This is a genomic window from Kitasatospora sp. NPDC092039 (assembly GCF_044756065.1).
GTDB lineage: Bacteria > Actinomycetota > Actinomycetes > Streptomycetales > Streptomycetaceae > Kitasatospora.
The window spans coordinates 56,389-171,731 of sequence record NZ_JBIVSD010000013.1; the positions used below are offsets into that span (position 1 = coordinate 56,389).

At 74.4% G+C, this 115,343-nt stretch carries 92 protein-coding genes, 1 tRNA gene and 2 riboswitches (2 of these 95 only partly in view); of the genes, 43 read left to right on the plus strand and 50 right to left on the minus strand.

Translation table 11 applies throughout. The features are described 5' to 3' along the window. Window positions 1-141: the 3' portion of a DUF6343 family protein gene (locus ACIQI7_RS24570; RefSeq protein WP_401113328.1), read on the plus strand. It extends 132 nt beyond the left edge of the window; only the last 141 of its 273 coding nucleotides appear in the window; its start codon lies off the left edge, out of view; it ends in the stop codon at window positions 139-141. A 39-nt stretch (window positions 142-180) separates the two neighbouring features. Here ACIQI7_RS24570 and ACIQI7_RS24575 read toward each other — a convergent pair whose 3' ends face one another. From ACIQI7_RS24575 to ACIQI7_RS24645, 15 genes are all read right to left on the minus strand, one after another. Further along, window positions 181-1,581: an aspartate aminotransferase family protein gene (locus ACIQI7_RS24575; protein WP_401113329.1), complete on the minus strand. Its 1,401-nt coding sequence runs from the start codon at window positions 1,579-1,581 to the stop codon at window positions 181-183. Then, a complete protein-coding gene (gene dxs / locus ACIQI7_RS24580; protein WP_401113330.1) occupies window positions 1,571-3,481 on the minus strand; it encodes a 1-deoxy-D-xylulose-5-phosphate synthase in 1,911 nt (636 codons plus the stop codon). The genes ACIQI7_RS24575 and dxs overlap by 11 nt, the downstream gene beginning before the upstream one ends. Window positions 3,482-3,649: 168 nt before the next feature. After that, complete coding sequence (gene hpnH, locus ACIQI7_RS24585; protein WP_387756659.1) at window positions 3,650-4,678, minus strand: adenosyl-hopene transferase HpnH; 1,029 nt, start codon at window positions 4,676-4,678, stop codon at window positions 3,650-3,652. 2 nt (window positions 4,679-4,680) lie between these two features. After that, window positions 4,681-5,361: a 1-hydroxy-2-methyl-2-butenyl 4-diphosphate reductase gene (locus tag ACIQI7_RS24590; protein ID WP_401113332.1), complete on the minus strand. Its 681-nt coding sequence runs from the start codon at window positions 5,359-5,361 to the stop codon at window positions 4,681-4,683. Further along, a complete protein-coding gene (shc, locus tag ACIQI7_RS24595; protein WP_401113334.1) occupies window positions 5,358-7,439 on the minus strand; it encodes a squalene--hopene cyclase in 2,082 nt (693 codons plus the stop codon). Before shc ends, ACIQI7_RS24590 begins: the two co-directional genes overlap by 4 nt. Window positions 7,440-7,446: 7 nt before the next feature. Then, window positions 7,447-8,535, minus strand: a complete 1,089-nt coding sequence (locus ACIQI7_RS24600; protein ID WP_401113588.1) for a polyprenyl synthetase family protein — start codon at window positions 8,533-8,535, stop codon at window positions 7,447-7,449. A 200-nt stretch (window positions 8,536-8,735) separates the two neighbouring features. Continuing rightward, window positions 8,736-10,169: a hydroxysqualene dehydroxylase HpnE gene (gene hpnE, locus ACIQI7_RS24605; protein ID WP_401113336.1), complete on the minus strand. Its 1,434-nt coding sequence runs from the start codon at window positions 10,167-10,169 to the stop codon at window positions 8,736-8,738. A 127-nt stretch (window positions 10,170-10,296) separates the two neighbouring features. Beyond that, the gene (gene hpnD, locus ACIQI7_RS24610; protein ID WP_401113591.1) at window positions 10,297-11,154 is read right to left on the minus strand and encodes a presqualene diphosphate synthase HpnD; all 858 of its coding nucleotides are present in this window, start codon (window positions 11,152-11,154) and stop codon (window positions 10,297-10,299) included. A gap of 41 nt (window positions 11,155-11,195) precedes the next feature. Beyond that, entirely contained in the window at window positions 11,196-12,158 is a 963-nt protein-coding gene (gene hpnC / locus ACIQI7_RS24615; protein ID WP_401113338.1) for a squalene synthase HpnC, read from the minus strand. A 304-nt stretch (window positions 12,159-12,462) separates the two neighbouring features. Continuing rightward, a complete protein-coding gene (locus ACIQI7_RS24620; RefSeq protein ID WP_387756665.1) occupies window positions 12,463-13,272 on the minus strand; it encodes an ABC transporter ATP-binding protein in 810 nt (269 codons plus the stop codon). After that, a complete protein-coding gene (locus ACIQI7_RS24625; protein ID WP_387756666.1) occupies window positions 13,265-14,206 on the minus strand; it encodes an ABC transporter permease in 942 nt (313 codons plus the stop codon). Before ACIQI7_RS24625 ends, ACIQI7_RS24620 begins: the two co-directional genes overlap by 8 nt. Window positions 14,207-14,360: 154 nt before the next feature. Continuing rightward, window positions 14,361-15,260: a glycosyltransferase family 2 protein gene (locus ACIQI7_RS24630; protein WP_401113340.1), complete on the minus strand. Its 900-nt coding sequence runs from the start codon at window positions 15,258-15,260 to the stop codon at window positions 14,361-14,363. After that, complete coding sequence (locus ACIQI7_RS24635) at window positions 15,257-15,994, minus strand: CDP-alcohol phosphatidyltransferase family protein (RefSeq protein WP_401113593.1); 738 nt, start codon at window positions 15,992-15,994, stop codon at window positions 15,257-15,259. The genes ACIQI7_RS24630 and ACIQI7_RS24635 overlap by 4 nt, the downstream gene beginning before the upstream one ends. Window positions 15,995-16,085: 91 nt before the next feature. Continuing rightward, window positions 16,086-17,147, minus strand: coding sequence for an iron-containing alcohol dehydrogenase family protein (locus ACIQI7_RS24640; RefSeq protein WP_049649808.1), 1,062 nt, complete (start codon window positions 17,145-17,147; stop codon window positions 16,086-16,088). Continuing rightward, the gene (locus ACIQI7_RS24645) at window positions 17,135-17,890 is read right to left on the minus strand and encodes a sugar phosphate nucleotidyltransferase (protein WP_387756668.1); all 756 of its coding nucleotides are present in this window, start codon (window positions 17,888-17,890) and stop codon (window positions 17,135-17,137) included. Before ACIQI7_RS24645 ends, ACIQI7_RS24640 begins: the two co-directional genes overlap by 13 nt. Window positions 17,891-18,497: 607 nt before the next feature. Between ACIQI7_RS24645 and idi the strand changes: the two genes are divergently transcribed. Next, the gene (gene idi, locus ACIQI7_RS24650; RefSeq protein WP_401113342.1) at window positions 18,498-19,151 is read left to right on the plus strand and encodes an isopentenyl-diphosphate Delta-isomerase; all 654 of its coding nucleotides are present in this window, start codon (window positions 18,498-18,500) and stop codon (window positions 19,149-19,151) included. A gap of 114 nt (window positions 19,152-19,265) precedes the next feature. On the opposite strand, the gene ACIQI7_RS24655 is transcribed toward idi, so the two are convergent. Then, a complete protein-coding gene (locus ACIQI7_RS24655; RefSeq protein WP_401113344.1) occupies window positions 19,266-19,832 on the minus strand; it encodes an ATP-binding protein in 567 nt (188 codons plus the stop codon). A 411-nt stretch (window positions 19,833-20,243) separates the two neighbouring features. Here ACIQI7_RS24655 and ACIQI7_RS24660 point away from each other — a divergent pair. The 4 genes from ACIQI7_RS24660 (at window position 20,244) to ACIQI7_RS24675 (ending at window position 24,655) form a co-directional block, all read left to right on the plus strand. Continuing rightward, window positions 20,244-20,328: transfer RNA gene (locus ACIQI7_RS24660), tRNA-Leu, on the plus strand. 311 nt (window positions 20,329-20,639) lie between these two features. Continuing rightward, the gene (locus ACIQI7_RS24665) at window positions 20,640-22,289 is read left to right on the plus strand and encodes an APC family permease (protein WP_401113345.1); all 1,650 of its coding nucleotides are present in this window, start codon (window positions 20,640-20,642) and stop codon (window positions 22,287-22,289) included. 303 nt (window positions 22,290-22,592) lie between these two features. Then, the gene (locus ACIQI7_RS24670) at window positions 22,593-23,114 is read left to right on the plus strand and encodes a DUF6624 domain-containing protein (protein ID WP_401113595.1); all 522 of its coding nucleotides are present in this window, start codon (window positions 22,593-22,595) and stop codon (window positions 23,112-23,114) included. Window positions 23,115-23,227: 113 nt separating this feature from the next. Further along, the gene (locus ACIQI7_RS24675) at window positions 23,228-24,655 is read left to right on the plus strand and encodes an aldehyde dehydrogenase family protein (RefSeq protein WP_401113346.1); all 1,428 of its coding nucleotides are present in this window, start codon (window positions 23,228-23,230) and stop codon (window positions 24,653-24,655) included. Window positions 24,656-24,831: 176 nt separating this feature from the next. On the opposite strand, the gene ACIQI7_RS24680 is transcribed toward ACIQI7_RS24675, so the two are convergent. Beyond that, the gene (locus ACIQI7_RS24680; protein WP_401113348.1) at window positions 24,832-26,289 is read right to left on the minus strand and encodes a glycine hydroxymethyltransferase; all 1,458 of its coding nucleotides are present in this window, start codon (window positions 26,287-26,289) and stop codon (window positions 24,832-24,834) included. Between the two features lie 19 nt (window positions 26,290-26,308). After that, window positions 26,309-26,407, minus strand: a riboswitch (ZMP/ZTP riboswitch). A gap of 303 nt (window positions 26,408-26,710) precedes the next feature. Here ACIQI7_RS24680 and ACIQI7_RS24685 point away from each other — a divergent pair. The 5 genes from ACIQI7_RS24685 to ACIQI7_RS24705 all read left to right on the plus strand — a co-directional run bounded on the left by ACIQI7_RS24685 (window position 26,711) and on the right by ACIQI7_RS24705 (window position 33,301). Then, entirely contained in the window at window positions 26,711-27,691 is a 981-nt protein-coding gene (locus tag ACIQI7_RS24685) for an ABC transporter permease (RefSeq protein ID WP_387756674.1), read from the plus strand. Between the two features lie 74 nt (window positions 27,692-27,765). Next, window positions 27,766-29,526 (plus strand): ABC transporter substrate-binding protein, encoded by a 1,761-nt coding sequence (locus ACIQI7_RS24690; protein ID WP_401113350.1) that lies wholly within the window; start codon window positions 27,766-27,768, stop codon window positions 29,524-29,526. Window positions 29,527-29,621: 95 nt separating this feature from the next. After that, window positions 29,622-30,614 carry an ABC transporter permease gene (locus ACIQI7_RS24695; RefSeq protein ID WP_401113352.1) on the plus strand — a complete coding sequence of 331 codons (993 nt, stop codon included), beginning with the start codon at window positions 29,622-29,624 and terminating at the stop codon, window positions 30,612-30,614. 14 nt (window positions 30,615-30,628) lie between these two features. Continuing rightward, complete coding sequence (locus tag ACIQI7_RS24700) at window positions 30,629-32,359, plus strand: dipeptide ABC transporter ATP-binding protein (RefSeq protein WP_401113354.1); 1,731 nt, start codon at window positions 30,629-30,631, stop codon at window positions 32,357-32,359. 378 nt (window positions 32,360-32,737) lie between these two features. After that, window positions 32,738-33,301 carry an EF-hand domain-containing protein gene (locus tag ACIQI7_RS24705; protein WP_401113356.1) on the plus strand — a complete coding sequence of 188 codons (564 nt, stop codon included), beginning with the start codon at window positions 32,738-32,740 and terminating at the stop codon, window positions 33,299-33,301. Window positions 33,302-33,464: 163 nt separating this feature from the next. Here the strand turns inward: ACIQI7_RS24705 and ACIQI7_RS24710 are convergent, their stop codons facing one another. Then, on the minus strand, window positions 33,465-34,556 hold the full coding sequence (locus tag ACIQI7_RS24710) for an EamA family transporter (protein WP_401113358.1): 1,092 nt from the start codon (window positions 34,554-34,556) through the stop codon (window positions 33,465-33,467). A gap of 132 nt (window positions 34,557-34,688) precedes the next feature. Here ACIQI7_RS24710 and ACIQI7_RS24715 point away from each other — a divergent pair, with 132 nt between their 5' ends. The 5 genes from ACIQI7_RS24715 to ACIQI7_RS24735 all read left to right on the plus strand — a co-directional run bounded on the left by ACIQI7_RS24715 (window position 34,689) and on the right by ACIQI7_RS24735 (window position 38,600). Beyond that, window positions 34,689-35,123: a gamma-glutamylcyclotransferase family protein gene (locus ACIQI7_RS24715; RefSeq protein ID WP_401113360.1), complete on the plus strand. Its 435-nt coding sequence runs from the start codon at window positions 34,689-34,691 to the stop codon at window positions 35,121-35,123. 61 nt (window positions 35,124-35,184) lie between these two features. Beyond that, entirely contained in the window at window positions 35,185-36,495 is a 1,311-nt protein-coding gene (cbiE, locus tag ACIQI7_RS24720) for a precorrin-6y C5,15-methyltransferase (decarboxylating) subunit CbiE (RefSeq protein WP_401113362.1), read from the plus strand. Then, a complete protein-coding gene (gene cobM, locus ACIQI7_RS24725) occupies window positions 36,492-37,253 on the plus strand; it encodes a precorrin-4 C(11)-methyltransferase (protein WP_387756682.1) in 762 nt (253 codons plus the stop codon). Before cbiE ends, cobM begins: the two co-directional genes overlap by 4 nt. After that, entirely contained in the window at window positions 37,253-37,990 is a 738-nt protein-coding gene (locus tag ACIQI7_RS24730) for a cobalt-precorrin-6A reductase (protein ID WP_401113598.1), read from the plus strand. Before cobM ends, ACIQI7_RS24730 begins: the two co-directional genes overlap by 1 nt. A 103-nt stretch (window positions 37,991-38,093) precedes the next feature. Beyond that, window positions 38,094-38,600 (plus strand): DinB family protein, encoded by a 507-nt coding sequence (locus ACIQI7_RS24735; RefSeq protein ID WP_401113364.1) that lies wholly within the window; start codon window positions 38,094-38,096, stop codon window positions 38,598-38,600. Between the two features lie 138 nt (window positions 38,601-38,738). Here ACIQI7_RS24735 and ACIQI7_RS24740 read toward each other — a convergent pair whose 3' ends face one another. Both ACIQI7_RS24740 and ACIQI7_RS24745 read right to left on the minus strand, forming a co-directional pair. Next, window positions 38,739-40,268 (minus strand): UDP-N-acetylglucosamine 1-carboxyvinyltransferase, encoded by a 1,530-nt coding sequence (locus ACIQI7_RS24740; protein ID WP_401113366.1) that lies wholly within the window; start codon window positions 40,266-40,268, stop codon window positions 38,739-38,741. A 146-nt stretch (window positions 40,269-40,414) separates the two neighbouring features. After that, a complete protein-coding gene (locus tag ACIQI7_RS24745) occupies window positions 40,415-41,674 on the minus strand; it encodes a cobalt-precorrin-5B (C(1))-methyltransferase (RefSeq protein ID WP_401113601.1) in 1,260 nt (419 codons plus the stop codon). Window positions 41,675-42,023: 349 nt separating this feature from the next. Between ACIQI7_RS24745 and ACIQI7_RS24750 the strand changes: the two genes are divergently transcribed. Continuing rightward, window positions 42,024-43,763, plus strand: coding sequence for a TIGR03767 family metallophosphoesterase (locus ACIQI7_RS24750; protein WP_401113368.1), 1,740 nt, complete (start codon window positions 42,024-42,026; stop codon window positions 43,761-43,763). 178 nt (window positions 43,764-43,941) lie between these two features. Here the strand turns inward: ACIQI7_RS24750 and ACIQI7_RS24755 are convergent, their stop codons facing one another. From ACIQI7_RS24755 to ACIQI7_RS24765, 3 genes are read right to left on the minus strand one after another with little or no spacing between them, the layout of a single operon-like run. Then, window positions 43,942-45,459 (minus strand): precorrin-2 C(20)-methyltransferase, encoded by a 1,518-nt coding sequence (locus ACIQI7_RS24755; protein WP_401113370.1) that lies wholly within the window; start codon window positions 45,457-45,459, stop codon window positions 43,942-43,944. After that, the gene (locus tag ACIQI7_RS24760) at window positions 45,456-46,082 is read right to left on the minus strand and encodes a precorrin-8X methylmutase (RefSeq protein WP_387756688.1); all 627 of its coding nucleotides are present in this window, start codon (window positions 46,080-46,082) and stop codon (window positions 45,456-45,458) included. Before ACIQI7_RS24760 ends, ACIQI7_RS24755 begins: the two co-directional genes overlap by 4 nt. Beyond that, entirely contained in the window at window positions 46,079-47,497 is a 1,419-nt protein-coding gene (locus tag ACIQI7_RS24765) for a hypothetical protein (RefSeq protein WP_401113372.1), read from the minus strand. The genes ACIQI7_RS24760 and ACIQI7_RS24765 overlap by 4 nt, the downstream gene beginning before the upstream one ends. A 248-nt stretch (window positions 47,498-47,745) precedes the next feature. Further along, window positions 47,746-47,831: riboswitch (cobalamin riboswitch) on the plus strand. A 47-nt stretch (window positions 47,832-47,878) separates the two neighbouring features. Between ACIQI7_RS24765 and ACIQI7_RS24770 the strand changes: the two genes are divergently transcribed. The 3 genes from ACIQI7_RS24770 to lnt all read left to right on the plus strand — a co-directional run bounded on the left by ACIQI7_RS24770 (window position 47,879) and on the right by lnt (window position 53,528). Then, complete coding sequence (locus ACIQI7_RS24770; protein ID WP_401113373.1) at window positions 47,879-48,055, plus strand: hypothetical protein; 177 nt, start codon at window positions 47,879-47,881, stop codon at window positions 48,053-48,055. Further along, a complete protein-coding gene (gene cobN / locus ACIQI7_RS24775) occupies window positions 48,052-51,675 on the plus strand; it encodes a cobaltochelatase subunit CobN (protein ID WP_401113375.1) in 3,624 nt (1,207 codons plus the stop codon). Before ACIQI7_RS24770 ends, cobN begins: the two co-directional genes overlap by 4 nt. Before the next feature lie 254 nt (window positions 51,676-51,929). Further along, complete coding sequence (lnt, locus tag ACIQI7_RS24780) at window positions 51,930-53,528, plus strand: apolipoprotein N-acyltransferase (protein ID WP_401113377.1); 1,599 nt, start codon at window positions 51,930-51,932, stop codon at window positions 53,526-53,528. Here lnt and ACIQI7_RS24785 read toward each other — a convergent pair. From ACIQI7_RS24785 to gdhA, 3 genes are all read right to left on the minus strand, one after another. Beyond that, window positions 53,504-54,268 carry a VOC family protein gene (locus ACIQI7_RS24785; protein WP_401113379.1) on the minus strand — a complete coding sequence of 255 codons (765 nt, stop codon included), beginning with the start codon at window positions 54,266-54,268 and terminating at the stop codon, window positions 53,504-53,506. The two genes, lnt and ACIQI7_RS24785, sit on opposite strands and share 25 nt — an antisense overlap. Window positions 54,269-54,545: 277 nt before the next feature. Beyond that, a complete protein-coding gene (locus ACIQI7_RS24790) occupies window positions 54,546-55,421 on the minus strand; it encodes a GyrI-like domain-containing protein (protein ID WP_401113380.1) in 876 nt (291 codons plus the stop codon). Between the two features lie 177 nt (window positions 55,422-55,598). Continuing rightward, window positions 55,599-57,017: an NADP-specific glutamate dehydrogenase gene (gene gdhA, locus ACIQI7_RS24795; RefSeq protein WP_401113382.1), complete on the minus strand. Its 1,419-nt coding sequence runs from the start codon at window positions 57,015-57,017 to the stop codon at window positions 55,599-55,601. Window positions 57,018-57,310: 293 nt separating this feature from the next. Here gdhA and ribA point away from each other — a divergent pair, with 293 nt between their 5' ends. Further along, entirely contained in the window at window positions 57,311-57,940 is a 630-nt protein-coding gene (gene ribA, locus ACIQI7_RS24800; protein ID WP_401113383.1) for a GTP cyclohydrolase II, read from the plus strand. 28 nt (window positions 57,941-57,968) lie between these two features. Here the strand turns inward: ribA and ACIQI7_RS24805 are convergent, their stop codons facing one another. The 3 genes from ACIQI7_RS24805 to ACIQI7_RS24815 form a co-directional block, all read right to left on the minus strand. Beyond that, window positions 57,969-61,175, minus strand: a complete 3,207-nt coding sequence (locus tag ACIQI7_RS24805) for a hypothetical protein (protein WP_401113385.1) — start codon at window positions 61,173-61,175, stop codon at window positions 57,969-57,971. A gap of 785 nt (window positions 61,176-61,960) precedes the next feature. Next, window positions 61,961-64,078 carry a putative bifunctional diguanylate cyclase/phosphodiesterase gene (locus ACIQI7_RS24810; RefSeq protein WP_401113386.1) on the minus strand — a complete coding sequence of 706 codons (2,118 nt, stop codon included), beginning with the start codon at window positions 64,076-64,078 and terminating at the stop codon, window positions 61,961-61,963. A gap of 178 nt (window positions 64,079-64,256) precedes the next feature. Further along, window positions 64,257-65,063 carry an SAM-dependent methyltransferase gene (locus ACIQI7_RS24815; protein WP_401113388.1) on the minus strand — a complete coding sequence of 269 codons (807 nt, stop codon included), beginning with the start codon at window positions 65,061-65,063 and terminating at the stop codon, window positions 64,257-64,259. Window positions 65,064-65,311: 248 nt separating this feature from the next. Between ACIQI7_RS24815 and ACIQI7_RS24820 the strand changes: the two genes are divergently transcribed. From ACIQI7_RS24820 to ACIQI7_RS24850, 7 genes are all read left to right on the plus strand, one after another. Beyond that, the gene (locus tag ACIQI7_RS24820; protein ID WP_401113390.1) at window positions 65,312-65,821 is read left to right on the plus strand and encodes an SRPBCC family protein; all 510 of its coding nucleotides are present in this window, start codon (window positions 65,312-65,314) and stop codon (window positions 65,819-65,821) included. Continuing rightward, window positions 65,818-67,065, plus strand: coding sequence for a MalY/PatB family protein (locus ACIQI7_RS24825; RefSeq protein ID WP_401113392.1), 1,248 nt, complete (start codon window positions 65,818-65,820; stop codon window positions 67,063-67,065). Before ACIQI7_RS24820 ends, ACIQI7_RS24825 begins: the two co-directional genes overlap by 4 nt. A 264-nt stretch (window positions 67,066-67,329) precedes the next feature. Further along, entirely contained in the window at window positions 67,330-68,637 is a 1,308-nt protein-coding gene (gene egtA, locus ACIQI7_RS24830) for an ergothioneine biosynthesis glutamate--cysteine ligase EgtA (RefSeq protein ID WP_401113604.1), read from the plus strand. After that, window positions 68,634-70,112: an ergothioneine biosynthesis protein EgtB gene (egtB, locus tag ACIQI7_RS24835; protein ID WP_401113394.1), complete on the plus strand. Its 1,479-nt coding sequence runs from the start codon at window positions 68,634-68,636 to the stop codon at window positions 70,110-70,112. Before egtA ends, egtB begins: the two co-directional genes overlap by 4 nt. Continuing rightward, window positions 70,112-70,861, plus strand: coding sequence for an ergothioneine biosynthesis protein EgtC (gene egtC / locus ACIQI7_RS24840; protein WP_401113396.1), 750 nt, complete (start codon window positions 70,112-70,114; stop codon window positions 70,859-70,861). The genes egtB and egtC overlap by 1 nt, the downstream gene beginning before the upstream one ends. A 45-nt stretch (window positions 70,862-70,906) precedes the next feature. After that, window positions 70,907-71,878: an L-histidine N(alpha)-methyltransferase gene (gene egtD / locus ACIQI7_RS24845; protein ID WP_401113398.1), complete on the plus strand. Its 972-nt coding sequence runs from the start codon at window positions 70,907-70,909 to the stop codon at window positions 71,876-71,878. Window positions 71,879-72,132: 254 nt separating this feature from the next. Further along, on the plus strand, window positions 72,133-73,560 hold the full coding sequence (locus tag ACIQI7_RS24850; protein WP_387756824.1) for a sugar porter family MFS transporter: 1,428 nt from the start codon (window positions 72,133-72,135) through the stop codon (window positions 73,558-73,560). A 197-nt stretch (window positions 73,561-73,757) separates the two neighbouring features. Here ACIQI7_RS24850 and ACIQI7_RS24855 read toward each other — a convergent pair whose 3' ends face one another. Further along, complete coding sequence (locus ACIQI7_RS24855) at window positions 73,758-74,402, minus strand: TetR/AcrR family transcriptional regulator C-terminal domain-containing protein (RefSeq protein ID WP_401113400.1); 645 nt, start codon at window positions 74,400-74,402, stop codon at window positions 73,758-73,760. Between the two features lie 171 nt (window positions 74,403-74,573). Here ACIQI7_RS24855 and ACIQI7_RS24860 point away from each other — a divergent pair, with 171 nt between their 5' ends. The 4 genes from ACIQI7_RS24860 to ACIQI7_RS24875 all read left to right on the plus strand — a co-directional run bounded on the left by ACIQI7_RS24860 (window position 74,574) and on the right by ACIQI7_RS24875 (window position 79,527). Then, window positions 74,574-75,737 (plus strand): acyl-CoA dehydrogenase family protein, encoded by a 1,164-nt coding sequence (locus ACIQI7_RS24860; RefSeq protein ID WP_401113402.1) that lies wholly within the window; start codon window positions 74,574-74,576, stop codon window positions 75,735-75,737. A 51-nt stretch (window positions 75,738-75,788) separates the two neighbouring features. Continuing rightward, entirely contained in the window at window positions 75,789-76,988 is a 1,200-nt protein-coding gene (locus ACIQI7_RS24865) for a thiolase family protein (RefSeq protein WP_401113404.1), read from the plus strand. Between the two features lie 200 nt (window positions 76,989-77,188). Beyond that, window positions 77,189-77,947 (plus strand): 3-oxoacyl-ACP reductase FabG, encoded by a 759-nt coding sequence (gene fabG / locus ACIQI7_RS24870; protein ID WP_401113405.1) that lies wholly within the window; start codon window positions 77,189-77,191, stop codon window positions 77,945-77,947. Between the two features lie 209 nt (window positions 77,948-78,156). Continuing rightward, a complete protein-coding gene (locus ACIQI7_RS24875; protein WP_401113407.1) occupies window positions 78,157-79,527 on the plus strand; it encodes a S8 family serine peptidase in 1,371 nt (456 codons plus the stop codon). Between the two features lie 174 nt (window positions 79,528-79,701). Here ACIQI7_RS24875 and ACIQI7_RS24880 read toward each other — a convergent pair whose 3' ends face one another. After that, window positions 79,702-81,906, minus strand: coding sequence for a hypothetical protein (locus ACIQI7_RS24880; RefSeq protein WP_401113409.1), 2,205 nt, complete (start codon window positions 81,904-81,906; stop codon window positions 79,702-79,704). A gap of 463 nt (window positions 81,907-82,369) precedes the next feature. Here ACIQI7_RS24880 and ACIQI7_RS24885 point away from each other — a divergent pair, with 463 nt between their 5' ends. Next, window positions 82,370-82,909 (plus strand): HAD domain-containing protein, encoded by a 540-nt coding sequence (locus tag ACIQI7_RS24885; RefSeq protein ID WP_401113410.1) that lies wholly within the window; start codon window positions 82,370-82,372, stop codon window positions 82,907-82,909. 203 nt (window positions 82,910-83,112) lie between these two features. Here ACIQI7_RS24885 and ACIQI7_RS24890 read toward each other — a convergent pair whose 3' ends face one another. From ACIQI7_RS24890 to ACIQI7_RS24950, 13 genes are all read right to left on the minus strand, one after another. After that, on the minus strand, window positions 83,113-87,048 hold the full coding sequence (locus tag ACIQI7_RS24890; RefSeq protein WP_401113412.1) for a LysM peptidoglycan-binding domain-containing protein: 3,936 nt from the start codon (window positions 87,046-87,048) through the stop codon (window positions 83,113-83,115). Between the two features lie 137 nt (window positions 87,049-87,185). Continuing rightward, complete coding sequence (locus tag ACIQI7_RS24895; protein ID WP_387756714.1) at window positions 87,186-87,635, minus strand: hypothetical protein; 450 nt, start codon at window positions 87,633-87,635, stop codon at window positions 87,186-87,188. Between the two features lie 157 nt (window positions 87,636-87,792). Then, window positions 87,793-88,170: a pilus assembly protein gene (locus ACIQI7_RS24900; protein WP_387756715.1), complete on the minus strand. Its 378-nt coding sequence runs from the start codon at window positions 88,168-88,170 to the stop codon at window positions 87,793-87,795. A 131-nt stretch (window positions 88,171-88,301) separates the two neighbouring features. Next, window positions 88,302-88,676, minus strand: a complete 375-nt coding sequence (locus tag ACIQI7_RS24905) for a TadE/TadG family type IV pilus assembly protein (protein WP_387756716.1) — start codon at window positions 88,674-88,676, stop codon at window positions 88,302-88,304. Window positions 88,677-88,714: 38 nt separating this feature from the next. Then, complete coding sequence (locus ACIQI7_RS24910) at window positions 88,715-89,005, minus strand: hypothetical protein (protein WP_401113413.1); 291 nt, start codon at window positions 89,003-89,005, stop codon at window positions 88,715-88,717. A gap of 145 nt (window positions 89,006-89,150) precedes the next feature. After that, window positions 89,151-90,029 carry a hypothetical protein gene (locus tag ACIQI7_RS24915; RefSeq protein WP_401113415.1) on the minus strand — a complete coding sequence of 293 codons (879 nt, stop codon included), beginning with the start codon at window positions 90,027-90,029 and terminating at the stop codon, window positions 89,151-89,153. After that, window positions 90,026-90,991, minus strand: coding sequence for a type II secretion system F family protein (locus ACIQI7_RS24920; RefSeq protein WP_401113417.1), 966 nt, complete (start codon window positions 90,989-90,991; stop codon window positions 90,026-90,028). The genes ACIQI7_RS24915 and ACIQI7_RS24920 overlap by 4 nt, the downstream gene beginning before the upstream one ends. After that, on the minus strand, window positions 90,991-92,628 hold the full coding sequence (locus ACIQI7_RS24925; protein WP_401113418.1) for an ATPase, T2SS/T4P/T4SS family: 1,638 nt from the start codon (window positions 92,626-92,628) through the stop codon (window positions 90,991-90,993). The genes ACIQI7_RS24920 and ACIQI7_RS24925 overlap by 1 nt, the downstream gene beginning before the upstream one ends. After that, window positions 92,618-94,072, minus strand: coding sequence for a hypothetical protein (locus ACIQI7_RS24930; protein WP_401113420.1), 1,455 nt, complete (start codon window positions 94,070-94,072; stop codon window positions 92,618-92,620). The genes ACIQI7_RS24925 and ACIQI7_RS24930 overlap by 11 nt, the downstream gene beginning before the upstream one ends. Beyond that, window positions 94,072-94,842, minus strand: coding sequence for an SAF domain-containing protein (locus ACIQI7_RS24935; RefSeq protein ID WP_401113422.1), 771 nt, complete (start codon window positions 94,840-94,842; stop codon window positions 94,072-94,074). The genes ACIQI7_RS24930 and ACIQI7_RS24935 overlap by 1 nt, the downstream gene beginning before the upstream one ends. Window positions 94,843-95,101: 259 nt before the next feature. Further along, the gene (locus ACIQI7_RS24940; protein WP_401113423.1) at window positions 95,102-96,049 is read right to left on the minus strand and encodes a hypothetical protein; all 948 of its coding nucleotides are present in this window, start codon (window positions 96,047-96,049) and stop codon (window positions 95,102-95,104) included. Next, a complete protein-coding gene (locus tag ACIQI7_RS24945; RefSeq protein ID WP_401113425.1) occupies window positions 96,043-96,666 on the minus strand; it encodes a hypothetical protein in 624 nt (207 codons plus the stop codon). Before ACIQI7_RS24945 ends, ACIQI7_RS24940 begins: the two co-directional genes overlap by 7 nt. A gap of 137 nt (window positions 96,667-96,803) precedes the next feature. Beyond that, window positions 96,804-97,670 (minus strand): hypothetical protein, encoded by an 867-nt coding sequence (locus tag ACIQI7_RS24950; protein WP_401113427.1) that lies wholly within the window; start codon window positions 97,668-97,670, stop codon window positions 96,804-96,806. A gap of 141 nt (window positions 97,671-97,811) precedes the next feature. Between ACIQI7_RS24950 and ACIQI7_RS24955 the strand changes: the two genes are divergently transcribed. From ACIQI7_RS24955 to ACIQI7_RS24965, 3 genes are all read left to right on the plus strand, one after another. Next, window positions 97,812-98,306, plus strand: coding sequence for a pyridoxamine 5'-phosphate oxidase family protein (locus ACIQI7_RS24955; protein ID WP_401113429.1), 495 nt, complete (start codon window positions 97,812-97,814; stop codon window positions 98,304-98,306). 73 nt (window positions 98,307-98,379) lie between these two features. Then, entirely contained in the window at window positions 98,380-98,832 is a 453-nt protein-coding gene (locus tag ACIQI7_RS24960; RefSeq protein WP_387756727.1) for a MaoC family dehydratase, read from the plus strand. 313 nt (window positions 98,833-99,145) lie between these two features. After that, complete coding sequence (locus ACIQI7_RS24965) at window positions 99,146-100,348, plus strand: MBL fold metallo-hydrolase (RefSeq protein WP_401113608.1); 1,203 nt, start codon at window positions 99,146-99,148, stop codon at window positions 100,346-100,348. A 98-nt stretch (window positions 100,349-100,446) separates the two neighbouring features. Here the strand turns inward: ACIQI7_RS24965 and ACIQI7_RS24970 are convergent, their stop codons facing one another. After that, window positions 100,447-103,155 carry a DUF6493 family protein gene (locus ACIQI7_RS24970; RefSeq protein WP_401113431.1) on the minus strand — a complete coding sequence of 903 codons (2,709 nt, stop codon included), beginning with the start codon at window positions 103,153-103,155 and terminating at the stop codon, window positions 100,447-100,449. Continuing rightward, window positions 103,152-104,570 carry an SWIM zinc finger family protein gene (locus ACIQI7_RS24975; protein WP_401113433.1) on the minus strand — a complete coding sequence of 473 codons (1,419 nt, stop codon included), beginning with the start codon at window positions 104,568-104,570 and terminating at the stop codon, window positions 103,152-103,154. The genes ACIQI7_RS24970 and ACIQI7_RS24975 overlap by 4 nt, the downstream gene beginning before the upstream one ends. A gap of 138 nt (window positions 104,571-104,708) precedes the next feature. On the opposite strand from ACIQI7_RS24975, the gene ACIQI7_RS24980 reads away from it, so the two are divergent. Continuing rightward, a complete protein-coding gene (locus tag ACIQI7_RS24980; RefSeq protein ID WP_401113435.1) occupies window positions 104,709-105,614 on the plus strand; it encodes an acyl-CoA thioesterase in 906 nt (301 codons plus the stop codon). Between the two features lie 92 nt (window positions 105,615-105,706). Next, window positions 105,707-106,357, plus strand: a complete 651-nt coding sequence (locus ACIQI7_RS24985) for a TetR/AcrR family transcriptional regulator (RefSeq protein WP_401113437.1) — start codon at window positions 105,707-105,709, stop codon at window positions 106,355-106,357. 16 nt (window positions 106,358-106,373) lie between these two features. On the opposite strand, the gene ACIQI7_RS24990 is transcribed toward ACIQI7_RS24985, so the two are convergent. Continuing rightward, window positions 106,374-107,738, minus strand: a complete 1,365-nt coding sequence (locus ACIQI7_RS24990; protein WP_401113439.1) for a sulfite oxidase — start codon at window positions 107,736-107,738, stop codon at window positions 106,374-106,376. 172 nt (window positions 107,739-107,910) lie between these two features. Between ACIQI7_RS24990 and ACIQI7_RS24995 the strand changes: the two genes are divergently transcribed. From ACIQI7_RS24995 to ACIQI7_RS25010, 4 genes are all read left to right on the plus strand, one after another. Next, window positions 107,911-108,675, plus strand: coding sequence for an alpha/beta fold hydrolase (locus ACIQI7_RS24995; RefSeq protein ID WP_401113440.1), 765 nt, complete (start codon window positions 107,911-107,913; stop codon window positions 108,673-108,675). A gap of 45 nt (window positions 108,676-108,720) precedes the next feature. Further along, complete coding sequence (locus ACIQI7_RS25000) at window positions 108,721-109,140, plus strand: MerR family transcriptional regulator (protein WP_401113442.1); 420 nt, start codon at window positions 108,721-108,723, stop codon at window positions 109,138-109,140. Window positions 109,141-109,273: 133 nt separating this feature from the next. Further along, entirely contained in the window at window positions 109,274-110,905 is a 1,632-nt protein-coding gene (locus ACIQI7_RS25005; protein WP_401113444.1) for a BCCT family transporter, read from the plus strand. Window positions 110,906-111,026: 121 nt separating this feature from the next. Next, window positions 111,027-111,206 carry a hypothetical protein gene (locus ACIQI7_RS25010; RefSeq protein ID WP_387756736.1) on the plus strand — a complete coding sequence of 60 codons (180 nt, stop codon included), beginning with the start codon at window positions 111,027-111,029 and terminating at the stop codon, window positions 111,204-111,206. Window positions 111,207-111,375: 169 nt separating this feature from the next. On the opposite strand, the gene ACIQI7_RS25015 is transcribed toward ACIQI7_RS25010, so the two are convergent. Beyond that, window positions 111,376-112,911 carry a DUF2398 family protein gene (locus ACIQI7_RS25015; protein WP_401113445.1) on the minus strand — a complete coding sequence of 512 codons (1,536 nt, stop codon included), beginning with the start codon at window positions 112,909-112,911 and terminating at the stop codon, window positions 111,376-111,378. Window positions 112,912-113,435: 524 nt separating this feature from the next. On the opposite strand from ACIQI7_RS25015, the gene ACIQI7_RS25020 reads away from it, so the two are divergent. Then, window positions 113,436-114,155, plus strand: coding sequence for a lysoplasmalogenase (locus ACIQI7_RS25020; protein ID WP_401113446.1), 720 nt, complete (start codon window positions 113,436-113,438; stop codon window positions 114,153-114,155). A gap of 80 nt (window positions 114,156-114,235) precedes the next feature. On the opposite strand, the gene ACIQI7_RS25025 is transcribed toward ACIQI7_RS25020, so the two are convergent. After that, window positions 114,236-114,847, minus strand: a complete 612-nt coding sequence (locus tag ACIQI7_RS25025; RefSeq protein WP_401113448.1) for a hypothetical protein — start codon at window positions 114,845-114,847, stop codon at window positions 114,236-114,238. Between the two features lie 167 nt (window positions 114,848-115,014). Then, on the minus strand, window positions 115,015-115,343 hold the 3' portion of the coding sequence (locus ACIQI7_RS25030) for an exodeoxyribonuclease III (protein WP_401113450.1). The gene runs 475 nt beyond the window's last position; the window shows 329 of its 804 coding nt (coding positions 476-804); its start codon lies beyond the right edge, outside the window; its stop codon occupies window positions 115,015-115,017.

A 115,343-nucleotide genomic window follows, 5' to 3' on the forward strand; every position in this document is an offset into this window, starting at 1 on the left:
GTCTGGGCGGCCGTCTCCCCCGTCCACGGCGCACCCGGCCGGGGCACCCTCACCGGCTTCGCCGTGGCCTGCGGCCTGCTCACCCTGTTCGCCGCCGTCGATCTCGTGGTGGTCGTCCGGCGCCGCCGGACCGAGCTCTGACGCGGTGTCTCCCACTCCGCGCCGCCCCCGGCGCCGGCCTCAGCGGCCGCCGACCGCCTGCTTGACCAGCGTCCGCCCGAAGTCCCACATCAGTCCGCTCCCCCGGTGGGCCTCGTCCATGATGTCGGTGAAGGCGTCCACGAACCGGTCCACATCGCGCTCGGTGATGATCAGCGGCGGGATCAGCTTGATCACTTCCAGGTGGTCCCCGGACACCTGCGTCAGGATGCGGTGCCGCTGCAGCAACGGCACGACCACCATCTGCGCGAACAGCCCCTTGCGCGCCGCCTGGAGCGCGGTCCAGCCCGTACGCAGCTTGAGCGACCTGGGACGGCCGAACTCGATCCCGATCATCAGCCCGCGCCCGCGCACCTCGGCGAGCAGCTCGTAGCGGTCGACCAGGGCGGCCAGCCGTTCGCGGAAGTGGTCGCCGACCTTGCGGGCGTTCTCCACCACCTCCTCGTCGCGCATCACCTCCAGGGTCGCCAGCCCGGCCGCCATGGCCTGGGCGTTGGACCCGAAGCTGGCCGAGTGCACCAGCACCCGGTCCATCGAGGAGTACACCTTCTCGAAGATCCAGCTCTTGCCGAGCGTCGCCCCGACCGGCACGTACCCGCCGGACAGCGCCTTGGCCGCGCAGACCAGGTCGGGCAGCACGCCGTCCTCGTGCTGGTAGGCGAAGAACTCGCCGGTCCGGCCGACGCCGGTCTGCACCTCGTCGCAGATCAGCAGCGCCCGGTGCTCGTGCAGCAGCGCCTGGGCGGCCCGCAGCCAGCCGGGCGGCGGCGCCTGCACGCCCTTGCCCTGGATCGGCTCGACGATCAGCCCCGCGACGTCGCCGCGCTTCAACTCCTTGGCCAGAGCGCCGAGATCGCCGAGCGGGATGGCGGTGTCCGGCAGCAGCGGGTCGAAGCCCTTGCGGAACCCGCTCTCGCCGTTGACCGAGAGCGAGCCGGTGGTCAGCCCGTGGAAGGCGTGGTCGGCGTAGAGGATCCTCCGGCGTCCGGTGGCGTACCGGGCGAACTTCAGCGCGGTCTCCACCGCCTCGGTGCCGCTGTTGCCGAAGAACACCCGGTCCAGTCCCGGCGCGTGGGACAGCAGCCGCTCGGCCAGCAACCCGGGCAGCGGCGAGCAGTCGAAGCGGACCAGGTCCGGCAGGTCGAGGTCCATCACCTGCTGGATCGCCGAGCGCACCACCGGGTGGTGGCGGCCGAGCGCGAAGATGCCGAAGCCGGCCAGCATGTCGAGGTACTCGTTGCCCTCGGCGTCGTAGAAGTACTGGCCCCGGGCTCGCTCGTAGTACTTGTCGAAGCCGATGGTGTGCAGCATCCTCGGCAGCTGCGGGTTGAGGTAGCGGCCGTGCAACTCGTAGCGCTCGCCGCCGCGTTCGGCGATCAGTGCGGCGAGGTCGAAGGCGGGGCGGTCTGGTTCAGCCGGCATGGCGCGGGTTCGCTCCTCGGGTCGGTAGCAGGGTCTTGGCGAAGACGGCGGTCTGGGCGGCCACGCCGGTCCCGGTCAGCCCGGCCTCCTCCAGGATCTCCCCGCGCGAGGCGTGGCCGAGGAACTCCTGGGGCAGGCCGAGCACCCGCACCGGCACCTCCACGTCGGCGTCGCGCAGCGCCTGGGCGACGGCCGAACCGACGCCCCCGGTACGTCCGTTGTCCTCGACGGTGACCACCAGCCGGTGAGCGGCGGCCAGTTCGGGCAGCGCCGGGTCGACCGGCTTGACCCAGCGCGGGTCGACCACGGTCGCGGTGAAGCCCTCGGCGAGCAGCAGCCGGGCCGCGTCCAGGCAGGCGGAGGCGGTGGTGCCGACCGCGACCAGCAGGATCTCCGGCGCCGGCCCGGTGCGCAGCAGCACGTCCACCCCACCGATCCGGTCGACGGCCGGCACCGCGGGCCCGACGTTGCCCTTCGGGAAGCGCACCACGGTCGGGGCGTCCCCGACCTCGACGGCCTCGCGCAGCTGGGCGCGCAGCTGTTCGGCGTCGCGCGGTGCGGCGAGCCGCAGCCCGGGGACGACCTGGAGGATCGACAGGTCCCACATGCCGTTGTGCGAGGCGCCGTCCGGCCCGGTCACCCCCGAGCGGTCGAGCACGAAGGTGACGCCCAGCCGGTGCAGGGCGACGTCCATCAGCACCTGGTCGAAGGCCCGGTTGAGGAAGGTCGCGTACACCGCGACCACCGGGTGCAGCCCGCCGGTGGCCAGTCCCGCGGCGCTGGTGACGGCGTGCTGCTCGGCGATCCCGACATCGAAGGTCCGCTCCGGGTAGGCCTTGGCGAACGGGGCCAGGCCCACCGGTTGGAGCATGGCCGCGGTGATCGCCACCAGGTCCGGCCGTTCGGCCCCGAGGGCGACCAGCTCGTCCCCGAACACCGAGGTCCAGGAGACGCCGCCACTGGGCGAGACCGGCAGGCAGGTGTACGGGTCGATCGGGTTGACCGCGTGGAAGCGGTCGGCCTCGTCCTGCTCGGCCGGCCGGTAGCCGCGCCCCTTGACGGTCAGGCAGTGCACGATGACCGGACCGCCGAAGTTGCGAGCCTGCCGCAGCGCCTGTTCGACCGCGCCCGGATCGTGGCCGTCGATCGGCCCGAGGTACTTGAGGCCGAGGTCCTCGAACATGCCCTGCGGGGCGAAGGCGTCCTTGAACCCCTTCTTGGCGCCGTGCAGCGCGTCGAAGATCGGCTGGCCGACCAGCGGGGTGCGCTGGAGGGCCTCCTTGCCGAGGGCGAGGAAACGCTCGTAGCCCTGGGTGGTGCGCAGGGTGGCCAGGTGGTTGGCGAGGCCGCCGATGGTCCTGGCGTAGGAGCGCTCGTTGTCGTTGACGACGATGACCAGCGGCCGGTCGCGGGCCTCGGCGATGTTGTTGAGCGCCTCCCAGGCGAGCCCCCCGGTGAGCGCGCCGTCGCCGATCACCGCGACGGTGTGCCGGTCGTGCTGGCCGAGCAGTCGGGCCGCCTTGGCCAGGCCGTCGGCGTAGGAGAGCGCGGTGGAGGCGTGCGAGTTCTCGACGAGGTCGTGCTCGGACTCACCCCGCGAGGGGTACCCGGAGAGCCCGCCGCGCATCCGCAGCCGGCTGAAGTCCTGGCGGCCGGTGAGCAGTTTGTGGACGTAGCTCTGGTGGCCGGTGTCGAAGACGATCCGGTCGTACGGCGAGTCGAAGACCCGGTGCAGCGCGATGGTCAGCTCCACCACGCCGAGGTTGGGCCCGAGGTGGCCGCCGGTGCGGGTGACGGCGTCGATCAGGAAGTCGCGGATCTCGTCGGCGAGCAAGGGGAGTTCGGCCGCCGGGAGCTTGCGCAGCTCGGCCGGGGACGTGACGCGGGAGAGCAGTGACATGGGTACACCTCACGACTCGGAGCGGTGCGGTGGTGCCTCCGCCCGGACGGGACAGGGGCCGGCCCGGTTCGGGGAGGGAGCCCGGCCCGGGTTCTGCGGCAGTGCCCGGCCCGGCCCTGGGGCGGAGCCGGCCCGGGCGCGGGGCCCGGGCCGGGGTCAAGTCCCGTTTCAGCGGCCCTTGTTGCCGTTGACGGTCTCGGTGATGGCGCGCAGCGACTGCTGGAGCGAGCCCATCGTCGCGAGGACGGCGGTCGGCTCGTAGCCGCAGTGGGCCATGCAGTTCTCGCAGCGTGGGTCCCGGCCGCGGCCGTACTTGCTCCAGTCGGTCTTCTCGACCAGTTCACGGTAGGTGGGCACGTAGCCGTCGGCCATCAGGTAGCAGGGCCGTTGCCAGCCGAACAGCGAGTAGTTGGGGATGCCCCAGGGGGTGCACTCGAAGTCGGCCTTGCCCTCCAGGAAGTCCAGGAAGAGCGGGCTGTGGTTGAGCCGCCAGCGCCTGCGGTTGCCGCCGGCGAAGGCCTTGCGGAAGAGCTCCCTGGTCTGCTCGACGCCGAGGAAGTGCTCCTGGTCGGGGGCCTTCTCGTAGGCGTACGCGGGCGAGATCATCATCTCGTCCACCTTGAGCTCGTCGTTGAGGTAGTCCAGCACCTCGATGACGGTCTGCGGGGTGTCGGTGTTGAAGAAGGTGCTGTTGGTGGTGACCCGGAAGCCGCGCCGCTTGGCCTCCTTGATCGCGGCCACCGCCTCGTCGAAGGTGCCCTCCTTGGCCACCGACTCGTCGTGCCGCTCCCGCATGCCGTCGATGTGCACGGCGAAGGTGAAGTACGGCGAGGGCCTGAACTTGTCCATCTTCTTGCGCAGCAGCAGCGCGTTGGTGCAGAGGAAGACGTACTTGCGGCGCTCGACCAGCTGCCGGACGATCTCGTCGATCTGCGGGTGCATCAGCGGCTCGCCGCCGGCGATCGAGACCATCGGGGCACCCGACTCCAGGACCGCGCCGACCGCCTGGGCGACGGGCATCCGCTGCTTCAGGACGCCCGCCGGGTGCTGGATCTTGCCGCAGCCCTCGCAGGCGAGGTTGCAGGCGAAGAGCGGTTCCAGCTCCACGATCAGTGGGAACTTGTCCCGGCGCTTGAGCAGCTTCTGCTGCATGAGGTAGGTGCCGACCCGCACGGTCTGGCGCAACGGCATGGCCATGGCTAGCTCGCCTCCTGGGGGAGCGTCGAGGATGTGGGGTGGTTCAGGTCTGCGGAGCGGGGCGCGCGCTCCTGCCGGTACCAGTCGACGAGGGCGGGTACCGTCGCCCGCAGGGTCCGCCAGGCGCGCACCCCGGCCGGGAGGGTGCCGAACCGCAGCAGCTCGTGCTCGGGCGTGTCCACCACCACCCGCAGGACGGCGGCCGGCAGCGCGGGCCGCGTCTCGCGCAGCGCGGCCAGGACGGCGGCGGCCTCCATGTCGACGGCGAGCGCGCCCTGGACGTGCAGCGCCCGCCGTTCGATGCCGCGCACCACGTGGTCGGCGGTGTGGTGCACCCCGGTGTGCACGGTCAGGCCGCGCTCCTTCAGCGCCCGGGTGAGCTCCGCCCCGGAGTCGAGCGGGTACAGGTGGCCCTCGGCGTCGCGCACGCCGTCGGCGGCGACCACGTCGCCGGGCAGGACGCCCGGACCGAGCGCGGCGCCGAAGCCGGCCACCACCACGGCGCCGTACCCGGCGGGGGCGGAGCCGAGCAGCCGCCGGACGGCCAGCCCGGCACGCCGCCGGCCGACCCCGGTGCGCACCAGCACCGGGGGCCCGCCGGCCGCGCCGCGCCAGTCACCGCCGCGCAGGGCCCAGACCTCGGGGCCCAGGGCGCAGAGCACCAGCAGGGGCGCGGTGGTCACCGCGACGCCCCGATCGCCGGGGCGCCGTCGGGCCGGCTCGTGCCCGGGGCGCCGTTGAGGTAGCGGCCCAGCGCGGTGACCGGGAAGACCAGCCGGTAGAGGTGGTAGTTGATCGAGAAGTCCCACGGGAAGCCGGTGCCGGTGAACTGCGGCTCGTCCCAGGTGCCCTCGGGCAGCTGGGTGCGCACCAGCCAGTCCGCGCCGCGCTCGACGGCCGGGTTGGCCCGGCCCTGCGGCCCTTCCCCGGCCGCGAGCAGCGCCATCAGCGCCCACGCGGTCTGCGAGGCGGTGGAGTCGCCGCGCCCGGCCCAGCGCGCCGGGTCGTCGTAGGAGCGCATGTCCTCGCCCCAGCCGCCGTCGGCGTTCTGCCGGTCCTCCAGCCAGCGCACCGCCCGGCGGATCGCCGGGTGCTCGTCCGGGACTCCGGCCGCCACCAGGGCGGGCAGCACCGAGCCGGTGCCGTAGATGTAGTTGGTGCCCCAGCGGCCGAACCAGGAGCCGTCCGCCTCCTGGTTGCGCAGCAGCCACTCGATGCCGCGCCGGGTCCTGGGGTCGCGGGCGCGGCCGGTCTCGGCGAGCATCTCCACCACGTGCGCGGTGACGTCGGCGGACGGCGGGTCGACCACCTCGCCGAAGTCGCAGAACGGCAGCTTGTTGGGCAACGTGCTGGTGTTGTCCACGTCGAAGGCGGCCCAGGCGCCGTTCTTGGACTGCATGCCGAGGTTCCACAGCACGCCCCGCTCCACCGCCGCGTCGACCCTGGCCGGGTCGGGGTGGGCGACCCGGCGCAGCGCGAGCACCACCTCGGCGGTGTCGTCGATGTCCGGGTAGGTGTCGTTCTCGAACTCGAAGGCCCAGCCGCCGGGGGCGAGCCCGGGCCGCTGGACGGCCCAGTCGCCGGGCTTGCGGATCTCCTCGCCGAGCATCCAGTCGACGGCGGAGACCAGCGCCGGGTGGTCGGCCGGGACCCCGGCGTCGACGAGGGCGATGGTGGCCAGGCAGGTGTCCCAGACCGGGGACTGGCAGGCCTCCAGCCAGCGCTTGCCGTCCTCGGTGTGCACGGTGAACCGGTCGAAGGAGGAGAGCCCGGCCTTCATCACCGGGTGCTCCAGCTCGTAGCCCTCCAGGTGCAGGGCGATCAGCGAGTAGACGGCCGGCGGCTGGATGCCGCCCCAGCAGCCGTCGGCCTCCTGCCGTTCGACGATCCAGCGGCAGGCCTGCGAGACGGCCAGCCGGCGCAGCGGGCGGAAGGCCCGGCGGTGGTAGGCGTGCAGCGCCTTGTCCAGGCGTTCGAAGAGGCCGTCCCAGGTGGTGGCGGGGGCCGGCGGGCGCCGGGGGTACGGGTCGTTCGGGTCGGTGTGCAGCTCGGTGAGCGCGAAGGGGGCCGGACGGACCGGGCGGTGCGAGGAGACGACGGTCAGCGGGACGATGGTCTGGCGGGCCCAGCAGCCGAAGGCGTAGATGTTCAGCGGCAGCCACTTGGGCAGGAAGATGATCTCGGGCGGCATCTCGGGCAGCCGCTCCCAGGGCCACCAGCCGAACAGGGCGAGCCAGATCCGGGTGAACACCCGGGCGGCCGCGATGCCCCCGGCGGAGCGGACGTAGCGCGCGGCCGCCAGCATGTGCGGGGCGTCCGGGTCGTCACCGGCCAGCTTGAGCGCGACGTACGCCTCGACGGTGGTGGAGAGTTCGGGCGGCCCGCCGTGGAAGGTCGACCAGGTGCCGTCCTCGCGCTGCTGGGAGCGGATCCACTCGGCGGTGGCGCGGGTCTGCTCCTCGGTGCGGATCCCGAGGAACTGGCGGAGCAGTAGATCCTCGGCGTCCATGGTGACGTTGGTCTCCAGGTCGCCCTTCCACCAGCCCTCGGACGACTGCAGGGAGAGCAGGTGCGTGGTGGCGCGGGCCAGGGCCTCCCGTGCGTCGGCCGGTCGGAGGTCCGTCTCACCGGCCGGCCGGAGCCGGTCGGTGTCCTCGGGCTGCCACCGCCCCGTCCCCAGCAGGGCCGGGGGGCGGTCGCCCACCGCGACCGGCTCGGGATCGTACTCAGGGTCGAGCCGGCCGTCCGCGGTTGCTGTCAACGTAACGTCACCTCTCTCGTACCACCACGAATTCGGCGAGTGCGACGAAGTGCTCGCGCACCTCGTCGGTCATGGGCACCTCGTCCAGGGCGGCGAGGGCAGTCGTGTGCTGGCGGCGGGCCTCCTCCTGGGTCCAGGCGCGGCCGCCGGCCTCCTCGATCAGCGCGGCGCGGGCGGCGAGCTCGGGCTCGCTCTCCTCCCCGCGTCCCTTCGGGTCGGCCAGCTGCCCGGCGAGCCGGCGCGAGGCCGCCCCGCCCTCGGCCAGTGCGGCGGCCACCGGCAGGGACTTCTTGCGCTGGCGCAGGTCACCCCAGTGCGGCTTGCCGGTGACCTCGGTGGCACCCCAGATGCCGAGCAGGTCGTCCACCGCCTGGAAGGCCAGGCCCAGGTGGTAGCCGTAGCGCTCGAGCGCGCCGGCGACCTTGTCGTCGGCGCCGGCCAGGACGGCGCCGATCGCCGAGGCGGCGGCCAGCAGTGCCGCCGTCTTGCCGCCCTCCATCTCCAGGCACTCCGCGACCGTGACGCTGTCGCGCTGTTCGAAGGCGACGTCCATGGCCTGGCCGTCGATCAGCCGGCGGGTCGCCGTGGTGAGCAGCCGGACGGCACGCGCCGCGTCGGTGGCGCTCGCGCCGCCGGTCACCGCGGCGTCGAGCAGTACCTCCGTGCCGAGCGTCGCCAGGGCGTCGCCGACCAGGATCGCCTGGGCCGGCCCGAAGACCGTCCAAGCGGTGGCCCGGTGCCGTCGGGTCTCGTCACCGTCCATCAGATCATCATGGAGGAGGGAGAAGTTGTGCACCAGTTCAACCGCGACCCCGCCGGGCACCCCCGCCTCGGCCGCCGCGCCGGTGGCCCGGGCGGACAGCAGCGCCAGCGCCGGGCGCACGGCCTTGCCGCCGTCCCCCACCACCGGGGTGCCGTCCCGGTCGATCCAGCCGAAGTGGTAGGCGGCGACGGTGTCCATGGGTGCGGCCAAACGGGCGACGGCGGCCCGTAGTGGCGGGGTGCAGAGCGTACGGCTGCGGGCGAGCAGCTCCGGCACCGAGACCGGTTCGGCGTGCGCCGTGCCTCCGACGGCGATGCCGGTGCGTGACTCCACGTGCGTTCCCTCTCCCTCGTGGTGCCGGACCGCACGGGGCGGCCGGGTGCTGTCGGTGCGGCTGGTGTCGAAGCCGGTGCCAGTGGTGCCGGTGCCAGTGGTGCCGGTGCGGCCGACCGGGCCGCTCGTGGTGGTTGCGCCGATGCGCTCGACGGTACGCCCGTCGGCTCTGGCGGGCTCTCCGGCGGCGGGGCCCGCCGTCACCTGGGCCACCTCCCGTCGCCGCGGTCCACCGGCACCCGGGTGCCGGCCGCGGCGAGCGCGGCGTCGGCCGCGGCGTGTCCGCTGCGCACGGCCCCCTCCATGGTCGCGGGCCAGCCGGTGGCCGTCCACGAGCCGGCCAGCAGCAGGCCGGGGACGTCGGTGCGGGCCGACGGGCGCAGCGCCGCGTTGCCCGGGGCCGGGTCGAAGGTCGCGGTGCGCTCCCGGGTGACGAAGAAGTCCAGCACCTCGGCCCGGGCCGCGGCCGGCAGCAGCCGGCCCAGCTCGGGCAGGTAGCGGCCGCGCAGCTCGGCGACCGGCAGGTCGATCTCGTCCTGCGCGGCGGACTGCGACAGCGCCAGGTACTGGGCGCCCGGGTGGGCCCGGCCCAGCGGGGTGGCGGCCAGGCCGGAGTGCGCGGTGCGGTCGAACACCCACTGGACCGGGGAGCCGAGCGCGGCGAAGAACGGCCGGCGCAGCACCTCGCGGTCGTAGACCACGTGGACGTTGAGGATCGGCGCGGTGCCGAAGCCGGCCAGCCGCTCCTGCCCGGGGACGGCGTTCGGCGGCAGCAGCGCGGCCGCGCTGTCCTGGGCGCCGGCCAGCACGACGGTGTCGGCGGTGAGCAGTTCGCCGCTCTCCAGCCGGACGGCGTGCTGCGGCGCGGCGGGCTTCAGCTCGGCCGCCCGGGCCCGCAGCAGCACCCGGACTCCGGCCCGCTCCAGCTCGGCCAGCGCCCGGTCGTGGTGGATCGTGCCGAGCGGGACGGCGGAGATGCCGATGTCCGAGGCGCCCGGTTCGGAGAGCAGGCCGGTCTTGAACACCATCCCGGCCAGCGCCATCGACACCTGGTCGGCCCGGCCGTTCAGGGTGGCGACGCCGACCAGGTCCCACAGGGCGGCCCGGGTGGCGGCGTTCTGCCCGTTGCGGCGCAGCCACTCGCCGAAGGAGATCCGGTCCAGTGCCGGGTCGGCGAGGTCCAGGCTCCGCAGGGCGAGCGCGCCGCGGACCACCCGGGCGCGGTCGGCCGCGGACAGGTGCGGGTAGCGGGCCAGGCTGCCGGCCAGGTGCAGCGGGACGGGCAGACCGGTCCGGCGCAGTCGGCCGAGGGTGCGCACCGGGGCGGTCCCGGGCCCGGTGACGGACAGCACCGGGATGTCGAGGCGGTCCTGGAGGTGGACCAGCCGGGTGGCGCCGAGGCGCTCCAGCAGGCCGCGGTAGGCGGTGCAGCAGCGCAGGTAGACGTGCTGGCCGTTGTCGACGGTCAGCTCGCCGCGCTGGAAGGAGAAGGCCAGACCGCCGAGCCGGGGCCGGCCCTCGGCGAGGGTGACCTTGTGGCCCGCCTCGGCGAGGCGCAGTGCGGCGGTGATCCCGGCCAGGCCGCCGCCGACCACGACGGCGGCCGGGCGCGCGGCATCGGCTCGCCCGGTCATCGGCCCTTCCCCTCGCAGTCGGTGGACCGCCCGCAGGCGGTCACGGAAGCCGGTACTCGTTCGGTGGACACGGAACCACCCGCCCGTGATTCCGCGCTGACACAGCGTGACAGAACTGTCGCGAGAATCAAGAACGCCCCCCGGCGAGCCCGGAAAGCGCCACGTACGCCTTCTCCCAGCCCGGCAGCGAGACCCGGCCGCGCAGCACCGACTCCGGGTCGGCGGCGATCCGGCCGAGCAGCCGGTGGTAGATCCCGGCCATCGCGGCGGTGCAGGCGCGGCTGCGGCGGTCGAGCATCGGCAGCAGCCGCAGGCCCTCCTCGAAGGCGGCCTGGGCGCGGGCGGCCTCGAACGCCACCAGGCCGGTGAAGTCCGCGCCGACCGGCGGCGCGGGAAGGGCGAAGCCCTGCTCGCAGCCGAACCGGACCAGGTCCTCGGCGGGCAGGTAGGTGCGGCCGTTCAGGGCGTCCTCGCGCAGGTCGCGCAGGATGTTGGTGAGCTGCAGCGCCAGGCCCAGGGTGTCCGCGTAGCGTGCCCCGAGCTCCGGGTCGTCGCAGCCGTAGACGCCCAGCGAGAGCCGGCCGATCGCGCCGGCCACGCAGCGGCAGTAGACCTTCAGTTCCTCGTAGGTCTGGTACTCGGCGCCCTTGAGGTCCATCTCGACGCCGTCGATCAGCTCGTCGAAGCCGCCGAGCGGGATCGGGAAGCGGCGGGCCGCGTCGGCCAGGGCGACCTTGATCGGGTCGGTGTCGTCCTCGGCGACCACCCCGGAGCGGACCTCGTCCACCAGTTCCCGGGTGCGCAGCAGCGCCTCGGCCTTGCGGTCGTCCGGGAGGTCGCCGTCGCCGATGTCGTCCACCCGGCGGGCCAGGGCGTACAGGGCCGACATGGCCAGCCGCTTGGGTTCGGGCAGCAGGCGGATGCCGTAGCTGAAGTTGCGCGCCTGCAGTCCGGTGACTGCCTCGCAGTACCGGTACGCCGCCATGACCTGGGCCGACGCCAGTGGTGATGCCGCCACTCGGGCGTTCACCTTCCCTTCGCGAAGATGGCCGCCGCCCTCGCTGCGAGGCGGCGCTTGTCCGGCTTCGCCTGCCGGGCGAGCACGTCGTACCCGGCGTCCTCGACGGCCGCCAGGGCCGCGTAGCCGCCTGCGGTGAATCCCGCCAGGAGCAGTCGAAGCCTCCCCCGAACCGTACCTACCAATGGTGCGCCGCGATCGAGCAGGGTGCGGGCCCGCTCGACCTCGAAGGCGATCAGCTCGCGGACGGCGCCGTTGGCGGAGGGCGCGGCCAGGTCGGCCTCGGTGACGCCGAAGCGGGCCATGTCCTCGGCGGGCAGGTAGATCCGGCCGTGGGTCAGGTCCTCGGCCACGTCCTGGAGGTGTTCGACCACCTGGAGGCCGGTGCAGACGGCGTCCGAGAGCTCGATCCGCTCGGGGGTGGAGACGCCCGCGATGGCTAGCACCAGCCGGCCGACCGGGTCGGCGGAGAGGGTGCAGTAGCCGACCAGGTCGTCGAAGGTGGCGTAGCGGGCGGTGGTCTGGTCCACCCGGTTGGCCTCGATCAGACGGCGGAACGGCTCGGGGGTCAGCCCGCGGCGGTCGACCAGCGGGACGAGCGCGCTCATCAGCGGGTGGCGGGGGCGGTCGGTGTCGGCTCCGGAACCGCCGGGGGCGCGCAGGGCGCTCTCGAAGACCCGGTCGAGGTCCTGCTCCAGGCCGTCGAGCAGGGCGAGCCGGAAGGCGGTCTCCTGCGCGGTCGGCGGGCCGGGCTGGTCCGAAGGGGTGGCGGGGGGCGTCTGCTCGACCCCGAGCAGCCGGCCGGTGGCGGCCGGGTCGGCCAGGTCGCCGTCGCCGGTGTCGTCGACCAGGCGGGCGAAGCCGTACACCGCCATCAGGTCGTCGCGCCAGGCCGCGGGCAGGAAGAACGGGGCGACGGGGAAGTTCTCCGCGCCCGCCTTGTCCAGGGTCTGTCCTGCGGAACCGTTCACCGGCGTATCTCTGGGCTGGGCCGAAGCCGACACTGCTGTCACTCCCCCGTTCTACACCGCTTGGCACGACCGGCCCGACTCGGACACGCGTCCGAGCGCGGGCGTCACGCACGGCACACCGCCCCCGAGACCACCAGGCTGACACGCCCGGGCCCGCCGGAGAAGAGCGCCCCGCCCGGGACACCGGGCGCTCACCCCCGCGGCGGCGGCCGGACGGTGCCCCGGACCGGGATCCCGGGCGGCGCGAAGGACCAGGGGCCGGCCCCGGAAGTCCCGGGACCGGCCCCTGCGGGTGTGACGGGGACTACGGCCGCTCGCCGCGCTCGTAGCGGCTCACGACCTCCTCGGTCGGTCCGTCCATGACCAGCTCGCCGGCCTCGATCCATATGGTCCGCTCGCAGACCTCGCGGATCGAGTTGTTGTCGTGGCTGACCAGGAAGACCGTGCCGGCGGACTTGCGCAGCTCGTCGATCCGGCGCTTGCTGCGCTGCTGGAAGGCCTGGTCGCCGGTGGCGAGGGCCTCGTCGATGAGCAGCACGTCGTGGGTCTTCGCAGCCGCGATCGAGAAGCGCAGCCGGGCGCCCATGCCGGAGGAGTAGGTGCGCATCGGCAGGGAGATGAAGTCGCCCTTGTCGTTGATGCCCGAGAAGTCGACGATGTCCTGGTAGCGCGCCTTCACCTGGGCCGGGGTCATGCCCATCGCCAGGCAGCCGAGGATGACGTTGCGCTCACCGGTGAGCTCGTTCATCAGCGCGGCGTTGACGCCCAGCAGCGAGGGCTGGCCGTTGGTGTAGATGCCGCCCTTCTCGGTCGGCAGCAGGCCGGCGATGGCGGCCAGCATGGTCGACTTGCCGGAGCCGTTGGAGCCGATCAGGCCGATCGCCTCACCCTTGTACGCGGTGAAGCTGACGCCCTTGACCGCGTGCACCTCGCGCACGCCGGCGGCGCGCTTGCGGCTGATGATGCGGCTCAGCGCCGAGGTGGCGCTGCCCTTGCCGGAGCCGGCGCCGTGCACCTTGTAGACGATGTGCACGTCGTCGACGACGACGGTGGGCTCACGGGCCACGTCCGCGTCCTGGACGAGGTCGTTCTTGCTCAGTTCGAGGTCAGCCACGGCCGTACTCCTCCTCGGCCTTCCAGAAGAAGACGTATCCGACGACGAACATGCCCACGCCCCAGGCGATGCCGTACTCCCACAGGTGTGACGGCAGGGTCTGGTGGACCGGCTGGTGCGGGTTGTAGATGACCGGCGCGAAGGCGTGCCGCAGCAGGTCCATGTAGACCGACGCCGGGTTGGCGGCCATCAGGGTCTGGATGAACTGCGGCCAGTGCGAGATCTTGTCCTGGATGCTGAACATCACGCCGGACAGGAACATCCAGGCGCGCATCACGAACGGGATCAGCTGGGAGATGTCGCTGGTCCGGGAACCGATCCGGGCCATCACCAGCGAGATGCCGGTGTTGAAGAGCGTCTGCAGCAGCAGCGCCGGGATGATCAGCAGCCAGGTCCGGCCCGGGGTGATGCCGGCCGCGAGCACGGTGATGACCAGGACCACCATCGAGATCAGCAGCTGCTGGAGCTGGATCACGGTGAAGGCGATCGGGAGGCTGGCCCGGGGGAAGTGCAGCGCCCGGATCAGCCCGAGGTTGTCGGAGATCGCCCGGGTACCGGCCTGCACCGCGTTCTGGGTGAACTGGAAGACGAAGACGCCGATGCACAGCCAGGCGATGTACGTCTGGTCCGGGAAGCCCTGCTTGCTCGCCAGGATCACACCGAAGACCAGGTAGAACACCGCGCAGTTGAGCAGCGGGGTCACCACCTGCCACAGCTGGCCGAGCTTGGCGTTGGTGTACTGGGCCACCAGTCGGGCGGTGGCGAAGGCCCAGATGAAGTGGCGCCGGGCCCAGAGCTGCTTGGAGTAGGCGAACAGGCCGGGACGGGCGCCGCTCACCGCCAGACCGTACTTGTCCGCAAGCTGCTTGGGGGTCAGGCCCGCGTCCGCCCCCCTGGGGGCCGAGAGGCTGACGGGTTCACTCACTGTCGACACATTCGTCCTTCACGCGGGATCGGTCGGGGCGGCCGGTCGGCGGGGTCCGCCGGTCGTGCACCGATGGGGATCCACTGGGATCTCGGGGGAGCCGGCCGGTGTGTGGGCACCGGCCGCAGCGATCGGTCATTCGATGCGATGCCATCGGATGCGATCAGATGATCGGAGGGCGGCCCAGCCTGGTCAGTCGCCAGACGGTACGCCACCGCATGGGCCGCCGCGGACCGCAGGGTTCGCGCCAACCCGCCCGGAATCCGCCCCACCAGGCCTTCAGCGCCTCCGGGGAGGGGCGGCGGGCCAGGGTCAGCAGGAACCAGGTTCCCAGATAGAGAGGCACCAACGGGGCCGGAAGGTTCCGCCTCGCGAGCCAGACCCGGTTGCGGGCCACGTTGTGGAAGTAGCTCGCGTGGCGGGCCGGCGAGGTCGTGGGGTGGTGCAGCACCACGTCCGCCCGGTAGTCGATGGCCCAGCCGGCGTCCAGCGCGCGCCACGCGAGGTCGGTCTCCTCGTGGGCGTAGAAGAACTCGGCGGGCAGCTGCCCGGCCTGCTCGAACACCTTGCAGCGCACCGCGCTCGCGCCGCCCAGGAAGGTGGTCACCCGGGACGAGCGCAGCGGGTCGCTGGCGCGCAGCCGGGGGACGTGCCGGCGCTGGGTGACACCGGTGTCCGGGTCGGCGATCCGGAAGGAGACGATGCCCAGCTCCGGGTCGGCGGTGAAGGCCTCGCGCAGCAGACGGGCCGAGTCGGTCCGCGGCAGGTTGCCGTCGTCGTCCAGGAAGAGGATGGCGTCGACGTCCGCACCGTCCCGGCCGAACAGCTCGATGCCGACGTTGCGGCCGCCCGGGATGCCGAGGTTCTCCGGCAGCTCGATGCTGCGCACGCCCTCCGGCAGCGGGGGCAGCTCCACGCCCTGGCCGACCACGGCCAGCTCGACCGCCCGGCCCTCCTGGGCGCGGACGGCCTCGATCAGCGCGTTGAGCTCGGCGGGCCGGTTGCCCATGGTGATGATCACGGCCCCGAGGCGGAAGTCCTCCGCGTCCGTCGCCGCACTCATCGCAGCCTGCTGGAGAGGACGATGCTCAGCAGGTGGAGCACGGTCTGGAGCATCGCGATCGCCGCCAGGACGACCACCGCGAGCCGGGTGAAGAGCAGTCCGCCGTGCACGGCGTCGGCGACGCCGGCGGCCAGGATGAGCAGCGAGGCCTCGACCGCGCCGACCAGCCGGTGGAACTTCAGGAAGGCGGCCGCCCGGCGGGCCTTGGCCACGGACGCCGAGCGCGGCACCGAGGCGCTGTCCTCGACGGCCGTCAGGCCGCTGCGGGCCCGGGCGACGTCCACCAGGTCGGTCTCGGACTTGATCAGGATCGCGCCGAGCGCGGCCAGGGTGCCGAGGAAGGCCCACTCCCAGTGCGAGCCGGAGCCCTCGCGGTGCAGCAGGTCGGTGGCGCGCAGACCGAGGCCGGTCAGCAGCGCCGCCTCGGACATGTAGTGGCCGACCCGGTCCAGGTAGACGCCGGTGAGCGAGGTCTGTCGGCGCCAGCGGGCCACCTCGCCGTCCACGCAGTCCAGCAGGAGGTAGACCTGGATCAGCAGGGCGCCCAGGACGGCGCCCGCGATGCCCGGCACGACCAGCCCGGCACCGGCCAGGATGCCGGTGAACATCATCAGGTACGTCAGGCCGTTGGGCGTGATCGCCGTCATGGTGGAGAGCACGCGGGTGATCCGCAGCGAGATCTTCCGCATGTACAGGCGTCCGGCCCAGTGCTCGGCGCTGCGGCGCTGGAGCATGCCCTCCGGGTGGATCACCGCGCGCAGTTCCTCGATCGAGGGCCGGCGGGTCAGGTCCACCGGGGGCCGCTGGGTGCCCGCGGTGGAGGGGTCAGCTGTTGACGGCTTGGACATAGTCGGCGTACGCGTCCCTGATTGCGGAAGGGGAGAGGTCGAGGTGTTCGAGGATGGTGAAGCGCCCCGGTCGGGTGTTCGGAGCGTAGTGCACCGCTTCGGTGAACTCCGCCTCGGTGAAGCCGATCTGAGCCGCGGTCACCGGCAGTCCGTGGCTCGCCAGGCGCTCCACGATCAGACCGGTCAGCTCGCGCTCGCCCCGCAGGAAGCTGGCGAAGGCGGCGCCGAGGCCGACCTGCTCGCCGTGCTGGGCGGACCGCTTGGGATACAGCACGTCCAGGGCATGCGAGATCTCGTGGCAGGCGCCCGACGAGGGCCGGGTGCTGCCCGCGATGTTCATCGCGATGCCGGACAGTACCAGGGCCTCGGCCAGCGCCGTCAGGAGGTCCTGGTCCTGGGTGCTTCCCGGGTGCCGCAGCAGGTTCTCGCCCGCCGAGCGGGCCATCGCCACGGCCAGCCCGTCCACCGGCTCGCCGGTCACCGCGTGCGACAGCTCCCAGTCCGCGCACGCGGAGATGTTGGAGACGACGTCGCCAACGCCGGCCGCCACGAAGCGCTGCGGGGCCTGCCGGATCACGTCCAGGTCGACCACGATGCCGATCGGGCTGGGCACCCCGTAGGAGCCGCGGCCGGCGTCGTTGTCCAGGGTGGAGACCGGCGAGCAGATGCCGTCGTGGGCCAGGTTGGTGGCGACCGCGACCAGCGGCAGGCCGACCCGGGCCGCGGCGTACTTGGCGGCGTCGATGATCTTGCCGCCGCCGAGGCCGACCATCGCGTCGTAGTGCCCGCCGCGCATCGCTTCGGCCAGCCGCACGGCGCTGTCCAGGCTGCCGTCGTCCACGTTGTACCAGTCGGCGCCGGGCAGGGCCGGCTCCAGGCGGCGGCGCATGGCCGAGCCGGAGCCGTTGCTGATCGCGACGGCGATCCGGCCCGAGGCCGACAGCCGCTGGTCCGCCAGGATGCCGCCGAGCGCGTCCAGCGCGCCCGGGCGGATCTCGACGAACAGCGGCGACGGGACCAGTCGGGTCAGTACCGGCACGCGATCTCCCGGGCCTTCGCCAGGTCGTCGTGGTTGTCGACCTCGACCCAGGAGACCTCGCCGATCGGCTGCACGTCGATCCGCAGGCCGCGGTTCACCATCTCCTGGTAGCCGTCCTCGTAGTACAGCTGCGGGTCGCGCTCGTAGGTGGCGCGCAGCGCGTCGGTGAGGTCGGCCGCGGCGGACGGGTTGATCACGGTGACGCCGATGTACTCGCCGGTCGCCTCGGCCGGCTCCATCAGCTTGGTGATGCGGCGCATGCCGGTGGCCGGGTCGACGACGACCTTCATCTCCTCGTCGGCGAGCTTCTTCACCGTGTCGAGGGCGAGCAGGATGCCGGGGGCGGTGCCGGCCTCGGTGAGCCGCTGGTTGCCCTCCAGCATGGTGCGCTGGACGGAGGCCGGGTGGACGGTGTCGCCGTTGGCGAGCAGCAGGCCCTCGGCGAACAGGTCGCGGGCGCACCAGAGCGAGTAGGCGTTGTTCCACTCCTCGGCCTTGTCGTTCTCGACCAGGTGGAGCTTGACGCCGTACTTGCTCTCCAGGGCGTCCTTGCGGTCGTACACCGCCTCCTTTCGGTAGCCGACGACTATCGCGGCCTCGCGCAGTCCGACCTCGGCGAAGTTGCCGAGGGTGAGGTCCAGGACGGTCCGTTCCCCGTCGACCGGCACCAGCGCCTTGGGCAGGGTGTCGGTGTACGGGCGCAGCCGGCGGCCGGCGCCGGCTGCCAGAACGAGGCCGATCATGCGGGTCTCCTGATCCGTCGTGCTGTGCGCGGGGCCGCGCCGGGGGTTCGGCGGCGCCACTGGTTCGCCCGGACCGGGGTCCGACCGGGCCGGGCGGCGGCGCGCCGGTGCCGGCACAGATCCGGGCACCGTGTCGTATGTGATGGTAGGCGACCAGGGCGACCGGCCAGAACGCGCCCGCAGGCCCGGGGCGGGAGACGGGGTGGCCGGCGGGGTTCGCGGCCGGGGTGGCGGCGGGCAGTGGCCGGGGGCGCGGTGGAGCCGGTGGGCGGGGTGCCCGGCGGGGCTGACGGTGGGGGGGCAGCACGGCGGCCCGGGGTTCGCCTGGAGGGGTGCGGAACGGGTCGAACGGGCCCCGAACGCGCGCCGAACGGTTCTGCGAATCCCGTGACTCTTTCGAGGGTTTCCCGGACCCTTCTCCCGGCGGTTTCCGACTCCTCCGAGTCATGATCCGCCCGGTTGTGCGTGGGACCCCTGCCGAGTGCCACCCATACGGCAGACTGGAGCCCGACGCCGGTGCCGGTGCCCCCGCTGTGTCCGCCGCACTCCAGCCGGTGCGTCGGAGGCACCCGATGCTCCCGTTGCTCCCGTTCCCGAAAGAGGCCCCATGCCCCAGAGTCTGCCGACCGACCCGACGCACTTCGCCGCCGAGATCGACACCGGTCTCGACGTCGAGACCGATGTGACGGTCGACCCCCGGGCCACCGGGTCCGCCCCCGTCGGAGCCGAGATCCTGCTGGAACTGGTTGACGACGAGGGCGTCACGATCGGCACCGGCGAGAAGCTCTGGGCCCACCAGCAGCCGGGCCGGCTGCACCGGGCCTTCTCGGTCTTCCTGTTCGACCGCCAGGGCCGGCTGCTGCTCCAGCGCCGGGCGCTCGGCAAGTACCACTCCCCCGGCGTCTGGTCGAACACCTGCTGCGGCCACCCGTACCCGGACGAGCCGCCGTTCGTCGCCGCCGCCCGGCGCACCGCCGAGGAGCTGGGCGTCGCACCGGCGCTGCTGTGCGAGGCGGGCACCGTCCGCTACGACCTGCCGGACGAGGCGACCGGGCTGATCGAGCGGGAGTGGAACCACCTGTTCGTGGGACTGGTCACCGCCCCGGTCGAGCCGGACCCGGAGGAGGTGGACGACTTCGCCTTCGTGACCGCGCAGGAGCTGCGGGAGCTGCGGGCGGAGCGGCCGTTCTCGGTCTGGTTCGAGACGGTCTTCGAGGCCGCGCTGCCGGGCATCCGGGAGATCGCCGGGCGGGACTGGTAGTCCGGCGGCGTCGGTTCCCGGCCGGGCCGCTCCGGCGCGTGGCCCTGCGCCGTCGGTTCACCGTCCGGCAGCGTCGGTCCACCGTCCGGCCGCTCCGGGGCCGGGCCCGGCCGGTCAGTGGCCGGGCTCCGGGGGGACGGGCAGCGAGGCCCAGATGACCTTGCCGCCCTCCCCCGTGTGTTCGACGTCGCACACCCCGCCGGCCTGCAGGGTGACGCTCTTCACCAGCAGCAGGCCGCGCCCGCCGGTGCGTCCGGTGTCGTTCTCCAGCGCCTTCGGCCGGTACGGGTCGCCGTCCTCGACCGACACCCGCACCCAGGACCGGCGGACCGACAGCTCGGTGACCACCTCGGGCGACAGCTCGGCGGCGTGCGTCACCGCGTTGCTCACCAGCTCCGAGACGATCAGCAGCAGGTCGTCCACCAGCTCCTGGTAGCGCACCCCGGTCATCCCCTGGGCGAGCAGACGGTCGCGCACCGCGTGCCTGGTGAACGGCACCGAGGCCTCGGTGGCCGGCACCGGGAAGCGCCACACGCCCTCCGCCGGGCCTCCGGAGGCCGGGGCCCCGGCCAGGCCCTCCCGCCCCCCGCCGCGTCTCGGTTCGGCCTTCGCCGCTCCGCTGATCTGCTCCACGTCCAGCCGCCCTTCGTCCGCGACCCGGGAATCAGGCGATCCGCTCATGGCGCCCTCGGTCCACAGAGGCTAGGAGAGCAGTCGTGGCGGCCGTGGCACCGTCGACAAGTTGCCCGTGTCGGACCGGTTCCGCCCGCAACCGACCGCGGGGGGCGCGAAAGTCGACCGGTTCCTTCGCGGACGCCACCGGTTCGGTCCGGATTCGAGCGCGTTCACAGGCCGTACCAACCTGTGGGGAGCGGGTGCGGACGAGGTGCGGGCTCGTCGGGGGCGCGGGCAAGGCGCGGGTGCGGGTGGCGTACGGCCCCGCCGCCACGGCCCACTGGCTCCCCGGACTCCCGACCAGGGTGTCCGGTGCCGCGGCCCCGAGGAAGCGCAGGTGAGAAGCACTCCAGAACCCTGGTAATGTTCTCTCTGTCGCCGAGGGGGCGAGGAAAAAGCCCCCGAAGCACACACCCCGTCCGGGTGGCGGAATGGCAGACGCGCTAGCTTGAGGTGCTAGTGCCCTTTATCGGGCGTGGGGGTTCAAGTCCCCCCTCGGACACAGCCGAATTCCCCGTGGGAGCCGAAAGGCTCCCACGGGGAATTTCGTTTTTCGGGCCGCCCTTTCCCCGGGCCGACCCTGGTCACCATCCCCGGCCACCGTCCGCCCCAGGCCCTGTGGCGCCGGTCTCCCCGCCGGCCGTACCGGCGGAAGCCGGACACGAGATGGCAACAATCGGACGGTTTGAGCTTCCTCTGAGGTATTCGCCCGTTTTCGGAACATAGGCTGCTCTCCGTTTGCCCGAAATACCGGCTCAAAATCGCAAAAACACCGACACCACCCGATGAACCACGAGCGAGAGGACCGATACGTTGAGTGAGCCCGACTCGTCGACGCCATCACACCAGAACTACCGCCGATCGCTCGGCACGATCAGCCTGACCGCCGTCGGGCTGGGATCGATCATCGGCTCCGGGTGGCTGTTCGGTGCCGAGCGCGCGGCCAAGCTCGCCGGCCCCGCCTCGATCCTCGCCTGGGTGATCGGTGCCGCAGTGGCGCTGACCATCGCGCTCACCTACAGCGAGCTGGGCTCGATGTTCCCCAAGGCCGGCGGCATGGTCCGGTACGGCCAGTACTCGCACGGCTCGCTGGCCGGCTACCTGGCCGCCTGGGCGAACTGGATCGCCATCGTCTCGGTCATCCCGGGTGAGGCCACCGCCTCCGTCCAGTACATGAGCTCCTGGCACTTCGGCTGGGCGAAGGGGTTGTACGACGGCCAGGAGCTGACCCTCAGCGGCGTGGCGCTCGCCAGCGTGCTGCTGGTCGTCTACTTCGTCCTCAACTGGTTCGCGATCACGCTGTTCGCCAAGACCAACACCGCGATCACCGTCTTCAAGGTCATCGTCCCGACGGTGACCGCCGGTGCGCTGCTCTTCGCGCACTTCGACTCGGCGCACTTCACCGACCACGGCGGCTTCGCGCCGAACGGCTGGAGCGCGGTGTTCACCGCCGTCGCGGTCTCCGGCATCGTCTGGGCCTTCAACGGCTTCCAGTCCCCGCTCAACCTGGCCGGCGAGGCCCGCAACCCCGGCAAGTCGCTGCCGAAGGCCGTCATCGGCTCGATCCTGATCGCCCTGGTGATCTACGTCGCGCTGCAGATCGCCTTCCTCGGCGCCATCCCGAGCGGCGACCTGGCGAACGGCTGGAGCAACCTCTCCTACACCTCGCCGCTGGCCGACCTGGCCATCGCTTGGGGCCTCAACTGGCTGGCGATCCTGCTCTACGCGGACGCGTTCATCTCGCCGTCCGGCACCGGCATGATCTACGCCGCCACCACCTCGCGCATGATCCACGGCGTGCAGGAGAACGGCCACCTGCCGAAGGTCTTCGGCAAGGTCGACGCCAAGACCGGCATCCCGCGCCCGGCGCTGCTGCTCAACCTGGTGGTCGCCTTCCTGTTCCTCGCGGTCTTCCGCGGCTGGGGCTCGCTGGCCGAGATCGTCTCGGTGGCCACCGTGATCTCGTACATCACCGGCCCGGTCGCCGTGATGGCGCTGCGCCGCCTGGCCCCGGACCTGCCCCGGCCGGTCCGACTGCGCGCCATGCCGGTGATCGCCCCGGTCGCGATGGTCTTCGGCTCGCTGGTGCTCTACTGGGCCCGCTGGCCGCTCACCGGCAAGGTCATCCTGCTGATGGCCGCCGGCCTGCCGATCTGGGCCTGGTACGAGCTGCGCAAGCCGTTCGCCGAGCTGAAGCCGCACCTCAAGGCCGGCGCCTGGATGGTCGCGTACCTGTTCGTGATGGCCGGCGTCTCCTGGGCGGGCAGCGCCGACTTCGGCGGGAACGGCTACCTGCCGGAGGGCTGGGACCTGCTGATCGTCGCGGCGATCGGGCTGGCGTTCTACCGCTGGGGCGTCGCCAGCGCCTGGGCCAACCCCTCGCTGGCCGAGGTCCGCAGGGAGATGGCGGCGGAGGCCGAGAGCGCCGCGCCGCTCGACGCCGCGGAGGCCTCGCGGGTCTGAGGTCCGGGACGTGGACGAGCCGAGCCCCGTGAACCCGTGGGCTCATGAGTCCCTGAGTCCCTGAGTTCGTGAGTTCGTGAGTTCACGCGGCTCACGGTGAAGGCCGGTCGGAGGAATCCGACCGGCCTTCGGCGTCCGCGGGGGCGGGCGCGGCGCGCTCCGTTCCCCGTGTACATCCATTCTGCCGTGGACGGCACCCCCGGGTCACCGTCCCCGGGGATGATCTTCGTCGCGGTTTCCGCTCCTAGCGTGGTGCAGGGCGGTCCTCGGCAGGAGGGCCCGGACGCGGAGGAGCGGATCGGCATGGCGGACGTGCGGGGGCGGGAACAGGCCGAGGAACTGGCCGAGGAACTGGTCGGGATGATGGCCGAGGACGGCGCGGCCACCCGGCTGGCGCACAGCCCCGACCTGGCCGAGCAGGCGGTCTGGCGGCGGCTCACCGCCAGGCACGGGGACCGGCTCGCGGAGATCATGGCGGCGCACGGCTGGCCGACCGGGCGCACCGTCGGCCCCGAGGCGGCCCGGGCGGCATGGCTGGTGGCCCAGCACGCCGATCGGCAGCTCGACGTCCAGCGGCGGGCGGCGGAGCTGATGGGCGAAGCGGTCGCCCGGGGCGAGGCGAGCGCCCGCGACCTGGCCTTCCTCCAGGACCGGCTGGCCGTCAACGAGGGCCGGGAGCAGCGCTACGGGACCCAGATCGGCGCGGTGGCGGACGGCCGACCGGTGCCGTGGCCGTGCGAGGAGCCGGAGCGGCTGGACGAGCGGCGCGCGGCGGTGGGCATCGAGCCGTTCGACGAGTACACCGCGCGGTTCGCTCCGAAGTAACCGTCACGTCCGCCGATCGGGATTGACTCTTGCGCGCGGCCGCCCGTGCCGCGTTGACTGACCCTCGACTAGCGCTGCTAGTTAATCGGTCGAGTGGATGAGGGGACGATCGGGTGCGGCAGTACGCGGAACACAGCGACCAGTACATCGACGGTGAGTGGCGGCCCTCCGGGGACGCCGGGTCGATCACCGTACTGAACCCGGCGACCGAGCAGGTGCTGGCCACCGTACCGGCCGGCGGCGTGACCGACGTCGACGCGGCGGCGACGGCGGCCCGCCGGGCGGCCCGCGGCTGGGGCGCGACCACCCGCGAGGAGCGGCTGGCGCTGCTGACCCGGCTGCGGGACGGGATCGCCGCCGCGCAGAACGAGATCACCGAGACGGTCGTCGCCGAGCTGGGCTCGCCGGTCGGCTTCGCCGGGGCCGTGCACGCCGGGCTGCCGCTCGCCGTGGCGACCTCCTACCTGAGCCTGCTCGCCGAGCACCCCTTCGAGGAGCGGATCGGCAACTCGGTGGTGCACGCCGAGCCGGCCGGGGTGGTCGCGGCGATCACGCCGTGGAACTACCCGCTGCACCAGATCGTGGCCAAGGCCGTCCCGGCGCTGGCGGCCGGCTGCCCGGTGGTCCTCAAGCCGGCCGAGGACACCCCGCTGGTGGCCCGGCTGTTCGCCCGTCTGGTGCACGAGGCCGGGTTCCCGGCGGGCGCCTTCAACCTGGTCACCGGTACCGGCGCGGTGGCGGGCGCGGCGCTCGTCGGGCACCGGGAGGTGGACCTGGTCTCCTTCACCGGCTCCACCGCCGTCGGCCGGCAGGTCGCCGAGACGGCCGGCCGGGGGCTGAAGCGGGTCTCCCTGGAGCTGGGCGGCAAGTCGGCCAACGTGGTGCTGCCGGGCGCCGACCTGGCCCGCGCGGTCAAGGCGAACGTGGCCAACGTGTTCGCCAACTCGGGCCAGACCTGCAGCGCGCTGACCCGGCTTCTGGTGCACGAGGACCAGTACGACGAGGCGGTCGCCCGGGCCGAGGAGGTCGCCGCCCAGTACCGCCCGGGCGACCCGACCGACCCGCAGACCCGGATCGGCCCGGTGGTCAACGCCAGGCAGCTCGACCGGGTGCGCGGCTACATCGACGGCGCGCTGGCCGAGGGCGCCCGGCTGGTGGTCGGCGGCTCGGATCCGATCGCCGAACTGCCCACCGGGTACTACGTCCGGCCGACCGTGCTCGCCGACGTCACCCCGGAGATGACGGTGGCCCAGGAGGAGGTCTTCGGTCCGGTCCTGGCGATCCTCCGTTACCGGGACGAGGACCACGCCGCCGAACTCGCCAACGGCACCCCGTACGGCCTGTCCGGCGGTGTCTGGGCCCGCGACACCGACACCGCCGCCGCCTTCGCCCGCCGCCTCGACACCGGCCAGGTCGACCTCAACGGCGGCCGCTTCAACCCGCTCGCGCCCTTCGGCGGCTACAAGAGCTCGGGCCTCGGCCGGGAGCTGGGCCGCCACGGACTGGAGGAGTTCCTCCAGTACAAGTCCCTGCAGTACTAGCGCGACTGACGGCGGGCGGCTGATGGCTGACAGCTGACAGAGTTCAGCGAACAGATGACAGATTTCATCATCTGTCATCTGTCATCTGTTCGCTGTCGGTTGTTCGCTGTTCGCCGTTTGCTGTTCGCCGCCAGCCGCCCGCGGTGCCACCGCCCCGGCGGGGACCCGGCCGGCCGTCAGGCCAGGTCGACGCCCGGGTAGAGGGGGTACGGGGCGAGCAGGTCGGCGGCGCGCTTGGCGGTGGCGTCGCGGAGGGCGGCGTCCAGGGTGTAGGCGGCCTTGGACGGGGCGCCCTTGGCGGTGGTGGTGGGGTTGGTGGCACCCAGGACGGTGTGGATCAGGTCGGCGATCTCGTCCATCTCGGCGGTGCCCAGGCCGCGGGTGGTGAGGGCCGGGGTGCCGAGGCGGATGCCCGAGGTGTACCAGGCACCGTTCGGGTCCTGCGGGACGGAGTTGCGGTTGGTGACGATGCCCGAGTCGAGCAGGGCCGCCTCCGCCTGGCGGCCGGTCAGGCCGTAGCCGGAGACGTCGGCGAGGACCAGGTGGTTGTCGGTGCCGCCGGTGACCAGCTTGCCGCCGCGGCGCAGCAGGCCCTCGGCGAGCGCCTGGGCGTTGGCGACGACGGCGCGGGCGTAGGCCTGGAACTCGGGGCGGCGGGCCTCCGCGAGGGCGACCGCCTTGGCGGCCATGACGTGCGAGAGCGGACCGCCGAGCACCAGCGGGCAGCCCCGGTCGACGTGCTCGGCCAGTTCGGACTGGCACAGCACCATGCCGCCGCGCGGGCCGCGCAGGGACTTGTGGGTGGTGGTGGTGACGATGTGGGCGTGCGGGACCGGGTCGTGGTCGCCGGTCAGCACCTTGCCCGCGACCAGGCCGGCGAAGTGCGCCATGTCGACCATGAGGGTCGCGCCGACCTCGTCGGCGATCTCGCGCATCCTGCGGAAGTCCACCAGGCGCGGGTAGGCGGAGTAGCCGGCCACGATGATCAGCGGGCGGAACTCGCGGGCGGTCTCGCGCAGCGCGTCGTAGTCGATCAGGCCGGTGGCCGGGTCGGTGCCGTAGCTGCGCTGCTCGAACATCTTGCCCGAGATGTTGGGCCGGAAGCCGTGGGTGAGGTGGCCGCCGGTGTCCAGGGACATGCCGAGCATCCGCTGGTTGCCGAGTTCCTGGCGCAGCCGCGCCCAGTCCTCCTCGGTGAGGTCGTTGACGTTGCGCACCGCGGCGCGCTCCAGTGCCGGGCTCTCGACCCGCTGGGAGAGGACGGCCCAGAAGGCGGTCAGGTTGGCGTCGATGCCGGAGTGCGGCTGGACGTAGGCGTGGTCGGCGCCGAACAGTTCGCGGGCGTGCTCGGCGGCGATGCTCTCGACGGTGTCGACGTTGCGGCAGCCCGCGTAGAAGCGGCGGCCGACGGTGCCCTCGGCGTACTTGTCGCTGAGCCAGTTGCCCATGGTGAGCAGGACGGCCGGGGAGGCGTAGTTCTCGCTGGCGATCAGCTTGAGCGAGGCGCGCTGGTCCGCCAGCTCCCGGCCGACGGCGGCGGCGATCCGCGGTTCGACGCCGGCGACGACGTCGAGGGCGTTGCGGAAGGCGGTGTCGGCCGCGGGGGATGCGGCGGTGTGGGGCTGCTGGGCCATGGCGGTCTCCTGGTGGGGATGCGGGGGCCCAGGCGCTCGGCAGACGTGCACGTGAGGATCCACGGGGCCGCTTCCCGATGGTTGATTCCATCCCTACGCGCCAGTCGCGGCCCACCGGGATCGTACCAACACCGGAGGGACTGTGGCGGAGGTCTCAGAATGCGGGACGGGCCACCCGTTCCGTCCTCTTATGTCCGTTCTTCTGCGACACGGGTGTTTCAGCGAAATGAAGCCGCCACATTTCCCGAAACAGTTCGGCAGGAATTACCCGGACAGCCGCCGGAGGTGATTTGCGGAACCTCGGACGCATCCGATCAAATGACGCTCGAACGGCCGCCGGGAAACCCCCGGAGGCCGCACCGGAAATGCACACCAGCGCACCCTCACCATGGGGCGGCGGAGAATTCGGGGGTTACGCCTCATGGCAGTGGTCGACACCGTCCCGGTCACCGTGGCCGGGCCCGCGCCCGCCGCGAACCCCGGACTGCTGCGCCGGATCCTGCGGGACCGGGTCGGCGCCACCGCCCTGGCGGTGGTGGTGCTGTTCCTGCTGCTCGCACTCGGCGCCCCGCTGATCGCCGCGCTGTACGGGAGGAACCCGGTCGACCACTACGGCCAGAACCTCCCCGGCCTGCTCAGCGACGGCGGGCTGCCGATGCTGCCGAACGGCGGGATCTCCGGGGACTTCTGGTTCGGCCTGGAGCCCGGCCTCGGCCGGGACGTGTTCACCCAGCTGCTGTACGGCATCCGCACCTCGCTGCTGATCGCCTTCGCGGCGGCCGCGGTGACCACCACCCTGGGCGTGCTGGCCGGCGTCGCGGTCGGTTATCTGGGCGGGCTCACGGACCGGTTGTTCGGATTCCTCGCGAACGTGCTGCTGGCCTTTCCCACCCTGCTCCTGCTGCTCGCGCTCAGTCCGGTGATCCAGTCCCGGCTGGTCGACCCGGGCACCGCGGAACCGGAATGGATGCAGTTCCTGGTGCTGATCCTGGTGTTCTCGGCGTTCGGCTGGATTCCGCTCGCGCTTTCCCTGCGGGCCACCGTCCGCTCGCTCCGGGAAAGGGATTTCGTGCAGTCCGCGCGGGCCCAGGGCGCGAGCCGGTTCCATGTCGTCGTCCACGAACTCCTGCCGAACGTGCGCTCGCAGCTGCTGGTGCACGCCACCATGGCGGTGCCGACCTTCGTCGCCTCCGAGGCCGCGCTGTCCTTCCTCGGCGTCGGCGTCACCGAGCCGGTCCCGGACTGGGGGCGGATGATCGCGCGCGGCTCCGAGGTCTTCCAGGCCGACCCGACCTACATGGTGTTCCCCGGCGTGGCGCTGCTGCTGTTCGTCATCGCCTTCAACCTGCTCGGCGACGCCGTCCGGGACGCGCTGGACCCGCGCGCCGGCACGGCCCGCTGAAACCTTTCACCTCCTCCCGTCCACCAACCCGAGCCCGTCCCGGCACGACCCGCCGGGACAAGGAGAGATTCGCCATGCGCTGGACCAGACCGTCCCTCGCCGTCGTCGCCACCGCCCTGCTGGCGACCTCCTGCTCGGCCGGCGCGGGCACCACCACCGGCTCCGGCGGCGCCGCCGGGGCCTCCGCCAAGGAGACCTCCCCGCTGACCGCCGTCCTCGGCAGCGAGCAGGAGAGCGCCGGCCCCGCCCCGGCCGTCCCGGGCGCCCGGGCGGGCGGCACGGTGAACGTGTACAACAGCGTCGAGTTCCGCCACCTCGACCCGCAGAAGGTCTACGCCGGCGCCACCTACAACGCCTCGCTGCTCTGGGGCCGCCAGCTGACCCAGTACCAGGTCGTGGACGGCAAGGCCAAGCTGGTCGGCGACCTGGCCACCGACACCGGCACCCCGGCCGACGGCGGGCGCACCTGGACGTACCGGCTCAAGCAGGGCGTCGCCTGGGAGGACGGCCGGCCGATCACCGCCCAGGACGTCAAGTACGGCATCGAGCGCACCTTCGGCAAGGGCTACGAGGTCGGCCCGCCGTACTGGCCGCAGTGGCTCACCGGCGAGGCCAGCTACGAGGCGGCGCGCGCCAAGTACGCGGGCCCGCAGGCCGGCGACCTGGACGCGATCGAGACGCCGGACGAGCGCACCATCGTCTTCCACTTCCCGCAGCCGCAGGCCGACGTCCCGTACATGGCCGCGCAGTCCTCCTCCTCGCCGGTGCGCCGGGACAAGGACACCGGGACGGAGTACGACCGGCTGCCGTTCGCGACCGGCCCGTACCGGATCGTCGAACACGTCCAGAACACCCGGATGGTGCTGGAGCGCAACCCGGCCTGGAAGCCCGAGACCGACCCGATCCGCAGCCAGTACCCGGAGAAGTTCGTCTTCACGTACGGCAAGGAATCGCTCAACATCAACCAGGAGATCCTCTCCGGCCGGGACGGCGGCGCCAACGCCACCACCGCCGCCGACACCCTCTCCGCCGAGCTGTACCAGACCACCGACACCGACCCGAAGGCCAAGGAGCTGGTCGTCTCCGGCCGGCAGGGCGCCTTCGTCACCCAGCTGGTGATCAACAACGAGCGGGTGCCGGACGTCGAGGTCCGCACGGCGCTGCACCTGGCCTACCCGCGCCAGCAGGCCCGCCAGGTCCAGGGCGGCGCCCGGACCGGCGAGCTGGCCACCACGCTCAGCTCGCCCGCGCTGATCGACTGGCAGAAGTACGACCTCCACCCGGTCCGGCCCGAGGGCGACCCGGAGGCCGCCAAGGCCGCGCTCGCCAAGGCCAAGCAGGCGCCCGGGAGCCTGACCTACGCGTACCGGAACACCCCGACCGGGCAGCGGGTGGCGCAGGTGCTGGTCGAGGGCTTCGGCAAGGCCGGGATCACCGTCGTGCCCAAGCCGGTCGACCCCAAGGCCTTCCTGGACGAGGTGCACCGCGCCGACTCCCCGTACGACCTGTTCGAGGAGACCAGCTCGGTCGACTGGCCGACCCCGTCCACCCTCGTCCCGTTCTCCTTCGACGGCCGGGCCGGCAGCGACCTCAACTCCGCGCGCTACCGCAACCCGGAGGTCGACAAGGAGATCGACCGGATCAACCAGGTCGGCGAGCCGCGCGCCAAGGCCAAGGAGCTGTACGCGCTGGAGCAGACCGTGATGAAGGACGTGCCGGTGCTGCCGTTCGCCTACCCGACGGTCAACCAGCTGCGCGGCGGCAACGTCGGCGGGGCGTTCATCCACCCGATCTACGGGACCGTCTCGCTGGCCTGGCTGTACCTGAAGTCCTGAGGCCGGGGCCGCCCCTCGTCCCCCGTCGGGACGAGGGGCGGCCCCCTCCTGCCGCGCTCCTCCGCCTCCCCCGTCACGTCGACCCCGGATCGGCCATGCTCTCCTTCGTCCTGCGGCGGACCGCCCAGGCCCTCGCGGTCCTGGTCGCGGTATCCGCCGCCGCCTTCGCCCTCTTCTACGCCGCGCCCGCCGACCCGGCCCGCGCCGCCTGCGGCCCGCGCTGCGACAGCGGGCAGGTCGCGGCGGTGCGCCAGAGCATGGGCCTGGACCAGCCGCTGCTCACCCAGTACACCGACTACCTGGCCGGAGTCGTCGCCGGGCGGGACATCGGCGACGTCGACGGCTCGACCATCCACTGCGACGCGCCCTGCCTCGGCTACTCCTACCGGCTGCACCAGCCGGTCAGCGAGGCGCTCGCCGACCACCTGCCCGTCACCCTCTCGCTGACCGCCGGGGCGCTCGCCGTCCTGCTGGTGTTCGGGCTCGGCGCCGGGTTCGTCTCCGCGCTGCGGCACGGCCGGCGGACCGACCGGCTGCTGTCCGGCTTCACCCTGGTCGGCGCCAGCGTGCAGATCTACTTCCTCGGGTACGTCGCGCAGTGGCTGCTGGTGTACTCCACCGGCCTGCTGCCGCTCCCCTCCTACACCTCGCCGGCCGACGACCCGGCCGCCTGGGCGGGCGGCCTGCTGCTCCCCTGGATCGTCCTCGGATTCGTCAACTCGGCGGTCTTCGCCCGGCTTTCACGCTCGCAGCTGCTGGAGACGATGAACGAGGAGTACGTCCGCACCGCCCGTGGCAAGGGCCTGGGACGGCTGCGCGCCCACCTCAAGTACACCTCCCGCGGCGCCGCCGGGCCGCTCGTGCAGCTGATCGGGCTGGAGGCCGGGGTGCTGCTCGGCGGAGCCGTGATCACCGAGACGGTGTTCGGGCTGAACGGGGTCGGCCGGTTCGCCACGGAGGCCGTCGCCGGGCAGGACCTGCCCGCCGTGGTCGGCGCGGTGCTGCTGGCCGCCTGCTTCATGGTGCTGTTCGTCGCGCTGGCCGACCTCGCGGTCGCCTGGCTCGACCCGCGTGTGCGGCTGAGCTGATGGGGAGTCCTTCGATGAAGTCCACTGTGCCGGGAGCGGGCGTGCGGGCCACGGTAGCCGGTACCGCCGGTGCGCGAGGCGTGGCGGCGAAGGCCGCCGAGCCGGTGCTGAGCGTCCGCGACCTGACCGTCACCTTCGCCGACCCGCGCGGCGGCGCGCCGGTGACCGCCGTCCGGGGCCTCTCCTTCGACCTCGCACCGGGTGAAGTCCTGGGCTTGGTCGGCGAGTCGGGCTCCGGCAAGTCGACCGTCGGGCTCGCCGTCCTCGGCCTGCACGACCCGCGCACCACCACCGTCACCGGCTCGATCCGGCTGGACGGGCAGGAGGTGCTCGGCGCCGGGGAGTCCGCGCTGCGCGGGGTGCGCGGCGGACGGGCGGCGCTGGTCTTCCAGGACGCGCTCACCTCGCTCAGCCCCTTCCACGGCGTGGGCGCCCAGCTCGCGGAGATGTACCGGCTGCACCACCCGGGCGCGGGCCGGGCCGAGGCCGGCCGGCGGGCGGCCGAGATGCTCGACCGGGTCGGCATCCCCACGGCCCGGACCCGCGACTACCCGCACCAGTTCTCCGGCGGCATGCGCCAGCGCGTGATGATCGCGATGGCGCTGATGAACGACCCGCGGCTGCTCATCGCGGACGAGCCGACCACCGCCCTGGACGCCCGCGTCCAGCGGCAGGTCCTCGACCTGCTCGGCGAGTTGCAGCGCGAGCACGGGACGGCGGTGCTGCTGGTCAGCCACGACCTGGGCGTGGTCGCCGGGATGACGGACCGCACGCTGGTGCTGCGCGGCGGGGTCGGGATCGAGTCCGCCGCGACCGCCGAGTTGCTGTCCGCGCCGCGCGAGCCGTACACCCGGGCGCTGGTGGGCGCGGCGCTCCGGCTGGACTCGGTACCGGGGGCCGCCCTGCCGACGGTCGACGAGCCGGCGCCGTCGCGGACGTTCCGGCCGCGGACGGTCGAGCGTCCCGAGCGGTGGCTGGTCGAGGTGGACGAGCTGTCCGTGCACTTCCCCGGGCGCCGGCGCTTCCCCGGCCTGCGAGCCGAGCCGGTCCGGTCGGTCGAGGGCCTCGGCCTGCGGATCGCACCCGGCGAGACGCTCGGGCTGGTCGGCGAGTCCGGCTCCGGCAAGTCCACCACCGCACGGGTCCTGGCCGGGCTCCAACGACCCACCGGCGGAACGGTGTTGTACGACGGCCAGGACGTCACCCAGCCGGACCGGGAGCTGCGGAAGCGGCTCAGCCGGGAGATCCAGCTGGTCTTCCAGGACCCGTACGCCTCGCTCAACCCGCGCCGGACCGTCGCCCGCACCCTGGACACCCCCCTGCGCCTGCACACCGCGCTCGGCCCGGCCGAACGGCGGGAGCGCGCCGCCGAACTGCTGGAGCAGGTCGGGCTGGAGGCCGGGCACCTGGACCGCTACCCGCACGAGTTCTCCGGCGGGCAGCGCCAGCGGATCGGCATCGCCCGGGCGCTGGCGCCACAGCCGCGCCTGATCATCGCCGACGAGCCGGTCTCCGCGCTCGACGTGTCGGTGCAGGCCCAGGTGCTCAACCTGCTGATGGAGCTGCGCGAACGGCTCGGCGTCGCCTTCCTGTTCGTCTCCCACGACCTCGCGGTGGTCCGGCACTTCTGCGACCGGGTGGCGGTGATGCACCGGGGCCGGCTGGTCGAGTCCACCGACCGGGACCGGCTGTTCGAGGCGCCGCACACCGAGTACACGAGGGAGCTGCTGGCGGCGGTGCACTGAGGCGACCGGGGCCCGGCGGGCACGATCGCTCCGTCGGACGCGATGGAGAGGTGCGGCGGCGGGGTCCACCGGCAACGACCGCGGCGGACCCCGTAGGAGTGAAGCAGCAGGTCGTTCGCCGTTCGTTCGGCTGCGCCGGTCAGGTTCGAGGCGCTAGCGTGCAGGCGATGTGACCTAGGGCGTGTCTGACAATTCGCGTCGGATCAGGGCGCGGCGTTGGGGTGCGCGCATCGCAAGGCGGAGGAGGGAGCCACTGCGGAGCATTGGCGACTGACGACAACGCGGCGAGGTGCGTGCCCCGGCGTCGCGCACCCGGCGGGAATTGTCAGACACGCCCTAGGAGACCCGGACAAGGAATCACCGACCGAGGGGGAGCATGTGTCGGACGACCTGCTCATCGCAAAGATCAACCACGGTTTCGATCACCTCGACGCCGACGGCGACGGCCTGCTCACCGAGCGGGACCACGTCCTGATGGGCCTCTCGGTGGCCCGATCGCTCGGCCACCAGGAGGGCTCCGACGCGGAGGCCCTGATCGTCCGCGCCTACCTGACGACCTGGCACGACCTGCACCTCGCCCGGCTGCCCGCCGGCACCCAGGAGATCACCCGTGAGCAGTTCGTCGACTCGACCGGTTCGCTCGCGGACGACCCGAAGGCCGCGCACGAGATCCTCGGCGCGCTCGCCGGGGCCTTCCTCGCCGTCGCCGACGCCGACCGCAGCGGGACGGTGGACGCCGGCGAGTTCTTCGTCTTCCAGCGCGGCCACTTCGCCGGCCTCTCCCGCGACGACGCCGACGAGGCCTTCCGCCACCTGGACACCGACGGCGACGGAGTGCTCTCCGCGGCCGAGTTCACCAGCGCCATCATCGAGTTCTGGACCAGCCGCGACCCGGACGCGCCCGGCAACTGGTGGACGGGCAAGCCGCCGCACAGCTTCTGAGCCGTACGTCCGGCGGCCCGCCCCCCCACGCGCCGGAAGCGCGGGGACGGGCCGCTCGGCGACGATCCGGTACGCCGCCGGCGTCGCCTGCTGCCGGGTCGCGGTGCACTGCGGAGCCGGGGTGCACCGCCGGGCCACCGCGTACGGCCGGGCCGCGGCGTGCTCACCTACGGGCGGACGGCCCCTTCGCCGGGCCGGCCGTGCCCCCGGCACGCGACGAGCGGCCCGGCCGTCGGCTGACACTCACCACCAGGCAGACGCCCGCCACCACGATCGCGCCGCCCGCCAGGGTCGGACCGGTCAGCGGCTCGGCCAGGATCAGCCAGCCCAGCAGCACCGCGACCACCGGGTTCACGTACGCGTAGGTGGCCACCAGGGTCAGCGGGGCGGCGCGCAGCAGCCAGGCGTACGCGGTGAAGGCGAGCAGCGAGCCGAACAGCACCAGGTAGGCGAGGGCCAGCCAGGACCGGCCGGAGACCGCCCCGAGGTCCAGGCCGTGCTGCTCGCCGCGGCCCAGCCCGACCAGCAGGTTGCCGAGGCCGCCGGCCAGCATCTGGTAGGCGCTCGCGGCGAGCACGTTGCCGGGCATCGGGATCTTCTTGCTCACGAAGGAGCCGGTCGCCCAGAGCAGGGTGGCGCCGATGATCAGGATCACGCCGCCCGGCTCGATCGACCCGCCGATCGCGGGGGCCGACAGGACACCGAGGCCGACCAGCCCGAGCAGCACCCCGGCCAGTTCGGCCGGCTTCGGGCGGTCGCCGCCGAAGGCCGTCAGCACCACCATCCACAGCGGGACGGCGGCCACCAGCAGGGCGGCCAGGCCGGAGGGGACGGAGGTCTCGCCCAGGACCACCATGCCGTTGCCGCCGGTCAGCAGCAGCAGGCCGACCAGGGCGGAGGAGGCCAGCTGCCGCCGGGTCACCTTCAGGCCGGCCGGGCCCTGGCGCACCAGGAGGAAGCCGGCCAGCAGCAGGCCGGCGGTGATGAAGCGGGCGCTCGCGGAGAGGAACGATGGCATCGTCTCCACGGTGATCCGGATCGCCAGGTAGGTCGAGCCCCAGACGACGTAGACGACGAGGAGGGCCAGCCAGACCGCGCCGCCGAGGCGGGAGGAGGGAAGGGCGTCGGCGAGCGGGAGCGGGGTGGGGGCCGCTTCGGCCCCGCGCTTGCCCGCAGGGGCAGGGGTCGGGGTGGGAGTGTCGGGGGCTGAGCCGGGGATCTCGGCCGGTTGGGAGGGTGAAGCGGGCGATGTCATGTGTGTCCCCCTTGGACGGTGCTGGCCGAACAACCGACATGACAGCGCATGGACGGCCCGGCGCGCCAGTCGGTATCAGGAATCGGACCGCAGGACGTACGGTGGGCGCTCCCCAGCGAGGAGGTCGAACCCTTGTCCACACCCGAGCAGGCCCTGCCGTTCTTCGTGTACGGCACTCTGCGCAGCGGTGGCCGCAACCACGCCGTCCACCTGGCCGGGCGCTGCGCCGACGTCCGGCCCGCGGTGCTGGAGGGTGCGGCGCTGCACGAGGGGCCCGGCTTCCCGTACGCGGTGCCGGACCCGGCGCCAGGGCGCCGGATCCTGGGCGAGCTCGTCACCGTACGCCCGGGCGCGTACGCCGGAGCCCTGGAGGCGCTGGACCGGCTGGAGGACTGCCGAGCGGACGGGACCGGGCTGTACGTGCGGCGGCGGGCGGCGGTGCGAACGGCGGCGGAGGGGCTGCGGGAGGCCTGGGTCTACTTCGCCGGGCCCAGGGCCGAGGCGCGGCTGCGCGAGCGGCCGGCGCTGATCGAGTCAGGGGACTGGGCGGATGAGACCGCCAGGTAGGCTGCCCCGCTAGTTGGATTTTCCTACCCATTGGTCCATTCGAACGACGAGGAGCCACCCGGTGCCCGAGCTGCCACCCCCGATCACCGTCGTCGGGATCGGGGCCGACGGCTGGCCCGGCCTCGCCGCCGGCTCCCGGGCCGCGCTGCGGGAGGCCGAGTTCGTCGTCGGCGGCCCCCGCCAGCTGGACCTGCTCCCCCGCGAGGAGGTCACCGCCGAGCGGGTCCGCTGGCCGTCCCCGCTGCGCCCGGCCGTCCCCGGACTGCTCGCCGCCCACGCCGGCCGCCGCACCGCCGTCCTGGCCAGCGGCGACCCGATGTTCTACGGCATCGGCCGCACCCTCGCCGAGACCGTCGGCGCCGAGCGCCTGCGCGTCCTGCCGCACCCCTCCTCCGTCTCCTACGCCTGCGCCCGGCTCGGCTGGCCGCTGGAGGCCACCGAGGTGGTCAGCCTGGTCGGCCGGCCACTGGACGCCCTCTCCCTCGCCCTCCACCCCGGCCGCCGCCTGCTGGTGCTCAGCGCCGACGCGGCCACCCCGGCCGCCGTCGCCGGGCTGCTCACCGCCCGCGGCTACGGCACCGCCCGCCTACGGGTGCTCGAACAGCTCGGCGCCCCCGCCGAACGCCACCTGGCCGGCCCCGCCGACGGCTGGCCGCACCCCTCCGGCGACCCGCTGAACGTCATCGCCGTCGACCTCGGCGACGGCCCGCGCACCTCCCTCGTCCCCGGCCTGCCCGACACCGCGTACGAGAGCGACGGGCAGCTCACCAAGCGCCACGTCCGCGCCGCGACCCTCGCCACGCTGGCCCCCTCCCCCGGCGAACTGCTCTGGGACGTCGGCGGCGGCTCCGGTTCGATCGCCATCGAGTGGCTGCGCGCCCACCGGGACTGCCGGGCCGTCAGCGTCGAGCGCGACCCGGTGCGGGCCGAGCGGATCGCCCGCAACGCCGCCGCCCTCGGCGTGCCCCGGCTCCGCGTGGTGACCGGCCCCGCCCCCGCCGCGCTCGCGGAACTCCCCGCCCCCGACGCCGTGTTCATCGGCGGCGGCCTCACCGCGCCCGGCCTGCTGGACGGTTGCTGGGCCGCGCTGCGCCCCGGCGGCCGGATCGTCGCCAACACCGTGACGCTGGAGTCCGAGGCGCTGCTCACCGAGTGGTACCGGCGCCACGGCGGGGAACTCGTCAAACTCGCCGTCGCCCACGCCGTCCCGGTGGGCGGCTTCACCGGGTGGCGCCAGGCCATGCCCGTCACCCAGTGGTCCGCCGTGAAACCCGACGGCGTCACGTCCGACAGCAAGCCCGACGGCGTCGCGTCCGACGACAGCAAGCCCGACGCCGTCCCGTCCGAGACCCCCCAGGAGAACGCCTCGTGACCGTCCACTTCATCGGAGCCGGCCCGGGCGCCGCCGACCTGATCACCCTGCGCGGCCAGCGCATCCTGGCCCGCGCCGAGGTCTGCCTGTACGCGGGCAGCCTGGTGCCGCGCGAGCTGCTGGACGAGTGCCCGCCCGGCGCCCGGCTGATCGACACCGCACAGCTCAACCTGGACCAGATCACCGCCGAGCTGGTCGCCGCGCACGAGGCCGGTCAGGACGTGGCGCGGTTGCACTCCGGCGACCCGTCCGTCTTCTCCGCCGTCGCCGAGCAGATGCGCCGCCTGGACGCGGCCGGCGTGCCGTACGAGGTGGTGCCCGGCGTGCCCGCCTTCGCCGCCGCCGCGGCCGCGCTGAAGCGGGAGCTGACCGTCCCGACCGTCGGCCAGACCGTCATCCTCACCCGGATCGCCAAGCGCGCCACCCCGATGCCCGAGGGCGAGGACCTCGCCACCCTCGGCCGCAGCGGCGCCCTGCTGGTGCTGCACCTGGCCGCCGGGTACGTGGACGACGTGGTCGAGCAGCTGCTCCCGCACTACGGCGCCGACTGCCCGGCCGCCGTGGTCGCGATGGCCAGCCGCCCCGACGAACTGGTGCTGCGCGGCACCGTCGGCGACATCGCCGAGCAGGTGAAGGCGGCGGGCGTGGTCCGCACCGCCGTCATCCTCGTCGGCCGGACACTGGCCGCCGAGCAGTTCCGTGACAGCCACCTCTACTCGGCGGACCGCGAGCGCCCGCACGAGCCCTGCGGGGCGTGATGCGGCACGTCCTGGTCCTCGGCGGGACCACCGAGGGGCGGGCGCTGGCCGCCGGACTCGTCCCGGCCGGCCACCGGGTCACCAGCTCGCTGGCAGGCCGGGTCGCCCGACCCGGGCTGCCCGCCGGGGAGGTGCGGATCGGCGGCTTCGGCGGGCCGGCCGGGCTGGCCGACTGGCTGCGCGCGGAGGACGTGGACGCGGTGGTGGACGCCACCCACCCGTTCGCCGCCGGCATTTCGCGGAACGCCGCCCTCGCGGCCGCCGACACCGGCGTCCCCCTGCTGGTGCTGCGCCGCCCCGGCTTCACCCGGGTGGACGGGGACCGCTGGCTCCCCGTCCCCTCGCTCGCCGCGGCGGCCGACCTGCTGCCCCGGCACGGGGAGCGGGTCTTCCTCACCACCGGTCGGCAGAGCGTCGCCGCCTTCGCCCACCTGGACCGGGTCCACTTCGTCGCCCGCTCGGTGGACCCGCCCGAGCCTCCGCTCCCGCCTTCCTTCGAAGTCCTGCTGGACCGCGGCCCCTTCACGGTCGAGGGCGAGGAGGCGCTGCTGCGCAGGCACCGGATCGACGTCGTGGTCACCAAGGACAGCGGCGGCGCCGCGACCGCCGCCAAGCTGACCGCGGCCCGCGAACTCCGCCTGCCCGTCATCATCGTGGAGCGCCCGCCGGTCCCGGAGGGCGTACCGGTCGTACCCGATGTCCCGGGCGCGCTGCGCTGGCTGGAACAACTGCGGTAGGAGGCCCGAACCGGGCGCCGTCCGTCGAGGCCGGGGAGCGGCGAGGCCTCGGGCCCGGGGGAAATAGCAGGCGGAGCTGCCGGCGGGCGGGCAGGATGGCCCGATGACCGATGACCAGCGCACCCAGACCCCCCGTACCGCCGACGAACGCGCCACGCTGGCGGGCTTCCTGGACTACCAGCGCGACACCCTCGCGATGAAGTGCGCGGGCCTCACCACGGAGCAGCTCCGCACCCGGGTGCTGGAACCGTCCGGGCTGTCCCTGCTCGGGCTGGTCCGCCACCTCGCCGAGGTGGAGCGCGGCTGGTTCCGCAACGTCCTCAACGGCGAGGACGTGCGCGGTTTCTGGGGACGCCGCCCGGACGGCTCCTTCGCCGAGTTCGACGTCGAGTCCGCCGACCCGGACGAGGCCTTCGCGATCTGGCGCCGCGAGTGCGACCACGCCAGGGAACTCGTGGCCGCCGCGGAGTCGTTGGACGTCCTGGGCCACCACGGCGAGGAAGTCTTCTCGCTCCGCTGGATCCTCACCCACATGATCGAGGAGTACGCCCGCCACAACGGCCACGCCGACCTGCTCCGCGAGCACCTCGACGGCACCACCGGCGAGTAGCACCGCGCGTCCGGGAGCGGCGTTCGCCCTGGGCGCTGAACAGCCCGGTGTTCGTGGACTACCTGGACACCGGGCTGGAGGTCGCCGTGCTGCTGACCGGCCTCAACGGGTGAGGCCGGTCAGTGGCATGACGGTCCATCAGATGTCGCGGAAGGTCTCGATCCGGGCGCCGATGGAGTTGAGGCGCTCGGCCAGGTCCTCGTAACCGCGGTTGATGACGTAGACGTTGCGCAGGACGGAGGTGCCCTGGGCGGCGAGCATGGCGAGGAGGATGACCACGGCGGGGCGCAGGGCCGGCGGGCACATCATCTCGGCGGCGCGCCAGCGGGTGGGGCCCTGGACCAGCACGCGGTGCGGGTCGAGGAGCTTGACGTCGGCGCCGAGACGGGTCAGCTCGGTCAGGTAGATCGCGCGGTTGTCGTACACCCAGTCGTGGATCATCGTGGTGCCGTGCGCGGCCGCGGCGATGGCGGCGAAGAACGGCACGTTGTCGATGTTGATGCCGGGGAACGGCATCGGGTGGATGGTGTCGATCGGCGCGGTCAGCTTGGAGGGGCGCACGGTGAGGTCGACCAGCCGGGTGTGGCCGTTGTGGGCCGGGTACTCGGGGGTGCGGTCGTAGTCGAGGCCCATTCCCTCCAGCACCGCGAGCTCGATCTCCAGGAACTCGATCGGCACCCGGCGGATGGTCAGCTCGGACGAGGTGACCACGGCGGCGGCCAGCAGGCTCATCGCCTCCACCGGGTCCTCGGCCGGGGTGTAGTCGACGTCGCAGGTGATCTCCGGGACGCCGTGCACGGTGAGGGTGGTGGTGCCGATGCCCTCGATCCTCACACCCAGCTCCTCCAGGAAGAAGCAGAGGTCCTGGACCATGTAGTTGGGCGAGGCGTTGCGGATGACGCTGACGCCGTCGTGCCGGGCGGCGGCCAGGAGGGCGTTCTCGGTGACGGTGTCCCCGCGCTCGGTCAGCACGATCGGCCGGTCCAGCGGGGCGCCCGGCTCGACCGAGGCGTGGTAGGCGCCGCCGGTGGTGGCGACCTCCAGGCCGAAGCGGCGCAGCGCGGTCAGGTGCGGCTGCACGGTGCGGGTGCCGAGGTCGCAGCCGCCCGCGTACGGGATGGCGAAGCGCTGGGCGCGGTGCATCAGCGGGCCGAGGAACATCAGCACGCTGCGGGTGCGGCGGGCCGCATCGACGTCCATCGCCGCGAGGTCCAGTTCGAGCGGCGGGGTGAGTTCGAGGTCGCGGCCCTCGTTGATCCAGCGGCTCTTGACGCCGATGCTGGTGAGCACCTCGAGGATGCGGTAGACCTCCTCGATCCGGGCGACGCTGCGGATCGTGGTGCGGCCCGTGGTCAGCAGCGAGGCGCAGAGGATCGCCACGCAGGCGTTCTTGCTGCTGCGGACGTCGATCGCGCCGGAGAGCCGGGTACCGCCGGCAACGCGCAGGTGCATCGGGCCGGAGTACCCGAGGGAGACGATCTCGCTGTCGAGCGCTTCGCCGATGCGGGCGATCATCTCAAGGCTGACGTTCTGCTTGCCCTGTTCGATGCGGTTGACCGCGCTCTGGCTGGTTCCGAGGGCCTCTCCGAGCTGCGCCTGGGACCAGCCGCGGTGCTGGCGCGCGGTACGGATGAGGGTGCCGATACGGGTGAGGTAGTCGCCTGTCACTCACCAGACGATATCTCATGGTTGAGATGACGACACGACGGGGGCCCGGCGTGGTGCTCTATTTGTCCGTTTCTCACCCCGTATGGACGTCAGTTCTCCACATCACCAGGTGATGTTGTCACGCCGTCGTGACACTCGTGACATTGTCACGGCCCCAACGGCTCCGCCCGGCCGACGACCGTGCCCGCCCGGTCGATGCAGATGACGTCCACCGCGACCGGGGAACCCAGCAGCACGCCGAGCGCCGTCGCCCGGGCCGCCTCGGCGACGAGGTCCCCGAGCGGCACCCCGGCCGCCCGGCACAACTGCACTGCCTCCAGTGCGGTGTTGGCGCCCGCGACCGCGTCGACCAGCGCCTCGTCCGCCCCGCCCTGCCGGGCCAGTCCGGCCAGGTACCCCTTGTCCACCTGGGAGCGCGCCGAGTGGAGGTCGAGGTGGCCGGCCGCGAGCTTGGACAGCTTGGCGAAGCCGCCGGCGATGGTCAGCCGGGGCACCGGATGGCGCTTGAGGTACTTGAGCACGGCGCCGGCGAAGTCGCCCATGTCCAGCAGGGCGTCCTCGGGCAGCCCGTGCTCCGCGACCGCGACCTTCTCCGAGGTCGAGCCGGTGCAACCGGCCACGTGGGTGCGCCCCGCCGCCCGGGCCACGTCCACCCCGCGGCGGATCGAGTCGATCCAGGCCGAGCAGGAGTAGGGGACGACCACCCCGGTCGTACCGAGGACGGACAGACCGCCGAGGATGCCGAGCCGGGGGTTCCAGGTGGAACGGGCGATCTCCTCGCCGTGGTCGATCGAGATCTCGACCACCACGTCCCCGCTGCCGCCGTGCGCGGCGGCCACCTCGGCGACGGCGTCCCGGATCATCTGCCGGGGCACCGGGTTGATCGCGGGCTCGCCGACGGGCAGCGGCAGACCGGCCTTGGTGACCGTCCCCACCCCGGGACCGGCCCGGAACACCACCCCGGTGCCGGGCTCGCCGGACCGCACGGTCGAACGGATCAGCGCGCCGTGGGTGACGTCGGGGTCGTCGCCCGCGTCCTTGACCACCCCGGCCATGGCGGCAGCCGGACGGGCGTCCGTGCCGGTCGGGTCCGTCGCGACGGTCAGGTCCGTCGCGCCGGTCAGGTCCGTCGTACCGGTCAGGTCCGTCGTACCGGTCGGGACCACCGCATGAGCCGGCTCCCCGCCCCCGGTCAGCTCCTCGGCGGCGAGGGCGAAGGCGGGCTGCTGGCCCTTGGGCAGGGTGATGACCACCGGGTCCGGGAACTCCCCGGTGAGCAGCGCGGTGTACGCGGCCTTGGTGGCGGCGGTGGCGCAGGCGCCCGTCGTCCAGCCGGGCCGCAGGCCGCTGCTCTTCAGCTGGCCGGCCCGGCCTCCCGCTCCCGCCTCGGCTCCCGCTGCGGCCACCTGCGCCCCGTTTCCGACGGCGCCCGCGCCGTCCTGCTCCGCTCCGGCGACCGCACCGGCCACCAGTCGCCGATTTTCCCCCACCCGGCCCGGCGGGACCCGACCGGGGTCGCGGGACCCGACCGGGGTGGCGGCGGCGTCGGGCGCGGGTCGGCGAATCCCGTGGCGCGAGGTGTGAAGGCGCGCCGCCCCGCGTTCCCGAAGAGTTCTCCGCACGGGCCTCGCCCACTGTGCCTACCAGTGAGTAATCTGGCGGTCCGCCAGAAAGCGGGTTCATGACACACGTGGGCCCGGCCGGGGACGACCGCCCCGCCGGGCCATCAGTATGTGGGGGTTATTTGTGGCAGGGATGAGTCGGCGTACGTTCCTCACGGGTACGTCGGTGGCCGCGGCCTGGTCGGCCTTGTCGCTGGGCGGCGCGCAGTTCGCCTCGGCCGCGGCGCGCGACCAGGCGCTGGCGACGACGGCCGCGCGGGCGGTCAGGATCACCGGGACCACGCTGGAGCAGGTGGCCACGCCGGTCGGCACCGGCGGCTACAAGAGGCTGACGGCCGGACCGGGCTGGCCGCTGGTGGTGCGCGGCGACCTGGCGTCGGCGACTGCCGGCCGGGACGACCGCCGGACCGGCCTCGCCAGCTTCGTCCAGTTCAGCGACCTGCACCTGGTGGACACCGAGTCCCCGGTGCGCTTCGAGTACCTGGCCAAGCTCAACGGCAGCGCCTACCGGCCGCAGGAGGCCCTGAACGCCCGCGGCGTCTCGGCCCTCGTCGAGCGGGTCAACTCGCTCGCCGGCGGCCCCTACACCGGGATGCCGTTCAGCATGGTGATGGCCACCGGGGACAACACCGACAACCACGAGCTCGCCGAACTCGACTGGTACCTCAAGGTCATGGGCGGCGGCCGGCTGGCCCAGAACACCGGTGACCCCAACCGCTACGAGGGCGTGCAGAACTCCGGCAACGCCGCCTACTGGAACCCCGAACTCGCCTACGGCGACGGCTACAAGGCGAAGGGCTTCCCGCAGATACCCGGCTTCCTGTCCGCCGCCGGACGCCCCTTCGACGCGCCGGGCCTGCGCACGCCCTGGTACACCACGGTCGGCAACCACGACGACAGCATCGAGGGCTCGCTGCCGGACTTCGGACTGCTGAACGACCTGTACACCGGCCAGTACAAGCTGGAGGGCTGCGACGACGCCACGGCCGCCCAGCTGACGGACTCGCTGCGCCGCGACCCGGCGGGCGCCGTGCTGCTGCTGGCGAAGCTGCTCGCCGACGGCGACCTGGTGCGCAAGGTCACCCCGGACGAGCGCCGCCGGCCGTTCACGCTCAAGGAGTTCGCCAAGGCCCACCTGGACCCGGCGGTCACCGGCGCCGGCCCGTACGGGCACGGCTTCACGTCGGACATGGTGAACAGCGGAAAGCTCTACTACACCTTCCGCATCTCGGAGAAGGTGGTCGGCATCAGCCTGGACACCACCAACCAGGCCGGGTTCGCCGACGGTTCGCTGGGCACCGCGCAACTGCGCTGGCTGGAGCAGCAGTTGAAGGCGCACAGCGGGCACTGGTACGACACCGACGGGCGCCGGGTGACGGGCGGGAGCGCGGACGAGCTGATCCTCGTCTTCAGCCACCACACCAGCGGCACGATGGGCAACCTGCTGCCGGACCCGCGCAACGTCTTCGAGGGGCGGCACGACGGCAACGAGCTGGTGGCGCTGCTCCAGCGCTACCCGAACGTCGTCGCGTGGGTGAACGGGCACACCCACATGAACAAGATCACGCCGCACGGGCACACGGTGCCGGAGCGGGCGTTCTGGGAGATCAACACCGCCTCGCACATCGACTACCCGCAGCACGGGCGGATCATCGAGATCGCGGACAACGGGGACGGCACGCTCTCGCTGTTCACCACGCTGATCGAGTCCTCGGCGCCGTACGGGACGGACTTCGGCGGCACCTCGGACGCCAACCTCGCGGCGCTCTACCGCGAGCTGTCGTACAACGACCCGAACGGCCGCCCGACGGCACTGCTGGGCTCGGGCGGGGACCACAACACGGAGCTGCTGATCACCAAGCCGACCCGGTAGCGGGGGTGGCTGGGGCGGGCTGCCGGGCTGCGGGCCGACGACTGACGGCTGACGGCTGACGGCTGACGGCTGACAGCCGACGGCCGGCAGAGAACAGCTGACAGCGGACGGATAACAGATGACAGCGAACAGATGATGAAATCTGTTCGCTGTCAGCTGTTCGCCCGTCAGTCCCCCGTCACTCCTCCGGGTACCGCCGCGGCGTCCAGACGACCTCCACGCCGCCGCCCCGCTCGACCGCCCGGGTCTGCGAGGAGCCGATCAGCAGGATGGTCCGCATGTCGACCAGCGCCGGGTCCAGCTCGCCCAGCCGGACGATCCGCACCCGCTCGGTCGGGCCGCCGACGTCGCGGGCCATCACCACCGGGGTCTCCGGGGCCCGGTACTCCAGCAGCAGGTCCCGGGCGAGCCCGACCTGGGTGGTCCGGGACTTCGAGCCCGGGTTGTACAGCGCGAGCACCAGGTCCGCCTCGGCCGCGGCGCGCAGCCGCTTCGCCACCACGTCCCAGGGCTTGAGCCGGTCCGAGAGCGACACCGTCGCGTAGTCGTGGCCGAGCGGGGCGCCGGCCCGGGAGGCGGCCGCGTGGGCGGCGGTCATCCCCGGGAGCACCCGCACCGGGACGTCCCGGTACGCCTCCTCGCAGGCGACCTCCAGCACCGCGGTGGCCATCGCGAACACCCCCGGGTCACCGGAGGAGACCACCGCGACGCGGTGTCCGCGCCGGGCTAGGTCCAGGGCGAACTCGGCGCGCTCCGACTCCACCTTGTTGTCCGAGCCGTGCCGCTGCTGCCCCGGCCGCTCCGGCACCCGGTCCAGGTAGGTGGTGTAGCCGACCAGGTCGGTGGCCTCGGCCAGCGCACCGCGCGCCTCGGCGGTCAGCCAGAGCGGTCCGGCCGGCCCGGTGCCGACCACGGTCACGCTGCCGACGCCGTCCGACAGCCGGACCTCCGGCTCCAGCGGCGCGACCTTGCTCGGCAACACCGCGACCGAGAAGTACGGCACCGTCTCGCCGTCGACCTCGGCGAGCGGCGCGACCCGCTCGCCCGCCATGAAGGCCCGCTCCACGTACTGCGCGTCCGCCAGCCGCCCCGCCCGCTCCAGGGCCCGGCGGACGGTCGGGAAGGTGCGTCCCAGCTTCATGATCACGGCCGAGTCGGCGGCCGCGATCCGCGCCGTCAGCTCCTCCTCGGGCAGTGTCCCGGGGATGACGGTGAGCGTCTCCTCGGCCTCGGTCAGCGGCTGCCCGAGCCGGGCGGCGGCCGCGCTGAGCGAGGTCACGCCCGGCACCACCTCGGTCGGGTAGCGGTGCGCGAGCCGCTTGTGCATGTGCTGGTAGGAGCCGTAGAAGAGCGGGTCGCCCTCGGCGAGGACCACCACGTCGCGACCGGCGTCCAGGTGGGCGGCCAGCCGGGCGGCGGCCTCCGCGTAGAAGTCGTCCAGCGCGCCCCGGTAGCCGCCGGGGTGGTCGGTGGTCTCGACGGTGAGCGGGTAGACCAGCTTCTCCTCGATCTGACCACCCGTCAGGTACCGTTCGGCGATCGAGCGCGCGATGGACCGGCCGTGCCGGGCGCTGTGGTAGGCCACCACGTCCGCCTTGCCGATGAGTTCGGCGGCGCGGACGGTCACCAGCGACGGATCGCCCGGGCCGAGTCCGACCCCGTACAGCCGACCCGTGGTGTTCTGACGGTCCGTCACTCTTCCTCGCTCGCAATCGCGTTGATGGCGGCGGCGGCGATCGCGCTGCCGCCGCGCCGGCCGCGCACCACCAGGTGCTCCAGGCCGGACGGGTGCTCGGCCAGGGCCTGCTTGGACTCGGCGGCGCCGATGAAGCCGACCGGGACGCCGATCACCGCGGCCGGTCGCGGCGCGCCCGCCTCGATCATCTCCAGCAGCCGGAACAGCGAGGTCGGCGCGTTGCCGACGGCGACCACCGCGCCCTCCAGCCGGGGCAGCCACAGCTCCATGGCCGCGGCGCTGCGGGTGTTGCCCATCGCCCGGGCCAGTTCGGGCACCGACGGGTCGGTGAGGGTGCAGATCACCTCGTTGTCGGCGGGCAGCCGCTTGCGGGTGACACCGCTCGCGACCATGTTGACGTCGCAGAGGATCGGCGCACCGGCGCGCAGCGCGGCGCGCGCGGAGGCGACCACGCCGGGCGAGTACACCAGGTCCTCGACCAGGTCGACCATCCCGCAGGCGTGGATCATCCGCACCGCGACCTGGGAGACGTCCGCCGGGAGGGCGGCCAGATCGGCCTCCGCGCGGATGGTGGCAAAGGACTGGCGGTAGATGGACGCGCCGTCCTTCTCGTACTCGATCACTTCGTGGTCCTCCTGGCCTCGGCGACCGCCTCGGCCATCTCCTCGTTCGTCACGTCGACGCTCGCCGCATTGACGACCGCCGCATCGGCGGCGGTCGCGGTGGCCGTCGTTCCGGCCCCCGCCCCGCCGACCGGCTCGTTCACCGACCCGTTGACCGCCTCGTTCACCGACCCGTTCACCGTCACCCGGTACCCGCGCCCGGTGGCGAGCACGTCCACCCACCGCCCGGCCGGGTGGCCGCAGCGCCGTTCACAGCCCGACCAGTGGACGGGCAGCACACCGGCGGGAGCGGTACCGGCGGGAGCGGCACCGGCACCGGGCGCACCGGCGAGACCGGGCCCCGCGGCGACACCGGCCGCGCCGGCGTCCAGCGCCCTGGCCGCGTCCGCGCGGACGTCGGCCAGCGACTTGGCGCAGCCCGGCAGCCCGGTGCAGGCGGTGGCCCGCTCCCAGGCCGAGCCCGGCTCGGTGCGGAAGCCGGCCGCGGCGAGCGCGGGCAGCCGGTCGGCCGGCGCGCCGGGCAGCACCGCTCCGCGCCAGGGGGTCAGCCGCAGTTCACCGGCCGAGGCGGCGACCAGCGTCCGCCACTGCCCGGCGCCCGCCCGGCCGAAGCGCAGTCCCACCGAGAGCCCGCCGGGCAGCGCGCCGACCGCGGGCGCGGTGCCGGCGAAGGCGGGCAGCGGCACCGAGCCGGCCGGCAGCAGTTCGGGGACCTCGCGCAGGTGCCAGGCCTTGCGCCCGTCCGTCCGCAGCGCCGCCAGGAAGGAGCGGGCCGCGTCCAGTACGGCCGTGACCTCCCGTCCGGTCTCGACCGGGTGCCCGTGGCCGTCCCGTCCGAGGCGCAGCAGCCGGGTGCCGTCCGGGCCTGCGATCAATGTCACATCGGCGTCGAGCGCGGCGACGTCGCCCCGGCCGTCGTCCAGCGCGAACAGGAACTTGCCGGAGAGCCCGGCCGCCCAGTCGCTCGCACAGAGCCGTGCGTCCAACTCCCGTACCCAGGCCTGCACATCGGCGCCGCCGGGAGCGTCGGCCGGGTCCAGTCCGGCGGTCGGCGAGGCGACGATGTTGCGGACCCGCTCGTGGGTGTCCGAGGGCAGCAGCCCGACGGCGCGCAGCCGGTCGGCGAGCTCGGCGGCGCAGTGCGGGGCCAGGCCGCGCAGCTGGACGTTGCCGCGCGAGGTGGTCTCCAGCTCACCGTCGCCGAGGGCCTCGGCCGCCTCGGCCAGCGCGAGCGCCTGACGGGCCGTCAGCAGCCCGCCGGGCAGGCGGATTCGAGCCAGGGCGCCGTCGTCGGCCGTATGCAGACGAAGCGCTCCGGGACAGGCGTCCGCACGCCCCCGGTCGGGCACCTCCCGGTCGGGTCCTGCGGCGCCCGGCGCGGTGGCGTCGGGTGTCGGTGGCATGGCGGCGAGCATACAGATGATCCGATCGCTTGCCTCCGTCCGCTGCATCACACCCCCGGTCCCGCGCCCCGGCCCGCACCCCGGCCCGCACCCCGGCCCGCGCGCCGCCCAGGGACCGCCACGGGTGCCCTCCCGGGTGCCGGACGTCGCCCCGGGTGCCCGGCCGTCCGAAAGCTCACCCTCCCCCAGCTCAGCCGTACCCCGTACGATGCTGGCGGACGGTCCCCGCGGACCGTCCGCACGCCAGCGACGGCGCAGGGGAGGAAACCGGTGCGAACCCGGTGCGGTCCCGCCACTGTGACCGCGGTTCACCGGTAGACCGGTCGGCCGCGGGAGCCAGGAACTCCTGCCGTCCTCCACCGGCCCGGGGCGCGGACCCCGAGGAAGGCAGAAATGTTCCAGCGCTGTCGCATGCCCGCGCCCGCGTCCCCGGCCGCCGCCACGGCCGTCCGGGCCGCCGTCACGACCACCCCGGTCGACGCCACGGCCGCCCCGGCCACCACGGCGGCCGTCCCGGCCCAGATCCCGGCCACCCTGGCCACCGACGAGGCCGGGAGGGCCTTCACATGATCCTGCTGCTGTCGACGTCCGACACCGACCTGCTCAGCGCCCGGGCCTCCGAGGGCCCGGTGCGCTACCGGCTCGGCAACCCGGCCCGGCTCACCCCCGAGGACCTGCCCGCGCTGCTGGAGGGCACCGAACTCGTCGTGGTCCGCCTGCTCGGCGGCCGCCGCGCCTGGCAGGAGGGCCTGGACGCGCTGCTGGCCGGCCCGCGCCCGGTGGTGGTGCTGACGGGTGAGCAGGCTCCCGACGCCCAGCTGATGGAGCTGTCCACCGTCCCGGCCGGCATCGCCGCCGAGGCGCACGCCTACCTGGCCCACGGCGGCGCGGCCAACCTGGCCGAGCTGGGCTCCTTCCTCTCCGACACGGTGCTGCTGACCGGCCACGGCTTCGCCCCGCCCGCCTCCGCCCCGGCCTGGGGCCCGCTGGAGCGCGAAGCCCGTACGAACGAGGGCCCGACCGTCGCGGTGCTCTACTACCGCGCCCACCACATGAGCGGCAACACCGCCTTCGTGGAGACGCTCTGCCGGGCCGTCGAGGACCAGGGCGCCCGGGCCAGGGCCTACTACTGCGCCTCGCTGCGCGGCGCCGAGCCCGAGCTGCTGGCCGCGCTCGGCGAGGCCGACGCGATCGTCACCACCGTGCTCGCCGCCGGCGGCACCCGCCCGGCCGACGCCCAGGCCGGCGGGGACGAGGAGGCCTGGGACGCGGGCGCGCTGGCCGCGCTCGACCGCCCGATCCTCCAGGCGCTCTGCCTCACCTGGTCGCGCGCCCAGTGGGAGTCCAGCGACGACGGCCTGTCCCCGCTGGACACCGCCACCCAGATCGCGGTGCCGGAGTTCGACGGCCGCCTGATCACCGTCCCGTTCTCCTTCAAGGAGCTCGACGAGGACGGCCTCACCGTCTACGCCGCCGACCCGGAGCGCGCCGCCCGCGTCGCCGGCACCGCCGTCAAGCACGCCCGGCTGAGGCACGTCCCGGCCGCCGAGCGCCGCCTCGCCCTGGTGCTGTCCGCCTACCCGACCAAGCACGCCCGGGTCGGCAACGCCGTCGGCCTGGACACCCCGGCCAGCGCGGTGCGCCTGCTGGAGCGGCTGCGCGCGGAGGGCATGGACCTGGGGGAGGACCTCCCCTCCTTCCACGACGAGGACGGCGGCCACGAGGGCGACGCGCTGATCCACGCCCTGATCGCGGCCGGCGGCTACGACCAGGACTGGCTCACCGAGGACCAGTTGGCCCGCAACCCGGTGCGCATCCCCGCCGCCGACTACCGCCGCTGGTACGCCACCCTCCCGCAGGGCCTGCGCGAGCAGGTCGAGGAGCACTGGGGCCCGGCGCCCGGCGAGCTGTACGTCGACCGTTCGCAGAACCCGGACGGCGACATCGTGCTGGCCGCGATCCGCTCCGGGAACCTGCTGGTGCTGATCCAGCCGCCGCGCGGCTTCGGCGAGAACCCGGTCGCCATCTACCACGACCCCGACCTGCCTCCGAGCCACCACTACCTGGCCGCCTACCGCTGGATCGAGGCCGCCCAGGAGGACGGCGGCTTCGGCGCCCACGCGGTGATCCACCTCGGCAAGCACGGCAACCTGGAGTGGCTGCCCGGCAAGACCGCGGCGCTGTCCGCCGAGTGCGGTCCGGACGCCGTCCTCGGCGACCTGCCGCTGGTCTACCCCTTCCTGGTCAACGACCCGGGCGAGGGCACCCAGGCCAAGCGCCGCGCCCACGCCACCCTCGTCGACCACCTCGTCCCGCCGATGGCCCGCGCCGACTCCTACGGCGACATCGCGCGCCTGGAGCAGCTGCTGGACGAGCACTCCAACATCGCCGCGATGGACCCGGCCAAGCTGCCGGCGATCCGCGCCCAGATCTGGACGCTGATCCAGGCCGCCAAGCTCGACCACGACCTCGGCCTGGAGGAGCGCCCCGAGGACGACGGCTTCGACGACTTCCTGCTGCACGTCGACGGCTGGCTCTGCGAGGTCAAGGACGCCCAGATCCGCGACGGCCTGCACGTCCTCGGCCAGGCGCCGGCCGGCACCGACCGGGTCAACATCGTGCTCGCCATCCTGCGCGCCCGGCAGATCTGGGGCGGCGTCAGCGCCCTGCCCGGCCTGCGCGAGGCGCTCGGCCTGGACGAGGCGGCGCTGACCCTCGGCGCCACCGACGCGGCCGAGGCCGAGGCCCGCGCCCTGGTCGAGGCGATGGAGGCGGAGGACTGGGCGCCCGAGGCGGTCGAGAAGGTCACCGCCGGTCTGCCGGAGGCCGTCCAGGAGCCGGTCCGCGAGGTGCTGGCCTTCGCCGCCACCCAGGTGGTGCCGCGACTGGCCGCCACCACCGACGAGCTGGACGCCGTGCTGCACGCGCTCCAGGGCGGCTTCGTCCCGGCCGGCCCGTCCGGCTCGCCGCTGCGCGGCCTGGTCAACGTGCTGCCGACCGGCCGCAACTTCTACTCCGTCGACCCGAAGGCCGTCCCCAGCAAGCTCGCCTGGGAGACCGGCCAGGCGCTCGCCTCCTCGCTGGTCGAGCGCTACCGCGCGGACAACGACGGCGCCTACCCGCCCTCGGTCGGGCTCTCGCTCTGGGGCACCAGCGCGATGCGCACCGCCGGCGACGACATCGCCGAGGCCTTCGCGCTGCTCGGCGTCCGGCCGGTCTGGGACGACGCCTCCCGCCGGGTCACCGGCCTGGAGCCGATCCCGCTGGACGAGCTGGGCCGCCCGCGCATCGACGTCACGCTGCGCATCTCCGGCTTCTTCCGGGACGCCTTCCCGCACGTGGTCGCGCTGCTGGACGACGCGGTGCGCCTGGCCGCCGCCCAGGAGGAGTCCCCCGAGTCGAACTACGTGCGCGCCCACGTCCAGGCCGACCTCGCGGTGCACGGCGACGAGCGCAAGGCCACCGTCCGCGTCTTCGGCTCCCGCCCCGGCACGTACGGCGCGGGCCTGCTCCAGCTGATCGACAGCCGGGACTGGCGCACCGACGCCGACCTGGCCGAGGTGTACACGGTCTGGGGCGGCTACGCGTACGGCCGCGGGCTGGACGGGCGCCCGGCGCGCGAGGAGATGGAGACCGCGTACAAGCGGATCACCGTCGCCGCGAAGAACACCGACACCCGCGAGCACGACATCGCCGACTCGGACGACTACTTCCAGTACCACGGCGGCATGGTGGCCACCGTGCGCGCCCTCACCGGCAAGGCGCCGACCGCCTACATCGGCGACTCCACCCGCCCGGAGACGGTCCGCACCCGCACCCTGACCGAGGAGGCCGCCCGGGTCTTCCGCGCCCGGGTGGTCAACCCGCGCTGGATCGAGGCGATGCGCCGCCACGGCTACAAGGGCGCCTTCGAGATGGCCGCGACGGTGGACTACCTGTTCGGCTACGACGCCACCACGGGCGTGGTCGCGGACTGGATGTACGAGAAGCTGACCCAGGAGTACGTCCTCGACCCGGTCAACCGGGAGTTCCTCGCGGGCGCCAACCCGTGGGCGCTGCACGGCATCAGCGAGCGGCTGCTGGAGGCGGCGAGCCGCGGGCTGTGGGAGCAGCCGGACCCGGAGCTGATCGAGCAGCTGCAGGCCGCGTTCCTGGAGACCGAGGGGGACCTGGAGGGCGACGAGGGCTGAGGTCCCGACCTCGCGCGGGGCGGGCCGGCTTCGCTTCCGGCCTGCCCCGGCTCGGCCTCGGGCCTGCCCCGACTCGGCCTCCGGCCTGCCCCGCCTCGGCTTCCGGCCTGCCCCGGATCACCCGCGGCCTGCCGGGATCGCTGCCGGGTCGCCAGTTCGACCGGGGCCACTGGTTCCGAAGGTGGTGTCCCCGTCACCCGTTCGGCCGAGCAGCGCACTGGTGGTGTACGCCCTTCCAGCGGACAATACGGGTCATGTCGCGTCGCTCCGCTCCCACCAGCCCGGTCCTGAGCACGCCCGTCGGCGAGGAACGGGAGCCGCATCCGCCGCACCGGTACCGCGCGCGGACCGGTGCGCTGGCGGCCGGGGCGGTTCCGGTGCTCGCGTTCCCCGCGCCAGGGCAGGCCTGGCTGGCCTGGATCGCGCTCGTCCCCGGACTGCTGCTGATGCAGCGGGCGCCGTCGGGCCGCGAGGCGGCGGTGCGCGGCTGGTGGTTCGGCGCGGGGTTCATCCTGACCGCGATGTACTGGCTGGTCCCGTCCATCGGGCCGGGGCTGCCGGTGCTCGCGGTGCTGTTCGGGGCGCTCCAGGCCGGTGTCGGGTACACCGTGCACCGGCTGCTGCGCCCCCAGCTGACCGCCCGTCGGGCACTGCTCGCGCTGCTGGTCGTGCCGGCGGTCTGGGTGACCACCGAGTACGCGCGGTCCTGGCCCGCGCTCGGCGGGCCGTGGGCGCTGCTCGGCGCCACCCAGTGGCAGCACCCGGCGATCCTCGGGCTGGCCTCGGCCGGCGGGATCTGGCTGGTCAGCGCGGCGGTGGCGGCGGTGAACACCGGGGTGCTGATCGCGCTGACCGGGGTGCACTGGCGGCCGCGGGCCGTCGCCGCCGGGTCCGTCGTGCTGGTGCTGGCCTGCGGCCCGCTGCTGTTCGCACTGCGCGAGGCGCCCGCCGGGGACGGCGCGGTGACCGTGGCGCTGGTCCAGCCCGGCATCGTGGAGGACCCGCAGGCCCGGTTCGAGGCGAGCGCGCGGATCACCGCCGGACTGGTCGGGCAGCCCGTGGACCTGGTCGTCTGGGGCGAGAGCAGCAGCACCGCCGACCTGGACCGCGACCCGGCCGCCCTGGACACCCTGCGCCGACTCGCCGCGACCACCGGTGCCGAGGTCGTCGCCGGGGAGGACGCGCGCAAGGCGGACGGGCGGATCTCCAAGGACGCGGTGCTCGTCTCCCCCACCGGCGTGGTGGACCGCTACCGCAAGATCCGGCTGGTGCCGTTCGGCGAGTACATCCCGCTGCGGCCGGTGCTCGGCTGGATCGCCGGGGTCAGCCGCGCCGCGGGCGAGAACCGGGCGCCCGGCACGTCCTTCCACGTCCTGCCCGCCACCGACCGGTCGGGCGGGCCGCTGCCCGTCGGGGCACTGATCTGCTTCGAGTCGGCCTTTCCCGACATGGCCCGCACCGCCGCCCGGGACGGCGCCCGGGTGCTGGTCTACCAGTCCTCGACCTCGACCTTCCAGCGCACCTGGGCCCCCGAGCAGCACGCCTCGCTGGCGGCGATCCGGGCCGCCGAGACCGGTCGGCCGGCCGTCCAGGCCTCGCTGACCGGGGTCTCGGCCGCCTTCGACGGCCAGGGCCGGGAACTCGCCCGGCTCGGCACCGACGGCACCGGAGCGGCGACCGTCCGGCTGCCGCTCACCGCGCCCGAAACGCTGACCTGGTACGACCGGATCGGCGACGTGGTGCCGCTGGGGGCGCTGGTGGTCACGGCGGGCGCGGCGGGGACCGCCGCGGCCGGGTGGCGCCGCTCGCGCGTCGTCCGGCGTTCCGGTCAGCCCTCGGTGCCGGCGGTGTAGACACCGAACGCGGCGCCCTGCGGGTCGCGCAGCACGGCGATCCGCCGGCCGCCCGGCAGACCGGTCGCGGGCATCAGCACGTCCCCGCCGAGCGCCGCCGCCCGGCTGACGGTGTTGTCGACGTCGGCGGCCGCGAAGTACGGCAGCCAGTGCGGCGGCACCTGGGGCGGGAAGCGTTCGTCCATCGTCAGCATGCCGCCGAAGTCCCTTCCGTCCAGGCCCCACTGGGGGTAGTGCTCGGACGGGGCGACGGACCAGCCGAAGACCTCCGGGTAGAAGTCGAGCGCGCCGGACGGGTCGCGGGTGAGCAGTTCCACCCAGCCGAGCGCGCCGGGCTCGTTGAACACCCCGGCACCCCGGAAGGCGCGGGCCTGCCAGAGGATGAACACCGCGCCGGAGCGGTCGGCGGCCACCGAGAAGCGGCCGAGGTCGGAGACGTCGGTGGGGTCCTTCAGGATCCGGCCGCCCGCCTCCTTGATCCTCCCGGCGGTGGCGTCGGCGTCGGCGACCGCGATGCAGACCGTCCAGGCGATCGGCTGCTGCGGGGCGTAGCGGGGGGTGATGGCGGAGGCCGGGGCGCCGTGGACCAGCATCTGGGTGTAGTCGCCGTCCCCGGGGCGGGCCGTGTCGTCCACCTGCCAGCCGAGGAGCTCGGTGTAGAACGCCCGGGCCGCGGCCGGATCGGAGGTACCCAGTTCGGTCCAGCAGGGGGCGTTGGTGGTCACGGAGGTCTGCTTCATGACGTCTGTCCTCGCAGCTTGCTCGGGAACTCCCGGTTTTCGGCGCCTCGGCCCCCGCACCTCGAGCCCCAGCATGCGGGGCGGGGCGGAGCTTGGCGGGCGGGGGTGGGCCGAACGGGGTGCGGCCGCAAACAGATGACAGCTGACAGATTTCGAAATCTGTCAGCTGTCATCTGTTATCTGTTCGCCGTCAGCTGTCGGCTGTCATCTGTTACCTGTTCGCCGTGAGCCGCCAGCCGCCAGCTGTCAGCTGACGGCCGTCGGCGACCGCCGCCCGTCAGCCGCGGACCGCCCGTGACACCGGGATCCACAGCTCCGCCTCGGCATCGGCCGTTCCCGGGACGAACCGGGTCTGGAGGATCTCCGGGCCCGGCCGGGCCTCGTACGGGTTGGACGGGAACCACTGGCCGGCCACGTCCGCCCACATCTCCTGCAGGGCCTGCGGGAACGGCCCGGTGTTGGTGAACACCGCCCAGGTGCCGGCCGGGACGTCGAGCGCGTCCAGGTCCGGCGGGACGGCGACGCCCTCGCGCGCCACCACCGCGTGCCAGTAGTCGAGTTCGGACCCCTCCTCGCGGTTCGGCGAGAGGTCGTCGCTCACCGCCACGATCCCGGCCGGGTCGTCCCCGGACAGCGCCGCGATCCGCTCGATCCGCTCCTTGCCGAGCCCCTTGACGAACTCGGCGATCCCCGGGTTGATCCCCTGGTAGACCAGGGTGACCCGGGCCTTCTTGCCGACGATCCGGAAGTCCGGCTTCTCGACGATCCGGTATTCCATACTGCTGCTTCCCTCCACGACGAGTCGGAAGGACATCCGGGGCTGGGAGACGAGCACCGCACCGTCGCGCCGGGCATCCCCCGGCCCGACCCCGTGCATGGCCCGGAACGCCCGGGCGAACGCTTCCCCCGAGGAGTACCCGTACCGGACCGCGATGTCGAGCAACGTCCGCTCGCCGTCCAGGACTTCGGCCCCCGCGACGGTGAGCCGCCGGCGTCGGACGTACTCCGACAGCGGCATCCCGGCGAGCATCGAGAACAACCGCCGGAAGTGGTACTCCGACGTCATCGCGATCCGCGCCAGCTCGGCCACGTCGACCTCGCGGTCCAGCCCGTTCTCGATCCGGTCCATCGCCCGGTTCAGGTGCTCCAGCACGCCAACCCCGTCCTTCCCTTACTGACTTCACCGTAGAAAGGACCCACCCTGCCGCACCCGACAATCGGTGCCCGCTCCGGTCGGGTCCCGATGGCCGGGATGCCGGTGGCGGGCCCCGATGGCCGGGATGCCGGTGACAGCGTCCCGATGACCAGGATCCCGGTGGCCGCCAGCGGCTCAGATCAGGCCCTGGGCGAGCATCGCGTCCGCGACCAGCTCGAAGCCCGCGATGTTCGCGCCGACCACGTAGTTGCCCGGGTGGCCGTAGCGCTCGGCGGTGGTGAAGCAGGACTCGTGGATGTGCTTCATGATCCCGGCCAGCCGCTCCTCGGTGTGCTCGAAGGTCCAGGAGTCGCGCGAGGCGTTCTGCTGCATCTCCAGCGCGCTGGTCGCGACGCCGCCCGCGTTCGCCGCCTTGCCCGGGCCGAAGGCCACCCCGGCCTCCTGGAACACCCGCACCGCCTCCGGGGTGGTGGGCATGTTCGCGCCCTCGGCGACGGCCAGCACCCCGTTGCGCACCAGGGCCAGCGCGTCCGCCTCGGTCAGCTCGTTCTGGGTCGCACAGGGCAGCGCGACGTCACAGGGCACGCTCCACACGCCCGGGCCCTCGACGAACCGGACGTGGCTCCCGCGCAGTCGGGCGTAGTCGGAGACCCGGCCGCGCCGGACTTCCTTGACCTCCTTGAGCAGGTCGAGGTCGATGCCCTTCTCGTCCACCACATACCCGGAGGAGTCGGAGCAGGTGAGCACGGTCGCGCCCAACTGCTGCGCCTTCTCGATCGCGTAGACGGCGACGTTGCCGGACCCGGAGACGACCACCCGGCGCCCGTCCAGGCCCTCGCCGCGGCTCTTCAGCATCTCGGAGGTGAACATCACGCAGCCGTAGCCGGTGGCCTCGGTACGGACCCGCGCGCCGCCCCAGCCGAGGCCCTTTCCGGTGAGCACGCCGCTCTCGTACCGGTTGGTGATCCGCTTGTACTGGCCGAAGAGGTAGCCGATCTCCCGGCCGCCGACGCCGATGTCCCCGGCCGGCACGTCGGTGTACTCGCCGAGGTGGCGGTACAGCTCGGTCATGAAGGACTGGCAGAACCGCATGACCTCGGCGGCCGAACGGCCCTTGGGGTCGAAGTCGGAGCCGCCCTTGCCACCGCCGATGGGCAGACCGGTGAGCGCGTTCTTGAAGATCTGCTCGAAACCGAGGAACTTGACGATCCCGAGGTTCACCGAGGGGTGGAAGCGCAGCCCGCCCTTGTACGGGCCGAGGGCGCTGCTGAACTCCACCCGGAAGCCGCGGTTGACGTGGATGTCGCCGGAGTCGTCCGTCCACGGCACCCGGAACATCAGCTGCCGCTCGGGCTCGCAGATCCGCTCGATGATCCGGGCGTCGAGGAGTTCGGGGCGGTGGGCGAGCACCGGCGACAGGGTCTCCAGCACCTCGTGGACGGCCTGGTGGAACTCGTCCTCGCCCCGGTTGCGGCGGACCACGTCCGCGTAGAGCGCCTCGATCGCGCGCTGTTCGGCTTCGAAGGAGGAGCCGGCGTCGAAGGAGGAGAGGGGGGAGGAGAAGGGGCGGGGGCTGGCGGGGGTCGTCGGCATCTGGTGGGCCCTTCCGTGGTCGTCGATGGGCGTGCGCGGTGTCCCGGCGGGCCTGAGGGACGTGCCCAGGGAAACGGGGCAAGTCTCGCAATGTCCACACCGCGGGTCCCGCACCATCCACATGCTGGAAGAGCCGAGGGGAACAGACGGGGCTGACGGGGTGTTGTGCGCCTCCGTGATCGAGTCCGGTCCCACCCGGCTCCAGTTGTTCAAATTGGAACTACCTAGTACGGTCGACCTCCGATCCACGCCCGATCCGGAACGATCCACCCCCGATCCACGGAGGCCCACCCATGCCGCAGCCCGGCTCCGCCACGGTGCGCTCGCGTGTGCGCATTCCGATGACCTTCCCCGACGGCTACCGGGCCGAGGCGGAGGCCTTCACCTTCCACGGCCTCGCCGACGGCGCCGAGCACCTGGCGCTCGCGTTCGGCACCGTTCCCGAGGGCGGGACACCCCTGGTGCGGCTGCACTCCGAGTGCCTGACCGGCGACGTCTTCGGCTCGGACCGCTGCGACTGCGGTCCGCAGCTGCGCGAGTCGGTGGAGCGGATCAGCGAGGCCGGCGGGTACCTGCTCTACCTGCGGCAGGAGGGCCGCGGCATCGGGCTCTACAACAAGCTGGACGCCTACGCGCTCCAGGACTCCGGCCTGGACACGTACGACGCCAACACCGCGCTCGGACTGCCCGAGGACGGCCGGGACTACACCGCCGCCGCCCAGATGCTCGCCGCGCTCGGCGCGACCGGCATCGACCTGCTGAGCAACAACCCGGACAAGGCGGCGCAGCTGGCCGGACTGGGGATCGTCGTACGGCACCGGGTGCCGACGGGGGTGCACCTGTCGGCGAGCAACGTCCGCTACCTGCGGGCGAAGGTGGAGCGGACGGGGCACTCGATCGAGCTCTCCCGACTGGTCGGCTGACAGGCGGGCCCGCCCGTCAGCCGATCCGTCACCTGCCGCGCCCCGCCCGCCCCCCGACCGTCCGCAGCCCCGCGTACGCCGCCAGCGGCAGCGCCACCAGCAGCGCCGCCCAGAAGGCCCCGTGCCCCCACAGCCCGGCGATCGCCCGGAACGGCCCCTCCAGCACCGGAATCCGCAGCGCTTCGACCGGCCCCAGCGGCCCCGGCCAGGCCCCCAGGAACAGGGTGGCCGGGATCCAGAGCGCGAACAGCCCCCGGGCGGTGGCCGGCGTCCCGAGGGTGCTCACCAACGACACCACCGCCAGCAGCAGGACGAATCCGGCCTGGTAGGCCGCACCGGCCTGCCCCGTCCCCCAGGAGGCGGGCGTCCGGTGCACCCCGGTGGCCGCCAGCCGGACCTCGACCGCCGCCCACAGCAGCAGCACCAGCACCGCCGTCGTCCCGAGTGCGAACCGCAGCCGGTCGCGGGTGCCCGCGCCGCCCGTCCGCCACCGCCCGGACGGCGCGCTCGCCGACCGCCCGGCTGCGGCGGCCGTCCCGGACGACCGTGCCGCACTCCGCGCGTCCAGCCGCCGCCACGCCTCCCGGACCTGCCTGCGCGCCTCCTGGGCCGGCTTCAGCAGCCGGTTCGAGGCCCGCTCGACCAGGACGAGCGAGACCACGATCGCGACCACGGCCGCGATGCCCGCCCAACTCCCCATCCCCCCTTCGAACACGACCACCCGCTCGGCCACCGACGGCGGCGTCTCCAGCGCCGTCATCGGCGGCCCGAGCCGCAGGTAGCCGATGGCGACGGCCCCGGCCCCGGTCAGCAGCGCCGTGCCGACGCCCACCCGGGCGGGGAAGAAGGCGATCACGGCGGCCGCGACGAGCCCCGCACCGAGCTGGCCGACCACCTGCCGGGCCGCGTGGTCGCCCGCCTTCCGCAGCGGGCCGCCGAACACGCCGGTGGGCGAGATGTCGAGCTTCTCCCCCGCCTCGACCGGGTAGCGCAGCACCGCCCCCGCCCACAGCAGCAGCCCGAAGGCGAGGAGCAGCAGCACGACCGCCCCGGCCCGGCGCGGCAGCGCGGTGCGGGCGTGCGGCCACCAGGCCGCCAGCCGCCCCCGCCAGTCCACCGGCGGCCGTCGGCGCCGGTTGCGCCACAGCCGGGCCACCCGCCCGTCCTGTCGCACCCCGCCTCCGGCCCCGGCCTCCGGCTCGGGCCGCTCGGGCCGTCCCCGGCCGCGCCGCCGCAGCGCCTCCGCCGCGACCAGGGCCGCCCGCCCGCCGGGCTGCGCCGGGTCGGCGCCCACCGCCCGGCGCCGCAGCGCGGACCAACGGCGCCGCACCACGTCCCGGGGCGTGGCCGCCGCCGGGTCGGGCGCCGGTCTGCGGGCCACCGCCCGTACGGCGGTGCGGGCGCCCGCGCCCGCCACCAGCGCGCCGTCCACCACCGTGGCGGCCACCACGGCGGCGAGTTCCGAGACCCGCTCGGGCAGCGGCAGCCGGTGCAGTGCGGCGGGCAGCGGCGAGAGCCTGCCGAGCAGCCGCGCGCGCTCCTCCGGCCGGATGCTCAGCCAGACCGCCTGCCGGTGCGCCTCCTCGCGCTCCTCCGGGCTGAGCCCGTCGCCGCCGCGCCGGCCGCCGCCGACGGTGCGGGCCAGCCGGTCCACCTCGGCCAGCACCTCCGGCAGTCCGGCCAGCGCGAGCAGCCGCGAGCAGTGCTCGCCCGCGCACTCGGGGTGGAAGCAGTCGTAGCGGGCGACCACGGCCGGCGCCCCGCCCCGGACCAGTTCGTCGATGAACTCGGCGCCGTCCGGTTCGGTGACGACGCGTTCCAGCCCGGGGGTGTCGATCGGACGGTCGCGGTAGTGCGGGACGGCGCCCGGAACGAAGGCGGCGCCCATCGCCAGCACCGCGACCGCCGCCACGGGCTCGCGCCGGGAGCCGGGCGCCCGGGCCACCTCGGAGAGGTAGTGCAGGTCGAAGACGGTGTCCTCCACCTCGTCCCGCAGCCAGTCCCGCACCCGTTCCGCTCCCCCGGTGGAGAGCCAACGGGCCGCCGCGCCGGAGTTCTTGAGCAGCGCCTCGGTGAGCCGGACCGGGTCGGTGAACGGGTTGCCGAGGAAGGTGACCGGCCGGTGCGCCCGGGTGTGCGCCTGCGGCCGTCGGCGGATCACCTCGGGGGTGCCGCCGGCCAGCCAGCTGCGGACCTGCGGAGCGGTCCAGCGGTCCTCCGGCTTCTTGGTGAACAGGCCCTGGAGCAGCAGCAGTTGGCGCGGGTCACGGACGGCGCTGAGGTCCACCTCCTCGCCCATGACCAGTTCCAGCTCCAGCTCCTGGTCGGCCGGGCGCTCACCGTCCGCGCCGACGAACCGGGGGCGGCCGACGAACAGTTCGTACAGCACGTTGCCGAGCCCCCACCAGGGCCCGGCCTGGTGGTTCTTGCCGGCCAGCTGCTCGGGGGCCATGTAGGCGACGGTGACCATCATCGCGGAGCTGAACCGACGGCTGTCGGTGAGCCGGTCGACGCCGCCGAAGTCGGCGATCACGAACTCGCCGGCCCCGCTGCCGGGGCGCACCAGGATGTTGGCGGGCTTGAAGTCCAGCGGGTTGCGCTTGATCCGCCGCTGCCAGAAGTCGAGCAGGGCGACGAGCTCGTAGACGATCTGCTCGGTGGTCCGCCGGTCGCCGTGCCCGCCCGTCCGCCACAGCCCGGCGACGTGCGCGGCGAGGGTGACCGGCAGGTACTCCATGGCCACCCAGTCGACCTGGGCGCCGTGGTGGCGGACCCGGCCGAAGTCGATCAGGTGCGGGACGTGCCGGCGGAAGCCGTCGTTGCGCAGGTGGACGAGCAGGTCGTGGTCCATCGGCCGGCCGGCGACGGCCACCTTGACGGCCGCGTCGCCGCCACCGTCGGTGCGCCGGACGTACCAGACGGTGCCCTCGGAGCCGGCCCCGGCCCGGCCCAGCGGGATGAAGCGGCTGCGCAGGGCGTCCGGGAAGGCGTCCTCGAACGGGCCTTCGGCGCCGAGCACGTCGCCGTACCCGCCCTCGGTGCCGCCCGGCCCGCCGACTACCGCTCCGTCCCACACCCTGCCGGCTACCGCTCCGTCCCGCACCCCGCCGCCGGCCGCTCCGTCCCGCACTCCGCCGGAGCCGCCGACCGGGGCGGGGCCGCCGGGCCCGATGCCGTCCAGCCAGGAGGGCGGGCCGGCCGCTGCCCCGGGGCGGGGCCGGACGACCTCGGTCACCGCCTCCGGGTCGATGGCGTCCGGACCCCCCGGCCGTCCGGGGTCTCCCGGCTCGGAAGGCCCACCCGGTCGGCCCGGCCGGAGTTCCGTGGGCGCGTGGGGATCGAACCGCGGCTCGGCGCCGGATATCCGGCGCGTCGCGGCCTCCGGGTCGAAGCGCGGCGGGGCGGCGGGCGCCCGGCGGGTCGCGGCCCGCGGGTCCACCCGGGTCGGCGGGTCCACCGGGGGCGGGCCCGCTCCGAGCCGGGACGGCCGGGCCGGGCCGGAGTCGGAGCCGTGCCAGCGCCCCCGCGACCACCGTTCCACCCTGCTCCGCGGCGGATTCCCCGGCTCGGCCCCGGCGGCCGACCGGGGCCCCGGCCCGTGCCGATCGCCCTCGACCGGGACCGCGTCCTCCGTCGTGCCCATGCGACGCTCCCCTCCCCCGCAGCCCGGACCGGCGCGGGCCGTGACCGTGGGCGCACCGATGCCGGGGTGGATTGTGACGCGTCATCATCCCGCACGTCGGGCGCGGGTGTCGGGCGCTTTTCCGGATCAGGACCGCCCTATCGCAGGACCGATACGCAAGCGTGTCCGCGGCGGGGAACCGGGCGCCGTCGAGGCCGCCGCAGGGGCCGTCGGCGCCCGGTTCCCCGGTCGGGCCGTCCACGCGACGCGACCACCGGCGCGGTCCGTGCCGGGAGCGGCGGCCCGGCCCCGGGACCGACCATGCCTCGGACCGAACCCCGGACCGAAACCCGGGCCGGACCGCGGCCGGACCGCGGTCGACCGGCTCCGGGCCTTCCTCAGCGTTCCTCGACCGGGCGCCCCAGCGGCTCCTCCAGGATCCGCCGGGCGATCTCGCCGGGCCGCACCGGCCGCCCGAAGTGCCAGCCCTGTGCCCAGTCGCAGCCCATGGTCCGCAGCCGCTCGGCGTCCCGGTGGGTCTCCACGCCCTCGGCGGTGACGTTCAGGCCGAGCGCGTGCGCCATCGAGACCAGTCCGCTGACGATCCGCCACCCGGTGGACTCGTCCTTCCCCGGTTCGTGCAGGTCGCCGACGAAGGAGCCGGCGATCTTCAGCCCGGAGACCGGAAGGTCCCGCAGGTAGGCCAGGTTGGACCAGCCGGTACCGAAGTCGTCCACGGCCAGCGACACCCCGAGGTCGACCAGCCCGTGCAGGGTGCGCAGCGCCTCGTCCTCGGGCCCGACCACGGTCGACTCGGTGATCTCCAGCTGCAAGCGGGCCGGGTCCAGTCCGGTGCTGTCGAGGATCCGGCCGAGGTCGGTGACCAGGGCGGCGCTGCGGGCCTGGCGGACCGCCAGGTTGACGTTGAGCTGCGGGGCGGCGTCGCCGTACCGCTTGATCCAGTCCGCGGCCTGGCCGCAGGCCTGCTCCAGCACCCAGCGGCCGAGCGGCATGATCAGCCCGGTCTCCTCGGCGGTGGTGACGAACTCGTCCGGGCCGAGCACGCCGAGCTGCGGGTGGCGCCAGCGCACCAGCGCCTCCACGGCGGCCAGCCGGCCGTCCGCGAGGCGGTAGAGCGGCTGGTAGTCGATGAAGAACTCGCCGCGGTCGAGGGCCGCGGGCATCCGCACCGACACCGCGTAGCGGCTGACCGCCCGGGCGTTCTCCTTGGGGTCGAACAGCGTCCAGCGGCCGCGGCCGGCCTCCTTGGCGCGGTACAGCGTGAGGTCGGCGGCCCGGACGGCGGCGCCCGGGGTGGTGGTGGACACCCGCCGCTCCAGCACGCCGACGCTGGCGCCGACGGCGAGCTTGTGGTCGCCGATCAGCACCGGCCCGGCCAGCGCCTTGAGCACGGTCTTCGCGGCGGCCACCGCCTCCTGCTCGCCCCGGCACTTCTCCAGCAGGACGACGAACTCGTCGCCGCCGAGCCGGGCCACCAGGTGGCCGAGCGGGCTGAGGGCGGCCTTCAGCCGGGCACCGACGGCGGACAGCAGCTGGTCGCCCATGTCGTGGCCGAGGCTGTCGTTGACCACCTTGAAGCCGTCGAGGTCGACGTAGCAGAGGCCGAAGCGGGCGCCCGGCTCGGGATCCTCGAACAGCTTCTCCAGCCGCTCGAAGAAGGCCGCGCGGTTGGGCAGGCCGGTCAGCGGGTCGTGGGTGGCCTGGTGGCGCAGCCGCTCCTGGAGCCGGTAGCGGTCGGTGACGTCCTCCAGCATCGCGACCTGGTACTGCGGGGAGCCGTCGTCGTCCCGGATCAGCGAGACGGTCAGGTGGGTCCAGACCACCTCGCCGTCCTGGCGGTAGTACGGCTTGTCGAACTGGAAGTAGTCCCGCTTGCCGCTGATCAGCTCCTCGTACGCCTCCCACACGCCCGGGGTGTCCTCGGGGTGCACGAGGTCGCCGACCCGGCGGCCGATCATGTCCTCGGGGCCCGCGCCAAAGAGCTCCTGGAGGGCCTTGTTGACCGCCATGATGTTGCCGTCGGTGTCACCGATGCCGATGCCGATCGCGGCGCTCTCGAACAGCGCCCGGAAGCGGGCCTCGGAGGCGCGCAGCGCCCGCTCGGCCTCCTTGCGGGCCGCGTCGGCGGCGGTGCGGATCGCCTCCTGCTCGGACAACGTGCGCTCGCGCAGGGCGGCCGCCCAGCCGGCCGCGAAGGAGCCGGTGAGGGCCGGGCCGCGGTCGTCGTGGACGGGCTGCGCCTGCAGCAGTTCGACCGCCCGGGACAGCAGCACCGGGTCGGTGAAGTGCGCGTCGACCAGTTCGGCGCCGGCCTGCGCGGCCAGCCGCGGCTCGAACGGGTCGTCCTCCTGGGCGCGGTGCAGCAGCGCGGCGGTGCGCGCGACCAGCCGGCCGAGCAGTCCGGGGTGGACGGCGATGCCGTGGTCGGCGGAGAGCAGCTGGGCCCACGCCTCGTGGAACCGCTCCGCGTCGTCGCGCACCGGGGTGGTACTCATCTGCTGAACCTGGTTCCTCTGGTGTGCGCGCCGGTTCCGGCGGTCGCGGCGGGCCCTGCGGCAGCCCGTCGGCCGGTACCGCCGGCGCGCGTCCCACCGGCGCCCGTGCCCGGCGCCGCGACACCGGCGGCCGCCGCGCGGGGCGTACGGCCGTCGGCGCCTCGTCCGTCGCGTCCGCTCAAGGGCGGAACCCCACGCCCGCCACCCCGGTCATCCGCTCGGGGTGCTCGCCGACCGTTCCGGGCTGGTCCGGGCGCCACTGCGGCAGGTAGACCACGCCCGGCTCGACCAGCTCGAAGCCGGAGAACATCGCGGTGATCTGCTCGTGGGTGCGCATGGTCAACGGGGTCGGCGTCCGCTTGTAGAGCTTCTGGTGGTCCTCCGCCTGGTCCGGGCGGCCCTCCAGGGAGGCGTGCGAGAGCACCAGCGCGCTGCCGGGCGGGAGGACGTCGCGGATCACGCCGATCAGCTTCCACGGGTCCTCTTCGTCGCTGACGAAGTGGGCGACGGCGACCAGCAGCACGGCCACCGGCTCGCCGGCCGCCAGCAGCTCGGCGACCTCGGGGCGGGCCAGCAGGTCGGCGACGTCGCGCAGGTCGGCCTGGACGACGGCGCAGTCCGGGTCGCCCTCCAGCAGCAGGCGGCTGTGCGCGACGGCGACCGGGTCGCGGTCCACGTAGACGACCTTCGCCTCGGGGCGGATCGCGCGGGCGATCTCGTGCACCGCTCCGAAGGTCGGGATGCCGGAGCCGATGTCCAGGAAGCGGGTGACGCCCTGCTCGGCGAGGAAGGTGACGGCGCGGCGCAGGAAGGCCCGGTTGGAGCGCATGATCTGCGGCAGCTCCGGCCACAGGGCGATCGCCTTGCGGGCCATCTCCCGGTCGACCTCGAAGTTGTGCGAGCCCCCCAGGTAGTAGTCGTAGACCCGCGCGGCGTTCGGTTTGTCCAGGTCCGTACCCTCCGGTACCCAGCTCGGTCGCCGCATGCCCGTGACTCCTTCACTCCGGTTCTGGGGGTGCAGCGCCCAGGGGATGCTGCCGTGACTGATGAGACTACAAGCACAGAAGATCCTCCTCCGCACCCCGAACGGGTGCAAGCGGAGTGCTCCCTTCCCGGCGAGGAGGTGTTCGCGGAACGTTCACCTCCGGACCGGGCCCGCGCCGCGGACCAACTCGGCAACGGTCCAACGGCGTTCACGCCCGGGCCCGACCGGGGCCGGACTAGGCTGGGGCCGTGGACCCCAACCACTACCGATTCCGGGACGTCTGGCGGCTCGCGGCCCCGACACCCGTCGTGTACGCAGCACTGGAGGACGTGCGGAGCTACCCGCTGTGGTGGCCGGAGGTGCGCGAGGCGCGGCCGACCGGCGAGGACTCCGGGGACGTGGTGCTGCGCGCGCTGCTGCCGTACCGGCTGGTGGTCCGCCTGGTGCCGACCCGGCGCGATCCGGCCGCGGGAGTGCTGGAGGTGACCATGCGGGGTGACCTGAACGGCTGGACGCGGTGCACGGTGACGCCGGACGGGCCGCGCGGCGCCGCCAGCCGGGTGCTGTTCGAGGAGGACGCCCGGCCCGGCCGACCCCTGCTGCGCCGCTTCGCCCTGCCGCTGCACCCGCTGTTCCGGGCCAACCACGCGGTGATGATGCGCCGGGGGCAGCGGGGGCTCGCGGCGTACCTGGCGGGGCGGGGTGATGGCATCGGCGGGGGCTCGAACGTCAGGCGACGGATGACGGCGGACAGATGACAGACGACGACTTTCAGCGAACAGCTGACAGATTTCAACATCTGTCAGCTGTTCGCCGCTCCCCCGACCCCTCCCCCGACCCCTCGCCCGGACCCACGTCCGCGCCCGCCGACCCCCCTGACTTCGGTTTCGACGCCCCCTTCGACCGCACCGGCACCGACAGCAGCAAGTGGGACCGCGCGGACGCGCCCGGAGTGATCCCGATGGGCCTCGCCGACATGGACCTGCCCGGCCCGCCCGCCGTCGCCGAGGCGCTGGAGCGGCGCGCCCGCCACCGCGCGTACGGCTACACGGTGTGCGACCCGGCCGGCCGCACGCTGGTGGCCGACTGGTACCGCGTCCGGCACGGCGCCGTGGTGGACCCGGACTGGGTCCTGCTGCTGCCCTGCGGCCCGCGCACCGCGCTGCGCGTCCTGCTGGAGACCGTACGGCCGCAGGCCCCCGTCCTCCTCCCCACCCCCGAATGGGGCGGCTTCGCCCAGCTCTGCCGCGCCGCCGGCCTCCCGTACCGCGAACTGCCGCTGCCCCTGGGCCCGGACGGCTACCGGCTGCCGCGCGGCCCGCTCCCCCGGCCCGCCGGCGCCGTCCTGCTGAGCAACCCGCACAACCCCTCCGGCACGGTGTGGCCGGCCGGCGCGGTGCGCGGGCTCGCCGCCTGGGCGGCCGAGAGCGGCGCGCTGCTGGTCTCCGACGAGGTGCACGGCGACCTCACCCACCCCGGTCGCGCCCACCCCGTCGCCGTCACCACCGCCGACCCCGCGCACCGGCACCTCGTCGTCACCCTCAACTCCGTCGGCAAGACGTTCAACTGCTCGGGCATTCCCAGCAGTTTCGCCCTCGTCCCGGACCCCGGACTGCGCGCCCGGTTCGCCGAGGCACTGGCCGGCTACGGCCTCTGGGAAGGCGGCCTGCTGGAGCAGACCGTGCAGCAGGCCGCGCTGGGCGAGGGCGGCCCGTGGCTGGACGCGCTGCTCGCCCACCTGTCCGCCGCCCGCACCCGGCTGACCGACCGGCTCGGGACCGCCGTCCGCTGCACCCCGCAGGCGTCCTACCTGCTCTGGCTGGACGCCGCCGCGCTCGGCCTGCCGCCCGCCGACGCCCGCCGGGCGCTGCTGGAGCGCTGCGGCCTGGAGGCCTCCGCCGGCGCCGACTTCGGCCCCGGCGGCGAGGGTTCGCTGCGCCTGAACTACGCCCTGCCGGGGCCGGCGCTGGCGACCGTCCTGGAGCGCCTCGAGCGCCTGTGACCCCGGCACATGCCCCGGTCGGACCCGGCCCGCGCCCCGCGCGCCGGACGCCCGGCAAGCCCTGGCTTCACCCGTTCGCCACACCGCTGACCTGCGAAGACGGACGTTCACGGGATTTTTGCGGAGCGCCCCCGCATGCTCCGTAGCAAACTGGGCAAGGTAGACCGGGCCGCAATCGTGATCCCGAGGATGGTGAGTCCGGTGATACCGGTATCCCGCACCACTCCGCCCGACCGGCAGAGCACGCCACTGCCCCCGCCGGGGGTGACCCCGTTGACCGAATCGGGGGCGCGCAGCCACGTGTCGGGCGTCTGCTTCAAGATCGGACCGCCCCGTCTGGTCGGGGTGGAAGTCGAGTGGTTCGTCCATGACGATCGATGTCCCTCCCGGCCCGTACGGCCGGAACTGCTCCACGCCGCACTGGAGTCGCTGCCGCTCGGCGGCCCGGACGGCACTTCGCTCCCCTCCGGTTCGCGCCTCACGCTCGAACCCGGCGGACAGGTCGAGCTCAGCTCCCCGCCCGCCACCGGCCTCCTGGCCTGCGTCGAGGACACCCGGCGCGATCTGACCGCCCTGCGGGCCGCCTTCGCGGCGCAGGGCCTGCGCCTCACCGGCGCCGGGACGGACCCGCTGGCCCGCCCCCGGCGGATGGTGCTGGACCACCCCCGCTACCGCGCGATGGAGCGCTTCTTCGACTCCGCCGGGCCCTGGGGCCGGATCATGATGACCGGTACCGCGTCGGTGCAGGTGTGCCTGGACGCCGGCGAAGCGGACGGCCCGCAGACGGCGGAGCGCCGCTGGCGACTGGCCCACCTGCTCGGCCCGGTACTGATTGCCGCCTTCGCCAACTCGCCGATCCTGGACGGGAATCCGACCGGCCACAGGTCCACCCGGCAGACCGTCTGGTCGCGGATGGACCCGAGCCGCACGCTCGCCCCGGAGCCCGACCACGGCGACCCGCGCGAGGCCTGGGCCCAGTACGTGCTGGACGCCCGAGTGCTGTGCGTACGAAGGCCCGAGGGCCTGCCGTGGACGGCCCCCGCCGGGCTGACCTTCCGCGACTGGATCCGCGGCGCGGGTGAACGCCCGCCCACGCTGGACGACTTGGACTACCACACCACCACGCTCTTCCCCCCGGTGCGCCCGCGCGGCCACCTGGAGCTGCGGATGATCGACGCCCAGCCCGGGGACGGCTGGGTGGTGGTCGCCGCACTGGTCACCGCGCTGCTGGACGACCCGGTGGCCGCCGACGCCGCGTTCGCCGCACTGGAGCCGCTCGAGTCCCTCGACCGGCCGCAGGGCGCGAACGGCCCGCGCGCGCCGCGCAGCGAGGCCTGGCGCCGCGCCGCCACCCTGGCGACGGCCGACCCCGAGCTGCGCCGGGCCGCCCTGGGCTGCTTCGCCGCCGCCGACGCCGCCCTGGGCCGCCTGCCCGGGGCCGGACGGCTGCGCGCCACCGTCGCCGAGTTCGCCGAGCGCTACCCCGCGCGCGGGCGCTGCCCGGCCGACGACCAGCTGGACGCCCTGCGCTCCGGCACCCGACGCACTCCCCCCGAGGAGGCCGCACCATGACCGACGTCCGACCCCGCGGGGGCACCGACTCCACCGCCGCCACCGGCACCGATGCCGCCACCGGCACAGGCGCCGGCGCCACGGCTGACACCACCGCCATCACCACCGCTGCCGGCGCCGTCTCCGCGGTCGGCACCGTCGGCGACCTCGGCGACCTCGGCGCCGTCGGCACCGAGGCGCTGCGCGAGAGCATCGCCACCGAACTGCTGGCCGCCCGCGCCCGGACCGCCGCGCTGACCGACTGCGTCGAGGACGGTGACCTCACCGCCCAGCACTCCCCGCTGATGTCCCCGCTGGTCTGGGACCTCGCGCACATCGGCAACCAGGAGGAGCTCTGGCTGCTGCGCAACGTCGGCGGCCGCGACCCGATGCACCCCGAGATCGACCCGCTGTACGACGCCTTCGAGCACCCCCGCGCCGAGCGCCCCAGCCTGCCGCTGCTGCCGCCCGCCGAGGCCCGGGCCTACGCCCACGAGGTACGCGGCCGGGTGCTGGACCTGCTGGCCGCCAGCCCGCTGGAGGGCGCGCCGCTGCTGGAGGCCGGGTTCGCGTTCGGGATGATCGCCCAGCACGAGCAGCAGCACGACGAGACGATGCTGATCACCCACCAGCTCCGCCGGGGCGAGCCCGCCCTGGCCGCTCCCCCGCCGCCGCCCGTACCCGCCGACGCGGCCGCCCTGCCCGCCGAAGTCCTGGTCCCCGCGGGCCCGTTCACCATGGGTACGGACACCGAGCCGTGGGCGCTGGACAACGAGCGCCCGGCACACACCGTCGACCTGCCGGCCTTCCTGCTGGACACCACCCCGGTCACCAACGCCGCCTACCAGCGCTTCATCGCGGACGGCGGCTACGACGACCCGCGCTGGTGGACGCCGGAGGGCTGGGAGCACCGCCTGCGCGCCGACCTGACCGCCCCGCTGTTCTGGCGCCACCAGGACGGCCAGTGGCTCCGCCGACGCTTCGGATCGGTGGCACCGGTCGAGCCGAACGAGCCGGTTCTGCACGTCAGTTGGTACGAGGCCGACGCGTACGCCCGGTGGGCCGGTCGGCGGCTGCCGACCGAGGCCGAGTGGGAGAAGGCGGCCCGGCACGACCCGGCCACCGGCCGCTCCCGCCGCTACCCCTGGGGCGACGGGCCGCCCGGCCCCGAGCATGCCAACCTCGGCCAGCGCCATCTGCGCCCGGCCGGCGCGGGCAGCTACCCGAAGGGCCAGTCCCCCTACGGCGTCCGGCAGTTGATCGGCGACGTGTGGGAGTGGACGGCCAGCGACTTCCGCCCCTACCCGGGCTTCCGGGCCTGGCCGTACCGGGAGTACTCGGAGGTGTTCTTCGGCCCCGAGTACAAGGTGCTGCGCGGCGGCTGCTTCGCGGTGGCGCCGGTCGCCTGCCGGGGCACCTTCCGCAACTGGGACTACCCCGTCCGGCGGCAGATCTTCGCCGGCTTCCGCACCGCGCGCGACCTGGAGGCGGACTGATGTGCCGTCACATCGCCTATCTGGGCGAGCCGCTGGCGCCCCGCGAGCTGCTGGTGCACCCGCCGTACGGGTTGTACCGGCAGTCCTGGGCGCCCCGGGTCCAGCAGTACGGCACGGTCAACGTGGACGGCTTCGGCCTCGGCTGGTACGCGGACGGGGACGAGGTGCCCGCCCGCTACCGCCGGACCGGCCCGATCTGGGCGGACGAGACCTTCGCCGACCTCGCCCGGGTGGTCCGCACCCGGGCGCTGCTGGCGGCCGTCCGCTCCGCCACCGAGGGCTGCGCGCCGGGTGAGGGCGCGGCCGCGCCGTTCGCCGCCGAGCGCTGGCTGTTCAGCCACAACGGCGCGGTGGCCGGCTGGCCCGGCAAGCTGGCCGCACTGGCCGCCCTGCTGCCCCCGGCCGAACTGCTGGACCTGGAGGCGCGCACCGACTCGGCCCTGCTGTGGGCGCTCGCCCTGCACCGGCTGCGGGCCGGCGCCGGGCTGGGCGAGGCACTGGCGGGCACCGTCACGGACGTCGCCGCGCACACCACCGGCCGGCTCAACCTGCTGCTCACCGACGGCACCGCGATAGCCGCGACCACCTGGGGCGACACGCTGTACCACCGTGCCCTGCCGGGCCTCGGCACCGTGGTGGCCTCCGAGCCGTACGACGACGCGCCGGGCTGGACGACCGTCCCGGACGGCTCGCTGCTGCTGGTGGACTCGCGCGGCGTCACCGTGAGCCGCCTCCCCGGCCGCAACTGACTCCCCACTCTTCCTTCATCTTCTGAACAGAGGAACCACCCTGTCATGGACACATTCGATCTCACCCGACTGCTGCCCGCCGACCACTTCAGCACCGCGCTGCGCCACGACGTGCAGCACGGCCTGACCTCGCAGCCCAAGTGGCTGCCGCCGAAGTGGTTCTACGACGCGCGGGGCAGCGAGCTGTTCGAGGAGATCACCCGGCTGCCGGAGTACTACCCGACCCGCGCGGAGCGGGCCATCCTGACCGCCCGGGCCGGCGAGATCGCCGCCGCCACCGGGGCCCGGACGCTGGTCGAACTGGGCTCCGGCTCCTCCGAGAAGACCCGGCTGCTGCTGGACGCGCTGCGCGCGCTCGGCACCCTGGAGACGTACGTCCCGGTGGACGTCAGCGAGAGCGCGCTGACCGCGGCCGGGGCCGCGCTCGCCGCCGAGTACCCGGGGCTTGCGGTGCACGGCGTGCTCGCCGACTTCACCGCCCGGCTCGGCCTGCCCCCCGAGGGCGGCCCGCGCCTGGTCGCCTTCCTCGGCGGCACCCTCGGCAACCTGCTGCCCCAGGAGCGCGCGGCCTTCCTGCGCCGCCTGCGCGCCGCGCTCGACCCGGGCGACTTCCTGCTGCTCGGCACCGACCTGGTCAAGGACCCGGCGGTGCTGGTCGCCGCCTACGACGACTCCGCCGGAGTGACCGCCGAGTTCAACCGGAACGTCCTGAACGTGCTCAACCGCGAGCTGGGCGCCGACTTCGACCCGGACGCCTTCGAGCACGTCGCGCTCTGGGACGCCGAGCAGGAGTGGATCGAGATGCGGCTGCGCTCGCTGCGCTCGCAGACCGTGAAGATCCCGGCCCTGGACCTGCCGGTGCACTTCGCCCGGGGCGAGGAGCTGCGCACCGAGGTGTCCGCCAAGTTCCGCCGGGAGCGGGTGGCCGGGGAGCTGGCGTCCGCCGGGCTGCGGCTGAGCCACTGGTGGACCGATCCGGAGGGCCGGTTCGGGCTCTCGCTCGCCTCGCCCGCCTGACCGGTCGGCCCGGGCGGCTTGGACGGCAGGCCCGGGCCCCCCGGCCGGCGAGATCCCGGGCCCGTTGGAGCGGTGGGCCCGGGCGGTCTCGCCGACAAGCCCGGGCAGGCTGGCCGACAGACCTGGGCGCCCCAATTTGCTTGTTCACCTTACGAATTCTCAGAGCGAAACTTGAGGGTCCAGGTGTACAAGACTTAAACGAATAGGGGTTACGATCTCGGCTACCGAGCTCAGCGTTGAGTACCAGGAGTCAGATCGTGAGCGTCACCCAGAAGCCCTCCGGGGCGGTCGAGGCCCCCGCGCCCGGCCGCCTCGGCTTCGTCGTCTTCATCACCGCGGCAGCGGCCCTCGGCGGCTTCCTGTTCGGCTATGACAGCTCCGTGATCAACGGGGCCGTCTCCGGGATCCAGGAGAAGTTCGGCGTCGGCAGCGGCGTCACCGGCCTGATCGTCTCCTCGGCCCTGCTGGGCTCGGCGATCGGCGCCGCATTCGCCGGCCGGTTCGCCGACCGCTACGGCCGCATCAAGGTCATGAAGGCGGGCGCGCTGCTGTTCGCGGTCAGCGCGGTCGGCTCGATGCTGCCGTTCTCCGCCTGGGACCTCGCCCTGTGGCGCGTCCTCGGCGGCGCGGCCATCGGCATCGCGTCGGTGATCGCCCCGACCTACATCGCCGAGGTCGCGCCGACCAAGTACCGGGGGCGGCTGGCCTCCTTCCAGCAGGCCGCGATCGTCCTCGGCATCGCGATATCCCAGCTGGTCAACTGGGTGCTGGCGCAGGCGGCCGGCGGTGAGACCCGCGGCCACCTGCTCGGCCTGGAGGCCTGGCAGTGGATGCTCGGCATCTGCGTCATCCCGGCCGTGGTCTACTTCGTGCTCTCCTCGGTCATCCCCGAGTCCCCGCGCTACCTGATCCAGGCCGAGCGCCTGGACGACGCCCGCAAGGTGCTCGCCGAGGTCGAGGGCGAGGGCGTGGACGCCGACGCCCGGATCGCCGAGATCCAGTCGCTGATCGCCTCCGACCACCGCCCGCGCTTCCGCGACCTGCTCGGCGGCCGGTTCGGCCTGCTCCCGATCGTCTGGGTCGGCATCGGCCTGTCGGTTTTCCAGCAGCTGGTCGGCATCAACGTGATCTTCTACTACTCGTCGATCCTGTGGCAGTCGGTCGGCATCGACCAGAGCAACTCGCTGATGATCAGCTTCGTCGGCTCGGTGATCAACATCCTCGGCACGGTGATCGCGATCGTGCTGGTCGACCGGATCGGCCGCAAGCCGCTCGCCCTGATCGGCTCGGCCGGCATGGCGGTCGCGCTCGGCACGGCGGGCTGGGCCTTCTCCTCGGCCACCGGCAGCGGGGACAACCTCACCCTGCCCGACCTCCAGGGCACCGTCGCACTGGTCGCCGCCAACGCCTTCGTGCTGTTCTTCGCGCTGTCCTGGGGCGTGGTCGTCTGGGTGATGCTCGGCGAGATGTTCCCGAACCGGATCCGCGCCGCCGCACTCTCCGTCGCCGCCTCCGCGCAGTGGATCGCCAACTGGGCGATCACCGTCTCGTTCCCGTCCATGTCGCACTGGAACCTGTCGGCGACCTACCTGATCTATGCCGCCTTCGCCGCGCTGTCCATCCTCTTCGTGGCGAAGTTCATGAAGGAGACCAAGGGCGTCCGGCTGGAGGACATGGGCTGATCCGCCCGTCGGACTTCCCGGCCCCCGCACCCCGGCGCGACCAGCGCGCGGGTGCGGGGGCCGAATCGTTTCCGCAGGGCGACGGGCTCACGGGGCGGAGGGCGTCGGGGTTGTTCGGTTGGTCAGGGCGGTTGAGGCCGTCGGGGCGGTCCGGTCGGACCTGGCGTTTCGTCCGGTCACGGCCGCCGGCCGGCGCTTCACGGCCGCTCGGCGAGCCGGGCGTAGCGCAGGGCGAGCCCGTCCAGCAGCGCCTCCAGACCGGTCTCGAACGCGCCCTCGTCCACCGCCCCCCGGTGACCGGCCAGCCGGTGCGCCTCGCCGAGGTGCGGGTAGTCGGCCGCGTCGTAGACCTCGGCGTCCGCCGGGAACCCGGCCGCGAACGAGGCGAGCGCCGAACCGGTGACGAAGTAGCGCATCAGCGCGCCGATCCTGGTCGCCTGGCCGCGCGGCCACCCGGACTCGACCAGGTGGCCGAAGACGGCGTCGGCCAGCCGCAGCGCGTTCGGCCGCCGCCCGGGGCCCTGGGCCAGCACCGGGACGATGTTGGGGTGGGCGGCCAGCGCGGCCCGGTAGGAGCGGGCCCAGTCTCGCAGCGCCTGCGGCCAGGCAGGCCCGGCGGCCCCGAACATCGACAGGTCGACTTCGCCGATGACGCTGTCCACCACCGCGTCCAACAGGTCGTCCTTGGTGGCGAAGTGGTTGTAGAGCGAGGGTCCGCTGACCGACAGCTCGGTGGCGAGTCGGCGGGTGGACAGGGCGTCCAGTCCCTCGTCGTCGATCAGTCGCAGCGCGGCGGCGACGATGCGCTCGCGGCTGAGCAGCGGGGTGCGTGGACGGGCCATCGCGGCGGGTGCCTCCGGTTCCTCCGGTCGGGTGTGCTGGCGACCGATTCTGGCAGGTGCCCCTTCCCAGCGCGGGCCGGGCGGGGCTACAGTCCCCCCATAAAACTTGCAGCGCTAGTTTAATGGGCCCGGCCCCGACGCCGGGTCCGGACACCGGATTCGGGAGCCGCCGTGAACCTGGAGTTGTCCGAGGAGCAGAGCGCCGTCCGGGACCTCGCCGCCTCCTTCGCCGACCGCGAGATCGTGCCGTACGCCGCCGAGTGGGACCGCGCCGAGTCCGTCGACCGCGCGATCATCGGCAAGCTGGCGAAGGTCGGCTTCCTCGGGCTGACCATCCCGGAGGAGTACGGCGGCAGCGGCGGCGACCACCTCGCCTACTGCCTCGTCCTGGAGGAGCTCGGGCGCGGCGACTCGGCCGTGCGCGGGATCGTCTCGGTCTCGCTCGGCCTGGTCGGCAAGTCGGTCAACGCCTTCGGCACCGAGGAGCAGAAGCGGCACTGGCTGCCCCGGCTCACCTCGGGCGAGGCGCTCGCCTGCTTCGCGCTCACCGAGCCGGGCACCGGCTCCGACGCCGCCAACCTCACCACCCGGGCCGTCCGGGACGGCGACGACTGGCTGATCAGCGGCGCCAAGACGTTCATCACCAACGGCACCTGGGCCGACGTCGCCCTGGTCTTCGCCCGCACCGGCGGCGACGAGCCGGAGCAGCGCGGCCACCGGGGCATCACCGCCTTCCTCGTCCCCACCGACCTGCCCGGCTTCATCCGCACCGAGATCCACGGCAAGCTCGGCCTGCGCGGCCAGGCCACCGCCGGGCTCTCCTTCGAGGGCGTCCGGGTGCCGGACAGCGCCCGGCTCGGCGAGGTCGGCAAGGGGTTCACGGTGGCGATGGCCGCGCTGGCCAAGGGCCGGATGTCGGTGGCGGCCGGCTGCGTCGGCATCGCCCGCGCCTGCCTGGAGGCCGCCGTCCGCTACGCGGGCGAGCGCGAGCAGTTCGGCAGGCCGATCGCCTCGCACCAGCTCGTCCAGGAGCTGCTGGCCGGCATCGCCGTGGACGTCGAGGCGGCCCGCCTGCTCACCTGGAAGGTCGCCGACCACATCGAGCGCGGCCTGCCGTTCGCCACCGAGTCCTCCGTCGCCAAGCTGTACGCCAGCGAGGCCGCCGTCCGGGCCGCCAACAACGCGCTCCAGGTCTTCGGCGGCTACGGGTTCATCGACGAGTACCCCGTCGGCAAGTACCTGCGCGACGCGCGGGTGATGACCCTCTACGAGGGCACCAGCCAGATCCACCAACTGCTCATCGGCCGTGCCCTCACCGGCGTCAACGCCTTCTGACCCCGCCACGGGCAACTCCCAGCCCCGCCACCCGACAAGGAGCCCGACGACGTGCGTCCCGTCTACTTCGCCGCCGCCCGCCGCACACCCATCGGCCGGCTGCGCGGCGCGCTCGCCACGGTCCGCCCGGACGACCTCTCGGCCACCGTGCTGCGCGCCCTGCTCGCCGACGTACCCGCGCTCGACCCGGCCCGGATCGACGACGTCTACTGGGGCGCCGCCAACCAGGCCGGTGAGGACAACCGCAACGCCGCCCGGATGGCCGCGCTGCTGGCCGGCCTGCCGGAGACCGTCCCCGGAGCCACCGTCAACCGGCTCTGCGCCTCCGGCCTGGAGGCCGTCACCCTCGCCGCCCGGGCCATCGGCTCCGGCGAGGCGGAGGTGGTGCTGGCCGGCGGCTGCGAGTCGATGACCCGCGCCCCCTTCGTCCTGCCCCGCCCCGACGAGGCGCTGCCGCACCGGATGGAGACCTTCGACACCCGGCTCGGCTGGCGGCTCACCAACCCGCGGATGGCCGAACTGCACGGCGTGCTCAGCATGGGCGAGACCGCCGAGGAGGTGGCCGCCCGGTACGGCATCGGCCGGGAGCGCCAGGACGCCTTCGCGCTGCGCAGCCACCAGCGGGCCGGCGCCGCCCGCAAGGACGGGCACTTCGACGCCGAACTCGTCCCGGTCGAGCGGCCGGACGGGGTGACGGTGAGCCTGGACGAGGGCATCCGTGAGGACACCAGCCTGGCGAAGCTCGCCGGCCTCAAGCCGGTGTTCCGGCCCGGGGGCACCGTCACCGCCGGGAACGCCTCGCCGATGAACGACGGCGCGGCCGGGCTGGTCCTGGTCAGCGAGGAGGCGCTGCGCGACCTCGGGCTCCAGCCGCTCGGCCGGTACGTGGCCGGCGCCTCGGCCGGGGTGCACCCGGACGTCATGGGCATCGGCCCGGTGCCGGCCACGGCGAAGGTGCTCGCGCGGGCCGGTTGGTCGCTCGCCGACCTGGACACCGCCGAGCTGAACGAGGCCTTCGCCGCCCAGGCGCTCGCCTCCGCCGACGGGATCGGGTTCAGCCCGGAGCAGGCCGAGGAGGTGGTCAACCCCAGCGGCGGCGCGATCGCGCTCGGCCACCCCCTGGGCGGCTCCGGCGCCCGCATCCTCACCACCCTGCTGCACCGGATGCGCCGTACCGGCGCCCGGCGCGGCCTGGCCACCATGTGTGTGGGTGTGGGGCAGGGTACGGCCGTGCTGGTCGAGAACCTCTGACCACCGGCGGGGCGGGCGACAGCCCGGCGGGCGACGGGTGACGGGTGACGGGCGGCAACGGGTGCGACGAACAGATGACAGCTGATGAAATCCGTCAGTTGTCATCTGTCAGCTGTTAGCCGTCATCCGTTCGCTGTCGGCTGTCGGCCGTGTTCCGCCACTCGTCGTCGCCAGTTCGATCCAACTTCCAAGGAGTTCACATGACGCGGTTCGCGGGGAAGGTCGCCGTGGTGACCGGCGCGGCGCAGGGAATCGGGGCGGCCACCGCCCGTCTGCTGGCGGAGGAGGGCGCGGCGGTCGCGGTCGTCGACCTCACCGCCGAGCGGGCGGCCGGGACGGTCGCCGAGATCACCGCCAAGGGCGGCACCGCCCGGGCGTACGGCTGCGACGTGGCCGACTACGACGCCGTGGAGGCGGTGTTCGCGCAGGTCGCGGAGGACCTGGGCGGGGTGCACATTCTGGTCAACAACGCCGGGATCACCCGGGACAACCTGTTCTTCAGGATGCCGAAGTCCGACTGGGACGCGGTGCTGACGGTCAACCTGACCAGCGCGTACAACTGCAGCCACGTGGCGCAGAAGTACATGGTCGCGCAGAAGTACGGGAAGATCGTCTCGCTCAGCTCGCGCTCGGCCCTCGGCAACCGGGGCCAGGCCAACTACGCGGCCGCGAAGGCCGGCATCCAGGGCCTCACCGCGACCCTGGCGATCGAGCTCGGGCCGTTCAACATCAACGTCAACGCCGTCGCCCCCGGGTACATCGCCACCGCGATGACCGCGGCCACCGCCGAGCGGGTCGGCAGCAACGCCGAGGAGCACCAGGCCGAGGTCGCCGCCCGGACGCCGCTGCGCCGGGTCGGGCAGCCGGAGGAGGTCGCCTCGGTCGTCGCCTTCCTGGCCAGCGAGGAGGCGTCCTACGTCAGCGGGCAGACGCTGTACGTCAACGGCGGGGCGCGCTAGACGCTTTCCTGACGCACCGTCACCGGGTCGTCCCAGGTGGGGGGTTACCTTCCCCTGGGGCGACCTTTACCTTTTCGCGTGGCCGAGCCTGACCATAACCATGATCACACGACCCCACCAAATGACTATGGCATGATCATGCGGCTCTCGATGGGATGGCCGGACCGACCCGACCGAACCAGGTCGGGCCCTGCGCCCCAAGGAGCCCCATGGGCAGCCCCGCCACCCTCCGCCGCGCCCTGGCCCTGCTCGCCGTGGGGGCCACCGCCCTCACGGCCGGCACCGTCGCCGTCCCGGCCGCCGGCACCGCGATCGCCGCCCCCGCGCACGACCTCGCGGGCGTCCACGTCCGCCCCGCCTCCTTCGGGCACCACAACGCCCAGGGCCGCGTCGCCCCGCTGAGCACCGCCCAGTGCGTCAGCCAGCTCGGCATCCACTGCTACTCGCCGCTCCAGTACCGGACCGCCTACAACCTGGACCCGCTGTACCAGGAGGGCATCACCGGCAAGGGCCGCACGATCGTCATCGTCGACTCCTTCGGCTCGCCGACCATCCAGCACGACCTGGAGGTCTTCGACAAGCAGTGGGGCATCCCGGACACCAACGTCGAGGTGGTCAAGTGGGGCAACGTCCCCGACTTCGACCCGAAGAACCCCGACCACACCGGCTGGGCCGGCGAGACCACCCTGGACGTCGAGTACGCCCACGCGGTCGCCCCCGACGCGCACATCATCCTGGTCGAGACCGGTGTCGCCGAGACCGAGGGCACCACCGGCCTGCCCGAGATGATGGACGCCGAGAAGAGCCTCATCAAGCAGGGCCGGGCCGACGTCATCTCGCAGAGCTTCGGTGCCACCGAGAACACCTTCCCGGGCTTCGACAAGGGCGACTTCAAGTCGCTCACCGACCTGCGGTACGCCTTCCAGGCCGCCGCCGACCACAACGTCACCGTGCTCGCCGCCTCCGGCGACAACGGCGCCACCGACGCCAAGGAGAACGGCACCGACCTGTACCCGTACAAGGTCAACTCCTGGCCGTCCTCGGACCCGCTGGTCACCTCCATCGGCGGCACCCAGCTCACCCTGGACGACGCCGGCAACCGCACCGCGCCCGACAAGGTGTGGCACGACAAGTCCGGTGCCGGCGGCGGTGGCGTCTCGGGCGTCTTCGAGCGCCCGTGGTACCAGGCCGGCGTTGCCAACGTCACCGGCAACCACCGCGGCACCCCGGACATCAGCATGAGCGCGGCCGTGGACGGCGCCGCCTGGACCTACGAGTCCTACGACCCGACCTCGGTCGGCTGGCACCTCACCGGCGGCACCAGCGAGGCCACCCCGCTGTTCTCGGGCGTCGTCGCGCTCGCCGACCAGCTCGCCGGCCACCGCCTCGGCCAGCTCAACTGGCGCCTGTACGGGCTGAACCTGCTGCCGGGCAAGTGGAGCGGCATCGTGGACGTGAAGCAGGGCGACAACAGCTGGGAAGGCGTCACCGGCTACAACGCCACCGAGGGCTACGACCTCGCCAGCGGCCTGGGCACCATCGACGGGGCGAAGTTCGTGCACGCGGTCGCCGGTCGCTGAGCGGGCGAACCGCCGGGGCGGCGGGTGACGGGTAACCGCTGACAGCGAACAGCTGACAGATTTTGAAATCTGTCAGCTGTTCGCTGTTTTCTGTCTGCTGTTCGCTGTTCGCCGCCGACCGTCAGCCGTCAGCTGACGGTCGGCGGTCGGCGGTCAGCTGGTGGTGGTCGGCGGTCAGCTGGTGGCGGCCAGCTGGGCGAGGTAGCGCTCGGCGGCGCGGAGCTTGCGGCCGTCAGGGCCCGGAAGGTAGGCACGCAGCTCGATGATCTCGGGGGCGATCCGGATGGCCTCCGCGCGGTCGCCGATCGCACGCCAGCAGGCCTCGGCGTTGGTGGCCGCCCGCTGGGTTTCCGGGTGCTCCGGGCCCTGCGAGCGGAGCAGCGTCAGCGCCACCTCGCGGTAGATGTCCGCGGCCTCGGCCGACCGGCCCGCGAGCCGGCAGACGTGCGCCCGGACCTGCCGGACCTGCAGCACCGGCTCGGAGACGGCGCCGTGCTCGGCGATCGCCTCCAGTTCGAGGGCGAAGGCCAGGTCGGTGGCGGCGGCGTGGTCCCCGGCCTCGGCGCTGCGGACGATCCGTCCGATGACCTCGCGGTAGTCCGCCCGGGGCCGGCCGGCCGCAGCGGCCTCGTCGGCCGGGGGCTCGGCCGAGGTGTCGGTAGGAGCATCGGTCGGCGCGGGCGGCTCCTCGGCGGCCACCTCGTCGGCCGGGAGTTCGTCCTGCGGCACGGCGTCGGCCGGTACCGCCTCGACCGGTACCGCCTCGGCCGGTACCGCCTGGGCCGGCACCTCGTCAGCAGGCACCTCGTCGACCGGAGCCACGTCGGCGGGCTCCTGGACGCCGGCCGGCGCCTCGTCGGCCGACGGCTCCTCGGCGGGCAGCTCGTCCGCCGACACGTCCTCCGCCAGGACCGCGTCCCCGGGCTCCTCCGCCGCCTCGGGCACCTCCACGGCCTCCGGCGCCTCCTCGGCGACCTCCTCGGCGACCTCCTCGGGCGCGCCCTCGCTCGCCCCCTCCGCCTCCGCCTCGGCGACCTCCTCGGCAGCCGCGGCGACCTCCTCGACCGCCTCCTCGGCAGCCGCAGCCTCCGCCTCGGGCTCGGCCTCGGCGGCCAAGGCCGCCTCCTCCTGCGGGAGTTCGGGCCCGGTGACGGCGTCGTCCACCGGCTCCGGCCGGGACTTGAGGAGCGTGACGCCCGCCGGGCGCGCGCTGTCCTGGGGCGCGGCATCGGCCGGGACGGGCTTGCGCAGGGTCACGCCCGGCGTCTCGACGGTGCCGCCCGCCTTCACGAGGCTGACCGGGCGGGCCGGGCGCGGCGGAGTGGGCGGCACACCCGGCTTGGCCAGGCTGACCCGACCGCCCGTGGCGACCGGGGACCCGGCGGTCCCGGTGGTCTCGGAGGGCCACACGGGCACCCCGGCCGGGTCCGGCACCGGCCGCTCGGGGACGGCGTCCCGCGGCTCCGTCGAACGCGGCAGCGGCGGCACCGGAGTCGGCACCTCGGCCGGCAGTCCCTCGCCGCGACGGGCGGTGTTGCGGAAGACCGGGCGGTCCGGGGCGTGTGTGGCCAGGATGACCACGTCCGGCCGCAGCACCGAGTACACCTGCTGCCGCAGCTGCTCGGGCGCGAGCACCTCGCCCGCGCCGGGCCGGCCGCCGTGCAGCGCCTCGATCAGGGCGCGGGTGAAGGTGCCGATCTGCTCCGGGTCCGGGCTGACCACCGCCCACAGCGGGATGCCCTCGCTGAGCGGCGAGACGGTGCCCTGGAGGTACGGCCAGGCGTTCTGGTCGGCGCTCAGGTCGGCGATGACGAGGGTCTGCCACTCGGCCGGACGGTGGCTCAGCTCGGCGGCGATGGCGTGCCAGGGGAGGCCGTCCTGCTTGGCGTCGCGCAGGGTCAGCTGGAGCTGCCCGCCGCGCTTGTCGGCGACGACGTGGCCGCCCAGGTGGATCAGCAGCGGTCCGGGGTGCCGGGAGGCGGCGCGCAGGTGGGCGAGGACGGTGTGCGGGTCACCGGCGCCGGGGAGGTGGACGGCGTCCACCGCGTCCGCGGCGAGCAGCACCTGCGGCGAGACGGCGGCGAGCATCGCCGAGAGGACCGGCGCCTGGGTCGGTCCTCCACGGCCCCAGGTACGGCGGCCGGAGTTGCCGTACCCGCCCTCGATCACCAGGATCCGTCCGCGCGGCGCGGCACCGAGCCCGCCCGCTCCGACGGCGGCGGCAACCGGCGCCGCGCTCGGGACCGGGAACGGCGGCGGGGTCGCCGCGGACGCGGCCCCGGCGGCGGGCAGCCCGGTGAGGGTCCATCCGGTGGGCGGAACGGGCGGCGCGACCGGGGGCGCGGGCGGTGACGTGGGCGCCTGCCCGACCGGCGGCATGCCTCCCTGCACTCCCCCTTGCGTGCCCGACCCGGCCGCCGGCGCGACACTCGAAGCGGCACCCGGCGCGCCATCCGTACCGGAAGCGGCACCCGGCACAGGAGCGGTGACGGGCACGGGAGCGGGAGCGAGCGGAGGCGCCGGCGGCGGCTCGTACAGCGCGGCGGGCCCGGGCGGGTGCTCCTCGGCCGGGAGGCGCGGGGGCGGCGGTACGGCGTCCCAGGGACCCGAGTCCGCCGCCGGGTCGGGACCTCCGGAAACCGCTGTCGTCTCCGTCATCTCCTGGTCACCGCCCCGCCCCGCCGCTCCCGCGGCGTCTGATGCCCTTGACTGCGTGGTGCCTGCCACCACACTCCGTGCGCGCCACCCTACGAGATCCCGGCTCACCCGTTCCAGGCCGGGTGGCCGATCGACACCCCCCATCCGCACCACCCGGCTCGCCCGGCCCCGCTAAGGTGCCGTTGTGACCGACACCGGCCGCCCCTTGCTGTTCCTGGACGTGGACGGCCCGCTGATCCCGTTCGGCGCCCCGCCTCCGGGCGGCTACCCCACCTTCCGCAGCCCCTACCTCCCGCCCGGAGCGACCCCGGGCGGGAATCCCCTGATCGCCCGGGTGGACCCGGAGTTGGGGCCGCGGCTGCTGAGCCTGCCGGGCGATCCGGTGTGGGCCAGCACCTGGCTGGAGGACGCCAACGAGTGCCTCGCGCCCTGGCTCGGCCTGCCCCGACTACCCGTCGTGGGCTGGCCGGTGGACACCCCGGACACCACAAGCGCCACCAGCGCCGGGGTGGAGCCGTACGGCCTGCACTGGAAGACCCGGACGCTGGTCGCCTGGGCTGGCGGGCGGCCGTTCGCCTGGGTGGACGACGAGATCTCCGACACCGACCGCCGCTGGGTCGCCGCCCACTCCTCCGCGCGCGCCCTGCTCCACCGGGTGGACCCCCGACGCGGGCTCACCGAGGCGGACTTCACCGTCCTGGACGCCTGGCTGCGCACGCCCTGACCGGCCCCCGGCCACCGGCTCCCGCCGCCCGCCGCCCGCCGCCCGCCGCCCGGCGACCCGCCGACCCGCCGACCCGCCGACCCGCCGACCGCATCCGTACGGAACTCCCACACGGCCGCCACATCCGCCGTCGGCCCGCCGGCCCCGTCAACACGACGGCCCGGCCACCCCCGCAGGAGTGACCGGGCCGTCGGAGAACCGCGTCAGGAACCCGCGAGCAGGTCCCGCAGCAGGGCGACGGTGTCCGCGTCCAGGTCCCGCCCGGTGCGCCGGCTGAGCGCGTCCAACCGGTTGACGGCGCGCAGGAGTTGGTCCCGGGCGCCGGCCGAGGCGTAGGCGTAGAAGAGGTCCCGGTGCAGCAGCTCGACGTCCGGGGCGACGGCGAGGCCGCGGAAGACGGCGGCCTCGGCGCTGCGGTGGTCGCCGTACTGCAGGCGGCGGGCGGCCAGTTCGTGGGCCGTGTCGACGATCGCCGCGATCATGTCCTGCCGCTCGGCCTCCGCCCAGCCGTACGAGGCCGGCGGGGCCTCGGCGAACGGCGCGCCGCGGACCAGGGCCAGGGCGTGGGCGAGGGCCGCGTCGGCGGTGGCACTGGTGCTGCGCATGCCGCGCCGGTAGAGGCTGCGGAACTCGTCCCAGTCGCAGGTGACCGCCGGGGCGAAGGAGTAGCCCTCGGTGCCCTCGGTGGGCAGGAAGGCGCGGCCCTCCGCCGAGGTCCCGAACCAGGCGGCCAGATCGGCGAGTTTGGCGGGCAGCGGGCTCTCGGCGTCGGCCGAGGTGGGGTGCGGGTCGAGGTGCGCCGCGCCGGGGTGCAGGTCGTGGTCGAGCGCGAGGTGGTCGGAACCCGGCCTCAGCGCCAGGTAGACGGCCAGCTCGGTGAGCCGGGGCAGCGCGCCGGGATCGGCGGTGCCGAGGACCCCCGCGACGTCCACCGGACCGAGCAACCGGATCCGGGGGGCGTTGCGCTGGGCGTGCGCCTCCGGGGAGCGGAGGATGGCGAGCAGGTCGTCGCTGTCGCTGCGCCCGGTCGCGGTCCGGGCGGCCGCGGCGACCGCGGCGGGGCCGGGCTCGCCGACGGGCTCGGGCCCCTCCACAACGGCGGCGCCCGCGCTCTCCGTGGAATCCGCGGTCCTCGCGGCTGCCGCGGAACCCTCGGTCCCGACGGTCTCCGCGACCCCGGCCGGCCCGGTCCCGAGAGCGGCGGCGGACGCGGGAGCGGCCTCCGGAACGGGCTCGACCGGCGGTTCCGTCTCCTCGACCGTCTTCGACCCCGCCGGCTGCTCCCCCACCGGCTCCGCCACGACGGGCTGCGGGGCGACGGGCTGCGGCACGACCGGCTGGACGGCGAGCACGACCGTCGCCGTGGACTCCGAGGAGGCGTCCCCCGACTCCTCCGCCCCCTCGCCCTCCGGCAGGCCGGGCCGCCGCAGGTCCCGGGTGGTCTCGTCGGTGGCCGCCTGCCGCCCCTGCCCGTTGACGACGAACCGCGCCGGACCGGCCGGAACCGGAGCCGGCACAGGAGCCGGTACGGGAACCGGAGCCGGAGCCGAGGCCGAAGCCGCGGGCGGCAGGGCGGCGGGAGTCGGAGCAGGCGTCACCGGATCGGTTCCCGCGAACGGGCTGGCCCCGGTGCCGATGACCCGGGCGAGCAGCCGGGGACCGGCTGCCGATTCCGCACCCTCCTCCGCCCCGCTGGTCAGGGCCCCGGCGACCGGCTTGCCACCCACCGCCGTACCACCCACCGACTCGCCGCCGACCGAGGCGCCGACGGCGACCGGAGCCCCGACGCCGGCCAGCACCGGTACCGCGGCGGGCAGTTCGGTGGTGTCGGTGTCGTCCTCCGGCCCGTCCAGCGTCCAGGCCGGGGCCGGGTGCTGGGTGGTGTCGTCGGCGACCCGCAGCAGCTCGGCGACCTGGTCGTACTGCTGCCCGCTGAGCCGCTGCAGCTCGACCGTGAGGTGCAGGCCCGGGATCGCGGCCTGACCGGAGGTCGGCAGCGTCCAGCGGGCGACCGGGCCGGTGCCGCGCTCGGGGGCACGGGTGACGACGGCGACGCAGGTGCGTGGCCGGGCGTCGAGCAGACGCCCGAGCTCGGCCGGGACGTCCCCGCCGGGCTGGTGGGCGCAGAGCACGATCTCGGGCGTCCAGGACTCGTCGGCCTGGCCCCGGCTGCGGGCCTCGCGCGGGCTGGTGGCCTCGGCGGCGACCAGGGTGGCGCGGGCCTTGGCGGTGCGCGGGCCGAGGGCGGCGAGCGCGGCCTCCAGGGTGGGGTGGCGGTGCACGCGTTCGGCGGCCGGGCCGCTGATCGGCACCTCCTCGGCGAGGTCGACCAGGTGCAGGTGGAGCCGGTCGGCGAGCGGGCTGTGGGCCAGTTCGATGGCCAGGGTGCGCAGCACGTCGCGGGCGTCGTCCGGGTGGCCGGACAGGTGGAGCAGCCGGACGGCCTCCAGGTCGGCGAGGACCACCGAGCCGTCCGGCGAGGTGCCGAGGGTGACCAGCGCGGGGTACGGCGCGGCGGTCTTCCGGGCCTGGGCGGGGCTGAGCAGGTCGCCCGAGTCGGCGCTGCACCACCACACGTTGGCGGCGTGCGCGGCGCGGAACGGCGCGATCGGGGTGGCCGGGCCGGACAGGTGCAGCTCGACGGTCTGACCCTGGGTGATCCGGGCGGCGACGATGGCGGGCAGCCGCTTGCCACCGCGCACGGTGTTGCGGGCCAGGGTGCGCAGGGCGCGGTCCAGCAGGTCCAGTCCGGCCTGGTCCTGCCGGGCCATCAGCTCGTTCTCGAAGGCGGCGGCCTCGGCGCCGGGCATCGCGATGCGGTGCCGGGGGCGGCGGGCACGCTGCTGGGTGCCGCGCTTGTGGGCGACGGTGCCGACCATGACGGCGGCGAGCAGCACGCCGACGGTGGAGGCGGAGAGGGCGACGGTGTAGTCGTCGCTGGGAGCCTGATCGGCGTGCGCGGCGGGGGCGGGCGCGTGGGCGGACGCGGGCGCCGGGGCCGACTGCGGCGCACCCTGCGTGGGAGCACCCGGCGCAGGCGCCGGGGCCTGGTCGGCGGGAGCCGGCGCGGGCGCCGGAGCAGGCGCGGGCGCAGGCTCGGGCGCAGGCGCAGGAGCCTGGTCGGCCGGCGCCGGAGCGGCACCCCCCGCCCCCGGCACCGCGAGCACCATCCCCGGCACCACCACGTCCGGATCGGTCAGCCGCTCCCCGTCCGGGGCCTGCACCCCCTTGTTCGCCTCGAACAGCTGCGGCCACTGCTCCCCGTCGCCCAACTCCCGCTGGGCGATGGCCGACAGGCTGTCCCCGGCCTGGACGGTGACGGTCCGCTGTCCACCGGAACCACCCGCATCGCCCGGTCCGCCGGCGCCACCCGCACCGCCGGAACCGGCCTGCGGCGCCCCCTGCGGCGCGTCCTGCGCCGCGTCCCCCGAAGGACCGGGGGCCGGCGCCGGAGTCCTCGCCTCGTCCGGCTTGGCGTCCGCCGGCATCAGCAGCTCCCAGCCCGGCTGGATCGGCCGCTCGGCGTCGAAGCGGACGCCCGAATCGCCCATCGTCCGGCCCTCGTTGAGCTTGGCGATCTCCACCCAGCGCTCCCCCGAGCCCAGTTGGCGCTCGGCGATGGACCACAGGCTGTCGGCCGGGCGAGCGTCCCGCACCGTGTACGTGGTCTGCTGCTCGGCGGCCGGGGTCAGGGCCGGCGCGGCCTGCGCGGCGGGCAGTGCGGCGCGCTGCACGCCGGGTGTCAACTGCGCCTGGACGGCCGGGCGCTGAGCCGGTTCGGGGACGGCCGCGAAGGCCGAGCCGGCCACCGGCAGCAGCGCGAGCACCGAGCCGACCAGCCCGGCCGCGAGCCGCTGGCTCCAGCCGAAGGCCGGGATGCGGCGGGCGATCCGGCCGCGCAGCTGGGCGGGGACCTCCAGCAGGACGGAGAGCGCGAAGCAGGCCCAGGCGATCCAGCCGACCACCACCAGCGCCCACAGGAACAGGCTTCCGTCGTCCGGGCTGGTGAGCGCCTCGCCCACCCCGCCCGAGGCGACCCCGCCCATCCCGGCGACCGCGTCGGTGCCGTACAGCAGCAGCGCGGGGACGCCGAACAGCAGGACGAGCAGGGTGACCAGAGCACCGAGCGCGGTGATCACGGCCCGACCGCGTCCCCGGGGTGGTCGGGGCGCCGGGGCGGCGGGCCCTCGGGCGCCGCCGGCGCGATGGGACGTCCCGGCCCGGCCGGTACGGGCCTGGGCGGTACGGGCCTGGTCCTTGGCACGTGGCGCGGCCATCAGTCGGTCTCCGCTTTCTCGACTCCGTGGACGAGGGTCGCACTGCCCTTGCCCGTTACCTTCCGTTCCCCGAGGGCGCCCAGCAGGACCGGGCGGTAGTCGGCCTGCACGGTGACGGTGACGACCCTGCCGTCGCCGGAGAACTCGATGCCGCCGGCCCGCAGGCCGTACAGGCCCAGGTAGGCGTCGGCGGCGTCCCGGACGTACTTCTCCTGGACCTTGAAGCCCTTGCCCTGCAGGACGGCCGCCCGGTCGAGCTGCTGGCCGCCGACCCGCGCGGCCTCCAGGGCGTAGGCGTCGGTCCGCTCGGCGACCCGCAGCCGGCCGCCCGCGTCGATCACCAGGGCGATGACGAGCACGACGTAGGCCGCGCAGATCGCCACGAACAGGGCCACCGCGCCCCGGTCGGACCGGCGCGCCGGCAGCCGCCGCCGCAGACGGCTCACCACTCCCGTCCCCTCCCCCCACTTCGCACGCTGAACTCCCCACCGGCCCCACCGGGCGCCACTCGGTACCGCTGCGTCATCCCCCGAGCGCTCTCCGCTTGCGTCTCCCCCGCACGGGCCGTCTCCAATCCCCGTCTGCCGGCGACGGCGCCGCGCGCTGTCATGTGCCCCGGTAGCGGTCCACCACCGAGGTGAACTCGCCGACGAGGTGCTTCGTCACGGGTACGCCGGACGGTCCGCCCAGCAGGTCGGCCAGTTCGACGTCGCAGACCACCGTCACCGTGACGGTGGTGACCGGTCCGTCCGGCAGGTTCAGCTCCCCCCTGCCGACCCGGACGTCCCCGTTCCGGCAGGACACGCCCTGCTGCCGCAGGATCGCGAGGGCGGAGTCCCTGGCCGGCTGGTCCATCCCGTCCACGCTGCGCTGCAGGGAGGCGGTCCGGGCCCCGGCCCGGGCGGCGGCCTCCACGGTGCCGGCCGTGGTCTGCACCCGCCCGGCGGCGATGGCCACCAGGACCAGTCCGACCACCCCCGGCACGACGATCGCCGCCTCGATCGCGATCCCGCCCCGGTCCCGCCGGCGCCGCCGGAACCCGAGCCGGGGCCCGAGCCGCGACCGGAGCCGAAGCCCGGGCCGCGACCGGTTCCGCGACCCGGGCCGCGCGCCGCTCACGGCTTCACCGCCGGCGGTACGAAGTGCTCCCGCGGCGCCTCGGCGAACTGGGTGATGGCGGGCGCCCTGAGCCCGGGTATCAGCAGCGGCGGGGACAGCTGCACGGTGACCCGGACGGTCTCCGCCGTGCTGCCGTCGGTCCGCACCGTGTACCCGTGCACGCCCTGCCGGTCGAGGAAGTCGCGGGCCTGCCGCTGGGCCGCCTCGTTCTTCTCGCCGTCCGTCGCGCTGCCCTGCACCCGTCCGGCGTCCACGCCCTCGCGGGCCGCGGTGAGGGCGACCTGGCGGTCGTACCACCACAGCGCGGCCTGGACGACGAGCAGCACGAGCAGCAGGACGACCGGGAAGACGATGGCGAGGCTCACGCTCATCGACCCCCGGTCGCCCCTGCGGCGGAGAGCAGGACGCATCACTTGGTGGCGCCGCCCGCGCCCGCGCCGCCCGGCATGTTCGGGTCCTGCTCGACCTTCTGGACGACCTTGTCCTTCAGCAGGTAGAGCGCGGTCGCCACGGCGCCCGCGACGAAGACCAACGCGATGATGGCGAGGGCGAGTTCGATGCTGATCGCGCCGCGGTCGCCGCGCGCGCGGGCGGCCCGCAGCCGGCCGAGCCGCAGGGTGAACAGCAGGAGCGCGAACTGGACCGGTAGCAGGACGGGGCGCAGCACCCGGCCTGCCAGCTGGGCGAGTCGTACGGTCATCGGGGTCTCCCGGGGGATCTGGCGGTGTGGTGTGGTGGTGGCGCCGACTGCTCCGGACGGGGCCGACGGGGCTTGCAGGTCTTGCGGGTCTTGCGGATCTTGCTGGTACGGGGCAGGGGTGGCGGTGAGCACTCCGGGATCGCGGTCAGTTGAGCATCTGGTGCAGGGCGGGGAAGACGATCAGGACGGTCATCAGCAGGGTCAGTGCGGCCCCGGGTGCGACCATCCGCTCGCTGTCGGCGTTCGCCCGGGCGAGGTCCTCGGCGAGCAGTTCCCCGCGCAGGCCCTTGGCGCGGGCCCGCAGGGTGTCGTACACGGCGGCGCCGTCGGTGCCGGACAGCCGCATGATGTCGGCCACGTCCTGGAGCGGGCTGAGCCCCAACTCCTCCGCCAGCGCGTCGAGTCCGGCCCACGGCGGGAGGCGGTCGGTGGCCGCGCGCTCCAGGGCGTCGCGGATCCGCCGGAACACCGCGCCCTGCCCGACCGCGGCGGCCCGGCGCAGCGCCTCGGCGGGGCCGCAGTCGGCGGCCCGCTCCATCGCGACGAGTTCCAGGTAGGCGGCGATGCCGTGCAGGTACTCGGTGCGCGCCTCCTTGGCCTCGCCGCGCACGACGGCGTCGGGGACGAACCAGAGCAGTCCGGCCAGCAGCGGCCCGGCGACCAGCGGCAGCGCGAACGGCAGGCCGACGTCCATCAGCACGGCCATCGCGCCCAGGTAGGCGGGCAGCACCAGGCCCAGGGCGGCGAACAGCAGCTTGTGCACCATGAACCGGGCCGGGGTGCGGCCGATCAGGGCGAGTTCGCGGCGCGGGACGGAGACCCCGCGCAGGTGGACGGACCGCTCGCCGATCCGGTCGTACCAGCGGGGCCGCTCGTCCGGGTCCTGCTCGCGGTCGGCGGGGGTGGCGTGCAGCCGGTCCAGCGCCTGGCGCAGGTCCGGTGGCGCCGGCCGCAGTTCGGCGACCAGCAGGGCGAGGCCGCCGGCCGCGACGGCGCCGGCCAGCACGGACCAGGGGGAGATCACCGGACCTCCCCGAGCTGCTCGGCCGGCTCCGGCTCGGTCGCCGCGGCGGTGGTGCGCCGCCCGCTCCTGCTGCGCCGGTCCGGCGTCAACAGCCGGGGCACCGGCGGGTGGGATGCCAGTGCCCGCATCCAGGCGATGATCGCCACGAACAGGGCGGCGACCACGGCGAGCACCACCTGGCCGAGGAAGGTCCCGTACGGCCGGGTGTACTCGGTGTTGAAGGAGCCGACGGTGACGACCAGCACGATGATGCCGACCAGCCAGCGGATGGTGGTCCGGTGCTTGGCCCGGTCGGCCTCGATGGCGCGGCGCTGGCGGACCTCCTCGCGCACCGAGTCGGCCATGTCGGAGAGCGTGCGGGCCAGGCCGGGGCCGCTGTCGCCGGCCCGCAGCACGAGCGCGGCGAGCACCTTGTCGGCGGTGGCGTCGGCGAGGCTGTCGGCGAAGGCGCGCAGCGCCTCCTCGGGCCGCCAGCGGGCCTGCAGCCGGGCGGCCAGCTCGCCGATCTCGTCCTCCAGGGCGGCCGGGGCGGTGCGTCGGCTGGTGACGATGGCCTGGTTGAGGCCGACGCCGAGCAGCAGCACGTCGGCGATCCGCTGGGTCCACTCGGAGAGCGCCTCCAGCCGCTCGATCCGGTGGGTGTCCGGGCGGGTGGTGTCGAACAGCCAGGGCAGGCCGAAGACGGCCAGCGGCACCAGCAGCGCGGTCAGCGGGATGCCGGTGAACAGCCAGGCCAGCGGCGCGCCGGCGAGTGCGATCGGCAGCTGGACGCGGCGCAGCCGCACCATCCGGTGCCCGGCCGTCCCGGGGGCGCCGTACCAGAACACGTGGACCCGGCCGGCCAGCGGGTTGGCCGCCCGCTCCGTCCCGTCCTCGTCGCCGAACTCGCTGCCGCGGGCCCAGGCCACCAGGGCGACCAGGCCGCCCGCGACCGCCAGCCCGCACAGGGCGAAGAGCAGCATCACCGCGCGCCACCGCCGATCCGCAGCTGGAGCGGGGTGGTCCAGCTCCCGTACCGGGAACCGAGCAGCGAGGCGTCGAAGCCGGCCCGGCGCAGGTCGTCCAGGCACTGCGGCGGGGTGTGCGGGACGGCCCGCGGCTCACCGAGGTCCGGCCGGGGGCCGAAGACGGTGTTCAGCGCGGGCCGGCCGCTCTCCCCGAGGCCGGTGACCTCCAGGACGTGGGAGACGAAGCGGTGCCGGCGGCCGCCGACGGCGGTCTCGTCGACCATGGTGACGTGCACGATGAGGTCCAGGGCGTTGGCGGTGAGCCGGTAGGCGAGCGAGTCGGTCATGTGCGAGCCGTACTCCAGGCAGAGTTCGGCGATGCGGTCGACGACCATGTGCGGGCCGCGGGCGTGCAGTGTGCACATCGAGCCGCCCTCGCCGTTGGTCATCACCCGCAGCATCGGGACGACCTCGCCGGAGCGGACCTCCCCGACGATGATCCGGGAGAGCGTCATGCGCAGCGCGGCCGGGATGAGGTCGCCGATGCTCAACTCCCCGGCCGGGCGCCCCTCGACGCGCTCGCCGTTGCCCTCCCGGGCCTCCATCGGGACGACCTGGCGCAGGTGGCCGAGGGTGTGCAGCCAGAGCTCGAACTCCGACTCCAGGGTGCCGATCCGCTCGTCCGGCGGGATCTCGGCGGCCATCGCGCGCAGCAGGCTGGTCTTGCCGACGCCCTGGGTGCCGGTGATCATCACGTTCTTCCGGGCCCGGATCGCGGCGGCCAGGAAGGCGGCCAAGGTGGCGTCCAGGGTGCCGAGTTCGACCATCTCGGGCAGCGTCGCGGAGGCCACCCGGTGGCGCCGGATCGCCACGTACGGGCGGGGCGTCACCTCAGTGAGCGCCTGGAGGCGCATGCCGCCCTCCAGGCGCAGCGCGAGGGTCGGGCTGGCGGTGGACAGGCTGCGCTCGCCGCCGCCGTGCTGGCGGGCCAGGTCCTGGAGCAGTTCGACGAGTTCGCCGTCGCTGTCGGCCACCGGCGGTACCTGGCGCAGGGGTTGGTGCACCTTGGAGACCCAGACGTCGTCGCAGCCGTTGATCAGGATGTTCTCGATCTCCGGGTCGTCCAGGTAGGGCTGGAGCCGGCCGGCCCGGAACAGCAGGTCGAAGACGGCCTCGGCGAGGGCGCGGTCCTGCTCCCGGGTGGGCGGGATGCCGTGGGTCTGCGCGTACGCGTCGGACCACCGGGCGACGGCCTCCTCGATCAGCGCCCGGCCGCGCTGGCGGCGGGTGGCGCGGTCCGGCTCGGAGCCGGAGGCGGTGGTCAACCGGCTGATCTGCTGGTGCAGTTCGGCCGCGACCTGGCGCTTCAGCTCGCGGGCGACCTGCGGGTCGACGGCGGGCCGGGTGGCGGCGCCGCGCAGGTCCAGCGAGGGCAGCTGGGAGGGTACGGCGGTGGGCCCGGCCGCGCCGGACGGGCCGGACTGCGGCGCGACGGGCTGTGCCGGACCGGGCTGGGGCGCGACCGGACCGGGCTGGTACCCGTGCGGCGGGGTGACCGGACCGGTCGCCGGCGCGGGCGCGGACACCGGCGCGGCCCAGGGCAGCGCGGCCGGGTCGGTCGCGGGACGCTGGTGCAGGGGGCTACCGCGCACGGAGCACCTCCCCGGGGTTGTGCGGGTACGGCCCGCTGTCGTCGTCCTGACGGTCCGTCACCGCTGGCCGCTGGAGCGGGTACTGGTCTTCCGGCTCGCCGTACGGGGCGGACTGGACGTGTGCCGGGAACGGCGCCGGAGCGGCCGGCTGCGGCGCCAGCCCGGCCAACGGCGCCACCGGGCCGGTGGTGATCACCGGCGGTACGGGCTGCGGCGGGGAGTACGAGGGCGGCTCGCCCTCGGCCGTCCCCGCGTAGCCCGGCCTGCCGTGGGCCGCAGCGCCGTACCCGGCCTGCGGGTACGCGGTCTGCCCCTGGCCGCCCGGCCCGTACCCGGACTGGCCGTACCCCGGCTGGACGTATTCCTGCTGGACGTACCCCTGCTGGAGGTATCCCGGTTGCCCGCCCGGCCCGTACGCCGACTGCCCGTACGGCCCCGGCGCGGGCGACGGGACGGGACCGGCCACGGGCGCGGGCGCGGGCATCGACGGCTGCGGCGCCATCGGCACGGGTGGGGCCGGTATCGGTGCGGCCGGAACCGGCCCCGTCGGCACCGGAGGCGCCGGGACGGGAGGCACCGGCACCGCCGCCGCGACCGGCCCCGCCGCCGGGCCGCCCGCCGTCAGCTGGGCCGGCGCCGCGTCCTGCACCGCTCCCGGTGCGAGCCGCTGGCGCCGGCGGCGGACCAGCAGCTGCACCTCGTCCGCCGCCGACCGCGCCGTCCGCATCAGCTCCGAGCGGATGAACCGCCGGTCGGTGGTGTCCCCGCCGTCGGAGAGCACCTTCGCCGTCCGGGTGGCGTGCGGCAGCACCCCGAGCACCGGCAGGCCGAGCTCGCGGGAGACCTCCGCCCGGGTGTACGGCCCCTCGGCGACCAGCAGCAGCCCGAGCGCGTCCGCGCCCGTGCCGGCGGCGGCCAGGTCCTCCGCCAGGGCGGCGAGCCGGGGCCGGGCCGAGCTCAGCCCGCGCAGCGTGGTGCGCACGGTCGCCACCACCACGTCGGCGCGGCGGGCGAGCACCCCGCTGGGGCCGGTGGCGCCGGAGCGGCCGAGGTCCACGATGACGTCGTAGCCCTGCTGTTCCACGCCGTGCAGCAGTTCGGCGAGCGGCTCCCAGGTGTAGGCGAGGCCGGGCGCCTGGGTGGGGTCGGTCAGCCCGGGCAGCAGCAGCCGTTCGGCGTCGCCCTCGGGCGAGAGGTCGATCAGCTGCTCCCAGATGGTCTGCGCGAGCAGCCCGCGCCGGTCGGCGACAGCCAGGTTGCGCAGCCCGTACACCGCCTCGACCCGGCCCTCCAGGGCGCCGGCGAGCACCGCGCCGCCGTCCGGGTCGGCCTCGACCAGCAGGATCCGCCGGCCGGGCGGCAGCGGCCAGGACAGCAGCAGTGCCAGGGCGGTGGTGGTCGCGCCCGGTGCGCCCGGGCCGCCGACCACCGCGATCACGGCCATCAGGCGCCGCCCGTCGCGGCCGGGGACCCGGGCGCGGCGGCACCACCCGGGGTGGCGGCGCCCGGAGTGCCGCCCGGCGCGGTCGCCCCGGGGTTGGTGGCGGCGGCCGAGGGCGCCCCGCTCGGCGCCGGGGCCGGAGCGGTACCGCCACCGGGGCCGCCGGCCGCCGCGCCGCGCGGAGCGAGCAGCACCTGGATCCGCCCGCTCGCGACCCACTGCGCCAGCCGGGGCCCGTCCGCCGTGCCCACCGCCACGTCGATCACCTGGCTGCCGTCGGTGTCCACCCGGCCGACGGTGATCACCGTGGCGGGCAGCGAGTCCGCCCGGCCGTTGTCGGGGGTGAAGACGATGACCAGCTGCACGCCGGGCTGGAGCCGGCTCGCGGGCAGCTGGCTGCGCTTGGCCGACACCCCGACCACGATCTGCCCGGGCTGCACGGACAGGCCCTGCGCGAGGTCGGAACCGGTGAGCATCGCGCCGCGCTTGAGGTCGGTGGCGGCCCGCATGCCGACCGCCTTCGCCCGGTCCTGGGCCGACACCGGGCGCAGCACCGGGTCGCCCGCGATCCGGGCGACCACCAGGTCGTCCTCGGTGATCACCTGCCCCCACGGCACGTCCCGGGCCAGCGCCAGCACCGCGACCCGCTGACCGGTGCTGTTGTAGAGGACGGCGCCGCCGAGCCCGCCGGCCGCGATCAGCGCGACCGCCATCGCCAGCACCGCCGGGCGCCGCCGCCTCGCCCGCATGGTCCGCCCGGGCGCGTGCGGCACCGCCCGTCCCCGACCCCTGCCCCGGCCGCCCTGGTCCGGCTGCTCCGGGAGTGCCGCGGACGCCGCGGCGCCCGCGGAGGTGCCGGATCCCGGCGTCGCGAACGTACGGTTCTCCACCGGGTTCCGCCCTTCCCTCGTTCGTCTCTGGCTCGTCCGGCCGGCTCGTCCGGCTGGTCGGTGCGCGGATGCCCGCGCCGGGTCGTTCAGTCGGGATCGGCCGGCCGGGCGCACCCGGTCGGCCGCGCCCGCTCGGCCGCGCTCAGTTGAGCACCTGCATCTCGGCGACCTTGAGGTCGAAGGGCTTGCTGCTCTGGTTGATGCCCGGGATGGTGAACTTCCGGGGGTTCGGCCCGCCGGTGACCACCACGACGGCCTCCCAGTGCATCGTCACGGTGGCGCTGAAGACGCTGTTCTTCTCGCGGGCCGAGCTTGTCCTGAACTCGTAGCCGCAGTCCGGGGACTTCGCGTCGCCGTACTTGGGGTCGTACGGCGTGCCGGGGGTGGTGCAGGAGGTCTGGAGGTGGTCGCCGAAGCTCCAGTCCGCCTTCACCAGCCGGGGCGTGACGGTGACCGAGATGCCCGCGACCGCCGCGCTGCCCGGCGCGGGGAGCGCGGCGTCGTCGGCCCAGAGCCAGACCGGGGCGTTGACCACCGCCGTGTTCCGGGGCGCGGCACGGCCCACCGGCGGCCTGAACCGGACCTGGTCGTAGGCCTGCTGGATGGCCATGGCCTCGGCGTTGACGTTCTGCCCGCCCGGCGCGGTGGCCTCGAAGACGATCTCGGCGCCGCCCTGGCCCCCGTCGGTCTGCGGGCAGACCTTCGTGTAGAGCGAGCCGTCCTTCGGGTCGTGGCCGTCCCACGCCGGGTCGCCGGCCGGCGGCGGGTTGTCCAGCGCGCGGAAGTAGCAGCCCTTGTCGCTGTTGAACCAGCCCAGTTGGGGGTCGTGGCAGGCCCACGGGACACCGTGGTATCCGCACAGCTGCGGGCCGGTGCCCGAGCCGCCGCCACCGCCCGGGTTCGATCCGCCGGGCACGGGTGTCGTCCCACCGGAATTGACGTCTATGCAGATCACGTTCGGGTAGCACTGCTCGGCCCCGCCGCTCGGCGGTTCGTCCGCGACCGCACCCACCGCCGAGGACAGCAGCAGCCCGGCCGACATCGACACGGCGATCGCGATTCGCCGGGCCGGTTTCCGCGCGTTCAGCACGTCCGGTCCACCTCCCGTTTGAAGTCGTGGATCAACCAATGCGCTTGGAACCAGCGCAGCGACGCGGTTCCGACGTACCGGTTCAGTCGCGATCCGGGATCCTTGGCGGCCCCGGTGACGGCGTCGACGCGGTGCCAGTCCGACAGGTCGACGCAGTCCTCGATCACGGCGGTCTGCGGATCGGCATTCAGATCGACGGCCTTGACCACCGCGGAATTGCGCGGGGTGCCGGTCATCACGACTTTGGCGTCGCGCAGTTGCCGGAGGCCGACCAGGCTGTCGGACAGCGCCCGCCCGGAGGAGTACTGCTCCAGTGCGTAACCGTCCGAATCCGACCGCCCGAAGACCTCCGCCTGAGCCTGCCACCAGTCCTGATACGCCTTCAGGGCCAGTCGTGCCATGGCCCCTTCCGGACCGCTGGTCGGCGCGATCGAGCCGTTTTCCGAACCACTCGAAGGAGTTAGCGGGTTCACTCCCGCGACGGTGGGCGCGGCCGACCCGATCCGATCGACGGAACCGCCCGCACCACCGCCCGCACAAGCACCGAGCAGCAACACCAGAACCGCCCCGCCGACCCCAACCGCCCCAGGGCGCAACACATTTCCGCGCTGCCGCATGGCCCCACCTCGTTGCGACCGACCTGATCCGTGATCCACGGCCGCCAGGAGAATTCCGCCGTCCCACCGGTGTTTCCGCTGGGGATCGATTCTTCGCCAACCCACCCCATCACGGCAACACCTCAGGCCCCCTGACCTTACGCGGAAGGCGGTTCCGTCGGGGCACTTTCCCGCCACAGAACGGCCAACAGTTCCTCGGAAAGCGACAATCCGGCCAATGCGCCCCGAACCGCGGCCCGATTACGCATCAGGAGCCGCCCCGCGTGCGGCGGAACGAGCAGGCGCGCGCCAGGCGCACCCGAACTACCGGCCGGTTCTCCACCGTCCGTCAGCGCGGCCACGGCCGGCTGGAGATCGAGCGGGGCGACGGCCGCCGGGGCACCCGGGACGCCCTGGCGCAGGACGGTGGTCAGGGCCCGGCTGAACGACCCCTCCCCGCCCGGCCGTACGGCGTCCCGGCCGCGTCTGCCGGGGGCGTAGCGGCTGCCCGGGGCGTAGCGGCCTATCCGGCCCCAGAGCGGGACCCTCGAGTAGCTCAGCAGTTCGCCCGCGCCGTCCTCGCCGCGCTCCAGCGCCGCCCAGGTGTCCCGGTCGGCCACCGCGTCGACCAGCAGCAGCGCCTCCTCCTGGTCCCCGTGCACCATCGCGCTGACCACCCAGTCCCAGGCCAGGCCCCGGCGGTAGGCGTTGTCGGCGGTGCTGCCGGCGGTGACCAGGGCCAGCCGGCGCCCGCGCGGGTCGGCCACCAACTGGCCGACCAGGCAGACCAGCAGCCAGCGGCCCGGGTGCTGGGCGGCGTCCCGGACGGCGGTCAGCATCGCGTTGGCGTCCGCGTCCGGCGCCACCGTGGTGACCCGGCAGCCGGCCGCGCCGGTGTCGAAGCACATCCCGGGCAGCACGTCGGCGAGCAACCGGGCGCCCTCCGGTGCGAGCGCCGCGCCCCCGAAGGCCCGGTCGGGCCCGCCGTCCGCCCCGATCACCACCAGATCGACCCCGCCCGCCATCCGACCGTCCCCCCTCCTGCACCGTTTCTCCACCCGCCGGGCAGGCTACCGTCCGGAGGGCCGCCGACGGGGCTCCCGGCCCGTCCGCTCAGGGACCATGGGCCCTATCGACGAGCGCACCGACCGAGGACGATCGGACGCATGGAGCGTGACGACCGTGTGGAGACCCTGAGCGAGGCCGAGTGCCTGCGGCTGCTCAGCACCGTGCCCGTCGGGCGCGTGGTGTACACCGAGCACGCGCTGCCGGCCGTCCTGCCGGTCTCCTTCGAGGTCCTGGACGGGCGGCTGGTGCTCGCGGTGCGCCGGGGAAGTGCCACCGCGCGCGGGCTCGACGGCACGGTGGTGGCCTTCCAGGCGGATCTGCTGGACCCGGTCACCCGCACCGGGTGGAGCGTGCTGGTCCACGGGCGGGCCGACGTGGTGAGCGATCCCGAACAGGTCCGGCGGGTGCTGCGCTCCGGCCTGCGGCCCTGGGTGGGCGATCCGGAGCCGCTGTTCGTCGCGCTGGTGCCGGAGCTGGTGAGCGGCCGTCGGCTGTTCCCGACCGGGCCGGGCCTCCTGGGCTTCCCGGGCCGCCAGGCGCGCGGGCCGATCGGCGCCGGGCCGGTGAACTCCGGATTTCCGCTCGGCTCCTGACAGGTACCGGTGGGTAGGCATACGCTTCCGGCGTTCTGATACCCCCGGGCCCGTCCCCCACCAGGAGCGCACCGTGACGACCTTCGCCTCCCTCGCCGAGCTGACCGCCGCCGTCGGCACCGAGCTGGGCACCAGCCAGTGGCACACCATCGAGCAGCGGCAGATCGACCTGTTCGCCGAGGCGACCGGCGACCACCAGTGGATCCACGTGGACCCGGAGCGGGCCAAGGAGAGCCAGTTCGGCTCGACCATCGCGCACGGCTACCTGACCCAGTCGATGATCCCGGTGCTGGCGAAGGAGTGCTACGCCGTCGAGGGCGTGCGGATGGCGCTGAACTACGGCTCCGACAAGGTGCGCTTCCCGGCGCCGGTGCCGGTGGGCACGGCGATCCGGGCCACCGCCGAGCTGCTCTCGGCCACCGAGGTGCCGGGCGGGGTCCAGGCGGTGGTGCGGTTCACCCTGACCAGCGAGCGCAGTGCCAAGCCGCACTGCGTCGCGGAGACGATCACCCGCTTCTACGCCTGAGCGACGCCTCACCGACGACCGGCCGGGCGGCGCCGGCACCGGCCCGCACGGCCTCCCCGGTACGCCGATTGGACCGCGCCGAGCCCTCCACCAGGTCCGGACGGCCCACGGCGAGTAACCTCCGACGAGATGGTTGTCGTATCGCAGCAGCCCCACCCGTCGCTGCGCCGCGACCCCGGCATGCCCGGTAGCCGTGACCGTCCCTGGAGGAGCCGTGCCCCGCCCCGCCCCGTGGTTCTCCCGCCTCGCCGGTCTGACCTCGCTGTTCCTCCCGCCGTCCACCGATCCCGCCGCCGAGCGCGCCGTCCCCGGTCTGGCCGGAGTGCCCCGGGCCGCCTGGCACCGGGTCCGGACCGAGGCCTTCGGAGCCGAACCCCGGGGCGAACGGCTGGCACGCGTCCGCCGCTCCCCGCAGTTCTCCGACGGGGCCTTCCGCAACCCGGTGCCGACCCGCCGCCTGGTGTACGAGCGCAGCCCGCTGGAGATCACCCGCGCCCAGCTGGCCGGGGACCGGACCCGCCGGATTCCGGCCGCCGCCGTCCCGGTGCACCGGCTGCTCCCGGGCGACCTGGCCGCGCCGCCGGAGTCCGGGCTGCGACTGACCTGGCTGGGGCACGCCACGGTGCTGGCCGAGATCGGCGGACGGCGGGTGCTGCTCGACCCGGTCTGGGGCGAGCGCTGCTCCCCCTTCTCCTGGACCGGTCCCAAGCGGCTGCACCCGGTGCCGCTGCCACTGTCCGAACTCGGGCCGGTGGACGTGGTCGTGGTCTCCCACGACCACTACGACCACCTCGACATGGGGACCGTCCGGGCCCTGATCGGGACGGGCGCGGTGTTCGCCGTCCCGCTGGGGGTCGGGGCGCACCTGGAGCACTGGGGCGTCCCGGCCGGGCGGATCGTCGAACTGGACTGGTGGGAGTCGGCCGAGGTCGCCGGGCTGACCCTGACCGCCACGCCGGCCCGCCACTACTGCAGCCGCGGGCCGCGCACCAGCGCGCTGTTCCTGTGGGCGTCCTGGGTGGTGGCCGGCGGCGGGCGGCGGGTCTTCCACAGCGGGGACACCGGCTACTTCCCCGGCTTCGCCGAGATCGGCCGCCGGCTCGGGCCGTTCGACGCGACGATGATGCAGGTCGGCGCGTACAGCGACTTCTGGCCCGAGGTGCACATGACCCCCGAGGAGGGGGTGCGGGCGCACCTGGACCTGGGCGGCGGGCTGCTGCTGCCGATCCACTGGTGCACCTTCAACCTCGCGCTGCACCCCTGGGAGGAGCCCGCCGAGCGGGTGGTCGCCGCCGCCGAGGCGCTCGGCGCCCGGCTCGCGGTGCCCCGACCGGGCAAACCCTTCGAGCCTGCCGACCCACCGGCCCTGCGTCCGTGGTGGCGCGCCGTCGCGGCCCCGCACGGCCTCTCGCCGCTGGTCGGCGAACGGGTGGAGGAGCAGGCGACGGCGGGGGCGGGCGAGGCGCGCGAACAGACGACGACTTTCAGCGAACAGATTTCAAAATCTGTTCGCTGAAAGTCGTCAGCTGACATCTGTTCGTCGTTGGACCACCAAGCCCACCCGAGCCCGCCGAGCCCACCCCCGCCTCGACCGCCCCGGTCCTCCGACCATGCTCAGCCCGCGAGGACGTCCCGCAGCGCCCGCGCCTCCTTGGCGACGCGCCCCGAGCCGCCGCGCTCGGCCGCCGCCGTCACCTCGGCCACCGGCCCACGGGCCCCGGTGCGCCGGGCGCAGTCGGTGGCCAGCGCGATCAGGTCGCCGAGCCCGCGCGTCGACGCGTCGGTCTCCGAGAGCAGCCCCGGCAGCGCCGGGCCGAGCACCGACCAGACCGTCCCCCGGGCACCGGTCTCCGCCGCCATGGCGAGCGCCGCCCCGAGCCGGCCGGCCATCACCGTGCCGCAGGCCACCAGAACGCCCAGCTCGCGGCCGAGCAGCGCCCCGTCCAGGTCCCCGCGCGCGGCGAGCACCAGCAGCGCGTCCACCGCCGCCGTCCGGTCCTCGGCGTGCCGGGCGCCCAGGCCGTACGCCAGTGCCAGGTGCAGCGCGAGCCCGGCCGGGCCGTCGGCCTCGGCCAGCAGCGGGAGGTACCGGCCGGCGCCGCGCTCGTCCCGGTCGGCGCCCTCGGCGAACGGATCGAGCCAGCGCGCCGCCAGCTCCTCCCGGTGCCGGGGGAGCATCGCGAACCAGTGCTCGACGGGCCGCCAGCTCCAGTCGTGCACCTTACGCGCCCGGGCCACGCTGGGCTCGGTGCCGTCCAGCAGCGCCCGGAACTCGGCCGTGAGCCGCTCACCGTCCGGCCCCTTCGGCCCGGCGCCGATGCCCGGCTGGGCGACCGCGATCCGCTCGACCTCCTCCCACCAGCGGTCCCCGTACACGTTGGTGCGCTTCAGCCCCGCGCCGGGCGCGAACACCACCCGCTCGGACGGCTGCCCGGGCAGCCCGCCGGTGCGCAGCCAGTGCGCCAGCCGGCGCCCGGCCGGGGAGCCGAGCGCCTCGGCGGCCCGCAGCACCGTCCCGTCCGCGGTGCCGACCCGCAGCAGGGCCTGGCACAGGTCGGCCTTCCCCGGGGCGACGCCCGCCGCCTCGTAGCCGGCGATCCGCTCGACCAGCACGGCCGCGTCCAGGGCGCCGGTGGCGTCCGTCGGGGTGGCCAGCAGGTACGGCAGCGTGGCCTGGAAGATCTGCCGGGCCACCTCGTCCAGCCGGGCGGCGAGGACGGCCCCGTGCACGGTGGTGCGCGGGCCGCGCAGCGCGGAGCCGCTCCTGCCGCCGAGGTAGTCCCAGAGCTTCCACGGCGGCGTCTCGCCGGCCACCGCGGCCACCACGTAGAGGATCTCCCGGGGCGTGCAGTCCCCCCAGCCGCTGGTGCCGCGCCACGGGTGCGCCCGGCGGACCGGCTCCACCGCCTCGGCGAGCGCCCGCCGGTCCCGGTGGGTCAGCCGGACCAGCCCGTCCAGCACCCGTTCGAAGGCCTCCACGCCGGGCTCGCGCGCGGCGAGCAGAGCGGACAGCTCCTCCGCGAGTTCGGCCGCGGAGGCGATCGGCGCGCCCAGCGGGCGCGGTTCGGGGGCCGGCGGGAGGAAGTCGTCCCACCCGGTGTCCGGGTCGTCCCCGCCGCCGACCGGCGCGCCGAACAGCTCGCCCGCGCGCCGGTGGTGGGCCGGGTTCAGCGCCTCGGCGGCGGCCCGGAGCTCCGCCACCACCGCCTCCCCGGCCGCCGCCAGGTGACGGGCCACCACGTTCAGCGCCCGCTCCTGGAGGGCCGCGTCCGGGTGGCCGAAGGCCTCGGCCGCGGCCAGCACCACCGGGCCGGAGCGCTCGGGGGCGCGCCGGGCCGCCTTCTCCAGCCAGGCCAGCTGGGCGCGGACCAGCTTCTTCTCGCTCCGGAACAGCACCACCGCCGAGGACTCGGTGAGCACCTCGGGCTCGATCAGCCCGGCCTCGTCCAGCCCGGCGAGCACGCCCTGGGCGTGTCCGGCGAGCACCGACAGGCCGTCCAGCAGCGCCACCACGTCGCGCACCCGGGCCGCGTACTCCTCGGGCGTCGGGTCGAGCGCCCGCAGCACCTCCAGGAAGGCCCGCTGGTCGGCCGGCTTGCCGCCGCGCAGCAGCCGGGCCAGACAGCGGTCGAGCAGCTCGGCGCGGTCCGTCGTGCCGTCCGCGGCCAGTTCGCCGATCGCCTCCGTCCAGACGTCGCCGGGGCGCGGGCTGCCCTGGAGGGTCAGCGTGTAGCCGACGTCCGTGAGGTCGAACAGCTCGGGCAGCAGCACCGGCGTGAAGGCGTCCTCGCGCAGCCGCGCGGCCAGGGTCGGACGCGGGCCGCTCCGCTCGCCGATGCGGTCCATCCAGCCCCGGACGAAGGACTCCCCGCGCGGCACCTCGCAGCCGGTGCGCCGGACCACGGTCTCCAGCACCGGGTACATCGACCAGCCCCAGCCCCGCACCGGCCGCGCGGCGAGCCGGGTGACCACCTCGACCTGCCACTCCACCGGCTGCGCCTCGATGACCTGGTGCAGCGCGGAGTTCCGGGCCCAGTCGCGGCCGCTGAAGTCCCCCGCGGCCAGCCAGGTGGCGGCGGCCGCCGGGCCGGCGTGGCAGCCGGCCCCGGCCACCAGCAGCCTGCTCCTGGTCGCGGCCGCCTCCTGCGACCAGTCCTGGCGCAGTTTCTTGCGCAGCTCCTTGAGGGCGGGCAGGCAGGCCCGCCGCTGGGCCGCGTCCAGCCCGGCCAGCAGCCGCGGTATCTGCGCCAGCCGACCGGAGCGGACGGCTGTCAGCAGCTCGTCGACCGGCCCAGGCCGGTCGGCACCCGGCGTCGCGCTCACGCTCCCTCCCCCTTCGGCTCCACAGCCCCGGCAGCCCGCACAGCGCCGGCAGGCCCGGCCGACTCCCGCACCATCGCCACCGCCAGTGCGTGCTTGCACGGCCCGCGCCCGCCCCGGTACTTGCCCCACCACAGGCAGGTGCAGCTCAGCCGCCCCGAGTCGTCCGCCCGCACCCGCTGGATGTGGTCGTCCACCGTGACGACGGCCGTCGCCCCGCCCTCCTCCAGCCGCACCGCGCCCGCCTCGACCAGCGCCCGGGCGGCCCGCAGCCGGGGGTTGGCCGCCTCGGCCCGCCCGGCGTCGTACGGGAGCTGCCGGTGGAAGTACGCGGCCTCGGCGGTGTCGTAGCCGATCTGCCCGGCGGTGCCCAGCCGGACGAGCGCGGCGCGGACCCGCTCGGGGCTCAGCCCGGACTGGGCGGCGAGGTCCCCGACCTCGATCCGGGGCTCCCAGGCGAGCAGCACCGCGATCAGCTCGGCGTCCCGCTCGGCCGTCCCGGTGGCCAGCGAGTCGAGCACCCCGCCCTCACCGGAGAAGCCCCGGGCGGCGTTCGGCGACAGCGTGAGGGTCAGCCGCATGCCGGGCAGCACCGCCTCCCAGGCGGAGGCGGTCGGTTCGCCGGCCGCCACCGGGCCGTACACCCACAGGGCGAGCGCGTGCCGCAGCACCCGCTGGAGCGCCACCAGCCGCTCGGGCCCGGGCAGGCAGACCGCGCCCGGCACCGGCCGGGTGGTCGGCCGCAGCGTCCTCCCGGCCGGCAGGACCCAGCCGACGCCGGCCCGCCCGCCGCGCCCGGCGCGCGGCAGCGAGCGCAGGAACCGGACGGCCTCGGCGGCGGGCAGCTCGGCGCGCAGCTCGAAGCCGGCGGCGACCACCTGGGTCTCGGCGAAGCCGCGCAGCCAGCGCTCCGGCAGCGGCACCTTCTTCTCGACCAGCGGTCCGTCGAAGCTGGTGACCTCCAGCGCGTCCGGACCGACCGCGAGGTGCAGCGGGTCGGCCGGGCCGATCCTGGTCAGCGCCTCCCGCAGCGGGTTGTTGACGTCCACGTTGGTGGTGCCGTGGCCGATCTCGTCCCCGTCGAGCCCGGCCTGGAGCACGTCGAGCCGGGCGTAGACGCCGCAGCAGCCCGAGAAGGACTCGAAGCGCAGCCGGTCCCCGTTGGCGGTGACCACCGGGTCGAGCGAGGCGCGCAGCTGCGGCTGGTAGTAGCGCGCGGCGGCGACGTCCGCGACCGCGAGCAGCGCCGCGGCGGCCGGCGCCGGATCGGCCAGGAAGCCCGCGAAGAAGCGCGGGTTGGCGGCGGCGCCGAGCGGGGTGGCGCCACCGGAGGTGGCCAGGTCGAGGCTCCGGCCGCCGGCACCGTCCCGGACGGCCGACGGGCGCAGATAGGCGTACGCCTGTGCGGATTGCGTCATGCCGAGCACGCTAGGTGAGGACACTGACAATCCCTCGGGAGGCCGACGGACTGGAACGTGTTCTACGCCGCCGACCGGGCCCGGAGGGCGTTACCCAGGTCACACCACCGGACGGTTGGCTTCTGCCACTATGGCCTGGTGACCGACCTCACCGAAGACCTCCGGGCCGAACGGCACGCCCGGCCGGCCGCCCCGTTCGCCGAGCTGCTGCAGATCGAGCAGCTGGACGAGAACACGTTCCGGGGCCACTGCCACGCCGGTGCCCCGATGCGCGCCTTCGGCGGCCACGTCGCCGCGCAGGCGCTCGTCGCCGCCGGGCGCACCTGCGCGGACCGTCGCCCGGTGCACTCGCTGCACGGCTACTTCCTGCTGCCGGGCTCCCCCGCCCGGCCGATCGACTACCTGGTCGAGCGGGTCCGCGAGGGCATGTCGTACACCACCCGCCGGGTGACGGCGGTGCAGAACGGGAACGAGATCTTCACCCTCTCGGCCTCCTTCAAGCACCCCGAGCCGGCCGCCGACCGCCAGCGCGAGGTCCCGCCGCTGCCCCGCCCGGAGTCGCTGCCGAACGCCGTCGCCCGGCTGCCCGAGGAGGTCCGCCGGTCGATCGCCGCGGCCGGTGGCTTCCGCGACCTCGACGTGCGGTTCGTCCCGGCGGACGCCCCGGGGCTGCCGCCGGCCGTGCCCGGGCTGCTCCAGCACTTCGTCTGGATGCGCACCGCCTCCCCGCTGCCGGACGGCGACCCGCTGCTGCACGCCGGCGCGCTCACCTACCTGTCCGACCTCACCCTGGCCTCCACGGCCGGGCTCGACGTGCAGCCGAACTTCTTCCAGCGCACCGAGCCGCCCCGGCTGCTGATGGCCTCGCTGGACCACGCGATGTGGTTCCACCGCCCGTTCCGGGCCGACGAGTGGCTGCTCTTCGCCCAGCGCAGCCCGTCCTCCTCGGACGGCCGGGGCCTGGCGCTCGGCGAGTTCTACGACCTGGACGGCCGGCTGGTCGCGTCCGCCGTCCAGGAGGCGCTGATCCGCGACCCCTCGTGACCGCCCCCGGGACCGCGGTGACCTCCGGGCGAACGGAAGGGGGCCGGACGGCGTCATACTCCTGGGCGGCCCCGGCCCGTATCATGGTGCGGGTGACCAAGGTTGACCTGTCACCACGGCCGGTGGAGGCGATGTCTCCGCGTCAGCTCGAACGCCGCGAGGGCCTGATCGCGGCCGCGCTCGCCCTGGTGAACGAGATCGGCGTCGAGCGGATGCAGATGAAGCAGGTCTGCGAGCGGTCCGGAGTCGCCCTGGGGACGGCGTACCGCTACTTCTCCTCCAAGGACCACCTCCTGGCTGCCGCGATCGCCGAGTGGCATCGCCTGCTGCTGGCCGACCTGGTGGCCGAGCTGCGCGGGCCGAGGGCCGGACTGGGGGCCACCGACCGGGCGGTCCGGTTCGTCCGGGGCGGGATGCGGGCCTACCAGCGGCAGCCCGAGCTCGCCCGGCTACGGGTGGCCGTGGCGGCCTCCACCGACCCGTTCGCCAGCGAGGCGCTGCAAGGCATGGCCCGGGCCGACAGCACCGCCCTGCAGGCGGTGACGACCGAGGTGCCGGCCGCCGCGAGCGAGCTGGTGCGGCACATCGTCGCCCACGCCTGGCAGGGGGAGCTGACCGCCTGGGTGACCGGCCGCACCACCCTCGGGGACGCCCGGCGGCGCCTGGAGGACGTGGTGCGGCTGGTGCTGACCCCGTACGAGACGCGCTATCCGGCCCCGTACGAGGTCCAGTCCACCGGCTGAGCCGCCGGGCGGCGGCTCAGACCACCGTCACCGGGTGGGCCACCACCGCGCCGAACAGGTAGCCCTCCCGGTTGAAGACCGACCGCTCGGGCTGGGTGTTGCCCCGGCGGTCCGTCGCGCGGGCGCGCAGCTCGTACGGACCGGGCCGCTCGGGGCGCCAGTCGATGCTCCAGCGCGTCCAGCCGTCGGCCCGCGGCTCGTCGCGCAGCTCGGCGCGCCGCCAGGTCCGGCCGCCGTCGGCGCTCACCTCGACCCGGCGCACCGCCGCGCTTCCGGACCACGAGCGCCCGTGCAGCCGGTGCTCGCGGTCCGCCGCCAGTCGCGCTCCCGCGGCCAGCTCGAAGGCGCTCTTGACCACCTGCGTGGTGAGCGGCTCCCCGCCGCCGACCGGGTAGTCCGGGCCGAACATCCGGTAGAAGTCGGTGTTCCACGGCGAGTGCAGCGGGTGGTCGGCGACCTCCATGCTGCCCACCCACTTGATCGAGGCGATGCCCACCCAGCCGGGCACCACCAGCCGGGCCGGGGCGCCGTGGTCCGGGGTCAGCGGCTCGCCGTTCATCTCGTACGCGAGCAGCACGTCGTCCAACGCCTTGGCGATCGGCAGCGGGCGGCGCACCGGGCCGTAGTCGGTGCCGCCCGCGACGAAGTCCGGGTCCAGGCCGACCGGCAGCACGTCCACCGCCGCCCGGGTCAGCCCGGCGGCCCGCAGCACCTCGGCCAGCCGCACGCCCCGCCAGCTCGCCGAGCCGACGCCGCCGAGCGTCCAGGGCGTGCCCGGGACGGGCTGGTTCTGCTGGCCGAGGTAGTAGCTGCGGGCGTTGCCGGCGCACTCGATCAGCGCGCTGATCCGGGTGGACGGCAGCTCCCGCAGGTCGTCCAGGCCGAACTCGACCGGACGCTCGGCCGTCGGCGCGCCGCGCAGCCCGCTGCCGAAGAGCTTGAGGCGCCAGGTGTCCGGGTCGATCAGCGGGGTGCTGGTGTGGTTGCGGACGAAGAACCGCTCCACCGGCACGTGGCGGCCGACGACGGCGTCGCCGTCGGCGTCCCGGAAGGCGTCCCAGCGCATCTCGGCGTTGGTGCCGCGCGGCACGAACCACTCGGCGGGCAGCGGTTTGACGATCCCGGGCACCGGCCTGGGCACCTCCTCGGCGGCCGCCCGGCCCGCGGCGAGCAGCGGGACGGCCGGGATCGGCGCGGCGAGCACCCCGGCGGCGGAGACCATCCGCAGCAGCGTCCGGCGGTCCACGCCGTCGGCGCGGCCGCCCTCCGGGGCCGCCCGCCTCGCGGCGGTGCGCCTCGCGGCGGCTTGCGCGGGGGCGGCTTGCGCCGGGGCGGCCTGCGTCGGGACTGCCTCGTTCGGGGTGCGGACCTCGTCGTCCATGAACGGCGTTCCTTCCGTTTCAGCGTAGGCGGTTCGGCGGTGCGCGCGACCGCGGCCGGGGTCCGCGGGCCGCTCCCGGGCAGGCTCGCGATCCTCGGCTTGACCTTCTCACCGGTGTGAAGTCCTACCGTTCCCGCTGTCGGCGAAACCCCAGCCCGCAGAGGAGCAACCCATGTCAGCCACCCCGCTCGCCCGGATCGTCCAGGGTTCCGGTCCCGGACTGCTGCTCGCCCACGGCGCCGGCGGCAGCGCCCGGGACAACTGGGGCCCGCTGCTGCCCGACCTCGCCGCCCACCGCACCGTCGTCGCCCCCGACTACCCCGGCTCCGGCGACAGCCCGTACGAACCCGGTGAGCCGAGCCTGGACGAACTGGCCGACCGGCTGGTCGCCGCCGCGGACGAGGAGGGCCTGGACGCCTTCGACCTGGCCGGCTACTCGCTCGGCGCCGCCGTCGCCGTCCGCATCGCCGCCCGCCACCCCGGGCGGGTCCGCTCGCTGTTGCTGCTCGCGGGCGTGACCGGGGGCTCGGCACGGATGCGGACGCTCGCCGAACTGTTCGTCGACCTGGCCGACCGGCCGGACGACCTCGCCCCGCTGATGCTCAGCGTCGCGATCGGCCGGAGCTGGCTGGACGAGCTGCCCGCCGAACAGCTCCGCGGGCTGCGCGAGCACCTCAAGTCCCCGGTGCCGGAGGGCTTCCGGCAGCAGTTCCGGCTGGTCGCCCGCGCCGACGTACGGGCCGAGCTGGCCGCGATCGCCGTGCCCACCCTGGTCGTCAGCACCACCGAGGACATGCTCGTCGCCCCGTCCCAGCACCGGCTGGCGGCCGAGGGCATCCCCGGCGCGCGCCTGGCCGAACTCACCAGCGGGCACCTCCCGGTGGTCGAGGCGCTGCCGGAACTGCGGGACCTGGTGCTGGAGTTCCTCAAGGGCTGAACCGCCGTCGGGAACACCCCGGCGACCTGCGGCGTTCGCCCGGTCATGCGCATCGGAGAACTCGCCCGCCTGACCGGGGTGTCCGCCCGCCTGCTCCGCTACTACGAGGAGCAGGGCCTGCTGCGGCCGGACCGCACGGCGGCCGGCTACCGCGAGTACGGCGAGGAGGACACCGTCCGGGTGTGGCAGGTCCGCCACTTCCTCGCGGCCGGCCTGAGCACCCGGATCATCGCCGAGCTGCTGCCCTGCGCCACGGGTCCCGTCCCCGTCCTGGAGGCCTGCCCGGAGCTGCTCGCCACCCTGCGCGGCGAACTCGCCGACCTGGACTCCCGGATCGAGGACCTCACCCGCAGCCGCCGGGCGCTCTCCCACTACCTCGACACCGCGCACGACTCCGGGCGCGATGACACGGCCGACCGAGCACCCGGCTACGGGCACGACTTCGGCGAGGAGCGGGCGGCCTGACGGGACGTAGGTCCCGACCAGGCACCTTCCCGGCGCGCCGTCCCGCCGCTCGCGGAGGGAACTGGACATAGTGCGACATACAGCTTGATTCCGAGCGCGCCGAGCGCGCCGAGTATGTCGAGGGGTCCACACGATGAGCAGCCTGCCGCCCCCGTCCGACCAGCCCGTGAAGGAGCCCGACGAACCCGCCGCGACCCTTCCGGCCGACCGGGCGGTGTTCGGGATCGGCGCCGTCCTGGTACTGGCCGTGGTCGCCTGGGGCGTCTTCGCCGAGGACTCGCTCGGCCGCACGTCCAGCACCGCGCTCGGCTGGGTGCTGCACAACTTCGGCTGGCTGTTCGTGGTCGCCGCCGACGTCTTCCTGGTGCTCACCGTGCTGCTCGCGTTCAGCCGCTTCGGCCGGATCCGGCTCGGCCGCGACGACGAGGAGCCCGAGTTCTCCGGCCTCGCCTGGATCGCCATGATGTTCAGCGCCGGCATGGGCATCGGCCTGATGTTCTACGGCGTCGGCGAGCCGCTCCAGCTCTTCGCCACCCCGCAGCCCGGCTCCGGCCTGGAGCCGCAGAGCGCGGCCGCCGCCCAGCAGGCCCTGGAGTTCTCGCTCTTCCACTGGACCCTGCACCCGTGGGCGATCTACGCGGTCGGCGGCCTGGCCCTCGCCTACACCACCTTCCGCAAGGGCCGGGGCAACCGGATCTCCGCCGCCTTCGTCCCCCTGATCGGACAGCGCGGCGCGGACGGCTGGGCCGGGCGGACGATCGACCTGCTGGCCGTGTTCGCCACCGTCTTCGGCTCCGCGACCAGCCTCGGCCTCGGCGCGCTCCAGGTCGCCGACGGGCTCGGCTACATCTCCTCCGTCCGCAACACCCAGAACGCCCAGCTGGTCATCATCGCCTCGCTGTCCGCCGCGTTCGTGGTCTCCGCGTTCTCCGGGGTGCACAAGGGCGTGAAGTGGCTGTCCACCGCGAACGTGGTACTGGCCTCCCTGATCATGGTCTTCGTCTTCGTGTTCGGCCCGACGGTGTTCGCCCTGGACGCGATCCCCTCCTCCGTCGGCGGCTACCTCTCCGACCTCCTCGGGATGTCCACCCAGACCGGCGCCTTCACCGACGAGAGCTGGCTGGGTTCCTGGACGATCTTCTACTGGGCCTGGTGGCTCTCCTGGGCGCCCTTCGTCGGCACCTTCATCGCCCGGATCTCACGCGGCCGCACCGTCCGGCAGTTCCTGCTCGGCGTGCTGCTGGTGCCCAGCGGGGCGACGGTCGTCTGGTTCTGCGTGATGGGCGGCACCGCGATCCGGCTGGCCACCACCGGCGCGGCCGACCTGGTCGCGACCATCCCGCAGGGACCGGAGGCCTCGCTGTTCGAGATGCTGCGCTCGCTGCCGCTCGGCTCGGTGACCAGCGTGGTCGCGGTGCTGCTGGTGATGACCTTCTTCATCACCAGCGCCGACTCGGCCTCGCTGGTGCTCGGCTCGCTCTCCAGCCGGGGCTCGCTGCATCCGCGCACCTGGCTGGTGGTGGTCTGGGGCGTGCTGATGGGCGGGGTCGCGGCGGCCCTGCTGCTGGCCGGCGGGCTCACCGCGCTCCAGAACGCGACGATCCTGGTCGCGCTGCCGTTCGTGGTGGTGATGCTGCTGCTCTGCGTCTCGCTGGTGAAGGAGCTCCGCGCGGACCCGGCCGCCGGACCGTCCCGCTTCCACCCGCCGCACGGGCTGCGGGACGCCGTCCGGGAGGTCGTCGGCGAGTCCGGCACACGCCGCTGACCAGCGGGTACGCCCCGCCCGTCGGAGGGTGGGGCGTATGCGGCCCAACCGACGCCCAACCCCCGCCCGGACTTCACCCGCGCGTACCGACCGTTCACACCGCCCTGGAAACCTCCCTGTCATGAACGCCAACCCTCAGGCGCCCTACCAGGAACCGCGCTTCCCCCTGCCCCAGCGGCACCGCCGGCTCCTCGCCGCCACCGCCGTCCTCGCCTCCATCGCCCTCGGCACCCTGGGTGTGGGCGCCACCGTGGAGACCGTCGACCACGGCCCCCTCGCCAGCGCCTCCGCCGGCAAGTAGCACCCGCCCCACCCGGCACCGCGGTCCGTCCCGGACCCGGTGCTTCTTACTGCCCGCCCGCTCCAGGGCCGCGCGGCCGGCGCGCTGGGCGCCACCGGCGCGCCCGCCGTCACGTGTGTCGGAGCGCCCGCCCTCACAGCCGCCGGTGCACCCGCCGCTACGGCCGCCGTCACGCCCGCTGTTGGGCGCGCGGGCCGGCCGGGGGCGGGATGAGCGGGCCGGGGCGGGAGTGGCGGCCGGTGCCCGGGGTGGGGTGGAGGTCGGGGGCCGGGGCGTAGCGGGCGGCCGGCGGGCGCAGGCGCCAGGCCGGGGGGCGGGTCGGATGGGGGGTGGGGGCGATCAGGGCGAGGCGGTGGAGCAGGTCGAGGGCGTCGCGCCGCAGGGCGGTGCGGTCGGCGAGGTAGCGGGCCGGGAGGCCGTACTCGTCCGCGATGTCACCGAGGACGCCGTCTATCAGCGCGTCCGGGATCGGGACGTCGCCGCTCACCGTCTCGCCGGGCAGCGGGCGGACGTCCTCGACCAGTCGCTCGACCAGCAGCAGGGCCGCCTGGGAGAGCGTCCCGGCGCCCGGCAGGGCGAGGTCGGTGAGTTCGGCGGCCGGGTCGAGCAGGGCGACGCCCTCGGCCCGCAGTTCGGCTTCCAGGCCGAGGAACTCGGCGACCACCGCCGGGCCGCTGAGCCGGTGCTCCCGCAGCCAGGCGCGGTGGTCCTCGGGGAGGTCGGCGGCCAGGACGGCGGGCGTCTCGGCGAGCAGGCGGCGCACGGCGGTGGCGGGCTCGGCCTCGGCGGCCCGGCGGATCAGGTCGGCGGCGTCGTCGGCGAGGGCGGGCGGGCCGGCCGGGACGGCACGGGCGAGTTCGCGGTCCACGGTCAGCACGAAGGAGTCGTCGGCCGGGTCGGACGGCAGCTCGCCGAGCACCTGCCAGCCGGCCAGCGCGGCCAGCGCCATGGCGAGGTCGGCCGGTTCGGCGGCGAGTTCGGGGGCGGCGGCGGCCATCGCGTCGAGCAGCCGCCGGTAGCCCAGCTCCTCCGGCGCGTCAACCAACAGGGCCAGCGCGAGCGCGAGTTGGGCGTACCCGGCCGGGGTGAACGGCGCGCCGGTGACGGGGTGTTCGAGGCGGCGGGCGGCGCCGGGGCCGAGGCCGGCCTTGCAGAGCCGGGCGTGCCAGGGGCCGACCACGAGGCGGTAGCCGAGCAGGGCGTCGAAGCGCTCGGCGAGCCAGTCGCGGTGACGGCGGATCAGCGGGAAGCCGTCGGCGTGCGGGCCGGAGGCGGTGACCAGCGGGTGGGCGAGCAACAGCCGGGCGGCGATCCGGCGTTCGGCCGCCGGAAGCTCCTCGGCGGAACGGTCGTGCGCCACCAGGGCGAGCGGAGCCACCCGGGTGCGTTCGGGCCTGCGGTGCCGACCGGGCCCGCCCGGCTTGGCACCTGACCGCACGACGGGCAGCGCGGCGTCGTCGCGCCGGGCACGGCGCAGGCCGCCCTCGGTGCGGTCCTCGCGGGGGCGTACCGGCATGGCGCAGTGCGCGGTGGGGCCGTGCCACCAGCTGACGCCGGGGTCGGCCGCGGGCTCGGCGGCGGCGCCGAGGTGGCGGGCCGGGTAGAGGCCGAAGGAGGCCGTGCAGAGGTCGTCGGCGGTGCCGGGGGTGGCGGCGGCGAACCAGTGGGCCAGGCGCAGCAGTCCCGGGTCGGGCGAGAGCGTCACCCCGGCGGCCTGCGGGCCCGGTACCCGCGGATCGTCAGCACCGCTTCCCGTGGCCGCCCCAGGTGCCCTGTCAGCGGGGCCTGCGGCGGGACGGGACCCGGCTCCGGCACCGGCGGCGGGAGCTGCCCCGGGACGGGCGCCGGGAGCGGTACCCGGGCCGGCGTCAGGACCAGCGTCAGGACCGGCTTCGCGTACGGCGAGGACGGCGTCGGCGGTTGCCCGTCCTGCCCCGCCCATGCGCCCGTCCGGCCTGCCGGCGGCCACCCGGGTGGCGCCGACCGCGTAGTCCTGCTGATTCATGTCGAGGTCCAGCCTAGACGGTGCCCGGGCCACCCGTGGGCAGCAACGGCCCTCCTGAGGAACTCTCCGCAGGAGCCCTCGAAGCGGGCCCCCGCGCTCCGCTCACCGGCCCCCCGTCATCCGCCGCGCCCCACCGGGGTTACGCGCCGGTAACCGGCTCTTCCGCCGCCGGTCCGGCTCCTCTAGGGTCGGTCCGAAGCAGCGGACCACCGAGAGGCGCACGCATGACCGTCCGTACCACCGACCGGGCCGGCCTCGCGGCCCGGCTGCGCTCGGCCACCGGCCTGCTGGGCGGCTTCGCGGCCACCTCGGCGGCGCACCTGGGCGCGATCGCCTCCGGCGCCTCGGTGCTCCGGAACGCCACCAAGCCGGCCCTGATGCCGCTGCTGGCCGCGCACAGCGTGGCGGCGGCCAGGCAGGCCGGGCAGGAGGCGCCGAAGCTGCTGGCACCGGCGCTGCTGCTGAGCGCGGGCGGGGACGTGCTGCTCCAGCTGAAGAACGACCCCGCGTTCCTCGCCGGCATGGGCTCGTTCGCGGCGGCGCACGTCTGCTACGTGACGATGTTCGTCGAGCGCGGCGCGCTCAGCGACCGCCGCCGGGCCCTGGTGGTCGCGGCCGCGTACGCGACGGCCTGGGTGGCGCTGGTCGGGCAGCTCTGGCCGGACCTCGGCGACCTGCGCGTCCCGGTGGCCGGCTACAGCCTGCTGCTCGCCTCGACGGCCGTCACCTCGGCCGGGCTGGGCTGGCGGACCGGGCTGGGCGGGGCGCTGTTCCTGCTCTCCGACACCCTGATCGCCACCCAGCTGGCGAAGTGGCGGGAGCTGCCGGGCCATCAGTTCTGGATCATGGCCACCTACGTGCTGGCCCAGTACCTGCTGGCCGACGGCACGCTCCGGCACCAGGAACGGGCGCACCGCGAGGGCACCGAGCCGCGGCCCGCCTGACACACCACCGCGCCGCCGGTCCCTTCGGGCTCCAGCGGCGCGGCACGGGCCGTGCGCCGGGGCGCACGGCGGCGAGGCCGTCAGGCACCGCGCCTGCGCAGCAGCCAGAAGCCGCCGACCCCGCCCCCGACCAGTACGAGGCCGCCGGCCAGCTCCGCCGGGTTCGCCGCGACCGAGCCGCCGAGGCCGGTCTGCACGGCGCCGTGTGGGGCGACCTGCTGGCTGCCGGCACCGGACTGCCCGAGCGAACCGGCCCACTCCCCCGCCGCCTCACCCCACTCGCCGAGGCCCTTGTCGGGGCTCTTGCCGGCACCCTTGTCGGGGGCGGTGGCGGCCACCGTGGTGACCGTGACGCTGGTCGCGAAGGCCCCGCCGTCCGGGCAGGTGCCGTCGACCTTGCTGTCCCCGGCGTGCTGGCCGGCCAGTCGGGCGGAGCCGCTGTGCTTGCCGTCGGGCCCGAGGGTGAGGGTCGCCGGACCGCCCTCGAAGGCGGCGGAGCGGGCGGTGATGGTCTTGGCGTCGGGCTTGTCCGACTTCTCGCAGGAGACCGTGACCGTCACGGTCTGGCCCGGTGCGGCCTGGGACGGGCTGACCGAGGCCGAGCCGTCCCTGGCCGACGCGAGGGGGGCCGTCAGGCCGGTCAGCGCCGTCGCGCCGATCAGGGCGGCGGCGGCCGTACGCATGGGGCGCATGCCGGAACCTCCGGGATTCTCGGTCGCAGCCGGGGGACTCCATGTCCACGTGGTCGATCGACTGCATCCGGTCATTCACCGACGGTAGGCACCCGCTCCGCGCCCGGCCAGCGCTCACGGCCGTTCGGGTTACCGCCCGTGACTTGGCGTGACGCCCTCGGCGGGGCTCAGAGGTCGAGGTCCACCACGACCGGTGCGTGGTCCGAGGTGCCCTTGCCCTTGCGGGCCTCGCGGTCCACGTAGCTGTCGGTGACGGCGTCGGCGAAGGGCTTGTTGGCGAAGGTGAGGTCGATCCGCATGCCGCGGTTCTTGGGGAAGGCCAGCTGGCGGTAGTCCCAGTAGGTGTAGGGGCGGTCGTACTTGAGCGGGCGGGGCAGCACGTCCTGGAGGCCGATCTCGCCGAGGGCCGTCAGCGCGGCGCGCTCGTCCGGGGTGACGTGGGTGAGGCCCTCGAAGGCGGCGGCGTCGAAGACGTCCTCGTCGGTCGGGGCGATGT

Bases quoted from the DNA above. Each gene is read 5' to 3' on its own strand.
- ACIQI7_RS24770 (WP_401113373.1), top strand. From the start codon at position 47,879: ATGTTCCAGCGCTGTCGCATGCCCGCGCCCGCGTCCCCGGCCGCCGCC.
- ACIQI7_RS24785 (WP_401113379.1), bottom strand. From the start codon at position 54,268: ATGAAGCAGACCTCCGTGACCACCAACGCCCCCTGCTGGACCGAACTG.
- ACIQI7_RS24975 (WP_401113433.1), bottom strand. From the start codon at position 104,570: ATGACGCAATCCGCACAGGCGTACGCCTATCTGCGCCCGTCGGCCGTC.
- ACIQI7_RS24880 (WP_401113409.1), bottom strand. From the start codon at position 81,906: ATGCCGCCGGTCGGGCAGGCGCCCACGTCACCGCCCGCGCCCCCGGTC.
- fabG (WP_401113405.1), top strand. From the start codon at position 77,189: ATGACGCGGTTCGCGGGGAAGGTCGCCGTGGTGACCGGCGCGGCGCAG.
- ACIQI7_RS24630 (WP_401113340.1), bottom strand. From the start codon at position 15,260: ATGAGTGCGGCGACGGACGCGGAGGACTTCCGCCTCGGGGCCGTGATC.
- egtB (WP_401113394.1), top strand. From the start codon at position 68,634: ATGACCGACGTCCGACCCCGCGGGGGCACCGACTCCACCGCCGCCACC.
- ACIQI7_RS24875 (WP_401113407.1), top strand. From the start codon at position 78,157: ATGGGCAGCCCCGCCACCCTCCGCCGCGCCCTGGCCCTGCTCGCCGTG.
- ACIQI7_RS24905 (WP_387756716.1), bottom strand. From the start codon at position 88,676: ATGAGCGTGAGCCTCGCCATCGTCTTCCCGGTCGTCCTGCTGCTCGTG.
- ACIQI7_RS24680 (WP_401113348.1), bottom strand. From the start codon at position 26,289: ATGGCCCAGCAGCCCCACACCGCCGCATCCCCCGCGGCCGACACCGCC.
- dxs (WP_401113330.1), bottom strand. From the start codon at position 3,481: ATGTCACTGCTCTCCCGCGTCACGTCCCCGGCCGAGCTGCGCAAGCTC.
- ACIQI7_RS24810 (WP_401113386.1), bottom strand. From the start codon at position 64,078: ATGAGTACCACCCCGGTGCGCGACGACGCGGAGCGGTTCCACGAGGCG.
- ACIQI7_RS24710 (WP_401113358.1), bottom strand. From the start codon at position 34,556: ATGACATCGCCCGCTTCACCCTCCCAACCGGCCGAGATCCCCGGCTCA.
- ACIQI7_RS24815 (WP_401113388.1), bottom strand. From the start codon at position 65,063: ATGCGGCGACCGAGCTGGGTACCGGAGGGTACGGACCTGGACAAACCG.
- hpnH (WP_387756659.1), bottom strand. From the start codon at position 4,678: ATGGCCATGCCGTTGCGCCAGACCGTGCGGGTCGGCACCTACCTCATG.
- hpnE (WP_401113336.1), bottom strand. From the start codon at position 10,169: ATGACCGGGCGAGCCGATGCCGCGCGCCCGGCCGCCGTCGTGGTCGGC.
- ACIQI7_RS25005 (WP_401113444.1), top strand. From the start codon at position 109,274: ATGAGCAGCCTGCCGCCCCCGTCCGACCAGCCCGTGAAGGAGCCCGAC.
- idi (WP_401113342.1), top strand. From the start codon at position 18,498: ATGCCCCAGAGTCTGCCGACCGACCCGACGCACTTCGCCGCCGAGATC.
- ACIQI7_RS24690 (WP_401113350.1), top strand. From the start codon at position 27,766: ATGCGCTGGACCAGACCGTCCCTCGCCGTCGTCGCCACCGCCCTGCTG.
- egtC (WP_401113396.1), top strand. From the start codon at position 70,112: ATGTGCCGTCACATCGCCTATCTGGGCGAGCCGCTGGCGCCCCGCGAG.
- ACIQI7_RS24635 (WP_401113593.1), bottom strand. From the start codon at position 15,994: ATGCTCCAGCGCCGCAGCGCCGAGCACTGGGCCGGACGCCTGTACATG.
- gdhA (WP_401113382.1), bottom strand. From the start codon at position 57,017: ATGCCGACGACCCCCGCCAGCCCCCGCCCCTTCTCCTCCCCCCTCTCC.
- ACIQI7_RS24945 (WP_401113425.1), bottom strand. From the start codon at position 96,666: ATGCGGCAGCGCGGAAATGTGTTGCGCCCTGGGGCGGTTGGGGTCGGC.
- ACIQI7_RS24855 (WP_401113400.1), bottom strand. From the start codon at position 74,402: ATGGCCCGTCCACGCACCCCGCTGCTCAGCCGCGAGCGCATCGTCGCC.
- ACIQI7_RS24655 (WP_401113344.1), bottom strand. From the start codon at position 19,832: ATGAGCGGATCGCCTGATTCCCGGGTCGCGGACGAAGGGCGGCTGGAC.
- ACIQI7_RS24950 (WP_401113427.1), bottom strand. From the start codon at position 97,670: ATGGCGGGCGGGGTCGATCTGGTGGTGATCGGGGCGGACGGCGGGCCC.
- ACIQI7_RS24990 (WP_401113439.1), bottom strand. From the start codon at position 107,738: ATGGACGACGAGGTCCGCACCCCGAACGAGGCAGTCCCGACGCAGGCC.
- ACIQI7_RS24700 (WP_401113354.1), top strand. From the start codon at position 30,629: ATGAAGTCCACTGTGCCGGGAGCGGGCGTGCGGGCCACGGTAGCCGGT.
- ACIQI7_RS24765 (WP_401113372.1), bottom strand. From the start codon at position 47,497: ATGCTCGCCGCCATGCCACCGACACCCGACGCCACCGCGCCGGGCGCC.
- ACIQI7_RS24750 (WP_401113368.1), top strand. From the start codon at position 42,024: ATGAGTCGGCGTACGTTCCTCACGGGTACGTCGGTGGCCGCGGCCTGG.
- egtD (WP_401113398.1), top strand. From the start codon at position 70,907: ATGGACACATTCGATCTCACCCGACTGCTGCCCGCCGACCACTTCAGC.
- ACIQI7_RS24825 (WP_401113392.1), top strand. From the start codon at position 65,818: ATGACAGACGACGACTTTCAGCGAACAGCTGACAGATTTCAACATCTG.
- hpnD (WP_401113591.1), bottom strand. From the start codon at position 11,154: ATGGCGGCGTACCGGTACTGCGAGGCAGTCACCGGACTGCAGGCGCGC.
- ACIQI7_RS24910 (WP_401113413.1), bottom strand. From the start codon at position 89,005: ATGACCGTACGACTCGCCCAGCTGGCAGGCCGGGTGCTGCGCCCCGTC.
- ACIQI7_RS24995 (WP_401113440.1), top strand. From the start codon at position 107,911: ATGTCAGCCACCCCGCTCGCCCGGATCGTCCAGGGTTCCGGTCCCGGA.
- ribA (WP_401113383.1), top strand. From the start codon at position 57,311: ATGCCGCAGCCCGGCTCCGCCACGGTGCGCTCGCGTGTGCGCATTCCG.
- ACIQI7_RS24645 (WP_387756668.1), bottom strand. From the start codon at position 17,890: ATGATCGGCCTCGTTCTGGCAGCCGGCGCCGGCCGCCGGCTGCGCCCG.
- ACIQI7_RS24920 (WP_401113417.1), bottom strand. From the start codon at position 90,991: ATGCTGCTCTTCGCCCTGTGCGGGCTGGCGGTCGCGGGCGGCCTGGTC.
- ACIQI7_RS24735 (WP_401113364.1), top strand. From the start codon at position 38,094: ATGACCGATGACCAGCGCACCCAGACCCCCCGTACCGCCGACGAACGC.
- cobN (WP_401113375.1), top strand. From the start codon at position 48,052: ATGATCCTGCTGCTGTCGACGTCCGACACCGACCTGCTCAGCGCCCGG.
- ACIQI7_RS24670 (WP_401113595.1), top strand. From the start codon at position 22,593: ATGGCGGACGTGCGGGGGCGGGAACAGGCCGAGGAACTGGCCGAGGAA.
- ACIQI7_RS24575 (WP_401113329.1), bottom strand. From the start codon at position 1,581: ATGCCGGCTGAACCAGACCGCCCCGCCTTCGACCTCGCCGCACTGATC.
- ACIQI7_RS24955 (WP_401113429.1), top strand. From the start codon at position 97,812: ATGGAGCGTGACGACCGTGTGGAGACCCTGAGCGAGGCCGAGTGCCTG.
- ACIQI7_RS24685 (WP_387756674.1), top strand. From the start codon at position 26,711: ATGGCAGTGGTCGACACCGTCCCGGTCACCGTGGCCGGGCCCGCGCCC.
- ACIQI7_RS25025 (WP_401113448.1), bottom strand. From the start codon at position 114,847: ATGCGCCCCATGCGTACGGCCGCCGCCGCCCTGATCGGCGCGACGGCG.
- lnt (WP_401113377.1), top strand. From the start codon at position 51,930: ATGTCGCGTCGCTCCGCTCCCACCAGCCCGGTCCTGAGCACGCCCGTC.
- ACIQI7_RS25020 (WP_401113446.1), top strand. From the start codon at position 113,436: ATGACCGTCCGTACCACCGACCGGGCCGGCCTCGCGGCCCGGCTGCGC.
- ACIQI7_RS24730 (WP_401113598.1), top strand. From the start codon at position 37,253: ATGCGGCACGTCCTGGTCCTCGGCGGGACCACCGAGGGGCGGGCGCTG.
- ACIQI7_RS24695 (WP_401113352.1), top strand. From the start codon at position 29,622: ATGCTCTCCTTCGTCCTGCGGCGGACCGCCCAGGCCCTCGCGGTCCTG.
- ACIQI7_RS24930 (WP_401113420.1), bottom strand. From the start codon at position 94,072: ATGGCCGTGATCGCGGTGGTCGGCGGCCCGGGCGCACCGGGCGCGACC.
- ACIQI7_RS25010 (WP_387756736.1), top strand. From the start codon at position 111,027: ATGAACGCCAACCCTCAGGCGCCCTACCAGGAACCGCGCTTCCCCCTG.
- ACIQI7_RS25000 (WP_401113442.1), top strand. From the start codon at position 108,721: ATGCGCATCGGAGAACTCGCCCGCCTGACCGGGGTGTCCGCCCGCCTG.